The following is an 85,360-nucleotide window of genomic DNA, read 5'->3' on the forward strand; positions in this document are numbered from 1 at the left end:
GGTTTCACCGCTGGGATCGGTTCCCCACTGACGGACACCGAGAGTCAATGTCTCACAGAGAATTTCACCGTCAGGAGTGGTGGTGACCTGCCCGGGCTGGACGATGATCTGTGGCTCGGTCGCCGGATCGTCGGACACCGTATACGGTTGCGGCCCACGGAAGATCACCACGTCACCGGCGCCGACCTGCTGCGGCGAACCGGATTCCGTACTCACCCAGCCTTTTCCGCGAATCATGGCGAGCACCGTCAACGGCGCCTGATCCTGGACCCGCAGCGACCACGGCGGGTCGAGCAGCGAGCACATCAGAAACGCACCGCGTGCACGTGGGCCCTCGAGCAGACCGGCTAACGCATCCACATCTTTCACAGTAGACGACCGCGCATGTCGGCGAGCGTTCCGACGATGGTGACGCACAGCTGTGGACGGTGTACTTATCTCATGACAAAAACCGCTGCTCACCAGCCTCTTTTCCTCGTCACCGGCGCCAACGGCAAGACCGGCAGCCGCGTCGCCGCCCTCCTGGACGCGGCGGGTCACCCGGTGCGACGCGGTTCGCGCACCGCCGAGATCCCCTTCGACTGGACCGACCGCGACACCTGGGGCCCCGCCCTGGCCGGAGTCACCGCGATCTACCTCGCTTTCCAGCCCGACCTCGCCGTCCCCGGCGCACCGGACACCATTCGCGCGTTCGCCGCCGCCGCCCGCGCGGCCGGCGTCGGCTCGGTGGTGTTGCTGTCCGGTCGCGGCGAGCCCGAAGCCCTGGAATGCGAAGCGGCAGTTCGTGAGTCCGGCCTCGCCTGGACCGTGGTGCGCTGCAGCTTCTTCGCCCAGAACTTCAGTGAGAGCGCTTTCGTCGGCGATGTCCTCGCCGGTGTGGTCGCACTGCCCAACGGCGATGTGCCCGAGCCGTTCGTGCACGCCGACGACATCGCCGAGGTCGCCGTCGCTGCCCTCACCGACGCTCGCCACGCGGGCGAGGTCTACGAACTCACCGGACCCCGGGCACTCACCTTCGCCGAAGGTGTCGCCGAGGTGGCCGAGGCGACCGGCCGTGAGATCGCCTTCGTGCCGCTCACCCGGCCCGAATTCGTCACCGCCCTCGGTGAACTCGGCCTCCCCGAGCCCGAGGTCGCGCTGCTCGACTACCTGTTCGGCACCATCCTCGACGGCCGTAACTCCGCCACCGCCGACGGAGTCCAGCGCGCCCTCGGCCGCGCACCCCGCGACTTCACCGAATACGCCAAGGAGGCCGCCGCCACCGGAGTCCGGACCCCGCGGTAAATCCTGGACGATTGATCACCACGCTCTGGTGGCGCGGCCCTCCCGCGAAACGCCGCAACCAGAGCGTGGTGATCTTGAATTCGGGGAGGGTCCGACGGGTGGCCGGTAGCGTCGATGGGGTGACGCCAGCGATTGATCGTCGGCTGCGGTCGGCCAGGGGGGCGGTGTTCGGCGCTTTCACGCTGAACGGGGTGCTGCTCGCGATGTGGGTGGTGCATATTCCGGCGATCACCGACCGGACCGAGGTGTCGGCCTCGACGCTCGGGATGTTCGTGTTGTTGCTCGCCGGGACGGCGCTGATCGGGATGCGGCTGGCCGGCCCCGCCGCCGACCGGCTCGGCAGCCGGACGCTGGTGGCGCTGGCCGCGTCGGCGATCTCGGTGACGATCGTCGGGCCGGGTCTGGCGACCGGACCGGTGACCCTGGCGATCGCGTTGGCCTGCTTCGGTTTCGGCAACGGGGCGCTCGATGTGTCGATGAACGCGCAGGCGGTGCTGGTCGAACGGGCGTACGGTCGCCCGATCATGTCGGCGTTCCACGCCATGTTCTCGGCGGGCGGTTTCGTCGGCTCCCTCATCGGTGCCGCCACTCAGCGCGCGGGCATCGCCCCCGAGGTAACGCTCACCGCCGCGAGCCTTCTCGGCTTGGTCACCACCGCTGCCCTTGTCCCCCATCTCGTCTCCCACCACCGCGAGCCCACTTCCCACCCTGAGCACTACGAGACACTTCCCGCCGAAGACCTCCCACCGACATCGTCCGAGAATCTCACCGGCGCTCCCGGATCGCGCATCAGCCCGGAAGCCCGGGAACAGCGGGCGCGAGACGAGGACTCGAGCCCGAACGACGCAGAGCGGCAATCGCACCGGAACCGGAAAGTGTTGTGGCTCGGGCTGATCGCATTCGTACTGCTGCTGGCCGAAGGTGTGGCCGCCGATTGGAGCGCACTGCAGGTCCGCGAACACCTCGACGTGTCCGAGGGTGACGCGGCGCTGGCGTTCGGCGCGTTCTCCGCGACCATGACGATCGGCCGTTTCCTGGCCGACCGGGTGAGCGGGGCGATCGGGCCGGTGGCGCTGCTGCGCTACGGAAGCCTGTTGTGCGCGGCCGGTTTCGCGATCGTGATCGTCTCGCCCTGGCTGCCGTTGTCGCTGGTCGGCTGGGCGATGTGCGGTCTCGGGCTCGCGGGTGGCGTACCTCAGATCTTCACGGCGGCAGGCAACCTGGGCGGGCCGAAGGCGGCCACCGAGATGTCGCGGGTCTTCACCATCGGCTATCTCGGCTTGCTCGCGGGCCCGGCGGTGATCGGCTGGCTCACCGCGATCATCCCGCTCACCGCGGCGCTGATCGTTCCCCTTGTCCTCACCCTCGCCTGCGCGGCGGCCGCCTCCGTCGTCCATCGCTGAGCGCGAGCCCTACAGGTACATACCGACTTCGGTCGTTCGCTCGACCGTCGAGCGGATCTGAATTCCACCGTCACGATGGGCCACCAGTTCCGCGAGCGTGGCGCCGTCGGGGAAGGCGGCGGTGGCATGGTCCTGGCGGACGAGCCACCGCGTCGCCTCCTCGGGCGAGAGCCTGCCCACCTCGAGCTGCGCGAGACACCGCCCGGGCCGCACGACCGCCGGGTGCAAGCGGGACAGGTCCTCGTTGGTCGTGATCGCGAAGAGCACCTTGCGTCCCGAACCGAGCATGCCGTCGGTGAGGTTCAGCAGCCGCGAAAGTTTCTGCCCCGCAGCTTCTTTGGCTTCGCCGCGAATCAGCTCGTCGCAGTCCTCGAGTACCAGCAACCGCCAGCGGCCGTCCTCGTCGTCACCGTCGGCACCCGCGGCCACCTCCATCAGATAGCCGGGATTGCTGAACAGTTCCTCCGGGTCGACCACGCAGTCCACCTGACACCACGGCGCCCATGCCCGCGCGAGCGCCCGCAGGGCGGTGGTCTTCCCGGTGCCCGGCTCGCCGTGCAGCAGCACGAGCCTGCCGCGGATGTCGTCGCTGCCCAGGCTCATCAGCCGGTCGAACGCCGCCGATACCGGCGCGGTGTAGTTGTCGCGGATCTCCGGCCACGCGGGCGCGACGATCTGGCGGCGCCTGCGCGCGGGCCGCCGCACATCCATGTGCCAGAAGCCCATTTCCACCGTAAACGCGGTGTCGCGAGCCTGGGCCGCACCCTCGGTGGCGCGCGCGAGCACCTCGACGGCGAGCTCGTCGCTGGCGGCGGTCACCTCGACCGTCGCCGAGCCGCCCGCCCAGCGCACCGCCCGCAGCGACCAGCCGGCCCCGGCGGCCAGCATCGCACTGCTGTCGTCGTCGAAGACCGAGCGCAGGATCGTCGATCCCTCGGGCCGCAACGGCGCATCGGGGTGGACCCGGTCGAGGTGGGCCTGCCGCGCGAAGGGTTGCTCGCCGCGCAGGAACGGGGCGAGCGCGAGCGCGTCGATGGCGTCGCGGGTGGAATAGGTCGAATCGATGGCCGCCGACCACGGAAACGGCTCGCCCGTCTCCCGCGACGGTTCCCGGAGCTGGTCGATAGGTGTGGTCACCGCGCCAATGATCGTGGTCGCGGGCCCGGAATGTCCAACGACTTCCCGGCTGTGCGCTGGGTCACCGGGCCCGGAAAATCGCTGGCACATGTTCTCGATCCGTCGCTAACGTCGGCGAGGTGACTTCCACCCAGAGCCTCCGGCCGGTCGACGAACCCACTCCGACCGCGGGGGTCAAGGAGTGGATCGGGTTGGCGGTCCTCGCCCTGCCCACCCTGCTCATCTCGATGGACATGAGCGTGCTCTACCTGGCCATCCCCCACATCAGCGAGGCGTTGCAGCCGAGCAGTTCACAGCTGTTGTGGATCCTGGACATCTACGGGTTCCTCGTCGCGGGCTTCCTCATCACGATGGGCACCCTCGGCGACCGGATCGGCAGGCGCAGACTGTTGATGATCGGTGCGCTGGCCTTCGGCGCCGCCTCGGTGATCGCGGCCTATTCGACCAGCGCGAACATGCTCATCGGCACGCGCGCGCTGCTCGGTATCGCGGGTGCAACGCTGATGCCCTCGACACTGGCCTTGATCCGCAATATGTTCCACGACGACCGCCAGCGGACCGCCGCGATCAGCGTGTGGATGACCAGTTTCATGGTCGGCATGGTGGTCGGACCGCTGGTCGGCGGGGCCATGCTGGAAAACTTCTGGTGGGGTTCGGTGTTCCTGGTCGCTGTACCCGCCATGGTGCTGCTGCTGGGCAGCGGACCGTTCCTGCTGCCCGAGTACAAGGATCCGAACCCCGGCAAGCTCGACATTCTCAGCGCTGTGCTGTCGCTGGTGTCGGTGATGGGTGTCATCTACGGCATCAAGGAACTGGCCAAGGACGGACTGGCCGTGGAACCCGTGGCCGTTCTGGTCGGCGCGCTGGTCCTGGGCACCGTGTTCGTGCTTCGCCAGCAACGACTCACCGACCCGCTGATCGACCTGCGACTGTTCGGCAATGTCCGGTTCAGCGGGTCGCTCGCGGCGCTGATGGTCGCCATGCTCGCGATGGGCGGCCTGTTCCTGCTGCTCGCGCAGTATCTGCAACTGGTGCTCGGGCTTTCGGCGTTCGAGGCGGGGCTGTGGACGGTGCCGCAGGCGGTAGCCATGGTGCTCGCGGCCGGTGCGGTGAGCGCCCTCGCGCCTCGGGTGCGTCCCGCGTATCTGATGACGGGCGGGCTGGTGATCGCGATGTTCGGCTACGCGATCTTCACCCAGCTCGCGGGTGGCGACGATCTCGGCTTGATCGTCACCGGCATGGTGGTGTTCGCGCTCGGACTTAGCCCGATGTTCGTGCTCGGCCTCGACCTGATCGTCGGCGCGGTCGACCCGGCGCGTGCCGGTGCCGCTTCCGCGATCTCGGAGACGGGACAGGAACTGTCGACCGCGCTCGGGGTCGCGGTGATCGGCAGCATCGGCACCGCGGTCTATCGCGGTCGGATGGCCGGTGAACTACCGAATGGCCTGCCCACCGAGCTCGCGCACACCGCCGAGGACACCCTCGCCGGAGCGCTGCACGTCGCCTCGATGCTGCCCGAAGCCCTCGGCGCCGAGCTGACCGCCACGGCACGAGAGGCGTATACCCATGCGCTGCAGGTGAACTCGATCGTCGGCATCGGACTCACCGCGATCGCGGCCGGACTGGTCGTCGTCCTGCTTCGCCACGTTCCGGCACCGAACGAGCGTGCCGACGAGCAGAAATGAGCCGGGGCCCCGCCGGGAGCGTGCAACTCCCCGCGGGGCCCAGGGCATCAGCCGAGGCTGAACGGCTGGCCCCACAGGCGCAGCTCCGAGCGACCGAACTGGGTGGTCACCTCGACGGAAACGAAGGCGCGCGCCTGGGCGTAACCCGCGCAGCCCGAGAGGCCGAGGGTCGAGTCGGCCCAGGTGACCGAACCTTCCTGGCCGAAGAACTTGATGGCGGGCACGTAGCTCTCCTCGCCGTAGGCATCGGGGCCCTCGACCTGGAGCAGCCAGAAGGTCGACGCCTGGCCGGGGCCGAGGGTCAGGTTGCCACCGGAGGTCACGCCACCGCTGCCGTTGCCCGAGTTGTTCACCGCGCCGTTGGCACCACCGGTGGCGTTGCCGCCGGAGATGTCGACCTGGCAACCGACGACGTATCCGGGGGAGATCTTGACACCCTTGTGCTCGGCGTGGACCTGCACCTCGGCCCGGCCGGAGGCCCAGACATTGCGATGCAAGGGAGTCGCACCCATGGAGGGGCTGATGTTCACCGATTCGCCGACCAGGCGGATGGTCACCGCGGTGCCGTCGGGCAGGGTCTGGGTGAGCTCACCGCCCGGCAGCGGGATGAAGGTGTCGGCGTTGGCGGCGCCGGTGGAGAACAGGCCGAGCGCGACAGTCGCGGCCGCGGCGGCGCCGGCCAGACGGGCACCGGCTTTCGTGAAGATGCTCATGGAGTTGTTCCTATTCGTCGAGAAGGGCGACAGGTCAGCCGATGCTGAACGGGGCACCGTAGAGGGAGGTCTTGGAGTAGTTGTCGCCGATGATCTCCACGACGGTGTAGGCGCGGGCCTGCGCGTAACCGGCGCAGCCCTGGATCTGCAGCTCCACGTCCTTGTAACTGATGTGGTAGTTGCCCTTCTCGACGATGTCGAAGCCCTCGATGCCGATGAACTTCACCTCACCGGGGCCGAGCTTGACGCCGATGGAGGCACCCGCGTTCACGCCGCTGGTGTTGATGCCGCCCGAGACACCCGCCGAGATCGCGTCGTCGGCGATGCTCACCTGGCAGCCGACGATGTAGCCGGTGCTCACGCGCGAAGAACCGTGCGTGGAGGAGTTGTTGGTGCCGGGCGCGCCGTTGCCGCCGACGAACGGGCGGGGCTCACCCTTCGGGGTCTCGGCCACCTCGGCCAGCACGGTTCCGCTCACCCACGCCACGCGGCCTGCGCCGTTGGCCGCCATGGACGGCGAGATCAGGGCGCTTTCCGCCACCCGCTTGATCAACACACCGGGGCCGGCCTTCTCGCCGTCGGGCAGCGGAACGAAGGTGTCCGCACTCGCCGTTCCGCCGACAACGGCCAGCGCGGCCGTGGCCAGCGCAGTGGCCGCAAGCATTTTTCGCATCGTGGATGTCCTCATCAACTGTTGTGACCGATTCGCACCGATCTTGAACAGCTCGGACTGTAGACAGGTTAGGCTCACCTATCAAGACCTTGCCCTAGCTAACTTTGAATAAGCCTAGGCTCACCTAAACATGAGCTACCCTCCTCGTGACACGGTTCCATATGAGAGAGATCCCTGATGAGAAGTCCGCGCTGGTTCGGCTGGTTGCTGACGGTGGCGCTGCTGACCGCGGCCTGTCTGCTGAGCCTGCTGGTCGGCACGAAATCGATTCCGGTCGGCGAAGTCTGGCAGGCGCTGACCAGTGCCGCGACCACGCCCGACCACGTCACCGTCACCGAATACCGGCTGCCGCGAACGGTTCTGGGGCTGCTCGCCGGGCTGGCGCTCGGCGTCGCGGGATGTCTGATGCAGGGACTCACCCGTAACCCGCTCGCCGACCCGGGACTGCTCGGGGTGAATGCCGGTGCCGCGTTCGCGATCACGGTCGCGGTCGGGTTGCTCGGTGTGGAAGAGATCACGTCCTACGTCTGGTTCGGCTTCGCCGGAGCCGCGCTGGTGTCGGTGGTCGTGTACCGACTCGGCACCGCGGGCCACACCGGTACCGACCCGATCCGGCTCACCCTGGCCGGAGTGGCCGCCACCGCCGTCCTCGGCGGGCTCACGCGCGGCCTGATCCTGCTCGACCCCAAGGCTTTCGACGAGATGCGGCGCTGGGACGCCGGTTCGCTCACCGGGCGTGGATTCGACATCATCGCGGGCGCCGCGCCGTTCATCGTGGTCGGACTGCTGATCGCCGCCGTCTGCGCGCGGTCGCTCAATGCCGTTGCGCTCGGTGATGATCTGGCGCGGTCGCTCGGCGTGCACGTCAACCGCACACGGCTGCTCACCGCGCTGGCTTTGGTGCTGTTGTGCGGTACCGCGACGGCGGCGGTCGGTCCGATCGCCTTCGTCGGTCTCGCGGTTCCGCACATCGCCCGCTGGCTGGTCGGTCCCGATCAGCGCTGGATCTTCGCGTACTCACTGGTGCTGGCACCGCTGCTCGTTCTCACCGCGGATGTTCTGGGCCGCATCATCATTCGCCCCGACGAAGTCCCTGCCGGGCTGGTCACGGCATTCCTCGGTGCTCCGATGCTGATCTGGCTGGCACGCCGCTCACGAGTGGGAGCTGCGGCATGAGCACGAGGATCGACTTCGGACGAGCAATGCTCGTGGTGCGTCCGGGGCGCACGGGTATCACGGCGCGGATCGGGGTGCGCACGGTTGTGGTGTGCGCGACCCTCCTGGTGATCGCCATCGCGACCGCTGTCTTCGCTTTGGGCAGCGGCGATTTCGAAATCCCTGCACCGCGTGTGCTGCGCGCCCTGTTCATCGGTGACGAACGCTTCGATCGGCTGGTGGTTTTCGATTGGCGGCTGCCGCGCATCCTGCTGGCGCTCGCCCTCGGCGCGGCGCTCGGTGTGAGTGGCGCGATCCTGCAGTCGGTCACCCGCAATCCTCTGGGCAGCCCCGACATCATCGGGTTCAGCACCGGTGCCTACACCGGCGCGCTCCTGGTGATCCTGACCCTCGGCGGCGGGAGTTTCCAGACGGCGGCGGGCGCGATGGTCGGTGGCCTCGGTGCGGCGCTGGTCATCCACCTGCTCGCCTTCCGGCACAATGTGACCGGGTTCCGCCTGATCATCGTCGGTATCGGTGTGAGTGCGATGCTCGCCTCGGTCAACACCTGGTTGATCATGCGGGCCGATCTCGACGCGGCGATGTCGGCGGCGGCCTGGGGTGCGGGTTCGCTCAACGGGTTGTCGTGGCCGCAGGTCGCGCCGACCATGATCGTGCTCGCCGTGCTGGCGGTGGCCCTGATCCCGGCCGCGCCGCGTCTGCAGATCCTCGAACTCGGCGACGACACCGCCCGCGCCCTCGGACTCGACGCGGGCAAGGCCACCGGCTGGCTGATCGCGCTCAGCGTCGGATTCACCTCCCTGGCAACGGCTGTGGCCGGACCGATCGCCTTCGTCGCGTTGGCGGCGCCGCACCTGGCGCGCAAACTCACCCGCACCCCGTCGATCGCCCTGGTCCCGGCGGCGGTGATGGGCGCGACCCTCCTGGTCACCTGCGACTGGATCGCCCAGCACGCCTTCGCCCCGACCACCATCCCGGTCGGCATCGTCACCGGCTCGATCGGCGGCCTGTACCTGGCGTATCTGCTCGTCGCCGAAGCGCGACGGAAATAGGAAGCGACATGAACGACACTCACGCCGCGCGATTGCGCGCCGACCAGGTCCGCCTCGGGTACAAGGGCCGAACGATCAGTGACCAACTGTCCGTGGATATCCCGGACGGCAAGTTCACCGTGATCATCGGCCCGAACGCCTGCGGCAAGTCCACCCTGCTGCGCGCACTTGCCCGTCTGCTCGCTCCCGAATCGGGGAAGGTACTGCTCGACGGCAAGCCGGTGACCGACTATCCGGCCAAGGAACTGGCTCGCCAGATCGGCCTGCTCCCCCAGACCTCGACCGCACCCGACGGCATCCGGGTGGCCGACCTCGTCGCACGCGGCCGCTACCCGCACCAGACGCTGCTGCGGCAGTGGTCGAAGGCCGACGAGGAGGCGGTGGCGGCGGCGATGGCGGCCACCGGTGTCACCGAGCTGTCGGCCCGCCCGGTCGACGAACTGTCGGGCGGGCAACGGCAACGGGTCTGGATCTCGATGGTGCTCGCCCAGCAGACGCCCATCATCCTGCTCGACGAGCCGACCACCTTTCTCGACATCGCCTACCAGATCCAGCTGCTCGACCTGTGCCGCGCCCTCAACCGCGAATCGGAACGCACGGTCGTCGCCGTACTGCACGACCTCAATCACGCCTTCCGCTACGCCGACCACCTGATCGCCATGCGCGACGGGCGGATCGTCGCCACCGGCACCCCCGCCGACATCGTCACCGCGGACCTGGTCCACGAGGTGTTCTCGCTGCGCTGCCGCATCGTCGACGACCCGGAAACCGGGACGCCACTGGTGATTCCGCTGGCCGAGAACGCCGCACCGGTGCACTGAAGAAATGAGGAAAACCCCGTCCATGTTCACCAACCGTTCCTCGGGCCGGCTCCGCGCCGCCCTCGTCGTCCCGGTTCTCGCGCTGGTCGCGGTGCTCGCCGGGTGCGGTGACTCGTCGTCGAACTCCGCCGATTCCGGCCCGCGCGAGGTGCCGTCCGCGAAGGGCCCCGTCAAGGTGCCCGCCGATCCGCAGCGCATCGTCGTGCTCAACGGCAACCTGGCCGGCTACCTCTACGACCTCGAGGCGCCCGTCGTCGCGGCCGACCCGCGTCTGCTCGGCGTGCCGACCAAGCCGGGCGAGTTCCCCACCGGCTGGGCCGAGGACGCGAAAGCCCAGGGAACACAAGCTGTTCCGTCCGGTGACAACATCAACCTCGAGTTCATCGCCGCCCAGCGTCCCGATCTGATCATCGGCGGTGGCCAGGGCTACCCCGGCCAGCAGTCGGTGAACGCCTACGACCAGCTCAGCGCCATCGCCCCGACCGTGCTGATGCCGACCGAGACGACCAACTGGCAGGACCAGCTGCGGTTCATCGCCGAGACCGTGGCCAAGCCTGCCAATGTCGACACCTTGATCGCGAACTACCAGGCCAAGCTGTCCGAGGCCAAGAGCAAGATCAAGCCGCCCGTCGGCGCCACGACGGTGTTCCAGTCGATCAAGAGCCAGAAGCCGACCGTCTTCGTGCCGACCGCCGCGCTGCCCGCGCTGCTGGCCGAGGTCGGTTTCACGCTGGACACGCAGGTGGAGGCCAAGGCCGGTAACCCCGCCAAGGAGCAGAGCGCCGACTTCATCAGCTTCAGCCCGGAGCTGCTCAACACGGTGATCGATGCGCCGGTGCTGTTCACCATTCCGCTCAGCGGTGGCCGTTCACTCGAGGAGCTGCGCGCTGATCCGCTCTACGCTTCGCTGCCGTCGTTCCAGGCGGGCAAGGTCTTCGAACTGCCCGCCACCAGCTCGCGTCCGGACTACCGCACCGTCATGGCGACACTCGATCTGCTCGTGGAACGTTTCCGGTGACGTCGGGACTGCTCATCGATCTCAGCCCGCTGCGGGCGTCGCGCCCCTTCCGGTGCGCGTTCGCGGCGCGGCTGGTGTCGGTGCTCGGCATCGGGTTGCTGATGGTCGCCCTGCCGTTGCAGATCTATCAGCTGACCGGCTCGAGTGTGCAGGTGGCCGGTGTCGCCACCACCACCGCGGTCGCGCTGTTCGCGGGCAGTCTCGCGGGCGGGGTGGTGGCCGACCGGTACGACCGGCGGACGGTGATCCAGTGGTCGCGCAGCGCGGCCGGTGTCGGCTTCCTGATCCTCGGGGTGAATGCCGTTCTGCCCGAGCCGTTCCTGTCCGCCATCTATCTCGCGGCCGTCGTCGACGGTCTGGCGGGCGGCGTGAGCGGTTCGGCGTTGATGGCCATGGTCCCGGTGCTGGTCGGACGTGAAAAGGTCGCAGCCGCAGGCGCTCTCGTCTCGCTGACCACCGACCTCGGCACCATGATCACCCCCGCGTTCGCCGGTCTGCTCGTCGCGAAAACCGGTGTGGCCACGGCCTATTTCCTCTGCGCCCTCGCGACCACCGCGACCGTCGGGCTGATCACCGCGATCGGCCCGTCGCCGCCACCGCAACGCGACTTGGATAACCCGGTGCGTGAGCTGGTGGCCGGTATCGCGTTCGCGGTCCGGCACGAGTCCATCCGGCTCATTCTGCTCACCGGGCTGATCGGGATGCTCGTCAGCGGCCCACTGGTGCTGCTGCCCGCCTTCGCCGATGTCGAACTCGACGCGGGACCGGGCACGCTCGGCCTGCTCTACGCGGCGCCCGGTGCGGGCGCGGTGCTCGGCACGTTGACCAGCGGCTGGATGGGGCGCGCGCACACCGGTCGGGCGCTGCTGATCTCGCTCGGGCTGATGCCGGTCGGCGTGATCGCGGCCGGACTATGGTCGCACGCCGCGCTGGTGTTCCTCGGTCTTGCCGGCTTCGGCCTGGCCAGAGCCGTGAACATGGTGCTGCGCTACACGATGCTGCAGCAGGCCGCGCCCGACCACATGCGCGGACGGATGTCGGGCCTGCTGATGGTGCAGTCCGTCGCAGGCACCGCCGTCGGCTCCATGGTGGCCGGTTTCGTCGGCCAGACCTTCGAACCAGGACGCGCGCTCGTGCTCTACGGCGTCGCCGTCCTGGTACTCACCGGCCTGATGGCGCTCGTCGCCGGGCCACTGCACAGAAAGGACAACGGTGAAGGATCGCAGTGACTACGCGGCGAACATCGCCGAGGTGCTCGCCGGGGACCACTACGCCAAGGTGCCGTACCCGATCGGCCTGCAGGAAGTGGAGGTGGTACGGGTCGTGCCCGTCGGCGCGGCGCTGCTGCGGATCACCTTCGGCGGTCCGGACATCGCGAAGTTCCACAGCTATGTGCCGGACGAGCATGTGCGCCTGATCTTCCCGGGTGAGGACGGTGTGCTCCGGTTGCCCAAGCTCGACGGCACGATGCTCGAGTGGGGCAATCCGCGGCCGATCTCGCGGGAGTACACGGTGCGCCGCCACAGCGTCGAGGACGGTGAACTCGACATCGATTTCGTCATCCACCCCGGCGGTCTCGCCTCGGACTGGGCCGCCTCGGTGACCCCGGGCACCAAGGTCCACATCGCCGGTCCCCCCGGTGGGGTCGTCATCCCGGAGACCTACGACGACTACCTGCTCGCCGGTGACATCACCGCACTGCCCGCCATCGCCCGCTGGCTCGAGCGCATGCCGCGCGACACCACCGGCTGGGCCTTCATCGAGGTCACCGGACCCGCCGAGGAGATTCCCCTCGACCCGCCTGCGGGCGTGACCGTGCGCTGGCTGCACCGGGGTGACGCGGCACCCGGCACGAGCGACATCCTCGAGCAGGCTGTCCACGAAGTGAAAGTGGCTGCCGGACACCGCGTTTTCGCCTGGGTGGCCGGGGAGGCCGGGTGCCTACGTGGTGTCCGCAAGATCATCCGCGACGACCTCGGCATCGGCCCCAAGGACTCGCTCATCGCCGGCTACTGGAAGCGCGGCGTCGCCGACTTCGATCGAGAGGAATGACCATGACCGACGAACAGGTGATCGCCGATGTGGCCACCGTGCTGGGAGTCGAGGCGACCGAACTGAGCGCCGAGACCGATCTGCTCGACGCCGGACTCGATTCGGTGCGCATCATGTCGCTGGTGGAGAAATGGCGGTCGGCTGGTCATGCGGATATCGACTTTCCCACGCTCGCAGGCGAACCCGTCCTCGGGTCGTGGATCGAACTGCTGGCGTGAGCACCGGGGCGGCGCAACCCTTGCGCCGCCCCGGCTCCCTTGGCGCCGCCGCCGCTGGCTGCCCTGCGCCGCCTCCGGGGAATCAACTCACTCTCGGCGCGCCTGGTCGGCGTCCGAGGCGGTTCAGCTGCCGCGTATTACGCCCAGCGGGAGTTCGCGCGCGCTCCACCCGCCGGCGGCGGCCGTCCGGCACCGGGCGAGATCAGTTCCCGTGGACACCCTCGGTGAGCAGTTGCCGCAGCTCCTTGCGGCTGGTCTTGCCGACGCCGGTCTCGGGGAACTCTTCGATCACGACCACCGCGTCGGGCATCTTCCATGCCGCGACGCCGCGCTCCCGCACAAACTTGCGCACGGCGGTCAGCGTCGGCCGCTGCTCCGGATCGGCGGGCTGCACGAAGGCGCAGATACGTTGTCCCAGCACCGGATCGGGCGTGCCAACGATCACGGCGTCGCGGATGCCGGGGTGCTCGAGCAGATGCGCTTCGAGCTCCTCGGCGGAGACCTTCTCGCCGCCGCGGTTCACCCAGTCGCCCGCGCGACCGGCGACCACGAGGTTGCCGTCGGGGCGGATCGACACGATGTCGCCCGTGCGGTACCAGCCGTCGGCGGTGAAGCTGCGGGCATCGGCCTCGGGATTGTCGTAGTAGCCGCGAATCGTGTACGGCCCCTGGGTGATCAGGTTTCCCTGCTCGCCCGGGACCACCTCGACGCCGTTGTCGTCGACGACCGCGATCTGGTCGAACTCCGACATCGGCCTGCCCTGGGTGCTCACCACCACGTCGATCGGGTCGTCGAGCCGGGTGTAGCAGACCAGGCCCTCGGCCATCCCGAACACCTGCTGCAGAGTGACGCCGAGTGCAGGACCGATCCGGCGAGCCAGCTCGTCCTGGCAGCGGGCGCCACCCACCTGAAGTATCCGCAGGCTCGAAAGATCGGGTGTGTCACCGGCTTCGGCGCGCTCGGTCCACAGTCGGGCCAGGGGCGGGACCAGGCCGGTGATGGTGACGCCGAACCGCTCGATCAGCGGGAAGGCCGTCGCCGGTGTGGGATCGGGCGTCATGGCCACCGCGCCGCCCGCCCACAGCGCGCCGAGAATGCCCGGCGAGCTCATCGGGAAGTTGTGGGCAACGGGCAGCGTCGCGAGATAGACAGTGTCGCTGTCGAGTTCGCAGATCTCGGCGCTGCGGCGCACGCTGTAGAGGTAGTCGTCGTGGGTGCGGGCGATGAGCTTGGGGATACCGGTGCTGCCGCCCGAGAGCTGCAGAAACGCAACGTCACCGGCCGACGGACGCGGCAGTTCCACCGGCTCGTCCCGGAATTCGGCGATAGCGCGCGCACCCTCGGGCAGTTCCTGGCCCTCGTCGAGGACGAGCAGCACATGCCGCAGGCTCGGCACCTTCTCCCGCACCGTCGCCGCGAGCGCCGCGTAGTCGAAGCGCTGATGGGTTCCGCAGGTGATGACGGCCGTCGCGGCGGCGGCCTCGGCGATCGGCACCAGCTCGGCGGCACGGTGCGCGGGCAGGCAGAACACCGGCAGGGCGCCCAGCTCGAAGAGCGCGAAGATCACCTCGACGAATTCGGCCCGGTTGGGCAGCTGCACCAGCACCCGATCGCCCGGCGTGATGCCGAGGCGGGCCAGACCGGCGGCGAGCGAACGCGCGCGGTGACGGAGTTCGGCGTAAGACCAGCTGTGGGCGGTGTCGAGGACCGCGATCCGGTCCGGTGCGGCGGCGGCCCGCGCGGCGAGGACTTCGCCGAAAGTCTCTCCGGTCCAGAGATTCTGGGCGCGGTAGCGGTCGGCCAGGTCGGCGGGCCAGGGGGTGAAGCCGGCGAGGGCGGGTTCGGTCAAGTCGAGCACCTCTTTCGAGCAGGCGGTTCGGTGTTTCGGCCAAAAGTTATGAGGGAAGCTAACCAAATAACTGACAGTCAGGTTAGGCTAACCTCATGTTTAATGGTGATTCTCGCGGTCGGATCGTCGTCGTGACCGGCGCGGCCGGGGGCATCGGCGCCGCGATCGCCGCGCGGTTCGCTGCCGAGGACCGGGTTGTCTCGCTGTGGGACCTCGATCCCACGGTGCACGACACTGCCGCGGCCCTCGCCACCGCACGCACCGCGTCCGTGCACGGCGTCACCATCGACATCACCGATGCCGATGCGGTGCGCGCGGCGTTCGATCGCCTGACCTCCGAACACGGCCGCGTCGAGGTGTTGGCGCACGCCGCCGGGCTGATGGTAGGCGGAACAGCCCTCGAACTGGGCGTGGACGACTGGGCACGATGCCTGACAGTCAACGCCACCGGAACCATGCTGGTCACCCAGCGCGCGGCCGCCGACATGGCCGCCGTCGGACGTGGGTCCATCGTCGTGGTCTCCTCCAACGCGGCGGCCACACCGAGAGTCGGCATGGCCGCGTACGGCGCCGCCAAGGCCGCCGCGACCGCGTTCACCAGGTCGCTTGCCCTACAGGTCGCACCGCTCGGCGTGCGGGTCAATCTGGTCTCCCCCGGCTCCACCGACACAGCCATGTTGCGCGACATGTTCGGCGGCACACCGCTGGACGACGCCGCCGAGACCGCGCTGCTCGACGGTGATCCCGCCGCCTACCGGCTGGGGATCCCGTTGCGGCGCATCGCCACTCCCGCCGACATCGCGGGCGCAGTCCACTTTCTGGCGTCCGAAGACGCCCGCCACATCACCATGCACGACCTGCGGGTCGACGGTGGCGCGACGCTCGACATGTGACCGAGAGGATGATCCCCATCAGTACCGCCAGTTCAGACCCCGCTTTTGTGCTGTCCCGTCCGCAGCGGACCGTGTCCGCCAGCGCGGGCGGGACGGTTTTCCGCTCGGCACACGACGCGATCACCGCGCTGCGCAGTGGCCGGATCAGCCACATCGTCGGCGCACTCCCCTTCCGGCCCGGCGCACCGACAGCGTTGTGGGCACCGGAGTCGGTGACGATCACCGACGCACCCCACGAACCCCGGATGCTCGAGCGCGAGTCGATGACCGATTCGCGGTCCCTGCCGCGGTTCGCCTTCGACGCGGCGCTGCCCACACCGGACGAGCACCGCAGGCGCGTCGCCACCGCGGTCGAACTGCTGGCCGACCCCGCCCACCCCCTGCGAAAGGTCGTGCTGGCACGCGCTATTCGGGCTCGCTCGGCGACTCCCGTTCGCGCGCTGGACATCCTCGACCTGATGGTCGCCTCGGACCCGATGTCGAACGGTTTCCTGGTCGACCTGTCCGCGGCGGGTGGCCGATATCCCGGCCGCCATCTCATCGGCTCCAGTCCCGAGATCCTGGTGCGCCGCGACGGGAACCGCGTCGTGAGCTATCCGCTGGCCGGCTCGGCCCGCCGGGTACTCGACGACGCCGATGCAGACCGAGTAGCCGCCGAGACGCTGCTCGGCTCGACCAAGGACCTGGCCGAACACCGCTTCGTCACCGATCAGGTGTCGACCGTGCTGCGTGATCGCTGCGCCGAAGTGCACACTCCCGCACCGGAACTCATGTCCACCCCGGCGATGTGGCACATCGGGACGCCGATCACCGCCGCCGTCCCCTTGGCGGGCCCGTCGGCACTCGAGCTCGCCGTAGCGCTGCACCCCACTCCGGCGATCTGCGGCACACCCACCGCCGCGGCGGCCCGTCTCATCGCCGAACTCGAGGGCGAACGCGGTTTCTACGCGGGCGCGGTCGGGTGGTGCGATGCCGACGGAAACGGCGAATGGATGGTGAGCATCCGCTGCGCCGAGCTGTCCGAGCACGGCACCACGCTGCTCGCGCACGCGGGCGGCGGGATCGTCGCCGCCTCCGATCCGGCCGCCGAATTGGCCGAGACCACCGGCAAATTCCAGCGCATCCTCGCACCGCTCGGTATCGCTGACCTGCCCGTCACCGTTTGCTGAGCCGACTTCCGTTCGAACGAAAGACCGTCATGCCTATCCCCCCGATCGCGCCCTATCCGATGCCGGGCGTCGACGAGTTCACCGCCGACCAGGTCGATTGGACTGCCGAACCAGGGCGTTGCGCCCTGCTGATCCACGATATGCAGCAGTACTTCCTCGACGCCTACGACCTGCACCGCGATCCCGCCCGCACCCTGATCGCCAATATCGCCCTGTTGCGCGACCGCTGCCACGAGCTCGACATCCCGGTGATCTACACGATGCAGCCCGGCAATCAGCACCCGTCGCGACGCGGCATTCTGGCCGACTTCTGGGGCAGCGGGATGGCCGAGGGCGCCGACACACAGGTGATCAATGCCCTCGCGCCCGAACCACAGGACATCCAGGTGACCAAGTGGCGCTATTCCGCGTTCCAACGCACCGACCTGCGTGAACTGCTCGGTTACTACCGGCGCGATCAGCTCCTGGTGACCGGCGTCTACACACACATGGGCTGCATGCTCAGTGCCGCCGAGGCATTCATGGGTGATGTGCGGCCCTTCCTCGTGCACGACGCGACGGCGGATTTCAGCCGCGACGAGCACGTGATGGCACTGAACTACGTCGCGCGGCGGTGTGGGGCGGTGGTCGGGACCTCGGAGCTGTTGCGTCAGCTCGATCCCGCGCAGGTCGAAGCAGACGCCTGACCCGTCGGCGGACGCTCCGCCATTCGAACCAAGACAGACCTGACACGCCCTCGCGCGGCTGCCGGACTCTTCCCGAGTCCGGCAGCCGCGTGGGTGGGTGGAGAACTTTGACGAAGGAGTTGCTGTGGGCTCGGTGGAACGGGACGACGTAAGCGCCGAACATCCCGGATTACCGCTCACCGGAGCGCAATTGGGCATCTGGAACGCACAGCGGCTCGACCCCGAGTCGCTCAGTTACCTGGTCGGCGAGGTACTCGAGATCTCGGGTACAGAGGCGATAGATGTGCCGTTGCTGGACAACGCGATTCGCCGCACCATTGCCGAAACCGACACGATGCGGCTGCGTTTCAGCGAGACGCCCGACGGCCCGCGCCAGCGAATCACCGGCCTGGAACCGGAGCTGCGCCCACTCGTCGATCTGCGCGCCGAAGCCGACCCGGTCGCCGCGGCGCACCGGCTCGTCGCCGCCGAACGCGAACGCGCCGCGACCTATTGCCGCGACATGGTCGACCGGCAGCTCTACACGTACACGCTGCTGCGCCTCACCGACAACGACGTGTGGTGCATCCAGCTCTATCACCACCTGATCATCGACGGCTACAGCGCGGCCATGGTGTCGCGCCGGGTCGCGGCCCACTACACCGCGCTGCGTCGCGGTACCGAGGCGCCGCGCCTGCGCTGGGGGTTGGTGGAGACACTCGTTGCCGAAGACCTGGAATACCGTGGGAGCCAGGCACATCGGCAAGACCGCGAGTACTGGCGCGACCGGCTCACGCCGCTGCCGCCGCTGGACGGGCGCGGGCGGGCACCCGAGGGCGTGGTCGAGCAGACCCACGAGGTGCGCGCGGTCCTCGATGCCGACCTGATGGGTCGCGTCAAGACAGCGGCCACCGAAGCCGGTATCACGTGGGCCGATGTGCTCGTCGCCGGTTACGCGGGGTTCGTGCACCGGTTGCTCGGTGAGACCGATGTGGTCATCGCGCTGCCGGTGATGGCGCGCGTCGGCAAGACCGCCCTCACCACTCCGTCGATGGCGGTCAACGTCCTGCCGCTGCGGGTTTCGGTGTCCGGTCAGGACCGCCTGGGTGAGCTGGGCAAGCGGGTGGCCGACGCACTGCGAGAGATGCGCGCCCACCAGCGTTTTCGCGGTGAGGACCTGGCCCGCGAATTCGGTGGCGCACAGACCGGTGCCCTGCTGCACGGCATCGGTGTCAACCTCAAGGCCTTCGACTTCGCCCTCGATTTCGACGGTGCCACCGGCACCCTGCGCAATGTGGCCGGTGGACCGCCCGAAGACCTCGGCCTGACCGTCACCCCGCTGTCGGAGGACCGCGTGCAGCTCGGCTTCGAGGTCGACGCGCGGTCACTGGACGCGGCCACTGTGCGGCGGCGGATGGACGCGCTGGTCACGCTGATCACTCAGCTGGTCGATGCCGACGAGCCGATCGGCGCGATCACCCTGTACCCGGCCGAGACCGCGGCCCACATCGCCGTCGAGCGCGCCGGTGCGGCCCTGCCCGGTCTTCCCGACGACATCGTCGAGGTCTTCGACCGCATGGTCGCCGCCCAGCCTGACGACATCGTCCTCGTCGACGGCACCCACCGGCTCACCGCGGCGGAACTCGGCGCCCGCGTGCACCAGCTCGCGCGCTACCTGCGCGGCCGAGGCGTCGGCCCCGAGGACATCGTCGGTATCGCCCTCCCCCGCTCGGTCGACCTGGTGATCGCCCTGCTGGCAGTCCAACACGCGGGCGCGGCCTTCCTGATGCTCGACATCACCCACCCCGCCCAGCGCCTGGCAGACATCATCGAAGACGCCGATCCTGTCCTGATTGTGACGGACGACGTTGTCGCGCGAGCAGTCTTCGCGGATCAGCTCGCGACTGACGGGATCACGGACCGGACCTCCGACGCTGAAGCGACATCGGCCTCGCTGCGCACCGCCGACGAGCGGGCGACCGACTCGCCTGCTGCGCCCCTCCGAGACGACGGCGACGCTGACGCGGTGCTTGCAGCGCAGGGGCAAGCACCGTCCTCCCCTCCGGCCGCGACTAACGCCATGACGCAAGGCGGCACACCATCCACAGCGCCCAGCAACACAGACGCCGCACCGAAGCAGCCCGGCGTACCGTCTTCGACTCCCAGCAGGACTAGGGCCGCAGCGCAGGCGGACGCCCTGTCCATGACTGGCGACGTGGTGAACCGCCATGTGGCAACGGGAATACTCCTGTTGTCGGACAACGAGGTTCGAGCAGCCATCACCAGCCTGCCGAGCGGGCCGCTGTCGATGGCTGAACTCGCCGCGCCTCGTTCAGCCGGACATCTCGCCTATGTCGTGTACACCTCCGGCTCCACCGGCAGGCCGAAGGGTGTGCAGATTTCGTGCGGCGCGATGGCTCAGCTGTTGCACCATCACCGGTGCACTGTCTACGCAGACACCGCCGCGCGAGTGGGCGGGCGGCAGCTGCATGTGGCCCACACCTATTCCTTCGCTTTCGACGCGGCGCTGGATCAGCTCTTGTGGCTGTGGTGCGGGCACCGGATCCATCTGTACGACACCGATATTCAGAAGGACGCGTCCGCGCAGGTAGCGGCGTTGCGGACGGACCGCATCGATGTCGTCGACACCACTCCCTCGATGGCGACCGCGCTGATCGACAACGGGTTGCTCGGCAACGCGCACCGCCCCGAGCTGCTGCTGCTCGGTGGTGAGGCGACACCGCCCGCGTTGTGGTCGGCCATCGTTGCGTCGAAGGTGTTCGCCCGCAACATGTACGGGCCGACAGAGGCCACCGTCGACGCGCTGAGTGCGCCGGTGACCGGCACCGTGCCGCACGTCGGCGGACCGCTCGCGGGCACCCGTGCCTATCTGCTCGACGGCGCGTTGCAGCCGGTGCCCGACGGTGAGATCGGCGAGTTGTACTTGGCGGGGCCGCAATTGGCGCGCGGTTACCTCGGGCGCATGGTGGTGACGGCGGAGCGGTTCGTCGCCGATCCGTTCGCGTCCGGGGAACGCATGTACCGCACCGGCGATCGGGCACGCTGGCTCCCCGGCCACGGCTACGACTACCTCGGGCGCGCCGATTCCCAGATCAAGGTGCGCGGCTACCGCGTGGAGCTGGGCGAGGTCGAAGCCTCGCTCGGCGCGCTGCCCGGCGTAGCCGCAGCGGCCGCCACCATCCGCAAGTCCGGCGACAGCACTCGACTGATCGGCTACCTGGTCCCCGAGACCGGCCGCACCCTCGACGCCGACCGGCTCCGTCAGCTGCTGACCACCCTGGTCCCCGACCACCTCGTCCCCTCGGCCCTGGTGATCCTCGACGCCCTACCGACCACCGTCAACGGCAAACTCGACCGTGCCGCCCTCCCCGCACCCCAGCTGACCTCGACCGGCCGACCGCCCCGCACCGAACAGGAGCGGGCACTGTGCGGAATCGTCGCCGAGGTCCTCGGCCTGGCGCGGGTCAACGCGACTGACGATTTCTTCGGCCTCGGCGGCGACAGCATCACCGCGATCGGCGTGAGTAGCCGCCTCCGCGCCCTCGGCTGGGATATCCAGCCGAAAACGCTTCTTGCCCAACGCGACCTGGCCACCATCGCCGCCACCTCCCAGATGGCACAAGCCCGGACCGCCACCGTGACCCCGGATGAGCCGACCGGCCCCGTCCCGATCCCGCCCATGGTGGCGGCCCTACTCGAGGCGAACGCGGACTCCGGCACCATCGCCGGCTACGCCCAGTGGACGGCCCTCACCCTCCACGAAGACCTCACCGTCGACCACCTCACCACCGGCCTGCAAACCCTCCTCGACCGCCACGACGCCCTCCGCCTCGTCCTCGACGGATCCGGCCCCGACGCCCGGCTCGAGGTCGCCGCAGTGGGCACGGTGCGCGCGTCCGATCTGGTCCGCGAGATCGTTCCCGGCGAGAACCAGCTGCTCAGCGATGTTCACGCCACGGCGCATGATCCTGACGCACCTTCCCTCACCCGCGGCGCGGAGCTCATCCCGACAAGCATGGGGACGACGGATACGCACGCGCCTACAGAGGAATCCCGCGTAGAGACCGCGACGACGGTGTCCACGCCACGGGAAGCGCGGGTGTCCACGCCACCAGAGACGCAGGCGTCCACGCCACCGGAGACAGCGCTTGCTCCACAACGCACGACCGCTGTTGCGACAGACATGGCGACTGTGCCGACCACTCACCTCGACGGAACAGTCAGCGCGACAACGCAACCACGACATGCCGGTGCGCCGCAGTACGCCGAGTCGAGGCGCGCGGACGTCGGTGCCGTTACATCCCGTGGGGACTCGTTGCCGAGGCATGGTGGGATGGCTGCGCTGGTCGAGTCGGTGGCATTCGCGCTGGCAGGGAAATTGGCGCCTGCCGAGGGTGTCCAGATTCGTGCCGCGCTGGTACGTGGCGGGCCCGGCGTCGCCGATCGGTTGGTGCTGGTCGCCAATCACCTGGTGGTAGACGGTGTTTCGTGGCGAATCCTGGTGCCCGAGCTGTATGAGGGCTGCTCCGCCGCGCGGGAAGAACGCCCCGCGCGGCTGGCTGGAAAGGGAAGTTCGTGGCGGCGATACGCCACGCTGCTCGCCGAGTCCGGTGTTGCGGGTGAGTACCGCGCCGAGCTGACGCACTGGGAGCGCGCACTCGGCGCCGAGAGCGTCGCACCCCTCGGGGAAAGGACGCTCGATCCCGCTGTCGATCTTGTCGAGAGCGCCGAGCAGACAAGAACTTTCGCTACGCCGGCGATCACCGAAGCCTTCCTCACCACACTGCCGACCGCCTACCGAGCGAAGACCGACGACGTATTGCTCGCCGCACTCATGCTCGCACTCAACGCTTGGCGGCACGAGCGCGGCGAGGCGCTCGAGCGGGGCAGGCCGGTCACCGTCGAGGGTCACGGGCGTGAAGCATTGCGTCCCGACACCGACTTCGCGGGTACCGTCGGCTGGTTCACCAGTGAGTTCCCGGTGTGGACGCCTGCGACGGGCATCGATGACCCCGCCGGACTCACCGAGGCCTTGTCCGGGGGTGCGGCGGCCGGACACCTGCTGCGGGCGGTCAAAGAGGCCAAGCGCGCTGTTCCTGGGAATGGCGTGGGCTACGGCGTGTTGCGCAGGCTCGACCCCGAGACGGCACCGCGTTTCGCCGACCGACGCGCACCCGAGGTGTTGCTCAATTACCTCGGCCGCTTCGGTGGTGGTGGGACTTCGGGCTGGAGCCTGCCGGAGCACGACGCTTTCGCGGTCACGGAACCACCGGAAAAGGCACTCACCGAAGTGCTTTCGCTCAATGTCTTCGTCCATGAAGCCGCGCAGGCCGGTGCGCCGCGCCTGGCCGTGGAGTGGACAGCCGCGAGCCGGATCCTCGGCGCCGACCAGGTCACGCAAATCCAGCGGTACTTCGAACTCGCGCTGGAGGCGTTCGCCGCCCACGCAAGGCTGTACCCCGGTGGACTCACACCGTCGGACTGCCCCGGCGTGATCGTCGACCAGGACACCATCGACGCGCTGGAGGACACGCACGGCCCACTGGCCGAACTGCTCCCCCTCTCCCCCTTGCAGGAAGGGTTGCTGTTCCACGCGATTCGCGACGGCGCCGACGACGTCTACACCCTGAGCGCCCGCGTCGACCTGCACGGTCCACTCGACGGCCCACGGTTGTCGGCGGCTTTCGACACCGTTGTCGGCAGACACTCCACCATGGCCGCCGCCTTCCACTACGAGGACCTCGACCAGCCGGTGCAGGCGGTTCCGCGCTCGGTCGGCATGCCCTGGCGTGAGGTCGACCTCTCAGATCTTCCGCTGCGCGCCGCACAGGCCGCCGCCGACCGCCTCGAAGCCGAAGCAATCCGGCACCGGTTCGCGGTCGACCGGTCACCGATGTTGCGCGCCATGCTGATTCGCCTGCCCGGCGACACCCACCGCTTGGTCCTCAATACCCACCACCTGGTGATCGACGGCTGGTCGACCCCGATCGTGCTGCGCGAGGTACTGGCCACCTATCACGGTGACGAACTTCCCCCGGCCGCCCGGTACAGCGACTACCTGACCTGGCTCGACACCCGCGACCGCGAGGCCGTGCGCGCCGCCTGGGCGCAGCGATTGTCCGGGCTCGAAACAGCAACGTTGGTCGGCGATTCGACCACCGACGCGGCCCACTCATCTCGCGAGCGCGAATTCCGGCAATGGCAGGTCGCGCTACCCACCTCGCTCGCCACCGCGCTGGCCGGACTGGGTCGCCGACGCGGTCTGACGATGAACACCCTGGTGCAGGGCACTTGGGCGCTGGTCCTGGCCGCTCTGACCGGACGTAGCGACGTCGTGTTCGGCGCGACGGTCTCCGGCCGCCCGGCTGAACTCCCCGGCGTCGCAGGCATGGTCGGTCTGTTCGCCAACACCGTGCCCGTCCGCTGCACCTTGGACGCCCGTCCGCTCCTCGACCAGTGGGCCGACCTGCAGGAAAACCAGTTCGCCATGCAGGACTTCGACCATGCGAGCTTGGCGGAGATCGAACGGGTCGCCGGCCTCGGTACCCTCTTCGACACCCTTGTCGCCTTCGAGAACTTCCCCAACTCCGGCCCGGGACAACCGGACTCCCACGACCTACGTCTCGGCGAATTCCACAACCACGGCAACACCCACTACCCACTGACCCTGATCGCCCCGCCGGGCGACCACCTGACGCTGGTCATCTGGTACGACCGCAGCGTCATCCCCGATACCACCCTCGCCCACATCGCCGACCGGATCACCACCACGCTGACGGCGATCACCACCAACCCCGAAACCCCCGCGACCCAGTTCATCAAGCCCCTCACTCACCTGGCCGTGCCTGCGCGACCCATCGCACCGCCACCAGAAGCCTTTGCCGAGCCGATCGTCACAGCGCGGCCCACCGCACCAGCCGTCGACGGCACTCCAGCGGTAGCCGGTGTCGACACTGCCGCCCGATCTACTGCTCCGCTCAACAATGGGGCCTTGCTCAGTCGTCCGATCGTGGCAGCTCCGAGCGGTACCACCCTGGCCGAGTGGGGCATCGCTGTCGATCCGACAGCCCCGGCGGTGACCGCGGACGGCGTCACGATCGACTTCGGTGAATTCGACGCCAGGGTGAATCGACTTGCCCGGTGGCTCATCTCGAGAGGTGTCGGTCCCGAGACCGTGGTCGGCGTGGCCATGCCGCGCACCATCGATTCCGTCGTCACGGCGCATGCGGTCTGCCGTGCCGGTGGTGTCTACCTCCCGATAGACCCGGAACAGCCGGCAGAGCGCATCCAAAAGATTGTCGATACCGCTTCTCCTGCAATGGTTCTGAGCTCGCTCGACGACATTCGCGCGATGGTCGACGAGCGCTCGGACGACTCCACGCAGAAAGAACTCGCCGATACTCCGCTCACCGATGCGGACCGCCTCGCACCGCTGCGCCCGGCGAATACCGCCTGCCTCCTGTTCACCTCCGGCTCCACGGGTGTGCCCAAGGGGGTGAGCCTGTCGCACGCCGCGATCATCTCCACTTTCGAATGGCTGCAGCGTGAGGTCCGGTTCGGGCCGGGCGACACCATGCTCTACCGCACCCCGCCGATCTTCGACGCCTCGCTCATGGAGATGTTCCTGCCGCTGCACGTCGGCGCCCGGATCGTGCTGACCCGCCCCGGCGGCCACCGCGACCCGTACTACCAGGCACAACTCATGAGCGCGGAGCGGGTGACCGCGATGTGGATGACGACCTCCATGCTCACCGTGCTCGCCGAGGAGGCCGACCTCTCGGGATGCGTGGACCTTCGCTGCGTCCTCACCGGCGGTGAAGTGCTGCCACCGGCGACGGGACATCGGATGCGCGAACTCACCGGTACCGCTGTGTACAACTTCTACGGTCCCACCGAAGCCGCGATCGGCTTCACCTTCCACAAGACCGTCGACGCCGACACCGCGTCGGTCCCGATCGGCGCACCCGCCGACACCGTCCGCATCCTCGACGACCGGCTGCACCCCGTGCCCGAGGGCACCGTCGGTGAGCTCTACATGACCGGAGTGCGGCTGGCGCGCGGCTATCTGGCCCGCCCCGACCTGACCGCCGCGGCGTTCGTCGCCGACCCGTTCGGCAGCGGCGAAAGGATATACCGCACAGGTGATCTGGTGAAACTGAACACCGACGGTGAACTCGACTACATCGGCCGGACCGACAGCCAGGTGAAGTTGCGCGGCCAACGCATCGAACTGGGCGATATCGAATCGGCCCTGCTCACGTGCCCCGGCGTGGCTCACGCGGTGGTGCAGCTGCGCGAGGACACACCGGGCGATCAGCGGCTGGTCGCCTACCTCATGGCGAAGTCCGGAATCACGCTCGAGACAGACGTGATTCGCGACCGGCTCCGAAACAAGTTGCCCGCCTACATGATTCCCGCTGCCGTCGTCGTACTGGATCACATCCCTCGCACAGCGACGGAGAAGATCGATCGCCGGGCACTCCCAGCGCCGGAGTCACGTACCCCGGGCGGCAACACCCACGAACTCGACACCGAGGCAACGGCTACCAGGGCACCTCTCGACGCTGTCACCGGCGACAAGCCCCTCCGCCACTCGGCCCAGTTCGTCGACAGAACGCACGACGAGAATGTCGACACCATTCGCGCCGCAATGGCAGCTGTTCTCTCGGTCCCCGACATCGACCCAGACGACGACTTCTTCGACAAGGGCGGCCACTCCCTGCTCGCCGTGCGACTGGTCGGCCGACTCACCCGCGCGGACCTACCCGTGGTCCTCGACGACGTTTTCACCGCTTCGACCCCCCGCAAGCTCGCAGCCCGCATCGGTGCGGCCGACCCAGCCACACCCCCGAAGGACGGCCTCGCCGGCCTGGGCCGCCGCCTCGACCCGGTCCTGGAACTGCGCGCCGAGGGCTCGGTTCCACCGCTGTTCTGCGTTCACCAAATCGGCGGCACCGCATGGAAATACGCTCCCCTGGCGAGGTTGCTGCGGGCCGAACGACCCATCATCGGCCTGCAGATGCCCCACCTCACCGAGCCGACCACGCGGACCCGCACCCTCGACGACCTGGCGCGGTACTACCTGGCCGCCGTCCGCCGCATCCAACCGCACGGCCCGTACCACTTCCTCGGCTATTCGCTGGGCGGCAATCTCGCCCACGCCATGGCCGCCATCCTCGAAGCCGAGGGTGAGCAGGTCGCCTATGTGGGCCTGCTCGACTCGCACCCGCTGTCGAACCTGACCGAGCGGGCCGCCGCGACCCTGGCGGATCCCTCCGGAATGGCCGCACTCGTCCCCGAAATCGACGAGTACCCAGCCGAATTGGCAGCCGTGGTAACCCACGCCGCGACCGAACTGCTGCGCATGGTCACCGAGTCGGAATCCCCCTCCTACAGCGGCCCGATGGCCCTGTACTGCGCGGACAACGGCCTCGAACCCGAGCGCGTGCACGCCCAGCTCACCGGCTGGCAGGCCGCGGGCGCCCAGCTGGTGGTCCGGCGACTGCCCTACACCCACAACGAGATCGCGATGCCGACCGGCTGGATCGAGGTCGCCGCGCTCATCGACGCGGATCCCGCCATCCGCACCTGAACTTCCACCTGGATAGAAAGAAGGAACAACTCCTATGTCAGCGCACCGAATGACGGCCCGCATGCGCGCCGCCGTCGCACTCCTGATCGTCGCGGTCACCGCGACGGCAGTGGGTTGCGGCACCTCCACCTCCGAAGGGTCGACCGACACCGGCACCCGCCAGGTGGAAACCGCCAAGGGCCAGATCACCGTGCCCGCCGACCCGCAGCGCATCGTGGTGCTCAACGGCGCCCTCGCCGGATTCCTCTACGACCTGGACGCGAATGTGAAGGCCGCGGATCCGCGCATCCTCGGTGTCACCCTCGCACCCGGCGAGTTTCCGCCGTCCTGGGCCGCCGACGCGAAAGAGCAAGGCACCGAAGCGGTTCCCTCCGGTGACGACCTCAACCTGGAGTTCATCGCCGCCCAGCGGCCGGACCTCATCATCGGCGGCGGGCCCGGTTTCCCCGGCCTGCAGACCATCAAGAACTACGACAAGCTCAGCGCCGTCGCACCGACCGCCCTCGTCCCCTCGGATCTCGCCAACTGGCAGGACCAGCTGAAGACGGTGGCCGACTTCGTGAACCGCCCCGACAAGGTCGAGCCCATGATCACCGCCTACAAGGACCGGGTCGCGGAGGTGAAGGCCAAGCTGAAGATCCCCCAGGGGGCGACCTCGGTGATGCAGTCCCAGGCCGACGGCAAGCCCATCCTGCTCGCCCCCGGCACCCCGCTGTCCAACCTCCTCGCCGACGTCGGCTTCACCATCGACGACAAGATCGAGGCCAAGGCGGGCAACCCGCCCCGCACCCAGGCAGGCGACTGGGTCACCTTCAGCCCCGAACTCCTGAGCACCGTCGCCGACGCCCCCGTCCTGTTCGTGATCCTCCTCGACGGCGGCCGCAACATCCCCGCCCTGAAACAGGACCCGGCCCTGGCCATGCTCCCCGCATTCCAGAAGAACCAGGTCTACGAACTCCCCGCAGCCAGCAAGCGCCCGGACTACCGCCAGTCCATGGCCACCCTCGACCTCCTGGCCGACACCTTCAAGTGAGCTGATCGCCGATCACCCCGCCCGCAACCCAGCAGGCGGGGTGATTCGCATTTCACCGCGGCTCCCGCCCATCGCCCATCCGTCGCGAGACGATGCCGCCCCCGGGCGACAACACCGACTCGCTGACCAGCTTTCCGTCCTGGGCGTATTCCACCCAGAGCCCGACCGCGCGACCGGCGGAGTACGCCCCAGAACTCCGTATCCCACCAGTGAAATACCAACTGCGGATCGGTCCGTCGCGCCGTCCGTCCACATAGGTCTCCAGCCCGACGATCGGACCACTCGCCCCGATCCGCTCGATCACCGAGCCGCTGAACGGGACACCGTCGTAGTCGGCGCGACCGCACCCACTGTCGATCGACAACAGCGGATCACTTACGTCGACCGCGTCGCGGGGAACCCCCTTGCGCGTCAACTCGTCCCAGATCTCGATGATCTGCCCGTCCTCGTCATAAACCACCGACGACTCCAGCCCGTCATCGAAGTCGTACCGGTCGACACGACGGAGACGGCCAGACGGATACCGCTCCTCCCACACGCCGTGGGGACGGTTCGCGGTGAACATTCCGTCATACCGTTCGACGCCGTTTGCGTACCACCCTGTCCAGGTGCCATCTCTGTCACCGTCGACATAGCTCCAGAATTCACACGGCCCACCCGCCGACCCGACCTCGACATACCCGGTGAACGGCACGCCCCGGTACGACAATCGCCCGGTCTCCCCATCGATCAGCACCCCTGGATCATCGCGGTCGATCAGATCGTCATCGAAATCCGCCACAGTCATACCCTGGCAGAGGTGCGTCGCGAACGCAGCGGCGAACCCGCTCGCCGACAACAGCGAAAGGCCCGCCGGTGCAATACCGGCGGGGCCTTTCGTGCGTGATTCGCTTGTCTTACAGCGCCTTCAGTTCCTCGGTGACAGCACCGACGGACTTCTTGGCGTCGCCGAACAGCATGGAGGTGTGGTCGGCGTAGAACAGCGGGTTGTCGATGCCGGCGAAGCCGGAGTTCATCGAGCGCTTCAGCACGATGACGCTCTTGGCCTGGTCGACATTGAGGACCGGCATGCCGTAGATCGGGCTGGACGGGTCCTCGCGGGCGGCGGGGTTGGTGACGTCGTTGGCGCCGATCACCAGGACCACATCGGTGCGGTTGAACTCACCGTTGATGTCGTCCATTTCCTTCATCGCGTCGTAGGAGACCTCGGCCTCCGCGAGCAGCACGTTCATGTGCCCGGGCATACGACCGGCGACGGGGTGGATCGCGTACTTGACCTCGACACCCTTGCCTTCGAGCAGGCCTGCCATCTCCTTGACCGCGTGCTGGGCCTGGGCCACGGCCATGCCGTAGCCGGGGACCACGATGACCTGGTTGGCGTAGGCCATCTGGATCGCGGCGTCGGCGGCCGAGGTGGCCTTGGCCGACTTGGCCTCACCACCGGCACCCGCGGCGACCGCGCCGCCGCCACCGAAGCCACCGGCCACGATCGCGGGGATGGACCGGTTCATGGCCTTGGCCATCAGGTTGGTGAGGATGGTGCCGGACGCGCCGACGATCATGCCCGCCACGATCATGGCGGTGTTGTTCAGCGCCAGACCGGCGGCCGCCGCCGACAGACCGGTGAGGGCGTTGAGCAGCGAGATGACGACCGGCATATCGGCGCCACCGATGGGCAGCACAACCATCAGGCCGAGCACACCGGCCAGTACAAGCAGCGCGATCATCCAGAGCTGCGACACGCCACCGTCGTTGGCGCCGAGACCGATCACCACGGCACACACGATGGAGCCGAGCAGCAGCAGCAGGTTCAGCGGCTGCTGCAGCTTGCCGATGCCGATCGGCTTGCCGGACAGGATCTCCTGCAGTTTCGCGAAGGCGATGATCGAGCCCCAGAAGGAGATCGAGCCGATCACCGCGGCGAACAGCGAACCGATGATGATGTGGATGGTCGGTTCGTCGTGCAGCGCGGAAAAGCCCGAGCTGTCGATGAATTCGGCCCACGCGATGAGCGCGACGGTGCCACCACCCACACCGTTGAACGCCGCGACCAGCTGCGGCATCTCGGTCATCTTGGTGCGCACGGCGGGCGGAACACCCAGTGCCACACCGACGATCAGGCCACCGGCGATCAGGATCCAGTTCAGCATCGCGGTGTGCCGGATCGAGATCAGCGTGGCGATCACGGCGATCGCCATACCGACGGCCGCTATCTGGTTGCCGCGCACGGCGGTCTTGGGACCGGTGAGCCCCATCAGGCCGTAGATGAACATGGAGAAGGCCACGATGTAGAGGCCGTTGACCAGGTAGGTCATGTTGTCGACTGCGTGCATCACTCGGCCGCCTTCTTCTTACCCTTGAACATGCCGAGCATGCGGTCGGTGACCACGAAGCCACCGATGACGTTCAGCGTTCCGAACACCACGGCGACGAACAGGATCACCTGGACCAGCAGGGAGGGATCCTTCACGTTGCCCAGCGTCACCAGCGCACCGAGCACGACGATGCCGTGAATGGCGTTGGTGCCCGACATCAGCGGGGTGTGCAGGGTGTTGGGGACCTTGGAGATCACCGCGAAGCCGACGAAGCCGGACAGCACGAGAATGGCGATATTGGCGAGAAGTTCGGTGTACATCAGGCTTCCACGCTCGATTCATTCTTGTCGCTGCGCTCACGAGTGACGCAGGAATCGGCCAGCACCTGATCGCTGAAATCGGGCGCGAGCTTGCCGTCGACCAGCATCAGTTCCAGCAGCGCGGCGATGTTCTTGGAGTACAGCTCCGACGCGTGCTCAGGCATGGTGGCGGGCAGGTTCAGCGGCGAGGCGATGGTCACCTCGTGCTTGACGACGATCTCGCCGGGCTCGGTGAGCTCACAGTTGCCACCGGTCTCCCCGGCCAGGTCGACGATCACGCTGCCAGGCTTCATGCCCTCCACCGCTGCGGCCGTCACCAGGCGCGGCGCCGGGCGACCCGGCACGAGCGCGGTCGTGATGACCACGTCGAAACCCTTGATCGCGTCTTCCAGCGCCTGCTGCTGCTTGGCCTTCTCCTCCTCGGTGAGCTCGCGGGCGTACCCACCCTCACCGGCGGCGTCGATACCCAGGTCGAGCCACTGCGCACCGACTGAACGCACCTGGTCGGCGACCTCGGGACGCACGTCGTAACCGGTGGTGCGACCACCGAGACGCTTGGCGGTCGCCAGCGCCTGCAGGCCTGCCACGCCGACACCGAGCACGAGAACCGTCGCGGGCTTCACGGTGCCAGCCGCGGTGGTGAGCATCGGGAAGAACCGGGTCGACTCCGATGCGGCGAGCAGCACAGCCTTGTACCCGGCGACATTGGCCTGCGAGGACAGCGCGTCCATCACCTGCGCACGCGAGATACGCGGAATCGCCTCCACCGCGAAGGCCTGCACTCCGGCCGCCTCGAGCGCACCGATCTGGTTCTCCGCGTTGCGGGGCGCGAGGAAGCCGATCAGCGTCTGCCCGGAGGACAGCTTGGCCACCTCGGCATCGCTGGGCGGAGCCACCTTCACCACGACATCGGCCGACCACGGATCGCCGATCGTCGCACCGGCCTCTACATAGGCCGCGTCGGGAATGAGCGCGCCGAGGCCCGCACCGGCTTCCACGACCACCTCGACACCCTGCTTGGACAGGGTGGGGATGATCTTGGGTACCAGGGCGACTCGCCGCTCACCCACGCCGGACTCGCGAACGACTCCGACACGCGCGCCGCGCGGCGAGTCCTCGCCAACGTTTTGCGTTGTCTCCACTAGTCAGACTTCCTTTTCGTGCTGGCTTCGAGCCTGGGAACAACGGTTCAGCCGACGTTACCGGTCAGTAAGTTCAACTGAAATCCTCGCAACTGTACTCGGCTCGCGGTGAGCCTAGCGGAGATGCCCGTCACAGCGGAGAACTGGACTCTTGACCACAAAACGGACAGAGCGGACCTGTTTCCGCAGCGACAGCCACTTCCTCGGCCCGCCGGGCGCCGGGTGGCGCCTGACTACACATTCGTAGCCGCAGGTAGGCGAGGACAAGAACGCACAAGCAGGTCCGATACTTACCTGGACGTGAGAGTGCGGGTAGGACGGCCGACCACCGAGCGGGACGTGACGTGTGTCATGCAAGGACTGTTGCGTCCCGAGGGCCACGCCGTAGGGTTCACGGTGTGAACGACTGCGTCTTCTGTCGGATCGTGGCCGGTGCCGCGCCGGCGACCAAGGTCTACGAGGACGACGCCGTCTGCGCGTTCCTCGACATCCGGCCCATCACGCGAGGCCATACCCTTGTGGTTCCCAAGACCCACGCCACCGAACTCGACGACCTCGATCCCAATCTCGGCGCGCAGGTCTTCCGTGTGGGTCATCGCCTGGCCCGCGCCCTGCGCCGGAGTGGGCTGGCCAGCGACGGCGCCAATCTCGCGATCAACGACGGCACCGCGGCCTTCCAGACCGTCGGCCATGTGCACCTGCACGTGGTGCCGCGCAAGCACGGTGACAAACTCGGTTTCGCCAAGGGGTTCCTGCTGCGACGTCCGCACGAACCCACCTCGACGGCGGCGGCGATCCGCGCGGGCATCGACGCGCTCGACGCCGAGGCGAATACGTCGGGGCGGCAACCCGATCGGCCTGGCCCGTCGAGCGAAGCAGAAGGAGTACAAGGATGACCGAACCGACACCGCCGCGCGAACTGCTCACCGATCTGCTCGCCCAGCAGTGGGAGACCATCGCCACCTTGGTCGCCGACCTCGACGAAAAGGCCTGGCGCCGACCGTCACCCCTGCCCGGCTGGACGCTGTTCGATGTGGTCGCGCATGTGATCGGTACCGAATCGTGGTTGCTCGGGCGTACCCCGCCCGCCCATGATCCGTTGCGCCCCAAGACCGATGTGCGCACGCTGCCGCATGTGCGCAACGAGGTCGCCGTGCTCAACGAGATCTGGGTCGACCGGTTGCGGCCGCTGTCGGGTAAACGCCTGCTCGCGCTGTTCGACGAGGTCACCGAGCTGCGCCGGGCCGCCCTTGTTGCCATGACCGACGAGGAGTGGGAGGCGCCGACGGTGTCGCCGGTCGGGCAGGTGGCCTACGGCCGGTTCATGCGGGTGCGCCTGTTCGACTGCTGGATGCACGAACTCGACCTGGCCGACGGGATCGGCCGCAGCGTCGACGAGGGCGGTGCGCGAGCGGAGGCGGCGTTCACCGAACTCACGCTCGGGCTCGGGCGCGCGGTGGTGAAAGGCGCCAAGGCACCGGATGGTTCGCGGATCACACTCGACCTCACCGGTCCGGTGACCCGGCAGGTGCACCTCGCGGTGGAGGGCGGGCGCGGTTCGGTGCTCGACGAAGCCGACGGCGAGCCGACAACCGTGATCCGTTTGGACTCGGGGCTTTTCGCGCGTCTGCGTGGTGGCAGGCAGTCGGCGGCGACGCACCCGGGGAAGGTGGTCGTCGAAGGCGATGCCGCCCTCGGCGACCGGCTCGTCCAGAATCTGGCCTTCACCATCTGATGCGGTTGTTCCTGGCCTCCTACCGATTCGGCGGTTTCGCCGAGCGGCTCGCCACGCTGGCGGGTGGCAAGGGCAAGGTCGCGGTGATTCCGAACGCGTGTGATGCCTGGCCCGCCGCCTGGGCGTCGGCGGTCGCCAGCGACATGGAACCCCTACGCAGGCAGGGTTATTCGCCCGAGGTGCTGGACCTTCGCGAGTACGTCGGGCAGCCCGCGCAGCTGGAGCGTCGGCTGCGCGAATATTCGATGGTGTGGGTGCGCGGCGGTAACACCTTCGTGCTGCGTGCCCAATTCGCCCGCAGCGGAGCCGATTCGGTACTTCCCGCACTGCTACGCGAGGACGTCTTGACCTACGCGGGGTACAGCGCGGGCGCCTGCCTGCTCACGCCCGATCTGCACGGGCTGGAGACGATGGACGACCCGGGCGAGGTGTTGCCCACCACCGGGGCGGCTCCGCGATGGGACGGGCTCGGGCTGGTGGATCGGCAGCTGGTCGTGCACCTGGACTCGGCCACCGATCCGGACGGGGAATCGGCGAAATTGCTTGCGCGCTACCAGGAAGAAGGCGTTCCGCACTGGGCGCTCACCGATGACGATGTCGTCGTGGTCGACGGCGAGCACACCGAGGTGCTGCGCGGGTCACACTGAGGGTCTCAGCGTGCGGTGTCGGCCTCGGCCAGGTCGGGTGCCGGTGTCCGTTTGCGGAATACGATCCAGCGCATCGCGCAGTACATGTACACGGCCTCGCATCCACCGGCCAGCAACCGCGCCACGTGGTACTGCACGCCGAGCGCGGTGAGACCCGAGCCGACGCCGAGGATGAACGCCAGATAGTTCACCACAACCACAACCACATACACCGCCGCCTGCTTGCCCATCGGGGCGTGCGAGTGGAAGTTGAAGGTGCGATTCAGCAGGAAACTCAGGCCGAACGCGACGATATAGGCGCACGTGATGGACAACCACACCGGCAGATCGAATCCGTCGTGCAGCAGGGTGAGCAGCAGCAGATCGACGCCGAAGGTGAAGCTGTTGATGAGGGCGAAGCCGAGGAAGGTGGCGGGCACGTACCGGTCGAGTCCCCACGGCAACCGGGCGACAACGCCCTCGCACCAGCGGGTGAACCGGTCGGCGGCCGAATCGGTGACACTCGCCTGCTGCTCCACCCGGCCAGCCTGCCAGCGGCACATGACATCGAGGTGAGCAACGGGCGAACGCCCCGAGCGCTAGCGGCCGACGGCCACGACCGGACCGCGCTCGAGCGCCGCCCACTCGGCGAGGCAACGGCGGCGGGTGAATTCGTCGGCCTCGGCCAGCAGCGCGTCACGCAGTACGCGCGGGTCGGCGGCCCACGAGCTCGCGATCTCGGCGAGCGCGCGCAGATCGAACAGACCCGTCGACTCGAGCGCCGTCATCCAGTCGTCGTGGTCGCCCGCGTACACGCGACGCATCGCGTCGGCCTCGATATCGGCGCCCAGCAGCGCGCCGACCAGCTCGGCCCGGTCCCGAGGTTCCCTCATCATCCGATCCTCCCTGCGAAAAACGGTGCGGCACAACGACATCGCGTACGCGATGCGCAGGCAACGGAACAAGAAAACACGCCGGGCGCCCCGACAAATCACACCCTCCCTGCATTGTGACCACTCGGACGCCGTATACACCAACCAGCCGCGCCGAATCACAATCATGTCCGCGCGGCCCTGTTCGGGCGCACATCACATCTGGACGGTTGATCACCACGGTTCGGCTCTCCAACGATGCCGCCACCAGAGCGTGGTGATCGCATACTCGAGAGGGCCTGGTCGGGTTAGCGTTGGGAATGGACGATCGCCGGGTGGATCTGGATTCGCTGGTTTCGGAGGTTTCCGAGGGGGCTGTTGTTGTCGATGCCGACGTGATGGAGGGGTATCGGCAGGATTGGGCCCGTGATCCCGAGGCGGGAACGCCGGTCGCGGTGGTGCGGGCGCGCAGCACCGCCGATGTGGCGGCCACGCTGCGCTGGGCACAGGCGCGCGGGGTGCCGGTGGTGCCGCGCGGGGCGGGGTCGGGGCTCTCGGGTGGCGCGACGGCGGTCGACGGCGGGATCGTGCTGTCCACCGAATTGATGCGCGAGATCAGCGTCGATCCCGTGACGCGGACAGCGGTGGTGCAGCCGGGTCTGCTCAATGCGGAGGTGAAGCGGGCCGTCGCGGCGGAAGGGTTGTGGTATCCGCCGGACCCGTCGTCGTTCGAGATGTGCTCGATCGGTGGGAACGCGGCAACCAACGCGGGTGGGCTGTGCTGCGTGAAATACGGAGTGACCACCGATTACGTGCTCGGCATGGAGGTGGTGCTCGCCGACGGAACCGTGGTTCGGCTCGGCGGGCCTCGGCTGAAGGACTCGGCGGGGTTGTCGCTGACCAAGCTGTTCGTCGGCAGTGAGGGCACTCTCGGGGTCATCACGGAACTCACCTTGCGCCTGCTGCCCGCCCAACCGCCGCAGGCCACCGTGGTCGCCGGATTCGCCACCCTCACCGCCGCCACCGACGCGATCCTCGCGATCACCTCGGCGCTGCGGCCCGCGATGCTCGAGTTCATGGACACCGTCGCGATCAACGCCGTCGAGGACGAGATGCGGATGGGGTTGGATCGCACCGCCGCCGCGCTGCTCGTCGCCCGGTCGGACGCACCGGGCGAGTACGCGACGCACGAAGCTCAGACGATGCTGGAACTCTGCGAAAAGGCCGGGGCGACAGAGGTTTTCCACACCGCCGATCCCGAGGAAGGCGAAGCCTTCACCGCCGCGCGCCGGTTCGCGATTCCGGCGGTGGAACGGATCGGGTCGCTGCTGCTCGAGGATGTCGGTGTGCCGTTGCCCCGGCTCGGTGAGCTCATCACCGGCGTGGCCGCCATCGGGGAACGCAACGATGTGCTGGTCTCCGTCATCGCCCACGCGGGCGACGGCAACACCCACCCGCTGATCGTGCACGACCCCACCGATCCCGACAACACCGCCCGCGCCCACCGCGCCTTCGGCGAGATCATGGACTTGGCGATCACCCTCGGCGGCACCATCACCGGTGAGCACGGCGTGGGCAGGCTCAAGAAGGCGTGGCTGCCCAACCAGGTCGGCCCCGAGGTGATGGCCCTGACCCGCCGCATCAAGGACGCGCTCGACCCGGCGGGCATCCTCAACCCCGGCGCGGTCCTGTAGGAACATCCGCCGACCGCGACGGGTTAGCATCCGGTATGACCACCAGGCTCGAGCACAACGTCGCCGATACCCGCTACGAGATCTACCTCGACGATGTCCTCGCGGGATACGCCGACTACGCCGAACGCGAGGACACCAAGGTCCGCGACTTCCACCACACCATGACCTTCCCCGAGTTCCGGGGCCGCGGGGTCGCCGCCGACGTGGTCAAATACGGCCTCGACGACTCCCGGAGCAACGGCTACCAGGTCGTGCCCACCTGCTGGTACGTCGAGAAGTACATCGCCGAGCACCCGGAGTACGCCGGCTTGGTCCCCTGATCAGGCGGTTTCGCGGGCCAGTTGGTCCACGGCGATCTCGTAGACCCGCCGCAGCACCTCGAGCTCGGCGGTCTGGCTCTGCTCCGGCATCGAGGACAGCATCACCAGCGCCGACACCACGTACTTCCCGACCCTGGCGACCACGCGCTGCTGGGCGACCGGGGTCTGCACCGGCGGCGCACCCTGGACGCGCGTCTCCTGATTCCCGTTCGTCCGGATGACAACGGCTTCCGTGGCCACCGTTTTCGGCGCCTCCACCGTCGAGACGGCCATCTTCAAGGTGCGGTCCCCGGTGCGCGCCTCGACATTCGCGCACCGCTGCACCAGGCCGGTCAGACCCGCCACATCCGAGTCCGATTCGACGATCTGGACAAGGAACACCGCCGGGCTCGTCTTCGAAGCCACCGACTCCCGCGCCCCCGCACCGATCGGATTCTCGATCAGCGGACGGCACGCCTCATCGGTGAAGGTGAGCGGCAACGCCGTGCCCGCCTCGGCGGCGGTGATACTCGCCGGCTTGCCCACCAGCGAATACCCGGCCGGATACTCGGCCAGCCGAGGCAACGATTTCAGCGCCACGATCCCCGGCGCCTCCTCGGCCGCACACCCGGCCAACGCCACCCCCACCCCCAGGACCGCGACCCACCGAACCATCCGGTCACGTCGCACCACATCACCTCGAGACTCACCCGGCCGCATTCCCGGCCACTCGGGCGATCACGCTAGTGAACCGAACTCGCGACGGAGGGCTACCCGCCACGAGCTGTGCCGATTACCAAACGGCGCGTACGCCATTCGGGTCTCCTGAACGAGTCATTGCAGGCAACCGAACCGAGAGCTATGCTCCTCGGTTGCTCTCCGCTCGGAACGTTCGATGGCCGGCGAGGAACCGGATGGTGCCGAACCGTCACCCCGATTTTTCTGGACGGAGATCGATGATCGATTGGATGGCTCAGCTCCGCATCGAGACGGAGGTCACGCACGTCGTCGCGAGCCGGGTGGACGAACACGCGACCACGGCAATAGTAGACATCGGGCTCGACGGCAACCGAGTCGATGTCCGGTGCCAGGCGGACACACAGTTCACCTCAGAGGACTGGTCTTTGCTGAGCCCGCTGCTCACGGAGCTGATCTCCATGCACCACTACGCTGGGACCGGCCTTCGCGGGGTGCAGTACAACCTGTCGCGAAACCCCGATGCGACGTGGGCGTGTAGTTCCGCCTACGACTACGACCCACTGGCGCGCAGTCACGCCACGGCGCCGAAACGGTCTCTCCGGCAACGCATGTTCGGCGGACGGTGAACGCTGTGGACAAAACGGAGTGTTTCCGGCTGATCCCGCCCGTGGCGGTGGGTTCGGTGGCGGCAACCTGGGCCACCGAGTTCCCGCAGTTCGACTGTGTGGTCGGGTATTCCGACCTCGGGCACGTGTTCATGGCAAGTGCGGCGGGTGAGTACGCGGTGCTGCATCCGTTCAAGGCCGCGGCCAAGAGCTACGGAACCTTCTCGGGGCCAGGGGAATTCGCCGACACCGTCCTCCGGGACCCCGGCTTCGCGGAGTACGTCATGCTGCCCGGCCACGTCGCCGAAATCCGTGCCCTGCTCGGACCGCTCGGCGACGGCCAGGTCTACATCCCGACGCCGTATCCGTTCCTCGGCGGGTCGATGGAGCCCGCGACCTACACGGTCGGCGACGTGTGGACCTTCCTCGACCTCGTCGCCGAAGCGCACGGCCACAACGCGGCCGACCGGACGCCCACGTTGATCCGCCCCGCGGACGAAAAGGTGGCGGTGGCGCTCGAGGAATGGGAATGGATCGGGGTCGACGGGAAGCGGCCGGTGTTCACCACGCTGTTCGGCGACGTCTTCCTCGGCGACGAGGACGGCGTGTGGCTGCTGGACATCATCTCGGGAACGCTCACCCGCAGGTGGGCGTCGTTCCAGGAGTGCGAGACGGCCCTCGAGGATCCGTCGCAAGGCACGCAGGTGCTGCGCGCCGATCTCGTCGCCGAATTCGTCGACCGCGGCATCACCCCGGCGGCCGATCAGGTCTACGACTTCAGTCATCCACCCGTCCTCGGCGGCGCGATGACGGCCGACAACGTAGAAGTGCTCGACTTCGTCGTCGCGGTCGGGATCGCGGGCGAGGTTCACGAGCAGGCCAGGCTCGTGCCAGAAGGAGCGCGGGTGAGCGTCGAGGTCGCGCCGCGCCGATCCGGCTGGCGAAAGTTGTTCGGCGGCAGATGAATACGAAACGCCCCCGGCAGGGATCCTGCCGGGGGCGTTCGTGCTGAGGGATCAGCGCAGGAGCTGGCGGCTCATGACGAGACGCTGGATCTGGTTGGTGCCCTCGTAGATCTGAGTGATCTTGGCGTCGCGCATCATGCGCTCGACCGGGAAGTCGGTGGTGTAGCCGGCGCCGCCGAAGAGCTGGACGGCGTTGGTGGTGACTTCCATGGCCACGTCCGAGGCGAAGCACTTGGCGGCGGCGGAGATGAAGCCGAGGTTCTTCTCGCCACGCTCGGCGCGGGCCGCGGAGGTGTAGACCATGAGGCGGGCGGCCTCGATCTTCATCGCCATGTCGGCGATCATGAACTGGGTGTTCTGGAAGTCGGCGATGGACTTGCCGAACTGCTTGCGGTCCTTGGTGTAGGCGATCGTGGCGTCGAGCGCGCCCTGGGCCAGGCCCACGGCCTGCGCGCCGATGGTCGGGCGGGTGTGGTCGAGGGTCTGCAGCGCGGTCTTGAAGCCGGTGCCGGGCTCGCCGATGATGCGGTCGCCGGGGATGCGGCAGTTCTCGAAGTACAGCTCGGCGGTCGGCGATCCCTTGATGCCGAGCTTGTGCTCGAGCGGGCCGACGACGAAGCCCTCGTCGTCCTTGTGCACCATGAACGCGGAGATGCCGTTGGCGCCCTTGTCGGCGTCGGTCACGGCCATCACGGTGTACCACTCGGACTTGCCGCCGTTGGTGATCCAGCACTTGGAGCCGTTGATGATCCAGTCGTCACCGTCGGCCTTGGCGCGGGTGCGCATGGAGGCGGCGTCGGAGCCGGCTTCACGCTCGGACAGACAGTACGAGGCCATCTTGCCCTCGACCAGGTCACCGAGGACCTTCTGCTTCAGTTCCTCGGAGCCGTTGAGGATCAGGCCCATGGTGCCGAGCTTGTTGACGGCCGGGATCAGCGAGGAGGACCCGCAGACGCGGGCGACTTCCTCGATCACGATGCAGGTGGCGACCGAGTCGGCGCCCTGGCCGCCGTAGGCCTCCGGCACGTGCACGGCATTGAAGCCTGCGGCGTTGAGGGCGGTGAGCGCCTCCTCGGGGAACCGGGCGTTGCCGTCGACGTCCTTGGCGTAGGGCGCGATCTCCTTCTCGGCCAGGCCGCGGATGGCGTGGCGCAGCTCGTCGTGGAAGTCCTCGAGCTTGAACAGGTCGAAATCGGGGTTTCCAGCCATCGAAGGCACACTCCTGGTTCTGGTGGTGTTCGCTGCGCCTCGCACAGCGGGCTTACGTTCGGCACGCAGTGCCAATCCACAGAGGATTATACCCGGGGCACTCTATCGCTACATGGGGATATGGGCGTGGCACCGAGTGTCACTGATGTGTGGTGTCGCGAGCCTGGTGGCTCACAGGTTACCGAGGCGCGCGGCGAGCCGATCGGCCAGCTCGCGCGGCGGCATGTCGCGCGGAAACACCGCGACCACCAGCTCTTCCCCTTCCGTCGCGTCGCGCCTGCCACGGGGAATCAGCGCGAGTTCGGTCCGCAGATCGCTCACCGCCGCCCCCGGCTCGCCACGCACCATCCGCCGCAACAGGTAGTTGTGGGTGGCGGTCACCGCGGCCGTGAACTGGATGCGCGCCAGATCCGGCGTCTCCGGGAGCCGTTCGCGCAGGAACTCGGTGAACAACCGCTCGTACCGGAACACGGTGACGATCTCGCGCTCCCGCAACGCGGGCACCCGCCGCACCACCTGATACCGCCGCGCCGCGATATCGCGCCACTGCGTGAACCGCTCGAACACCCCGATCACGGCCTCACACACCGCATCCCACGGATCCCCCCGCACCTCGGCCAGGAACTCCTGCGCCGAAGCCAGCTGGAACTCGTGATCGGCGAAGATCACGTCCTCTTTCGACCGGAACTGCCGAAAGAACGTCCGCCGGGAAATCCCCGCCGCCACCGCGATCTCGTCGACCGTCGTCGCCTCGTACCCCCGCTCGGCAAACAACCGCAACGCCTGATCAACCACCGTCAGCCGAAACTGCGCCGCATCATCCTGTGCCACGGACGTCAACCGTAGTCACCATCGCCCGAGCGCCTCACCCGACGCCCACTCGCTCGCGGGCGTCTCACTCACCGAACAGTTGGTCCACCGAAGATACGTCCAGCGATCGCCGCAGCCACGTGGTCAGCTGCGCTTCGTCATCGCAGGCCCGAATCCGATCCGCTGCCGCATCAGAGACCGCGACCCCCCTGTGTTGCAGAATCATCAGCAGATCCTGCATGCGCCCCTCAGCGCGGCCCTGCTCCCTCAGCTTCTGCGCGGACTCGGAACGGAAGAACGAGAGATCGGCTGTCATGTACTTCCTCCAGGTCTCAGCGGCTTCGGTATGGGAGATACCCTGCTCGATCAATTCGACGTAGAACTCGGTCGCCTCGTTGCCGTCCATCCTGCGCAGAGCTGTGACGATCGCTTCCAGTATCGCACCGATGTCGTTCTCTCGGGCATGAGTCACCGCCGACAACGCGGCCAGAGGCAGATCCTGGGCCACCACGGCGGGATCGGTGATGGCGGGGACGTTGTGCGGGCCGAGCACAAGCGGGTGCAGGGTGATCGTGGTCCACGACGTGTGCCCGATCGCCATTGGAGCGTCGGCCCATCGTGCCGTCGAATGATCGTGGCAGACGACTACGAGGATGACCGGCAGCCGGTATTTGTTGCGCAGGAACGTGACGTAATACGACCAAGCGTCCGGCCGGGAATCATCGGGCGCCGACTGCGCCTCGACCACCATCAGAAACCGGTCGTCGACCGTTGTGATGTCGAGGACGGTGTCGGCACGCCGTTCGACCGGAGCGGTTTCGGTCAGATCCACGCAGACCTGCTCCACCGCAGTCGGTTTCGCGAACGGCAGATTCAAGACGACGAACGCGTGGGCTATTGCCGCGGCGTCGTGCTGGAAGATCCGATGCATCGCTTCGTGCGATGAGGTCACCATGCGGTGAAGGTATGCGACGGTGAATCGTTGTGCGAAAATCGCGGCGGTTCACCGGAATTCGGCAATTCGGGCGGCCGGTCGCCGAGGGAGGCGACCGGCGTGGTCTCTCAGCCCAAAAGTTTGGTGCGCAGCGCTTCGTCTTTGGCCAGGACCATTTTTTCGAGGCCGGCTTGGAATTGCTCCATGCGGGTGCGCAGGGATTCGTCGGAGGACGCGAGGATGCGGACGGCGAGGAGGCCTGCGTTGCGGGCGCCGCCGATGGAGACGGTGGCTACGGGGACGCCTGCGGGCATTTGGACGATGGAGAGGAGGGAATCCATGCCGTCGAGGTATTTCAGGGGGACGGGGACGCCGATGACGGGGAGGGGGGTGGCGGAGGCGACCATGCCGGGGAGGTGGGCGGCGCCGCCCGCGCCCGCGATGATGACTTTCAGGCCGCGGCCTGCTGCTTCGCGGGCGTAGTCGAGCATGCGCTGGGGGGTGCGGTGGGCGGAGACGACGCCGACCTCGAAGCGGATACCGAACTCAGCGAGGGCCTCGGCGGCGGCTTCCATGGTCGGCCAGTCGGAGTCGCTGCCCATGATCAGGCCGACCTGGGGTCCGGTGGTGCTCATCTGATTCCTTTCGGCGGAGGTGCGGTGCGCGGGGTTGTCAGCGATTCACTCGCCGTGCGGGTCCCAACCGTCGGTCCAGACCGCGTGCGACATCCAATGCGCGGCGCGCTCGGCCCGCTCGCGGACCTCGGCCACGTCGTCGCCGAGGATGTTGATGTGCCCGATCTTGCGGTCGGGTCGTTCACCCTTGCCGTACAGGTGCACCTTCGCCTCCGGCATCCGGGCGAACAGGTGGTGCAGCCGTTCGTCCATCGACATCTCGGGCGCCTCGGGTGCGCCGAGGATGTTCGCCATCACCGTCACCGGCGCGAGCGGAGTCGTGTCGCCGAGCGGGTAGTCGAGCACCGCCCGCAGGTGCTGCTCGAACTGCCCGGTGCGGGCACCGTCCATCCCCCAGTGCCCGGAGTTGTGCGGGCGCATGGCGAGCTCGTTGACCAGCAGTTCGCCGTCGTGCGTTTCGAACAGTTCGACCGCCATCACACCGACCACGCCGAGCCCGGCCGCCAGCTCGAGCGCCATCGTCTCCGCACGGGCGCCGGTGTCCTCTGGCAGGTCGGGGGCGGGCGCGATGACGACAGCGCACTGACCGTTGCGCTGCACGGTCTCGACGACCGGCCAGGTGGCCGCCTGCCCGAACGGCGAACGCGCGACCATCGCCGACAGCTCACGCTTCAGATCGACCTTCGCCTCGGCGAGCAGCTGCACACCGTGCGCGAGCTGGTCGGTGACAAGCGCCGTCGCCTCCTCGGCGTCGGCGGGCATCCACACCCCGCGCCCGTCGTACCCGCCACGCACGGCCTTGAGCACGAACGGCCAACCGTGCTCGTCACCGAAGGCGACCGCGTCGGCGGGCGAGGTGACCTCGACGAACGCGGGCACCGGCAGACCCAGCGAGGACAGCTTGGTGCGCATGGCCAGCTTGTCCTGGGCGAAGATCAGCGCCTGCGGCGGCGGCGCCACGTTCACGCCCTCGGCGACGAGCACGTCGAGGTGCTCGGTCGGCACGTGCTCGTGGTCGAAGGTGAGCGCGTGTGAGCCCTTGGCGGCCGTGCGCAGCGCGGACAGGTCGTCGTGGCTACCGAGCACGACATCGGGACTCACCTGGGCGGCGGGGTCGCCGGGGTTCTCGGCGAGCACCCGCAGACGCTGGCCGAGGGCGATCGCGGCCTGGTGCGTCATGCGCGCGAGCTGGCCCCCACCGACCATCGTGACGGTGGGCATGGCAGACGGATCGAACGAACGTGCAGTCACGTCGTGCAATGTTGTCATGTCGAATGCGAATCTTTGCTACCGGTACACTCGGAACTCGTGTCAATCGTCGACGACGTGGTCAGCGTCCTTCCCCCGCGCCTGCGCGAGCTCGCGCTCCGGCATAAAGAGCTGATCAAGTTCGCCATCGTCGGCGCGACGACGTTCGTGATCGACAGCGGCCTGTTCTACCTGCTCAAATGGACCGTTCTGTCGGAAAAACCGGTCACCGCCAAGATCATTTCCGGCGTGGTCGCGGTGATCGCGTCCTATGTGCTCAACCGCGAATGGTCGTTCAAGAATCGCGGCGGCCGCGAGAAACATCACGAAGCATTGCTGTTCTTCGGTGTCAGCGGCATCGGCGTGGTGCTGAGCAATATCCCGCTGTGGATCTCGAGCTATGTGTTCGATCTGCGCCAGCCGAATGTGAGTTTCCTGACCGAGAACATCGCCGACTTCGTGAGCGCGTTCGTCATCGGCAATCTGCTGCAGATGGCGTTCCGGTTCTGGGCGATGCGGCGGTGGGTGTTCCCCGACGAGATGGACGAGATCGTCGCCGAACTGGAAGACCTCGTCGAGGAAGAACCGCTCGGCAAGAGCTGAGCAGGCGCGGTTGGGTAACTCAGCGCGGTTCGGTCAGCGTCGCGTTCTGCGACCGGTTGACCTTGGAACCGAGGAACACCGCGAACAGTGCCGGACGGCGACGCTGCAGCTCGAGCCTGCCACCGTCGGCCTCGACCAGTGCCCGCGCCAGCGCCAGCCCCACACCGGTCGATCCACCGGCCGAGAAACCCCGGTCGAAGATGTGCGGGGCCATTTCGTCGCGAATGCCTTCGCCCTCGTCGGCCACCTCGACACAGACCAGTGGGTCGCGCGAACTCATCGTCGGGACCGTGCGCACCGACACCGTGCAGGTGCCGCCGCCGTGCATGAGGGCGTTGTCGACCAGCACCGTGACAGCCTCACGCAACCGCGAACCGGTGATCGGCGCGCGCAGGGATTCGTCGCCGATCAGGCTCAGTTCACGGCCCGCCTCGTGGAACGGGTGCGTCCATTCGGCGACCACACCGCGCAGCTCGGCCATCACCGGCACCGGGTCGCGGTCGGCGGCGTCCTCGGAGCGGGAGGCGCGGACCAGGTCGTCGATGGCGTCGGTGAGCCGGTCGACCTGCGCCATCGCCTCCTCGGCCTCGTGCACGACCTCCGGATCGTTGTGGGTCGACAGCTCGTCCAAGCGCAGCCGCACGGCTGTCAGACGACTGCGCAGCTGGTGGGAGACGTCGGCGACCAGCGCATGCTCACGTTGCAGACGGCCGGCGATCTCGACGGTCGCCGAGTCCAGCACATCGGAGACCCGGTCGAGTTCGGCGATGCCGTGCCTGCGCGGGTCGGGCCGGAAATCGCCCATCGCCAGCCGGGCCGCGCGCGCGGCCACGTCGCGTAGCGGATCGGCGACGCGGCGCGCGGTCACCACAGCCACCGAGAACGCCGCACCGAGCGAGGCGAGCACGGCCAGCGCCACCGCGGCGACGGCCTGCTCCTGGCGGGCGTGCATGGGCCCGGCGGGCACCTCGAGCCGCAACGACGCCGAGGTCCCCATCGACAGCGACTCCACCAGGGGATCGTCGATCCTCTCGGCACCGATGTCGGTGCGCGCGGCATTGTCGGTCGGCGTCGGGTAGACGACGGTGAGCTTGCCACCCTCTGGCACCAGCGCCCGGATGGCGCGCACGTCCAGCCCGTCGTGGACGTAGCCGTCGACCTGTTCCTGGGCGATCACCTCGGCCGCGATGCGTTCCAGCCTGCTCTGCAGATCGTTGCGGGTGATGTCCTCCACCCAGAGCCAGGCGGTGTAGATCAGGGGTACGCCGAGCACCACCGTGGTGATGGTGAGGACGGTGAGGATCGAACGCAGGATGCGACGACGCACGACCCGTCAGCTCCGGTGCGTGTCGGTGTTGAGGCGAAAGCCGACCCCACGCACGGTGACGATGCGCCGCTCGGCCATCGGGCCCTCGTCGCCGATCTTGCGGCGCAGCCAGGACATGTGCATGTCGAGGGTCTTGGAACCGCGCAGGTCGGCATCGCCCCACACCTCGCGCAGGATCGTCTCGCGGCCGACCACCTGACCCGCCCGGTCGATGAGCACCTTGAGCAGCTCGTACTCCTTGTTGGCCAGGTTCACCTCGGCCCCGTTCACCAGCACACGGCGCGCCGCCGGTTCCAGCCGGATGCCGCCGACCTCCACCGCGTCGTCACCGATTCCGCTGCGCCGCAACAGAGCTCGCACGCGGGCGAGCAGTTCGGCGAGGCGGAACGGTTTGCCGACGTAGTCGTCGGCGCCCGCGTCGAGCCCGACGACGAAGTCGACCTCGTCGGTGCGCGCGGTGAGCATCAGCACGGCGATGTCGGCGCCGCCCGCGCGTACCTGCCTGCACACCTCCAGCCCGTCCATTCCGGGCAGGCCGAGGTCGAGGATCAGCAGGTCGTGGTTGCCTTCGAGCGCGCGCCGCAGCACCGCCGGGCCGAAGCGTTCGACGGTGACGGTGTACCCCTCACGCCCCAGTGCGCGCGACAGGGGTGCGGCGATCGCCTCGTCGTCCTCGGCCAGAAGTACTGCGGTCATGTGCCCAGGTTAAGTGGTCTGGACCCGCGGCTCACCGGTAGCCGCCACCCCAGTGCTGATCGGTCGGCGAGCGGCCCGCCTCGAAAACCTGGTGGTAGAGCAGCGAGTGCACCTGCTGCACCTGGGGGATGTCGTCGTATTCGAGCGGCTCCTCCGACGACGACCCGATGATCAGGGTGCCGGTGCCGAGCAGCCGGTCGAAGACGCCGTGACTGAACTGCACGCTGGAGATACGGCTGAGCGGGATGTCGATACCGGTGTGGGTGAGCACGCCCTCACGCACGAGCACCCGCCGCTGGGTGACGATGAAATGCGTTGATTTCCAGGCGATCACCCGCGCGATCACCCGCCAGGCGATGATCCCGAACCAGATCAGGCCGATGAGCACCAGCAGCACGGTTCGCACGTGCCCGGTGGTGTTGCGCCAGGCCAGCCCGCCGAGGAAACCGGCGAGGGCGGTGGCGACGATGAGCGTGATGATCGGCCAGACCAGCATCTTCCAGTGCGGGTGGCGGTGCAGGATCAGCTGCTCGTCGGGCGCGAGGACATCCTCCGGGTAACCCATATGCGCACAGTACCGCGCGACGACGGTGCATTTCTCGATGCCACGGCGGAGGCGATACTGTGGATTCCGCGCTAGAAGCCAGGTTTTGCCCCATTTCTCCTTGCTCGACAACGACAGTGGAGGCTCGCGTGACCAAAGCTCTGACTCAGCTCGAAATCCTCACCGCTCTCGAACCCGTCGCCGAACAGAATCTGAACCGGCACCTGTCCATCGCCAAGGACTGGCACCCGCACGACTACGTGCCGTGGGACGAGGGTCGCAATTTCGCCGCGATGGGCGGAATCGATTGGGAGCCGGAACAATCCAAGCTCACCGACGTCGCCAAGGCGGCGATGATCACCAATCTGCTCACCGAGGACAACCTGCCCTCCTATCACCGGGAGATCGCCGAGAACTTCTCCCAGGACGGCGCCTGGGGTACCTGGGTCGGTCGCTGGACCGCCGAGGAGAACCGGCACGGCATCGTCATCCGCGACTATCTGGTCGTGACCCGAGGGGTCGACCCGGTCGCGCTCGAGAACGCCAGGATGATCCACATGACCCAGGGTGCCCACGCGCCGGCGAACTGGGGCGGGTTCCTGGTCAACGTCGCGTACGTGACGTTCCAGGAGCTGGCCACCCGGGTGAGCCACCGCAACACCGGCCGCGTCTGCGACGACGCCGTCGCCGACCGCATGCTCGCGCGCGTGGCCACCGACGAGAACCTGCACATGATCTTCTACCGCAACCTGTGCGCGGCCGCCCTCGACCTGGTCCCCGATCAGGCGATGCCCGCGATCACCAAGGTGCTCACCAACTTCCAGATGCCCGGCGCGGGCATGCCGAACTGGCGGCGCAACGGCGTGCTGATGGCCAAGCACGGCATCTACGACCTGCGCCAGCACCTCGACGAGGTGGTGCTGCCGGTGCTCAAGCAGTGGAACATCTTCGGCCGCGACGACTTCGGACCACGCGGCGAGGCCGCGCGCGACGAGCTGGCGCAGTTCCTGGCGAAGCTGGAGAAGGACGTGCTGAAGTTCGAGGAACAGCGCGACAGGTTGCTCGCGCGTGAGCGTGAGGTGGCCGACCGCAAGGGGGCGGGCGTAGCGGCGCGCTGATCGGCAGCGACCGTCCGGTCAGGCGTCGTGACGACCACAGCGCCTGACCGGCGGCCGCGAACGCGTCGTGGTCAGTACTGCCCGCGCAGGTGGGTCACATCTCCCGCCGACACCGCTTCGTCGCCGATCAGCAGCCGCCCGGTGGCGTCGACCCCGGTGGCCACACCGGTGAGCACCTTCCCACCCGGCAGCTCTGCCCGCACGTTCACCCCGATGGTCGCGCAACGCTCGCGGTAGGCCGTCGCGAGTTCGTCGGTGGCCCACCCCGCCCGCTCCCAATCGGTGAACCGGCGGGCGAATTCACTGAGGATCGCGGCGGCGAGCGCGGTGCGATCGGTGGTCTGAGCACCGGCCAACGCGAGCGAAGTCGCATGCGGCACAGGCAGTTCCGACTCGTCGAGGTCGACATTGAGGCCGACACCGACCACCACCGCTGGCGCGATGCCGGTGGCGGCGACCTCGGCGAGGATGCCCGCGAGCTTGCGGTTGTCGAGCAGAACGTCGTTGGGCCACTTCAATTCCGGCGAAAGACCTGCGGTGCCACGCAGCGCGTCGACCACCGCGATACCGGTGAGCAACGGCAGCCAGCCCAGCGCCACCGGGTCGATCCCCGGCAACCGGACCAGGATCGACAGCGAGATCTGCGCCCGCGGCGGGCTCACCCACTCGCGCGCGTGCCGACCACGCCCCGCGACCTGCTCCTCGGCGAGCAGTGCCTGCCGGTCGACAGCGGGATCGGCCGCGCGGGCCACCAGATCGGCATTGGTCGAACCGGTCGATTCGACGACATCGATCCGGTCGAAGAACACCGGTGCCGGGGAGACGAGAGAGCTGCGCAGACGGTGCGCGTCGATCGGTGCCCTGTTCATTCCTGGCACGCTACCTGCCGCCGCGTGCTATGGGGCATCACCACACCTAGCTGCGGTTTCTGTACTGGCCGGTAGGCGCACTGCCGTAGTGCGGGGCGGTATCACTCGTTACACTCGCAACCCATGACGAGTGTCCAGCAGCAGCCCGCGTCGGAATCGGCGGGCGCCCCCGACATCCACACCACCGCCGGGAAGCTGGCTGATCTGCGGAATCGGCTGGAAGAAGCGCAACACCCGATGGGTGAGGCCGCCGTCGACAAGGTGCACGCCAAGGGCAAGATGACCGCCCGCGAGCGCATCCTCGCACTGGTCGACGAGGGCTCCTTCGTGGAGCTCGACGCCCTGGCCAAGCACCGCAGCGTGAACTTCGGGCTGGAGAACAACCGTCCCACCGGCGACGGCGTGGTCACCGGTTACGGCACCATCGACGGGCGCGATGTGTGCCTGTTCTCCCAGGACGTCACCGTCTTCGGTGGCTCCCTCGGCGAGGTCTACGGCGAGAAGATCGTCAAGGTGATGGACCTGGCCATCAAGACCGGTCGTCCGCTGGTCGGCATCAACGAGGGCGCGGGCGCGCGCATCCAGGAGGGCGTCGTCTCCCTCGGCCTCTACGGCGAGATCTTCCACCGCAACGTGCAGGCCTCCGGCGTGATCCCGCAGATCTCGCTGATCATGGGTGCCGCCGCCGGTGGGCACGTGTACTCCCCCGCGCTCACCGACTTCGTGGTGATGGTCGATCAGACCTCGCAGATGTTCGTCACCGGCCCCGACGTGATCAAGACCGTCACCGGTGAAGAGGTCAGCATGGAAGACCTCGGCGGCGCGCACACCCACATGGTGAAGTCCGGCGTCGCCCACTACGTGGCCTCCGGCGAGCAGGACGCGCTGGACTACGTCAAGGACCTGCTGAGCTACCTGCCGAGCAACAACCGGGCCGAGGCGCCGCGCACCGAGCCGACCGACCCGATCTTCGGCGCCATCGAGGACTCGCTCACCGAGGAAGACCTCGAGCTCGACTCGATCATCCCGGATTCGCCGAACCAGCCCTACGACATGCACGAGGTGATCCGTCGTCTGCTCGACGACGACGAGTTCCTCGAGGTGCAGGCCGAGCGCGCGATGAACATCATCGTCGGTTTCGGCCGGGTCGACGGGCGAAGCGTCGGCATCGTCGCCAACCAGCCCACCCAGTTCGCCGGATGCCTCGACATCGACGCATCGGAGAAGGCCGCGCGCTTCGTTCGCACCTGCGACGCCTTCAACATCCCGATCATCACCCTGGTCGACGTGCCCGGCTTCCTGCCCGGCACCGGCCAGGAATACAACGGCATCATCCGCCGCGGCGCCAAGCTGCTCTATGCCTACGGCGAGGCCACTGTGGGCAAGATCACGATCATCACTCGCAAGGCTTACGGCGGTGCCTACGACGTGATGGGTTCCAAGCACATGGGTGCTGATGTGAACCTCGCGTGGCCGACCGCGCAGATCGCCGTGATGGGCGCCTCGGGCGCCGTCGGGTTCGTCTACCGCAAACAGCTGGCAGAGGCCGCCCAGAACGGCGCCGATGTCGACGCTTTGCGCCTCGAGCTGCAGAACGAGTACGAGGACACCCTCGTGAACCCGTACGTGGCCGCCGAGCGTGGCTACGTCGACGCGGTCATCCCGCCGTCGCACACGCGAGGCCAGATCGTGTCGGCGCTGCGACTGCTCGAACGCAAAATGGTGACCCTTCCCCCGAAGAAACACGGCAACATTCCGCTCTGAAAACGCGATATTCCTCGTGTGCCGCGCACACTTGTTGGGGAAATCAACTATTGCCCGGCGCTGTTGCACCGGGAATGATCGCGGACACCGCGCCGTGAACCGAAGTACGCGCAGGAAGGATCTGGCACTGTGACCACTGTGGCAGAAGAAGACGTGCTGACCGCCGCCGAGCTCGAGCTCGCTGTCGAACCACTCGTCGACGAGGTCGAACTGTCTACCGACACGCTGACCGAGGCCCCGGCAGAACCCGCCGGTGAGCCGCTGTTGCGCATTCTCAAGGGCTCGCCCAGCGACGAGGACGTCGCCGCGCTGGTCGCGGTGTTCAGCGCCGCCGCCGCGAGCGCACCGGCGCCGACCGCTCCGCAGCCGGTCGACGGCTGGGGTCAGGCGACGCTGATGCACCGGGGTTCGTCCCCGTTCTCGCCGTACGTGTACCCGCTGCTGTCGCACCTGCGCTGAGGGTGACCCGGCTGGTCTTGGCCTCCGCGTCCCCCGCCCGGCTCGGGGTGCTCCGGACGGCGGGTATCGATCCCGTCGTCCGTGTCTCCGGCGTCGACGAGGACGCGGTCTCGGCCGCGCTTCCCGCTGATACCTCCGCCGAGGATGTCGTTGTCGCCCTGGCCCGTGCCAAGGCGCTCGACGTGGCGGGCTCCATTCCCGAACTCGCCACCGACTGTGTCGTCGTCGGCTGCGATTCCATGCTGCTCGTCGACGGGCGGCTGCAAGGCAAACCGCACACGCCCGAGGTCGCGCGCGAGCGCTGGGCGAGCATGGCGGGGCGCAGCGCCGATCTGCTCACCGGTCACTGCGTGCTCCGCCTGCGCGACGGCGAGGTCGTCGCCGAATCGGCCGAATGCAGTTCCACCACCGTGCATTTCGCCAAACCCGGCCCGGACGAACTCGAGGCCTACATCGCCACCGGCGAGCCGCTTCAGGTGGCGGGCGCGTTCACGCTCGACGGTCTCGGCGGCTGGTTCGTCGACCGGATCGAGGGCGATCCGTCGAGTGTCATCGGGATCGGGCTACCACTGCTGCGCAGGCTGCTCGAAGACGTCGGCGTCGGTGTCACGCAACTGTGGCGGGACGCGCGGTCCTGACGGCGTGATCATGCGCTGAGCGGCCTGGTCCGCACCGATTGCCGGCCTGGCGGGCCGCTCGGCGTGCTCCTCGGCCGCGTGCTCGACGGCTTCCGCACCGAGGGTGAGTTCGAGCCGGGCGTGGCACAGCTCCGGTTCGGTGAACGGATGCAGCCGCACCTCGACCCGGCCGCGCGCACCGTTGCGTTCCAGCACTTCGCGCATCAGACCCACGTGCACTCCGCACACCACTTCGGCGTGTGAGCGGGCCAGTTCGCGCAGCGGGCAGGCGGTGAGATTGATCCCGACGTGCTCGTCGGTTTCGCCGACCGGGTCCTTCTCCGGCGCGAAGCCGAGTTCCGACATCAGCGACATGGTGATGTCACGGGCGTCGGCGAGAGTTTCCACCTGGTGGGAGCCGATATCCATGCGGCGGCCCCACGCGCGGCCCGCCTCGATGGCGGCGGCGGAGCGACTCAGCGGGTCGGGTCCGAGGTGGTCGGCGAGCACCTGGGCCAGTTCCTGATAGCCGACCGACCGCTGCACCGCGCGGTAACCGATGCGAGGTCGGCCACGTCCGCGCGGGGGTTGCTGGAACTGGCGCACGAGCGATTCGCGGGTGAGAACGTCGAGGTGGAAACGGACGGTGGTGACGTGCTGTCCGGTGATGCGGGCCAGTTCCTGGGCATCGAGGGGCTCGGTGGCGCCACGTAGGATCGCGAGCAGTCGCCGTCGCGGCCATGAATCGGACATAGCTCACCCCTCCTCTCCAGAGACTTTATCGGACAGCTCTGCGCTTTATTCGCCCATTGCGTCGATTCGTGATGTGCCACCACAGACATACCATCGGCTACGGCCTCGACACTGCCGCACCCGCCCAACTCTCGCGTGAAGGACCACACTGTGCCCGTCGCCCCGGATCCGCACCCCGCCTACGGTTCCTACGCAGTCCCGCATCGATTGGTAACCACCGAATGGCTGTCCGCAAACATCGGGGTGCCCGGTGTGAAGGTCATCGAATCCAACGACGACATTCTTCTCTACGACATCGGACATGTGCCCGGCGCGGTCAAGATCGATTGGCGTGGTGATCTGAGCGACCCGGTGACCCGCGATTACATCGATGGTCACCGATTCACCGAACTGATGCGCGCCAAGGGTATCCGGCGCGAGGACACCGTGGTGATTTATGGCGATCGCGGCAATGCCCAAGCCGCGCACACCGCCTGGATCTTCACCCTGTTCGGCCACGAGGACGTGCGCCTGCTCGACGGCGGCCGCGACGCCTGGATCTCCGAGGAACGCGACACCACCTTCGAGACGCCTGTCCCCGAGCGCAGCGACTACCCGGCGGTCGAGCGTGACGACACGACCGCCCGCGCGTTCCGCGAGGAGGTTCTCGCGCGGCTGGGCCGCCCGCTCGTGGACGTGCGCTCGCCGCAGGAGTACGCGGGCGAGTCCGGCGGCGACAAGGAACCGGAAACGCAACGGGCGGGTCATGTGCCAACCGCCGTTAACATCCCGTGGACACTTGCCTGCTCACCCGATGGAAGATTCCGTTCGCGCGCCGAACTCGACGAGGTCTACGGCGCCCTGCCCGCCGAGGATCTCGTGGTCTACAGCCGGGTCGGCGAACGCTCCAGCCACACCTGGTTCGTCCTGACCTTCCTACTCGGCCGCAGGTCGGTGCGCAATTACGACGGTTCGTGGATCGAATGGGGCAACTCGGTTCGCCTGCCGATCGCCGCGGGCGACGAACCGGGCGCCGTCGATCAGCGGAATTGAAACGGGTTCACAGGTCGGCGCGCCGCGTAGTGTGACCTACGACCTACTGAACAGTAGGGCTAGCCGAGTTCGGGGCGAATTGGCACACTGCCTACACTCGCCCGAGACGAAAGTTGTCGATACCGGGCGCGGGGCCCACACGGTGACCCGTCCGAAGCGACCAAAGATTGCACACAGGAGGCTCAGTGCCCAGCCATGCCAGCGCACGGATCACGAAGGTACTCGTAGCTAACCGCGGCGAGATCGCGGTCCGCGTGATCCGGGCTGCCAAGGACGCGGGGATCACCAGCGTCGCGGTGTACGCCGAGCCCGATGCCGACGCTCCCTTCGTGAAGCTCGCCGACGAGGCGTTCGCCCTCGGTGGCCAGACCTCGGCCGAGTCGTACCTCGTGTTCGACAAGATCCTCGACGCCGCCGCCAAGTCCGGCGCCGACGCGATCCACCCCGGCTACGGCTTCCTCTCCGAGAACGCCGACTTCGCCCAGGCCGTCATCGACGCCGGGCTGATCTGGATCGGCCCCTCGCCGCAGTCGATTCGCGACCTGGGTGACAAGGTCACCGCCCGCCACATCGCCGAGCGCGCGCAGGCCCCGATGGCCGCGGGCACCAAGGACCCGGTCAAGAACGCCGACGAGGTCGTCGCGTTCGCCAAGGAATACGGCGTCCCGGTCGCGATCAAGGCGGCCTTCGGTGGTGGTGGCCGCGGCATGAAGGTCGCCCACACCATCGAGGAGATCCCCGAGCTGTTCGAGTCGGCCACCCGTGAGGCCGTCGCCGCCTTCGGCCGTGGTGAGTGCTTCGTCGAGCAGTACCTGGACAAGGCCCGCCACGTCGAGGCCCAGGTCATCGCCGACCAGCACGGCAACGTCGTCGTCGCCGGTACCCGTGACTGCTCGCTGCAGCGCCGCTTCCAGAAGCTCGTCGAGGAGGCGCCCGCGCCGTTCCTGTCCGACGAGGTCCGCGCCAAGATCCACGACTCCGCCAAGCGCATCTGCCGCGAGGCCGGCTACTACGGCGCGGGCACCGTGGAGTACCTGGTGCAGGGTGAGACCGTGTCGTTCCTCGAGGTGAACACCCGCCTGCAGGTGGAGCACCCGGTCACCGAGGAGACCGCGGGTATCGACCTGGTGCGTCAGCAGTTCCGCATCGCCGAGGGCCACGAGCTGAGCATCACCGAGGACCCCGCCCCGCGTGGTCACTCGTTCGAGTTCCGCATCAACGGTGAGGACGCCGGTCGCGGCTTCCTGCCCGCCCCCGGCCCGGTCAACGTGTACCGCGAGCCCTCGGGCCCCGGCGTGCGCGTGGATTCCGGTGTGGTGGCAGGCAGCGTCATCGGCGGTCAGTTCGACTCGATGCTGGCCAAGCTGATCGTCACCGGCGAGAACCGCGAGCAGGCGCTGCAGCGCGCCCGTCGCGCGCTGGCCGAGTACGAGGTCGAGGGCCTGGCGACGGTCATCCCGTTCCACCGCGCCATCGTCGAGGACCCGGCGTTCATCGGTGACGGCGAGAAGTTCGACGTCTACACCAAGTGGATCGAAAACGAGTGGAACAACACCGTCGAGCCGTACACCGGTGGCGGTGCCCCGGCCGACGACGACGAGGAACTGCCCCGGCAGAAGGTGGTCGTCGAGGTCGGTGGCCGTCGCGTCGAGGTGTCGCTGCCCGGTCAGTTCTCCCTCGGTGGCGGCGCGGCCGGTGCGGCCGGTAACGGTGTGGTCCGCAAGAAGCCCAAGCCGCGCAAGCGTGGTGGCGGCGGTGCCGGTGCCGCGTCCGGTGACGCGGTCACCGCGCCCATGCAGGGCACCGTGGTGAAGGTCGCCGTCGAAGAGGGTCAGACCGTCGAGGCGGGCGACCTGATCGTGGTGCTCGAGGCCATGAAGATGGAGAACCCGGTCAACGCGCACAAGGCCGGTGTGGTCACCGGGCTGGCCGTCGAGGCGGGTGCCGCCATCACCCAGGGCACCGTCCTGGCCGAGATCAAGTAGCTGTTCCGCCTCTCCGCGAATTCAGGCCAGACCCAGGTGCGGCGAGAGCTTCGTCGGCGGCCAGACAGGGTTGATGGTCTCGGTAGCTCGTACCCGGCGAGTTACCCATGTGCCAACCAGATCACGAGTTGCGTGAACGAATAGCGACGATCCGCTGCCTGGGCAGCGGATCGTCGTTGTGTCTGGATATCGTGAACCGGTGACCAGTTCTGCACACGCCGTCTCGGATTCCGCTGGCATACCGGATCCGGTGCCGGTCGCCGAGGTGATTCGCGGCAGGCAGGCCGCCGGGCATCGCGACGACGGCCACCGTCTCGCCCTGGTGATCGAGGGCGGCGGCAGCCGGGGCGTGTATTCCAGCGGCATGGTGCAGGCGCTCGAGGAGCTCGGGCTGTCGGCGGTGTTCGATGCCGTGTACGGCACGTCGGCCGGGGCGATCAACGGGGCGTGGCTGCTGTGCGGGCGGGCCGCGTCGGGGATGCGGTCGTGGACGGATCGCACCATCATGCGGCGAGTGGTCGACCCGGTGCGGATCGTGCGCGGGCGACCGGTTTTCGATCTGCACTACCTGGTGCACCGGGTGTACGACGGGATCGAGCCGATGGACTTCCCGGCGATTCTCGCCAATCCGACCAGCTTCCATCCGATCGCCACCGATACCCGCACCGGGCAGCCGGTCGATCTCGCACCGTTCATCGTCGACAAGCCGACGCTGCTCACGGCTCTGCGCGCGTCGGCGGGATTGCCGTTGCTCGCGGGCCCGCCGGTGGAGCTGGCCGGTCGAAGTTACTTCGACGGTGGTCTCTCGGAGACCGTGCCGATCCGAAGCGCCGTGAGCGCGGGCGCGACCCACGCCCTCGTCCTGCGCACGCGCCGAACCGGCGAACTGCGGCCACCCGCTCCCCTGGTGCACCGGGTGGTCGGCGGTGGATATCTGCGCGCGGTCGCGCCCGGAGCGTTCCGCGCGTGGTCGGCGCGACCCGGCCAGCAGGCGGTGGAAGACAGCTATCTGGCCGGACTCGGCGACCGGGTATTGCAGGTGCATCCCCCTGCCGAAGCCCCACCGGTCGACAGCGCCGCCCGCGACACCACCCTGCTCACCCAGGCCCTCGACCTCGGACGCGCCGCCGTCCACGCCCTGCTCGGCGACCGGCCGAGCCCGGCCTGAGGCGACCCCCGGAACTCCGGGGCACCGGTTTTGCCGGATTTCCCAGTTCTGCCCGCTCCCTTAGCGTCTCACCGGCGAGGGCATGAGCAGAGGAGACCGGGATGGGTACGCAGGTGCCGGCTCGACCGCCGGTGGAGTCGGCCGGTCATGAGGAGTCGGATGAGCGGGGGTGGCATCCGGCCGTCCGGGTGCTGTTCCGGTTCACGTTCGTCACCGTCGGAATCGGGATGGCCGGTGCGTGGTTGCTGCACGCGCTGCTGCGCACTCTCGGGCTACCGCAGCAGGTGGTGGCCGAGATCGGCAAATGGACTGCGCTGCATCCGCTCACGGACTGGGTCGGCACCCAGCTCTTCGATGTCCGGGTCGACTACACGGTCACCGGTAGTGGTGACACAGCCGCCAAGTGGATCAGCGTCCTCACCCTGATCCTGGTAGCGGTTCCGGTGACCGCGGTGTGGTCGGTACTCGACCGGCGGCGCCCCGACTATGCCCGCCTGTACGGCTGGTTCCGGTTGCTGGTGCGGTTCACGCTGGTGAGCGCGCTGATGCTGTACGGGATGATCAAGCTGATGCCGACCCAGATGTCGTTCAATCTGGAGCGGCTGGTCGAACCGTTCGGGCACATGAGCCCGATGGCCGTGTTGTGGGCGCAGTCGTCGCTGTCGGAACCGTACGAGATGGCGCTCGGGGCGGCCGAGGTGACGGCGGCGGTGCTGCTGATCCTGCCGCTCACCGCCGGGCTCGGCTCGGTGCTCGCGGTGATCGTCGCGCTGCAGGTGGTCTTGATGAACCTCACCTTCGATGTGCCGGTGAAGCTGTTCGCCCTCCAATTGCTGCTGTACGCAGTGCTTCTCGCGACACCTGATCTCGCACGTCTGGTCCGGGCCTTGCTCGGCCGTGCTGTCGAAGCGAGCCCGCCGACCACCCTGCTCACCTCACCGCGTGGCAACCGCTTGATGCTCGGTGCTCAGGCACTGCTCGGGCTGTGGTTCCTCGTGGCCACGGCGGTCGAGGCCTACGACGGCTGGCACACCTACGGCAATGCCCGGCCGAAGTCGCCGCTCTACGGCATCTGGAATGTCACCGAATACTCGGTCGACGGCGAGCAGGTGCCCGCGCTGGTCGACTTCGACGCACCGGCAACCGGCTTGCCGAACGCGACCGAACGGTTCCGCCGCATCATCTTCGACATCCCGCAGGGCATGACCGCCCAGCGCCTCGACGATTCGCTGGTGTCCTTCCCCGCCCGCGTCGACACCGGAAAGCAGACCGTCACCTTGTCCAAGGACACCACCCACCAGTGGACCATCGCGTCCTTCACTTACCTTCGCCCACAGGAGGACCAGCTGATTTTCGAGGGCAAGCTAGGCGGCCGCCAGGTGCGGATGCGGCTCGACCAGGTCGACCTCGACCAGTTCCCCGTCGTCTCGCGCGGTTTCCACTGGGTTCAGGCCACCCCGTACTACCGGTGACTCCCCGGCTAGGCTCGGCCCGTGGAACCGATCGAGATCAACGCAGGCTCCTGGTATATGCGTGCCCTGCGCGCCGACGACCGCATCGATGACCGGCCCGCGCTCGCCGAAGCAGGCATCGTCGACCCCGATTACATCGCCCGCCGCGACAGCGGCTGGGCGGACGAATCGCATCTGTCGTGGGCGGTGTGCGTGCCGACCACGGCGGAGATGATCGCCGAGATCGGCGTCACCCCCGACGCGGACGGCACCGCCCTGATCACCGGTTGGGCGCGCGACGGATTCGCCGACGCCCTGGCCACCGGCGTCGAATCGGTGACCCGTTTCGTCGCAGGCGCCCTCGCCCTCACCCCGCGGCTCAGCCCCGAATTGGGCTGAGCCTCTCCGGTGTCGGGTCTCGTCAGTAGATGCAGGGCTTGGGCCGGCCTGCCCAGCCGCCGTTGAGGAATTCGCAGACCGCCGAGAAGATGTCGCCCGTCGAGGACCCGACCTGGGTCGCGGCGGGGGCGATATCGGGTGCGGTGGCCGCATTCGCGGTCGCGACAGGGAGGGTGAGGCCGGCGATCACAGCGCTGACAGCAACGAGCTTCTTCATCGAGAGTCCTGTTCGGTAGTTGTCGATCGAGTTGTTCGCTCGGATGACGAGTCTGGCAATATCTGACCGTTCGGTCAAATACTCGGCGGCACCGAATCCGGTTTCTCTCTACAGGTTTGCCGTCATTCCACGATGGTCGCGAGTACCCGGTCGAGGGCGTCCACAACCTTGCCCAGTTCCGCTTCGGTGACAGTGAGCGCCGGACGGAACCGGATTCCGCGCTCGCCGGTCCCCAGCAGCAGCACGTGTTCACGCTCGCGCAGGGCCGTCACCACCCGGTCCCGCAGTTGCGGCGTGGCAAGGGTGATCGCGCACATCAGCCCGCGCCCACGCACCTCGCTCACCTTCTCCGGGTACGCGGCTGCGAGCTGACCCAGCTGATCGAGCAGGTACCGGCCGAGGGGGCCGACCTTGTCGATCACCCGATCCTGTTCCAGCACTTCGAGAATGCGACGCGCGCGCACCATGTCGGTGAGGTTGCCACCCCACGTGGAGTTGAGCCGCGAACTCACCCGGAAGACATTGTCGGGCACCTCGTCGACCCGGCCGCCCGCCATGATGCCGCAGACCTGCGTCTTCTTCCCGAACGCCACCACATCCGGAGTCACATCCAATTGCTGGTAGGCCCAGGTGGTTCCGGTGAGTCCGACACCGGTCTGCACCTCGTCGAGGACGAACAGGGCGTCGTTGTCGTGGCACAACCGCTGCATCGCGGCAAGGAACCGCGGCCGCAGATGCCGGTCGCCGCCCTCGCCCTGAATGGGCTCGGCGATGAAACAGGCGATGTCGTGCGGACGGTCGGCGAACGCGCGGGCGGCCTGAGCGAGGGTTTCGGCTTCGAGCGCGTCGAGGTCCTCGCCCGCGAAGGTGTGCGGGGTGTCCAGGCGTGGCCAGTCGAACTTGGGGAAGCGCGCGGTCTTGACCGGATCGGTGTTCGTCAGCGACATGGTGTAGCCGCTGCGCCCATGGAAGGCGCCGGTCAGGTGCAGCACCTGGGTGCCGAGTTCCGGTGAGCGGCCGTGTGATTCGTTGTGCCTGCTCTTCCAGTCGAAGGCCACCTTGAGCGCGTTCTCCACCGCGAGCGCACCACCGTCGACGAAGAACAGGTGCGGTAGCCGCGGATCACCGAGCACGCGGGCGAAAGTGTCGACGAAGCGGGCCATCTCGACGGTGTAGACGTCGGAATTGCTCGGCTTGTTCACCGCGGCGGTGGCCAGTTCGGCGCGGAAGCGCTCGTCACGAGCCAGCGCCGGATGGTTCATACCGAGGGCGTTGGAGGCGAAGAAGCCGAACATGTCGAGATAGGCGGTGCCGTCGCGTTCGTCGATGAGCGTGCGGCCGTGGGACTTGTGCAGGTCCAGCACAAGGTCGAAGCCGTCCGCGAGGATGTGCGAGGACAGGATTTCGTGGACCCGGTTGGCGGGGGTGACCGCCGCGCCGGGGCGCTCCAGTTCGATGGTCACGACCCGAGGGTACGCAACTATTTACGGAACATCCACGGAATGACGGATTAATTACGAAGAATCGTTACCTGTCGTAGAATGTCTGCAGGATGATGGTGCTGCGCGTCCGTACATTGGCGGTGGCCCGGATCTCCTGCAGCAGCTGTTCGAGATGCCGGGGTGAGGCCACCCGCACCAGCAAGACGTAGCTCTCCTCGCCCGCCACCGAGTGGCACGCCTCGATGCCGGGAACGTGCTGCAGCAACGCGGGCGCGTCGTCGGGCTGGGACGGGTCGAGAGGAGTGATCGCGACGAATGCCGACAGCAGGTGCCCGAGCGCTTCGGGGTCGACGTTGGCCGTGTATCCGCGGATCACGCCGCGCGCCTCGAGCCTGCGCACCCGTGACTGCACCGCCGACACCGAGAGGCTGGCCTTCTCCGCCAGATTCGACAGGGTGGCGCGCCCGTCGTTCATCAGCTCCCTGATCAGGAGCCGGTCGATATCGTCGAGCTGGGGTCTAGCCGGTGTATCCGCCATCAGCGAAGGCTAACGCAGGCCGGGGGTTGCGCGGGGAAGACTTCTTTCTGTTCTCCTCCGAAATCCGAGCGAACTTTTCCGTGAGTCGTACCAACAGCAGAAGGTGAACAGTGATGACGCACACCGTGACCGAGCATTTCTCCGAACAGCTCTCGCTGCGCGCGCGGGCCCTGCTGCACGGCCTCGGCGCCGACGTGCCCGAGCCGGGCGTGCTGCTCGCGCGCACTCCGATCTCCGGCGGTGTCCTGCTCCCACTCACTCCCGACACCACGGCCGATGTGGATGCCGCGATCGGTCGCGCGGCCGGCGCGTTCGAATCGTGGCGCACGGTACCCGCCCCGGTGCGCGCGGCGCTGGTGCGCAGATTGTCGGCGTTGCTGGTCGCCCATCAGGACGAGCTGGCCCAGCTGGTCACGCTCGAGGCGGGCAAGATCGGCGCCGAAGCACTCGGCGAGGTGCAGGAGATGATCGACGTCTGCGAGTTCGCGATCGGCCTGTCGCGTCAGCTCTACGGCGCGACCATGCCGTCGGAGCGGCCAGGGCATCGGCTCATGGAGACCTGGCATCCGCTGGGTGTGGTCGGGGTGATCTCGGCGTTCAACTTCCCGGTCGCGGTGTGGGCGTGGAACACCGCCATCGCGCTGGTCTGTGGTGACACGGTGGTGTGGAAGCCGTCGGAGACCACCCCGCTCACCGCGCTGGCCTGTCACACGCTGCTGCGCTGGGCCGCGCTCGAGGTGGGCGCGGATCCGCAAGTGCACCAGCTGGTCCAGGGTGACGCCACCGTCGGCGAGGCGCTCGTCGACGACCCACGGGTGGCGCTGCTGAGCGCGACCGGGTCGGTGCGGATGGGTGGCATCGTCGCGCCACGGGTGGCGGCCAGGTTCGGGCGGTGCCTGCTCGAGCTCGGTGGCAACAACGCCGCGATCGTGGCGCCGAGTGCCGATCTGGAGCTCGCGGTGCGCGGGATCGTGTTCGCGGCGGCGGGCACGGCGGGTCAGCGATGCACCACGCTGCGCAGGTTGATCGTGCACAGCTCGATCGCCGATCAGCTCGTCGAGCGGCTGTCCTCGGCGTACAGCCAACTGCCCGTGGGCAATCCACTCGACGACGGTGTGCTCGTCGGTCCGCTCATCAACGAACGTGCCTACACCGCCATGCAGGCGGCGCTGCTGCGCGCGAAGGACGAGGGTGGCGAAATCGTCTGCGGCGGTGAGCGGGTGGAGCTGATCGGGTCGGAGGCGTACTACGTGCGGCCCGCGCTCGTGCGGATGCCCGCGCAGACCGAACTGGTGCGCGAGGAGACCTTCGCACCGATCCTGTACGTGCTCACCTACGACGACCTCGACGAGGCCATCGCACTGAACAACGGTGTGACCCAGGGCCTTTCCTCGGCCATCTTCACCCTCGACCAGCGCGAAGCCGAACAGTTCATCGCCGGATCCGATTGCGGCATCGCCAATGTCAATATCGGCACCTCCGGCGCGGAGATCGGCGGCGCGTTCGGCGGGGAGAAGAACACCGGCGGCGGACGCGAATCCGGGTCCGATTCCTGGAAGGCCTACATGCGCCGGGCGACCAACACGATCAACTACTCCACCGAACTCCCACTCGCCCAGGGCATCCATTTCGGCTGATCACAGCGGCGATTTCGCCTTCGGCCACCCCGCGTGTACAGTAGTGGATGCAACGCGGGATGGAGCAGCTCGGTAGCTCGCTGGGCTCATAACCCAGAGGTCGCAGGTTCAAATCCTGTTCCCGCTACCACCCGAAAGCCCCGGAGCTTCGACTCCGGGGCTTTCGTCGTTCATCCCAGTCGCAACGTCCAATTGCCGCGGAAATGCAGCCGGGTGACGCTCGCCGGCTGAACATCGATGCGCCAGAAGGACTTCGGCGGCGCTTCGAGGACGACCAGCAGCGCCGCGCGGATCACCGAGGGATGTGTCACCGCGACGGTATCCACGCCCGCCGTCGCTATCTCGGCCAGCCAGAACCGCACCCGCTCCACCAGGTCGGTCACCGACTCACCACCGTGCCCGCGGAATTCCGGATCGGTGAGCCAGGCGAACAGCTGATCCTGCGGGAGCCTGCTCATCTCGGTGCCCCGCCACGCCCCCGCGTCCAGGTCACGTAGTCGCTCGTCCCGCTCGCCCAGCAGCCCGAGCGCCTCCGCGGTCTCGCGCACCCGACGTTCCGGGCCCGTCCGCACCTGCGCTCCGGTCAGCGGCGAGCACGTCTCCAGCGCGGCGAGGCCCGCCTTGTCCAGGGATTCGTCGACCGGGAAACGCGCCTTACGTACCGCCTCGGTGAGGCCGTGGCCGACGAGGTCGACTCTGAGCACCGTCTGCACGATGGACCAGGGTACGGCGGGCGTGTTCCGGGCCACACCCTCACCCCGCCTCGACCGGGGGATCTTCGCCTACCGTGGCATCGCCGCTGGTCGCGAGCGGCGCGCGGATCGCGGAACCTGTCGGTGGGTGGGTGCACACTGAATCTCATGGACCGGTTCTCCCCCGCTACCGCGCAATGGTTCGACGGTGCCTTCCCCGAGGCGACGTCGGCCCAGCTCGGCGCGTGGCAGGCCATCGCCGACGGGCAGCACACCCTTGTCGTCGCGCCGACCGGCTCGGGCAAGACGCTGTCGGCGTTCCTGTGGGCGATCGACCAGCTCGCCCAGCGTGGACCCGCCGAGCCCGGCACCCGCCGAGGGACATCCGTGCTCTATGTCTCACCACTGAAAGCGCTGGCAGTGGACGTGGAGCGGAACCTGCGAGCCCCGCTGGTCGGGGTCACCCAGACGGCGAAGCGGCTGGGGCTCGATCCGCCGGAGATCTCGGTGGGCGTGCGATCCGGCGACACCACCCCCGCGCAGCGCCGGGCGATGCAGCGCACCCCACCCGACATTCTCATCACCACACCCGAATCACTGTTCCTGCTGCTCACCTCCGCGGCCCGCGAAACTCTCGCCGAGGTCGAGACGGTGATCGTCGACGAAGTACACGCCATCGCCGGCTCCAAACGCGGCGCGCACCTGGCGCTGTCGCTGGCCCGGCTCGATCAGCTCACCGAACGGCCCGCGCAGCGCATCGGGCTGTCGGCCACCGTCCGCCCGCCCGAGGAGGTCGGGCGCTTCCTCGTCGGCGACGCGCCGATCACCATCGTCCGGCCACCCGCGCCGAAGACCTTCGACCTGTCGGTTCGCGTGCCGGTGGCGGATATGACCGATCCGGGCGGCGACTCCGATCAGCCGGGTTCGATCTGGCCGCATGTCGACGAGGCCATCGTCGACCTGGTGCTCGAGCATCGGTCCTCGATCGTGTTCGCGAACTCGCGGCGCCTGGCCGAACGATTGACCGCGCGGCTCAACGAGGCCTACGCCGCCAAGCTGGGCGAACCGGTCGAGACCGAGCACGCCCCGCCCGCCCAGCTCGGGCCGTCCACCGAGGTGATCCACGGTGCCGACCACCTGCTGGCGCGTGCGCATCACGGGTCGGTGAGCAAGGAGCAGCGGGCGATCATCGAGGACGACCTCAAGACCGGCCGGCTGCGGTGCGTGGTTGCCACGAGCAGCCTCGAGCTGGGCATCGACATGGGTGCAGTCGACCTGGTCGTGCAGGTGGAGGCGCCGCCGTCGGTGGCGAGCGGGTTGCAGCGGGTCGGGCGGGCCGGGCACCAGGTGGGCGAGATCTCGCGGGGCGTGCTGTTCCCCAAGCACCGCACCGATGTCATCCATTGCACCGTCGCCGCCCAACGCATGCTGTCCGGGCAGATCGAACTGCTCCAGATTCCCGCGCATCCGCTCGACATCCTCGCCCAGCAGACCGTTGCCGCCTGCGCGCTGGAACCGCTCGATGTCGACGCCTGGTTCGATGTCGTCCGGTCGACCGGAAGTTACGCGCAGCTGCCCCGCTCGGCGTATGAGTCCGTGCTCGATCTGCTCGCCGGTCGGTATCCGTCCGACGAGTTCGCGGAGCTGCGGCCCCGCGTGGTGTGGGATCGCGATGCGGGCACGCTGACCGGGCGCCCCGGTGCGCAACGCCTGGCGGTCACCTCGGGTGGTGCGATTCCCGATCGCGGAATGTTCGCGGTGTTCATGGTCGGTGAGAAAGCTTCTCGTGTAGGCGAACTCGACGAGGAGATGGTCTACGAGTCCCGTGTCGGTGATGTGTTCGCGCTCGGTGCGACCAGCTGGCGGATCGAGGAGATCACCTTCGACCGGGTGCTGGTGTCGCCTGCGTTCGGGCTGCCCGGCCGGTTGCCGTTCTGGCATGGTGACGGGCTGGGCCGGCCGGCCGAATTGGGTGCGGCGCTGGGCGAATTCGTGCGCACGGCTGGGCAGGTTCCTACCGACGAGCTCACCCAGATCGTGACAAACATGAGCACAATAGGCTCAGCTTCTGGCGACTCGCTCGATTCGAAGGAAGTCGCTGCCGGGCAGGATGTTCCGCTGGAAGGCGGGCGGCAGCTCGCGCGATCCCGGCAAGAGACTGCGGAGGTGGCCACCCGAGGGACGTTGTCCGACGGGGTCGAAGCCAGCGGGGCCGAGGCGGCGCGGACGCAGGCAATCGGGGCGAAGTCGGGCCGAGCCCAGGCCGGCGAGGTCGAGTCGAGCCGGGCGCGCTCACGCGGTGCGAATCGGGCCGGGGCGGAGCTGAGTAAGTCTGCTGCGCGGCTCGAGGAATTGGTGCGCACAGCTGGGCTGGATCAGAACGCGACGGCCAATCTGGTCGGGTTGCTCGACGAACAGCGCACGGCTACAGGGCAATTGCCTACCGATCGCACCCTGGTGGTCGAACGGTTCCGCGACGAACTCGGCGACTGGCGGCTCGTGCTGCATTCGCCCTACGGCACGCCTGTGCACGCACCGTGGGCGCTGGCTGTGGGGGCGCGTTTGCAGGAGCAGTTCGGTATCGACGCGGCGCCTACCGCATCCGACGACGGCATTGTCGTGCGGTTGCCCGACACCACGGATCAGCCGCCGGGTGCCGAGCTGTTCGCGTTCGAACCCGACGAGATCGACGACATCGTCACCGAACAGGTCGGTGGTTCGGCGCTGTTCGCGTCCCGGTTCCGGGAGTGCGCCGCCCGCGCGCTACTGCTGCCGCGGCGCGACCCGGGTAAGCGGGCCCCGCTGTGGCAGCAGCGGCAACGATCGGCCCAATTGCTCGACGTGGCAAGGAAATTCCCGCAGTTCCCGATCCTGCTGGAAACCGTGCGCGAATGCCTGCGCGATGTCTACGACCTACCCGCCCTGCGCGACCTGCTCACCCGGGTGGCACGCCGGGAGATCCGCCTGGTCGAGGTGGAGACCGCCACCCCGTCCCCGTTCGCCAACGCCCTGCTGTTCTCCTACATCGGCCAGTTCCTCTACGACGGCGACAGCCCACTGGCCGAACGCCGCGCCGCCGCCCTCGCCCTCGACTCGAGCCTGCTCGCCGAACTCCTGGGCCGCGTCGAACTCCGCGAACTCCTCGACCCAGCCGTCCTCGACCCCACCGAACGCGAACTCCAACGCCTCACCCCCGAACGCCACGCCCGCGACGCGGAAGGCCTGGCCGATCTCCTGCGCCTCCTCGGCCCTCTGACCCCTACCGAAGCCGCCGCACGCTGCGTACCCCGCCCCGGCACCCTCACAGCCGCCAGCAGTGCTGCCGACGGAGGTGAGTCGCTGGACGGCGACGAGTCGCGGCTGCTCGCGGACTCCGATGCCCCGGCGTGGTTCGCGGAACTGCGGGATTCGCGGCGGGCGCTGGAGGTTTCGTTCGCCGGGCGGACCTGGTGGGTCGCGGTGGAGGACGCGGCTCGGTTGCGGGATGCGCTGGGGGTACCGTTACCGATCGGGGTGCCCGCGGCGTTCATCGAGCCGGTGCCGGATCCGCTGGGTGATCTTGTCGGGCGGTATGCGCGCACGCACGCGCCGTTCACTACCGCCGCCGTTGCCGAGCGGTTCGGTTTGGGGACGGCGGTCGCGGTCACCGCGTTGCATCGGCTGCTCGCCGAAAAGCGCGTTGTGGAGGGGGAATTCACGCCGGGTGCGGCCGGTGGTGAGTGGTGTGACGCGCAGGTGTTGCGGCGGTTGCGGCGGCGGTCGCTCGCGGCGGCGCGGCACGAGGTCGAGCCGGTGTCCACCGCCGCGTTCGCTCGTTTCCTCCCTGCCTGGCAACACGTCGGTTCGGGCGAGTTGCGCGGCATCGACGGTGTGGCCACGGTGGTGGAACAGCTTGCGGGCGTGCCTGTCCCAGCTTCGGCATGGGAGTCGCTGATCCTGCCGATGCGGGTGCGCGACTACTCCCCCGCCATGCTCGACGAACTCATGGCCACCGGTGAGGTGATCTGGTCCGGCCACGGCGCCATCACCGCCCGCGACGGCTGGATCGCCCTGCACCTGGCCGAACAGGCGCCGGTCACCCTGCCATTGCCCGACGACATCGATCCGACCGACGTCCAACTCGACCTCCTCATCGCTCTCGGCGCCGACATCGAGCCCCGCCCACAAACCCGGCGCAGTTCCGGGTCCACAAAACCCGCCGATGGCGCCCCCCACGGCAGTTCGGCGCCGCAAAGGCCCGATGCTGTCGATATCGATGCCGACCGCTCGAACGTCGGGGAGACTACGCGAACAAGCACATCCGACTTCCCTGACGCACCCAATACGAGTGGACCGGATCGGGCACGTCCCCCGAAGGGAACCGGTCAGCTCGGCGGCGCCGGGTACGCGGAGGCGATAGATCTCGACGGACCCGCCGGCGGGGAAGACCGTCGAATCCCGGCGAACCTCAGCGGCGGCGGCGCGTATTTCTTCCGCCAGCTGTCCGATGCGACCGGGCTGCTCGACGACAAAGCGGTCGGCGAGGCTCTGTGGCAGCTGGTCTGGGCCGGTTACGTTTCCGGCGATACCTTCGCCCCGGTACGCGCACTCCTGTCGGGCACCGCGCGCAGCACCACCGCGCACCGCACCCCACGCCGCGCTCCCCGGGCCCGCGCGTACCTCCCCCGCCCGTCCATGCCGACCCGGTCCGGCCCACCGAACCTGGCGGGCAGGTGGTCGATACTCCCGGAACGGGTGCGCGACAACACTGTTCGTGCCCACGCCACGGCCGATCAGCTCATCGAGCGATACGGCGTGCTGACGCGCGGCTCGGTACAGAACGAAGGCGTGCCGGGCGGGTTCGCACTGATGTACCGGGTGCTCACCGAGTTCGAGGACCGTGGCAGGTGCAGGCGCGGCTATTTCGTCGACACCCTCGGTGGCGCGCAGTTCTCCACCACCGACACCGTCGACCGATTACGTTCCTTCGACACCGACCGCGACAACAACCGGGCAGGCGTCGCCGTGGCCCTGGCCGCCTGCGACCCGGCCAACCCCTACGGAGCCGCCCTGCCGTGGCCCAAGGGCGATGCCGACAGCGGTCACCGGCCGGGCCGCAAAGCGGGGGCGCTGGTGGTGCTCGTCGGCGGCGAACTGGTGCTCTACGTGGAGCGCGGCGGCAAGACCCTGCTCAGCTTCACCGAGGACATCGGCCTGCGCCGCACAGCGGCCGTCGCCTTGGCACAGCTAGTCACCGACCGCCGGGTCGACGGCCTGGTGATCGACAAGATCAACGGCGAAACCGTGCACGGCCACACCTTCGTCGACGTGCTCGTCGAGGCGGGCTTCTCGATGACACCGCGCGGGCTCCGGCTACGCAGGCAGGTGTAGCCGATGCCCGAGGGCGACACCGTGTACCGCACCGCCGAACGACTACGCACCGCGCTGGCCGGAAAGACTCTGACCCGCAGCGACTTCCGCGTGCCCCGCTACGCCACCGTCGACCTGGTGGGCGAGGTCGTCGACGACGTGGTGAGCTACGGCAAGCACCTGTTCGTGCGCACCGACACCGCCAGCATCCACACCCACCTGAAGATGGAGGGCTCCTGGCGCGTGTTCCACTGCGGCCAGCGCTGGACCAAACCGCGGGTCACCGCGAGACTCGTGCTGGCCACCGACGAAATCGAGGCGGTGGGCTTCTCGCTCGGCAAGGTGCAGGTGCTGCCGCGCGCCGACGAACACACCGTCATCGATCACCTGGGCCCCGACCTGCTCGGCCCCGGCTGGGACCCCACCGAAGCGCTGCGCAGATTGTCCGAGTATCCGCGCCGACCCATCGGAGTCGCCCTGCTGGATCAGCGCAACCTGGCAGGCATCGGCAATATCTACCGCAGCGAGATCTGCTTCCTGCGCCGCGTCCACCCGGCGACTGCGGTCGGCGACATCACCGATCTGCCCGCCCTCGTCGACGAGTCGCACAGGGTTCTCGGCAAGGCCGCGCACGAACCACCGTGGCGACCGATGGTCTACCTGCGCACCCGCCGGCCCTGCCCACGCTGCGGTACCGCCATCGCGTCCCGGCTGCTCGGTGAGGACGATCTCGCCGACCGCATCACCCAGCGCGAACGCGGCATCTTCTTCTGTCCGCGCTGCCAGCCGGAACCCTGATTCGCGTGCCGGCCGCGTCGTGGTCGGATACGCTCACCAAAGTCGTTCCCATCGCTAACTTCCCGGCAGTTCACCAGGTAGAGAGCAGGTTTCGTAATGGCATGTCGGATCGGTGAGCTCGTGCTCGAGTGCCGCGAGCCCGAGACACTCGCCCAGTTCTGGTGCGCGGTACTCGATTACGTCGTGCTCGATCGCGACGACGACGGCAGCATCGAGATCGGGCCACGCGAAGGCTTCGGCGGCCCGCAGCCGACGATCATCCTCAGCCCCACCGACAGCCCCGCGCCCGGCAAGACCCGTCTGCACATCGACGTCAACCCCACCGACCGCGACCAGGATGCCGAACTCGCGCGCCTGCTCGAACTCGGCGCACGTCCCGCGGATATCGGCCAGACCGGCGACGAGCAGTGGCATGTGCTGGCCGATCCCGAGGACAACTACTTCTGCTTGCTGAAGGCGCGCATCGACCCGGTCTGAGGGTCAGCGGTCCTGCGGTACCGGTTCCAGCAGTTGCGGACGTGGCTCCGGGGCGGCGACCCGCAGGGCGTCGGCCGACTTGTCGTCCGGCTGGGTCTGCGATTCGATCTCCGCGCGCACCCGCGCCTGGTAGGTCGACACCTCGCGCTCGATGTCGTCGTCGTCCCAGCCGAGAATCGGCGCCACCAGGTGCGCGACCTGTTCGGCACAGTTGGCGCCCCGATCGGGGTATTCGATGGAGATGCGGGTGCGCCGGGCAAGGATGTCGTCGAGGTGCAGAGCACCCTCCGCGGCGACCGCGTACACCGCTTCCACCTGCAGATAGGCGGGAGCATCCGTAATCGGTTGCAGCAGTTCGGGTTTGCCCTCGGCCATGGCGAGCACCTCGTCGACGACCGAGCCGTAGCGGTCGAGCAGGTGGGTCATCCGGTACGGGTGGACGCCGTAGTGCTCGGCCAGTTGCACGGTCTGGTTCACCAGCGCGAAGTACCCGTCGGCGCCGAGCAGGGCCACCTTCTCGGTGATCGACGGCGACACGCGGGCCGGAATGTCCTGCGCCGCTTCGTCCATCGCATCGGCCGCCATCACCCGGTAGGTGGTGTACTTGCCGCCCGCGATACTCACCAGGCCGGGTGCCACCCGGGCCACGGCATGCTCACGCGACAGCTTCGACGTCTCGTCGCTCTCCCCCGCCAGCAGCGGCCGCAAGCCCGCGTACACGCCGTCGATATCGGCGTGGGTGAGCGGAGTGACCAGCACCTCGTTCACCCGGTCGAGCAGGTAGTCGATATCGGCCTTGGTCGCGGCGGGATGCGCGAGGTCCAGATTCCAGTCGGTGTCGGTGGTGCCGACGATCCAGTGCGCGCCCCACGGAATGACGAACAGCACCGAGGTGGCGGTCCGCAGGATGATCGCCGCGTCGCTGACGATGCGGTCGCGCGGGACGACGATATGCACACCCTTGGACGCTCGCACATGGAATCGGCCGCGCTGATGCGACAGACCCTGCACCTCGTCGGTCCACACGCCCGTCGCATTGATGACCACGCTCGCGTGCACCTCGGCGGTCCGACCGTCCTCGGTGTCGCGCAGCTTCGCCCCGACCACCCGGTCGGCCTCCCGCAGCAGTCCGACCACCTGGGTGGACGTACGGATGACGGCACCGTAGTGGGCGGCGGTGCGGGCGACGGTCATGGTGTGGCGGGCGTCGTCGACGACGGTGTCGTAGTAGGTGACACCGCCGATCAGCGCGTCACGGCGCAGCCCCGGCGCCAGCCGCAGCGCACCGTGGCGGGTCAGATGATGCTGTCCCGGAACGGATTTCGCGCCGCCCATGGTGTCGTAGAGGGTCAGGCCTGCGGCCACGTACGGCCGTTCCCACAGCCGGTGGGTGAGCGGGTACAGGAAGCGCAGCGGCTTCACCAGGTGCGGCGCCAGCGTCGACAACGCCAGCTCGCGCTCTTTGAGCGCCTCGCGCACCAACCCGAACTCGAGCTGCTCGAGGTAGCGCAGACCGCCGTGGAACATCTTCGACGACCGGCTCGAGGTGCCCGAGGCGAGGTCACGCGCCTCCACGAGGGCGACCGACAGGCCACGGGTCGCCGCGTCGAGCGCGATCCCGGAGCCGACCACGCCGCCGCCGATGACCAGCACGTCGAATCGGTCCTTGCCGAGGCGCTCCCAGGCGGTGCGCCGATGTTCGGGCCCGAGCTCACCGGGGCCGAGCCGGTCCCGTTTTCCGCCTGCGACCAGCTCACCAGGGTTGAGGAACGGAAACTCCGGTGTCTGCGACATGCTCGACTCCTCGCCGCCGACCGCGAACGGCCGGTCCCAGCCGACAGTTGGGTGCAGACGCCGGGCACGTCCCGGCGCCGCCTACAGGCTAAACGTAGTGCCCACCCGGCGTGTGGGACGAACCCGGCGAGGCGCGTGGCCGAAATTCGGTACCCGGGCCCAACCGGGCGATTTCCGCTCGTCGTCGGCGACAAAGCTTGCTACGACGACCGCGCGGTTGGGTAGCCTGCCTGAATGCGTCGCTATGTGGCCGCCATCGATCAGGGCACGACTTCGAGTAGGTGCATCGTCTTCGACCGGCAGGGCCGGATCGTCGGGACCGCGCAACGCGAGCATCGGCAGATCTTCCCCAAGCCCGGCTGGGTGGAGCACGATCCGGTCGAGGTGTGGCGCAATACGGAATGGGTGCTCGGCGCCGCGCTCGGCAACAGTGGCTGCTCGGCGGGCGACCTGGCCGCCATCGGTATCACCAACCAGCGCGAGACCACCGTCGTATGGGACCGGACCACGGGCGAACCGGTGTACAACGCCATCGTCTGGCAGGACACCCGCACCGATCAGCTGTGCACCGAGCTCGGTGGCGAGCAGGGTCCGTCGCGGTACGCCGACCGCACCGGGTTGCCGCTGTCGACCTATTTCGCCGGTCCGAAGCTGCGCTGGATCCTCGACAATGTCGAGGGCGCACGGGCAAAGGCGCAGGCGGGTGACCTGTGTTTCGGCACGATGGATACCTGGGTGCTGTGGAAACTCACCGGTGAACACCGCACCGATGTCACCAATGCCTCGCGCACGATGCTGATGGATTTGCGTACGCTGCGCTGGGATTCGCAGATCTGCGCGGAGTTCGACGTGCCGATGTCGATGCTGCCCGAGATCCGCAGCTCCTCGGAGGTGTACGCGGAGATCACCGCCGGGCCCTTCGCCGGCGCACCCGTGGCGGGCATTCTCGGCGATCAGCAGGCCGCCACCTTCGGGCAGGCGTGCCTGTCGCCCGGCGAAGCCAAGAACACCTACGGCACAGGCAATTTCATGCTGCTCAATACCGGGACGACACCGGTGTTCAGCAAGCACGGGTTGCTCACCACCGCGTGCTACCAGATCGGTGACTCCCCCGCCGTCTACGCGCTGGAAGGGTCGATCGCGGTCACCGGTTCGCTGGTGCAGTGGTTGCGTGACAACCTAGGCATCATCTCCTCCGCGCCCGAAGTGGAAGCCCTGGCCCGCACGGTCCCCGACAACGGCGGCGCCTACTTCGTCCCCGCCTTCTCCGGCCTGTTCGCCCCGCGCTGGCGGCCCGACGCCCGAGGCGTCATCGCGGGCCTCACTCGCTTCGTCACCAAGGCCCATCTGGCCAGGGCCGCACTGGAATCCACCGCTTTCCAGACCCGCGAGGTGGTCGACGCCATGCGTGCCGACGCCGCCGCCCAGCACCTCGACCTGGAACTGACCACCCTCAAGGTCGACGGCGGCATGACCGGCAACGACCTGCTCATGCAATTCCAGGCCGACATCCTCGATGTCCCCGTGGTCCGCCCGGTGGTCCGCGAAACCACCGCCCTCGGCGCCGCCTATGCCGCAGGCCTGGCCGTCGGCTACTGGTCCAGCCTCGACGACCTGCGCGACAACTGGACCGCCGACCACACCTGGACCCCTGACATGCCCGAATCCGAACGCACCCAACGCTATTCGGAATGGAACAAGGCCGTGGAACGCACCTACAACTGGTCCTGAGGATGGACGACCGCCCCCGTAAGCTGCCTCGGCAACGCCGGGCGCGCGAGACCGTGGAAACGCTGCTCGAGGCGGCCGCCCAGGTGTTCTCCCGCGAGGGTGCGGCGGCCACGACCAACCGGATCGCCGAGCGCGCAGGCGTCTCGATCGGCACGCTGTACCAGTACTTTCCGAACAAGACGGCGATGCTGCGCGCCTTGGCCGAGCGTCACTTCCTCGCTGCCGCGACGGGCCTCGGCGAGGTGTTCGCGCGGTTGCGGTCCGAGGAGCCACCGTTCGACGAGACGCTGCGTGCGATCGTGACGGCCGTCGCCGATCCGCATCGCGACCGGCCTGCCCTGCACGCCCTCATGCATCGCGTCGCGTTGCGGCTGCCCGCGGAATGGGAGGCGATGCGGGCCTTCGAGGACTACCTCGTTACCGAGGTGGAGTTCCATCTGCGGCGCTGCGGACGCGGCGGAGCTGATCCGCAGCTCACCGCACGGACCCTCGTCCACGCCGTCGACACCCAGGTGCACCGCGTCATGACGCGGCACACCGTCGACGCGGATGCACTGCTCGTACTGGCGCGGCAGTTGCTGCCGGAGGGCTGAACGGGCCGTGGTTGCCCCGGCGATCAGAGCGGGCGGACCGAGCCGATGACCTCCCGCAACGTGTCGGCCAGCTGCGTCAGCCCCGGCTCTTCGACGGGGAAGTGACCACATCCCTCGAGCAACACCGCTCTCGTGTCGGCGGCGATCCGGTCGAGGAACCGCACGCTCAGTTCCGGCGGCGTCCACCGGTCCGCCGCCGGGTGGACCAGCGTGACCGGTGAACCCTGATAGTCCTGTGGAGCTGTGTGCTCGAACAAGAGGAAGTCCGTGAGAAAACCGACGGGGATCCACACGCCGCCGCCTCTCGGGTCGCTGCCACAGTGTCGCGACAATGCCGGGTCCAGGCTCATGTTCGCCATATCCACCATCCATCGAATCGGCAGACGCACACCGCCCGCAACTCGTCCGGCCCCCGAGAGAACGCCACGCGGCAACGCGCCCAACGCCTTCCAGCGGGCAGCCGCCCGACGTGCGGCCGGGTCAGCAGGGTCGAGCAGGCAAGTCGCCACCACATGCGCGACCCGCCCGGTCCGCGCCGCCACCTCGTACGCGAGCATCCCACCGACACTCGCGCCGAAAAGCACGAGCGGCCGACTGTCGGATTCGGTTTCAGCACAGACGAACTCGCTCACCAGCTCCACCCAGTCGCGATACCGCACCGACGTGGGCTGCGGCTCGACGGTGTCGCCGTAGAGCGGAAGATCCAGCGCCGCGACCGAAACACCCTCTCCCGCAGCGATTCCGAGCAGCGGCCAAACCAACCCCGCATGCCCACCCGCCCCGTGCAACGCCAACACCCGAACAGCCGCGTCGCCACGCTCCGCCCTGGCCACATGCACCCTGCGCCCCCGCCACTCCCACCACGTCGACTCCGGCTCGACCACCGCCTCCCGATACCGAACCGGCAGGAACTTCACATAACTCGAATACTCCATACGCACAGAATCCGGTCCCGAACACCCGCTGCCAACTCGCATTCACCACCCCGAACTGGCCGCAAAAACACCCACTGAGCAGCGCCATCGCAAAACACTGACTCACGTGCTCGCATTTCGAAACATCGCTACATCGGCTTCCGAGGCGATAACAGTTCCAGCCGGGGTCTCGGAGTCCGGTCAACCGTTGTGGACAGTGATCCCGTGTGCCCGGATTCGACCCATCGGCGTCGCCGAATCGCGTATGAATGCATCCTGATTACCCAGGCGCACAAGGCCTCACGAAGAGTTGAGGGCCCTTCCGAGCGAACGGTGAGCCGCTATCAAACGCTGGGCGTGGCTGCTTTTGCCAGGCGGTTGACCGCTTCGGTGAGGGTGGGTTCGTCGGAGGTGGTGAAGCAGAGGCGCATGGAGGTCTGGTAGGCGTCGGTGACGGCGAAGGCTGCGCCGGGGACGTAGGCGACGCCTGCTTCCAGGGCGGTGGGGAGCAGGGTCGAGGCGTTGGTGCCGTCGGTGAAATCGGCCCAGATGAACATGCCGCCGGTGGGGTCGGTGCAGTGGACACGGTCGGCGAAGGTGGTGCGCAGGGCGGTGACGAGGGCGCGGGCGCGGGTGCCGTAGGCGGCGCGGATGGTGTCGACGTGGGTGGTGAGCCAGTCGGTGTCGGTGAGCAGGTCGGTGGTGATCTGGTGGGTGAGGGCCGAGCCGCACAGGTCGGCGCCTTGTTTGAGAAGCTCGACTGCGCGACAGACCTTTTCGGGGGCGATCAACCAGCCGACGCGCAGGGCGGGGGCCAGGATCTTGGACACGCTGGACAGCCGGATGACCTGGGGCGAGTAGGAGGCGACCGGGGCCGGGGCCGGCTGGTCGAACCAGAGTTCGCCGTAGGGATCGTCTTCGATCACCCAGAAGCCGTGTGCCTCAGCGAGTTCGGCGAGGCGACGGCGGCGCTCGGGTGCCAGGGTGACCCCGCCGGGGTTGTGGAAGTTCGCGACGGTGTGGACGACGGCCGGGCGCTCACCGGCGGCCAGCAGCTCCTCCAGCACGTCGACACGTAGCCCGTCGGCGTCGAGCGGCACGGCGACGATGCGCGCACCGGCCGCCCGGAACACTTGCAGCGCACCGACATACGCCGGGTCCTCCACCACGACCAGGGCGCCGGGATCGAGCAGCACCTCGGCCAGCAGCGACAACGCCTGCTGCGAACCATGGGTGATGAACACCTCGCCGACCGGCACCGACCGGCCGATCTTGGCGGACTCGCGCTCGGCGATCACCGCACGCAGCGCGGGCCAGCCGGGCGACTCCGTGTACTGCAACACCGCCGGATCACGCAGGGCCGCCTCCGCCGCGGCGGCGATCCGCTCACCCGGCATCAGCGCCGCGTCGGGCAGACCACCGGCAAGGCTGATGATCTCCGGCCGCGCGGTGAGTTTGAGCAGATCCCTGATCGCCGAACTCTGCAAACCGGCGAGCTTGCCCGCCAATGCTGGACTGGTCAGCGACATGGAAACCTCCGGGAACGCCAGGGGACGCGATGACCAACGATCGCACAGCATTCACCAGAATATGAAATTGTTGTCCCAGATAATGAGACTACGGGAGGGCGGTAATGGACTTGACCTGCCACTTCCCATCGGTCAGCGTGGTGACGATCTCCTGCTTGTAGACCACCGACGTACGGTCGGGATGCCACTCGCGCAGCTCCACGTCATAGACGCCGACGCCGGTCTCGCGCACCTTCACGCAGTGCGTGGTACCCCTCGGGATCTGATCGTCGATCGCCTTCTGGATGACATCGGCGGGCGAGATGTTCACCGCGTCGGGCGCGACGAACTCACGCACGCGCGCACCGGAGCGTTCGATATAGAAGGCGTACTGGAAGCCGAGGATCGCCCTCGCGCCCGAGGAGGTGTCGCCCGGGCCGTTGCCGACGGTCAGACCCTCGTCGGCGATCGTCCGGCAGTCGGCACCCGCGGCGGAGGTGACCGGCGCCGCGGTGGGCCCGGGATCCTCGCCACCACCACGCTTGACCAGCCCGATCGTCAGCACCAGCGCGACGACGAGCAGGACCGCGGCCACGACACCGCCGATGATCCAGCGCATCCGGTTGTCGGGCTCGGACTCCTCGGCGACCGGCGCGGTCGGCGTCTTCGGGGCGAGCCTGCGGGCGATGGGGTCGTCGGCCCAGGACAGGCCGGGTTCGGGCGGCTTGGGGACCCCGCCGTCGTCGTCGGGGCTGTTCCACCAGGCCCGGTCCTCGGCGTCGTTGTCCTTGGCCGGTGCGCGCGGCGGTTCGGGGGCACGTTCCGGCTCGGTGACCCGCTGCTGGCGTGGCGCGGAGTTGCGCCGGATGACCTCGGTCTCTTCCTTCCCGGAAGTCACCGGCACCGAGTCGCCGAACACCGAGCTACCGGCGGCGGAAGCGTCGGCACCGAAACGCACCGTCGGATCGGCGGGCGGGGTGGGTCGTGCGGGCGGCGGTGTCGCGACAGCATCACCGAACGGCGAAGGACGCTGCGGCGCAACGGGATTCGCCGGCGGCGGCGTGGCCCCACCGAAAACGGAGGTCGGTGCCGAAGGGCGAGGCGGCGCAGGCGGACTCGTGGGCGGCGGCGTGGACACGGCATCGCCGAAGACGGATGTCGGAGCCGAACGACGCGGTGGCACAACAGGATCGGGCCCGCGCGGCGGGACAGGCCCATTCGGCGGAACGCTCCCGGCGGGAGGCACCGGACCAGGAGCGACGGGCGGAACGGTTCCGGCCGGGGGCATCGGCGCACCCACCGGCGCACCGAACGGACCGGGCGCCGGCGCGGAGCCCGGCTGCGCGGGTCGCCAACCGACCTCCGGCAGCGGTCCCGGCGGAGCGGGCGGCGGCACGGCGAGCGGACCACCGAAACCGGCGTCGTCGACCGGCGGCCCGAAATCGCCTACGGGAGGACCGAATTCACTCGCGGGCCGGTTACGGCCGCGCTCGTTCTCGTCATCCTCGGTGGCCACAGTCCCATTCCTTTCCCCAGGACACACGTGTGGGGCGGTCGCCATCCGACCGCCCCACACGACGTACTGCGTGTCAGTACTGGAGCGAGCCACCCCACTGAGTGGTGACACCCGCGACGTTGATCGTCTGCAGCAGCTCCCCCGGCACCGGAAGTGTAGCCTTCGCGGCCTGTTCCATCGCGGCGGCACCGCCCGGCTGAGCCTTGATCCAGTTCTCGACCGCCGCCTTGGCCAGGTTGGCCTGGGTGGTGTCGAGGACGGTGACCATGGTGTTGTCGGGGCGGCCGTCGCCACCGTTGAAGGTGGTGACCTTCACCGAGTTCTCGCCGACGTACTCGACCGCCACACCGGCGTCACCGAAGCCGCCACCCGGCGTGCGGTAGCCGATGGTGCCGACGTAACCGGAAGCGTTGTTGTAGTGGTGGGTGTTGGCCAGCACACCCGGCAGCAGCGAACCGCCGTCGACGGTGACACCGACTTCCTGGTGCGGGCCTTCCATCTCGACGACCGGCGCGGCGGGCGCGTTGGCCAGGCGCGGCGCCTGCCAGGCGGGCTCCTGCGCTTCCTGCGGCTCCTGCACCAGGGTCTCGGGGCCGTCTTCGGCGGCACCGCCCTGCGCCTGCGGGGCGGCGGGCTGGTTCTGCGAAGGCTGCGCGGGTGTCTGCTGGGCGGGGGTGCCGCCCTGCTGGCCCGGCGCGGCCTCCTGCGGCTTCTCCGGGTTGTTCACGGCGGGCTGGGCGGGGTTGCCCTGACCGGCCTGACCCGGCACCGGCAGCGGCGCGGTACGCGGGGTGGTGGTGACGCCCGGCTGGCTCGGCGTCGGCTTGGCCTGCTCCGGCTCCTCCGGCGCGGGGGTGGTGACACCCGGCTGCGCCGGGGTGGGCTTGGACTCGCCCGGCTTCACGTTCTCCGGGGTCTCCGGCTGCTTCTCTTCAGGAGTGACCGTCTCCGGCGTCTCTCCCGGCTGCTGGCTCGGGGTCTCGGTGCCCGGCTGCGCAGGAGCCGGAGTCGCGGGTGTGGTCGGCTGGTCGCTGGGGACCGCGCCGGCCGGAGCCGCGAGGAGGGTCGCCACGGCCGCGGCGGCGGCCAGGGGCAACGACGTGCTTGCCATCGCTCGCTGCGCCCGACTCGGCTTACGATGCTTCACTTTTCGCTAATCCCTTTCCCGGAGGGAATCCCCCACAATCCACCACGCGCTCGCATTCGAACGCGCCTCGGCCGTGAGTCAACCATATGAGCGCGAGACAGGCAACGCGGCAGTAGCTTTCGGATATCGGCCGTGGGGGCTCAGTCCAGGTCGTCGTGGCGCATCAGCAAACGACCGGCTTCGGTGACCGATCCGGTGAGCGACGGATACACCGAGAAGGTCTGCGCGAGGTCGGTGACGGTGAGGTTGTTCTGCACCGCGAGCGCGATCGGCAGGATCAGCTCCGAGGCGATGGGGGCGACGACCACACCGCCGATCACCACACCGGTGGCCGGGCGGCAGAAGATCTTGACGAAGCCCCGGCGCAGCCCCGACATCTTCGCGCGCGGATTGGTGTTGAGCGGCAGCATGACCGTGCGCGCGGGCACCTCGCCGTTGTCGATGGCGGTCTGGCTCACGCCGACGGTCGCGATCTCCGGACGGGTGAACACCGCCGAGGCGACGGTCTTGAGCCGGATGGGGCTCACCCCCTCACCGAGCGCGTGGTACATCGCGATCCGGCCCTGCATCGCGGCCACCGAGGCGAGTGGGAGCAGGCCGGTGCAGTCGCCCGCCGCGTAGATACCCGGCACCGAGGTGCGCGACACGCGGTCGACACGCAGGTAGCCGTTGTCGAGTTCGATACCGACCCGGTCGAGACCGAGATCGGCGGTGTTCGGGGTGGAGCCGACGGTCATCAGGGCATGGGTGCCGGTGACGGTGCGCCCGTCGGAGAGCTTCACCACGATGCCGTCGGCCGTGCGCTCCACGGCGTCGGCGCGGGCGTGCTTGACCAGTTCCACACCGCGTTCGGCGAGGGCTTCCTCGAGCACGAGGGCGGCGTCGGCATCCTCGCCGGGCAGCACGCGGTCGCGGCTGGACACCAGCTTCACCCGCACACCCATCTCGGTGTAGGCGGAGACGAATTCGGCACCGGTGACACCGGATCCGACCACCACCAGGGTCTCGGGCAGTTCCGGCAGGTCGTAGAGCTGGCGCCAGGTGAGGATGCGCTCACCGTCGGGTTCGGCACCGCGCAGCACCCGCGGGCTGGCACCGGTGGCGATGAGAACCACCTCGGCCTCGAATTCCTCGGTGCTGCCGTCGGCCATGGTGGCACGCACACGATGCGCCAAACCGGCTGCGGGACCGACCAATTCACCGCGCCCAGCCAGCAGCTGGACGCCGGCGGCCTGCAACTTGGCGCGGATGTCGGAGGACTGGGCGAGGGCGAGCGCCTTCACGCGGCCGTTCACCTCGGGCAGGTTCACCTTCGCCTGGCTCGCGTCGAGGGTGATGCCGAGGTCGCGAGCGCGGCGCAGATCGGTACGCAGACCGGTGGAGGCGATGAAGGTCTTCGACGGAACGCAATCCCACAGCACACAGGCGCCACCGATGCCGTCGGCATCGACCAGGGTCACCGAGGCCCCGTGCTGGGCGGCCACCAGAGCCGCCTCGTATCCCGCCGGTCCACCGCCGATGATCGCAATCCGTGCCACCAGTCACGCTCCTGTGCTCGCCTGATCGGGCATCGCCCCTTGTGAGGGCCGCCCGCGCTGTCGCCCCATCATTTCAGGTGCGCCGTGACGCGACCGGGTCGGCTCGGTGAACAACGTTCGGCGTGTTCGCCGTCACCGCCGAGTGTGACAGTGAGCCGATCTGGGTGGGAGACAGGAATTCCGCGCGGTTTATTGGCTACAGTTCCTCAGGTGCCGATCTATGCCGCTTACGGGTCCAACATGGACTCCACGCAGATGCTGGAACGCTGCCCGCATTCGCCCATGTCGGGGACCGGGTGGCTGGAAGGTTGGCGCCTGACCTTCGCCGGTGACGACATCGGCTGGGAAGGGCCGTTGGCCACCGTCGTCGAAGATCCGGGCTCCCGGGTGTTCGTCGTCCTCTACGACGTGTCCCCGGAGGACGAGGAACGCCTCGACCGCTGGGAGGGCTCCGACTTCGGCATCCACAAGAAGATCCGGCTGCGGGTCACCGGCACCCAGGGCGAGTCCCGGCTGGCCTGGCTGTACGTGCTCGACGCGTACGAGGGTGGGCTGCCGTCGGCGCGTTATCTGGGTGTCATCGCCGATGCCGCCGAGAAGGCGGGCGCACCCGAGGACTACGTGCACGCCTTGCGCACCCGCAACAGCAAGAACGTGGGTCCGGGGTCGGTCTGAGCCGACCCCCGAACACGGGGAGTGCGCCACCTACCGCACTCCCCGCCGCCCTCAGGCCTGCAGCACGATATTCGTCAGTGTCCGCACGCCGACGGCCAGCGCCCGCTCGTCGATATCGAACGTCGGCTGATGCAGGTCGAGTTGCTCGCCGGTGCCCGACCACACGCCGAGACGCGCCATCGCGCCCGGCGCGTGTTCCAGGTACCAGGAGAAGTCCTCGCCGCCGCCCGACTGGGGCGTGTCGGCCAATGCGTCGGGACCGATCGCCAGGACGGCGTTCTCGAACATCAGGGTCGAGGCCGCGTCGTTGACCACCGGGGGTACGCCGCGCTTGTAGTTGAGCTGGTACCGCACACCGGTCGGCGCGAGCAGGCTGTCGACGATCTCGCGGACCAGCGGCTCGAGCAGCAACCACGTGGGGTGGTCGCCGGTGCGGACGGTTCCGGTGAGCATGCCGGTCTGCGGGATGGCGTTGGGTGCCTTGCCCGCGCTAACCGCGCCCCACACCATCACGGTGCTCGTGCGCGGATCGACCCGCCTGCTCAGCAAACCGGGCAGCCCGGTGATGACGGTGCCGATGGCGTACACCAGGTCGCTGGTGAGGTGCGGCCGGGACGTATGCCCGCCGGGCGAGTCGAGCACGAGTTCGACGGTGTCGGCCGCCGAGGTGATCGCCCCGGTCCGCAGCCCGACCTTGCCCACTTCCAGCCGCGGGTCGCAGTGCAGCGCGAAGATCCGGTCCACGCCGTTCATCCCGCCCGCCGCGACCACGTCGAGCGCGCCGCCTGGCATCACTTCCTCGGCGGGCTGGAAGATCAACCGCACGCCGACCGGCAGGGTGTGTTCGGCCTCGGCCAGCGCGAGCGCGGTCCCGAGCAGCACCGTGGTGTGCGCGTCGTGGCCGCAGGCGTGTGACACGCCGGGCACGGTCGAGGCGAAGCTCAGGCCGGTGAATTCCTGCATCGGCAGGGCGTCCATATCGGCGCGCAACGCGATGCGCGGCCCGTCGGACGGTCCGAGATCACAGATCAGGCCGGTGCCTCCGGGCAGCACCTCCCAGGTGAGGCCCGCCTTGGTGAGCCAGCCGGAGACGAACTCGGTGGTGGCGAACTCCGCCCGCGACAACTCGGGGTTGGCGTGGATGTGCCTGCGCCATTGCACCAGGTCACCGGTGTGTTCGGCCAGCCATGCGTCGACGATCTCGGTTCCCGACATCATGGTTGGTTCGGTGGCCGGCCGGGTCGGGAACACCGTGGGCTCACGCATCACCGACGGGGTGGCGACACCCATCGATAGAGCGTCAGCGCCTGCGCGTGCGGTGCCCGAATGGCCGGAAATACTCACCGAATGTCCTCCTGTCGTTCGATCAGACGTTGCAACAACCTGTCCCTGTGTACTTCATCGCGCGCGATCGCGACAGCGGTACGCGCCAGCGCGAGCGCACCGTCGATCACGGCCTGATCCGCCGAGGCGTTCACCGCGGCCGCCGCGAAGTCCGGTTGGTGGGTCACCGCGCCACCGGCGTCGATGCCGATCACCGGGTGGATGCCGGGGATCACGTTGGTGACGTTGCCCATGTCGGTGCTCCCGAGCGGTCGCAGCACCTCGAGCTCGGGCGCGATCGGCACCCGTCCCAAACCGGTGATCTGCGCGCGGTAGGCAGCGATGAGAACCGGGTCGGGGGTGAGCTCGGTATAGGTGGGCGCGAGCGTCCGTATGTCGTGGGTGCAGCCGGTCGCCAGGGCGCCCGCCGCGAAGCATGCCTTCGCCCGGCGCGTCAGGTCGTCCAGGGACGCGGCGTCGGCAGCGCGAAGGTAGTACAGCAACTCCGCACGTCCGGGCACGATGTTGGGGGCTACACCACCGTCGGACACTATACCGTGCAGCTGCTGGCCGGGCCGCAGATGCTGGCGCAGCAAGCCGAGAGCAACCTGGGTGACGGTGATCGCGTCGCCCGCGTTGAGGCCGAGTTCGGGGGCGGCGCTCGCGTGCGCCTCGCGGCCGTGGAAGGTGACGGCGAGGTCGGCCAGCGCCAGCGATCGGGCGCCGACGATGTCGGCCGGGCCGGGGTGGACCATCATCGCCATCGCGATGTCGTCGAAGGCGCCCGCCTCGAGCATGAGTACTTTGCCGCCGCCGCTCTCCTCGGCGGGTGTGCCGAGCACGACGACGGTGAGGCCGAGCTGATCGGCCACCTCGGCCAGGCCGAGCGCGGCACCGGTCGAGGACGCGGCGATGATGTTGTGCCCGCAGGCGTGCCCGATCTCGGGCAGCGCGTCGTATTCGGCGCAGATGCCGACGGTGAGCGGGCCGCTGCCGTAAACGGCGCGAAAGGCGGTGGGCAGCCCGGCGATTCCGGTGGTGATCGCGAAGCCGCGGGCGCGTAGCGGGGCGAGAACCTTGGCGACGCTCCGGGTCTCGTCGAAGGCCAGTTCGGGTTCGGCGTGAATGGCGTGCGACAGCCCGATCAGCTCGTCCGAGGCCGCGAGGATCGCGGTATCGGCTGCGGTCGCCGAGAATTCGCCGGTACGCGAGGGTGCCATGCACTCAGTCTCGCATCAGTGCTGCGCCCGGGCGCACCGGCGAAGGACCTCAGCCGCCGAAGGGCAGGGTCTCCGGGGTCACCGGCGTGGCGAGCGCGGCGAGGGTCTCCGCGTGCAGCGAGGTCTTGATGATGGGGGTGATCGGCTTGCGCAGGCTGGTGAGCGCGGCGGCACGGGCGACAGCGGTGGGCAGCACCTGGTCGGCGTCGGCCTTCGCGTCGACGATGCCCGCGGCGATCGCCTCGTCGGCGCCGAAGCGGTGCCCGGTGGTCATGGCCTGCACGCACACCTGGTTGCTGAGGCGGCCCTTCAGCAGCGCGTTCATGCCGATGGTGAAGGGCATGCCGAGGTGCACCTCGGGCAGCGACCAGAAGCCGCGGTCGCCGCGCATCACCCGGAAGTCGTGGGCGGAGGCGAGCATGGCGCCCGCACCGAAGGCGTGGCCGTTGATGGCGGCGACGGTCGGCATCGGGAAGGTCAGCAGCCGGGTGTAGAGGGTGTGCACGCGGTCGAGGTAACCGTGGATCTTGTCCAGGTTGCCGAACACCCAGTCGGTGTCGAGACCGTTGCTGTAGAACTTGCCGGTCGCGACGGTGACCAGCGCCGCGGCACCCTCGGACGCCTCGACCTTGTCGAGTTCGGCGTGGAATGCGTCGATCCAGTCCGGCGAAAAACGGTTCTCGTTGTCGGTCTGCCCCTCGTCACCGAGGTACAGGACGAAAACTTCACCAGAGCGCTCCAAATACGGCATGCAGGGAGAATAGTCCGCGCCAGAACACTCCCCTACTCGCGGGTAGACGCCTCACATCCCGACCTCGAGGAGGGATCGCCGCGAAGCGGCGGTCGGCGGCCGTCCCGACGATCAGGTGCCGTTGCGTAGGCGACGAAGGAGCAAGCAACGGTG

At 68.3% G+C, this 85,360-nt stretch carries 73 protein-coding genes, 1 tRNA gene and 2 pseudogenes (1 of these 76 running past the window's edge); 41 read left to right on the forward strand and 35 right to left on the reverse strand.

What is annotated here, in order from left to right:
• On the reverse strand, positions 1 to 360 hold the beginning of the coding sequence (locus ACWEVR_RS25225) for an AraC family transcriptional regulator (RefSeq protein ID WP_452468977.1). Its footprint begins 591 nt before the window's first position; 360 of the gene's 951 nt are visible here — the first part of the coding sequence; the start codon lies at positions 358 to 360; the stop codon falls past the left edge of the window.
• Positions 361 to 441: 81 nt separating this feature from the next.
• Here ACWEVR_RS25225 and ACWEVR_RS25230 point away from each other — a divergent pair, with 81 nt between their 5' ends.
• The gene (locus ACWEVR_RS25230; protein WP_452468978.1) at positions 442 to 1,284 is read left to right on the forward strand and encodes an NAD(P)H-binding protein; all 843 of its coding nucleotides are present in this window, start codon (positions 442 to 444) and stop codon (positions 1,282 to 1,284) included.
• A 119-nt stretch (positions 1,285 to 1,403) separates the two neighbouring features.
• A complete protein-coding gene (locus ACWEVR_RS25235) occupies positions 1,404 to 2,687 on the forward strand; it encodes an MFS transporter (protein ID WP_452468979.1) in 1,284 nt (427 codons plus the stop codon).
• Positions 2,688 to 2,696: 9 nt separating this feature from the next.
• Here the strand turns inward: ACWEVR_RS25235 and ACWEVR_RS25240 are convergent, their stop codons facing one another.
• A complete protein-coding gene (locus ACWEVR_RS25240) occupies positions 2,697 to 3,824 on the reverse strand; it encodes a DUF5925 domain-containing protein (RefSeq protein WP_452468980.1) in 1,128 nt (375 codons plus the stop codon).
• A gap of 119 nt (positions 3,825 to 3,943) precedes the next feature.
• On the opposite strand from ACWEVR_RS25240, the gene ACWEVR_RS25245 reads away from it, so the two are divergent.
• Positions 3,944 to 5,509: an MFS transporter gene (locus tag ACWEVR_RS25245; RefSeq protein ID WP_452468981.1), complete on the forward strand. Its 1,566-nt coding sequence runs from the start codon at positions 3,944 to 3,946 to the stop codon at positions 5,507 to 5,509.
• A 47-nt stretch (positions 5,510 to 5,556) separates the two neighbouring features.
• Here ACWEVR_RS25245 and ACWEVR_RS25250 read toward each other — a convergent pair whose 3' ends face one another.
• Positions 5,557 to 6,222, reverse strand: coding sequence for an MspA family porin (locus tag ACWEVR_RS25250; RefSeq protein ID WP_452468982.1), 666 nt, complete (start codon positions 6,220 to 6,222; stop codon positions 5,557 to 5,559).
• A gap of 34 nt (positions 6,223 to 6,256) precedes the next feature.
• The gene (locus tag ACWEVR_RS25255) at positions 6,257 to 6,886 is read right to left on the reverse strand and encodes an MspA family porin (protein ID WP_225282088.1); all 630 of its coding nucleotides are present in this window, start codon (positions 6,884 to 6,886) and stop codon (positions 6,257 to 6,259) included.
• A 186-nt stretch (positions 6,887 to 7,072) separates the two neighbouring features.
• On the opposite strand from ACWEVR_RS25255, the gene ACWEVR_RS25260 reads away from it, so the two are divergent.
• From ACWEVR_RS25260 to ACWEVR_RS25290, 7 genes are read left to right on the forward strand one after another with little or no spacing between them, the layout of a single operon-like run.
• A complete protein-coding gene (locus tag ACWEVR_RS25260; RefSeq protein ID WP_067490580.1) occupies positions 7,073 to 8,071 on the forward strand; it encodes an iron chelate uptake ABC transporter family permease subunit in 999 nt (332 codons plus the stop codon).
• A complete protein-coding gene (locus ACWEVR_RS25265; RefSeq protein WP_452468983.1) occupies positions 8,068 to 9,123 on the forward strand; it encodes a FecCD family ABC transporter permease in 1,056 nt (351 codons plus the stop codon). Before ACWEVR_RS25260 ends, ACWEVR_RS25265 begins: the two co-directional genes overlap by 4 nt.
• An 8-nt stretch (positions 9,124 to 9,131) precedes the next feature.
• On the forward strand, positions 9,132 to 9,944 hold the full coding sequence (locus tag ACWEVR_RS25270) for an ABC transporter ATP-binding protein (RefSeq protein WP_357146871.1): 813 nt from the start codon (positions 9,132 to 9,134) through the stop codon (positions 9,942 to 9,944).
• Between the two features lie 22 nt (positions 9,945 to 9,966).
• Positions 9,967 to 10,962, forward strand: a complete 996-nt coding sequence (locus tag ACWEVR_RS25275) for an ABC transporter substrate-binding protein (protein ID WP_452468984.1) — start codon at positions 9,967 to 9,969, stop codon at positions 10,960 to 10,962.
• On the forward strand, positions 10,959 to 12,191 hold the full coding sequence (gene entS, locus ACWEVR_RS25280; RefSeq protein WP_452468985.1) for an enterobactin transporter EntS: 1,233 nt from the start codon (positions 10,959 to 10,961) through the stop codon (positions 12,189 to 12,191). The genes ACWEVR_RS25275 and entS overlap by 4 nt, the downstream gene beginning before the upstream one ends.
• Entirely contained in the window at positions 12,175 to 13,014 is an 840-nt protein-coding gene (locus ACWEVR_RS25285; RefSeq protein WP_452468986.1) for a siderophore-interacting protein, read from the forward strand. The genes entS and ACWEVR_RS25285 overlap by 17 nt, the downstream gene beginning before the upstream one ends.
• Before the next feature lie 2 nt (positions 13,015 to 13,016).
• Positions 13,017 to 13,232 carry a phosphopantetheine-binding protein gene (locus ACWEVR_RS25290; RefSeq protein ID WP_067641464.1) on the forward strand — a complete coding sequence of 72 codons (216 nt, stop codon included), beginning with the start codon at positions 13,017 to 13,019 and terminating at the stop codon, positions 13,230 to 13,232.
• A gap of 202 nt (positions 13,233 to 13,434) precedes the next feature.
• Here ACWEVR_RS25290 and ACWEVR_RS25295 read toward each other — a convergent pair whose 3' ends face one another.
• A complete protein-coding gene (locus ACWEVR_RS25295; protein ID WP_452468987.1) occupies positions 13,435 to 15,090 on the reverse strand; it encodes a (2,3-dihydroxybenzoyl)adenylate synthase in 1,656 nt (551 codons plus the stop codon).
• A gap of 86 nt (positions 15,091 to 15,176) precedes the next feature.
• Between ACWEVR_RS25295 and ACWEVR_RS25300 the strand changes: the two genes are divergently transcribed.
• The 5 genes from ACWEVR_RS25300 (at position 15,177) to ACWEVR_RS25320 (ending at position 28,454) form a co-directional block, all read left to right on the forward strand.
• Complete coding sequence (locus ACWEVR_RS25300; RefSeq protein WP_452468988.1) at positions 15,177 to 15,974, forward strand: SDR family oxidoreductase; 798 nt, start codon at positions 15,177 to 15,179, stop codon at positions 15,972 to 15,974.
• Positions 15,971 to 17,143 (forward strand): isochorismate synthase, encoded by a 1,173-nt coding sequence (locus tag ACWEVR_RS25305; protein ID WP_452468989.1) that lies wholly within the window; start codon positions 15,971 to 15,973, stop codon positions 17,141 to 17,143. Before ACWEVR_RS25300 ends, ACWEVR_RS25305 begins: the two co-directional genes overlap by 4 nt.
• A gap of 29 nt (positions 17,144 to 17,172) precedes the next feature.
• Positions 17,173 to 17,829, forward strand: coding sequence for an isochorismatase family protein (locus tag ACWEVR_RS25310; protein ID WP_067490608.1), 657 nt, complete (start codon positions 17,173 to 17,175; stop codon positions 17,827 to 17,829).
• 124 nt (positions 17,830 to 17,953) lie between these two features.
• The gene (locus ACWEVR_RS25315; RefSeq protein ID WP_452468990.1) at positions 17,954 to 27,421 is read left to right on the forward strand and encodes an amino acid adenylation domain-containing protein; all 9,468 of its coding nucleotides are present in this window, start codon (positions 17,954 to 17,956) and stop codon (positions 27,419 to 27,421) included.
• Positions 27,422 to 27,455: 34 nt separating this feature from the next.
• On the forward strand, positions 27,456 to 28,454 hold the full coding sequence (locus tag ACWEVR_RS25320; protein WP_452468991.1) for an ABC transporter substrate-binding protein: 999 nt from the start codon (positions 27,456 to 27,458) through the stop codon (positions 28,452 to 28,454).
• A gap of 52 nt (positions 28,455 to 28,506) precedes the next feature.
• Here ACWEVR_RS25320 and ACWEVR_RS25325 read toward each other — a convergent pair whose 3' ends face one another.
• From ACWEVR_RS25325 to ACWEVR_RS25340, 4 genes are all read right to left on the reverse strand, one after another.
• Positions 28,507 to 29,235: a toxin-antitoxin system YwqK family antitoxin gene (locus ACWEVR_RS25325; protein ID WP_452468992.1), complete on the reverse strand. Its 729-nt coding sequence runs from the start codon at positions 29,233 to 29,235 to the stop codon at positions 28,507 to 28,509.
• A 115-nt stretch (positions 29,236 to 29,350) separates the two neighbouring features.
• Positions 29,351 to 30,769, reverse strand: a complete 1,419-nt coding sequence (locus ACWEVR_RS25330) for an NAD(P)(+) transhydrogenase (Re/Si-specific) subunit beta (RefSeq protein ID WP_452469031.1) — start codon at positions 30,767 to 30,769, stop codon at positions 29,351 to 29,353.
• A 17-nt stretch (positions 30,770 to 30,786) separates the two neighbouring features.
• Positions 30,787 to 31,089 (reverse strand): NAD(P) transhydrogenase subunit alpha, encoded by a 303-nt coding sequence (locus tag ACWEVR_RS25335; protein ID WP_056818017.1) that lies wholly within the window; start codon positions 31,087 to 31,089, stop codon positions 30,787 to 30,789.
• Positions 31,089 to 32,231, reverse strand: coding sequence for a Re/Si-specific NAD(P)(+) transhydrogenase subunit alpha (locus ACWEVR_RS25340; protein ID WP_452468993.1), 1,143 nt, complete (start codon positions 32,229 to 32,231; stop codon positions 31,089 to 31,091). Before ACWEVR_RS25340 ends, ACWEVR_RS25335 begins: the two co-directional genes overlap by 1 nt.
• A gap of 398 nt (positions 32,232 to 32,629) precedes the next feature.
• Between ACWEVR_RS25340 and ACWEVR_RS25345 the strand changes: the two genes are divergently transcribed.
• The 3 genes from ACWEVR_RS25345 to ACWEVR_RS25355 are packed head-to-tail and all read left to right on the forward strand — an operon-like array spanning position 32,630 to position 34,613.
• Positions 32,630 to 33,127, forward strand: a complete 498-nt coding sequence (locus tag ACWEVR_RS25345) for an HIT family protein (RefSeq protein WP_452468994.1) — start codon at positions 32,630 to 32,632, stop codon at positions 33,125 to 33,127.
• Positions 33,124 to 33,966: a maleylpyruvate isomerase family mycothiol-dependent enzyme gene (locus tag ACWEVR_RS25350; RefSeq protein WP_452468995.1), complete on the forward strand. Its 843-nt coding sequence runs from the start codon at positions 33,124 to 33,126 to the stop codon at positions 33,964 to 33,966. The genes ACWEVR_RS25345 and ACWEVR_RS25350 overlap by 4 nt, the downstream gene beginning before the upstream one ends.
• Complete coding sequence (locus ACWEVR_RS25355; protein WP_452468996.1) at positions 33,966 to 34,613, forward strand: Type 1 glutamine amidotransferase-like domain-containing protein; 648 nt, start codon at positions 33,966 to 33,968, stop codon at positions 34,611 to 34,613. Before ACWEVR_RS25350 ends, ACWEVR_RS25355 begins: the two co-directional genes overlap by 1 nt.
• Positions 34,614 to 34,618: 5 nt before the next feature.
• On the opposite strand, the gene ACWEVR_RS25360 is transcribed toward ACWEVR_RS25355, so the two are convergent.
• Together ACWEVR_RS25360 and ACWEVR_RS25365 are read right to left on the reverse strand one after the other, a co-directional pair.
• Entirely contained in the window at positions 34,619 to 35,155 is a 537-nt protein-coding gene (locus ACWEVR_RS25360) for a GtrA family protein (RefSeq protein ID WP_357147716.1), read from the reverse strand.
• A gap of 36 nt (positions 35,156 to 35,191) precedes the next feature.
• Positions 35,192 to 35,485, reverse strand: coding sequence for a hypothetical protein (locus ACWEVR_RS25365; protein ID WP_067490675.1), 294 nt, complete (start codon positions 35,483 to 35,485; stop codon positions 35,192 to 35,194).
• Positions 35,486 to 35,784: 299 nt separating this feature from the next.
• Here ACWEVR_RS25365 and ACWEVR_RS25370 point away from each other — a divergent pair, with 299 nt between their 5' ends.
• Positions 35,785 to 37,158: an FAD-binding oxidoreductase gene (locus ACWEVR_RS25370; RefSeq protein WP_067490631.1), complete on the forward strand. Its 1,374-nt coding sequence runs from the start codon at positions 35,785 to 35,787 to the stop codon at positions 37,156 to 37,158.
• A 35-nt stretch (positions 37,159 to 37,193) separates the two neighbouring features.
• On the forward strand, positions 37,194 to 37,478 hold the full coding sequence (locus ACWEVR_RS25375) for a GNAT family N-acetyltransferase (RefSeq protein WP_452468997.1): 285 nt from the start codon (positions 37,194 to 37,196) through the stop codon (positions 37,476 to 37,478).
• Here the strand turns inward: ACWEVR_RS25375 and ACWEVR_RS25380 are convergent, their stop codons facing one another.
• Positions 37,479 to 38,147, reverse strand: coding sequence for a hypothetical protein (locus ACWEVR_RS25380; RefSeq protein WP_452468998.1), 669 nt, complete (start codon positions 38,145 to 38,147; stop codon positions 37,479 to 37,481). It lies immediately after the preceding gene.
• Between the two features lie 266 nt (positions 38,148 to 38,413).
• Here ACWEVR_RS25380 and ACWEVR_RS25385 point away from each other — a divergent pair, with 266 nt between their 5' ends.
• On the forward strand, positions 38,414 to 38,782 hold the full coding sequence (locus ACWEVR_RS25385) for a hypothetical protein (RefSeq protein ID WP_452468999.1): 369 nt from the start codon (positions 38,414 to 38,416) through the stop codon (positions 38,780 to 38,782).
• A 5-nt stretch (positions 38,783 to 38,787) separates the two neighbouring features.
• Positions 38,788 to 39,726, forward strand: coding sequence for a T6SS immunity protein Tdi1 domain-containing protein (locus ACWEVR_RS25390; protein WP_452469000.1), 939 nt, complete (start codon positions 38,788 to 38,790; stop codon positions 39,724 to 39,726).
• 51 nt (positions 39,727 to 39,777) lie between these two features.
• Here ACWEVR_RS25390 and ACWEVR_RS25395 read toward each other — a convergent pair whose 3' ends face one another.
• The 5 genes from ACWEVR_RS25395 to ACWEVR_RS25415 all read right to left on the reverse strand — a co-directional run bounded on the left by ACWEVR_RS25395 (position 39,778) and on the right by ACWEVR_RS25415 (position 44,583).
• Positions 39,778 to 40,935: an acyl-CoA dehydrogenase gene (locus ACWEVR_RS25395; RefSeq protein WP_181697534.1), complete on the reverse strand. Its 1,158-nt coding sequence runs from the start codon at positions 40,933 to 40,935 to the stop codon at positions 39,778 to 39,780.
• 171 nt (positions 40,936 to 41,106) lie between these two features.
• Positions 41,107 to 41,766 (reverse strand): TetR family transcriptional regulator, encoded by a 660-nt coding sequence (locus ACWEVR_RS25400; protein WP_452469001.1) that lies wholly within the window; start codon positions 41,764 to 41,766, stop codon positions 41,107 to 41,109.
• A 64-nt stretch (positions 41,767 to 41,830) separates the two neighbouring features.
• Positions 41,831 to 42,577 (reverse strand): hypothetical protein, encoded by a 747-nt coding sequence (locus ACWEVR_RS25405; RefSeq protein WP_452469002.1) that lies wholly within the window; start codon positions 42,575 to 42,577, stop codon positions 41,831 to 41,833.
• 230 nt (positions 42,578 to 42,807) lie between these two features.
• Positions 42,808 to 43,314 carry a 5-(carboxyamino)imidazole ribonucleotide mutase gene (purE, locus tag ACWEVR_RS25410; protein WP_067641439.1) on the reverse strand — a complete coding sequence of 169 codons (507 nt, stop codon included), beginning with the start codon at positions 43,312 to 43,314 and terminating at the stop codon, positions 42,808 to 42,810.
• A gap of 45 nt (positions 43,315 to 43,359) precedes the next feature.
• Positions 43,360 to 44,583 (reverse strand): 5-(carboxyamino)imidazole ribonucleotide synthase, encoded by a 1,224-nt coding sequence (locus ACWEVR_RS25415; RefSeq protein ID WP_452469003.1) that lies wholly within the window; start codon positions 44,581 to 44,583, stop codon positions 43,360 to 43,362.
• A 39-nt stretch (positions 44,584 to 44,622) separates the two neighbouring features.
• On the opposite strand from ACWEVR_RS25415, the gene ACWEVR_RS25420 reads away from it, so the two are divergent.
• A complete protein-coding gene (locus ACWEVR_RS25420; protein WP_357146913.1) occupies positions 44,623 to 45,165 on the forward strand; it encodes a GtrA family protein in 543 nt (180 codons plus the stop codon).
• Positions 45,166 to 45,184: 19 nt separating this feature from the next.
• Here the strand turns inward: ACWEVR_RS25420 and ACWEVR_RS25425 are convergent, their stop codons facing one another.
• Genes ACWEVR_RS25425 through ACWEVR_RS25435 form a run of 3 tightly spaced genes read right to left on the reverse strand, consistent with a single transcriptional unit; the run spans position 45,185 to position 47,753 of the window.
• A complete protein-coding gene (locus tag ACWEVR_RS25425) occupies positions 45,185 to 46,492 on the reverse strand; it encodes a sensor histidine kinase (RefSeq protein WP_452469004.1) in 1,308 nt (435 codons plus the stop codon).
• 6 nt (positions 46,493 to 46,498) lie between these two features.
• Complete coding sequence (locus ACWEVR_RS25430; protein ID WP_067490653.1) at positions 46,499 to 47,188, reverse strand: response regulator transcription factor; 690 nt, start codon at positions 47,186 to 47,188, stop codon at positions 46,499 to 46,501.
• Positions 47,189 to 47,219: 31 nt separating this feature from the next.
• Complete coding sequence (locus ACWEVR_RS25435; protein ID WP_067490654.1) at positions 47,220 to 47,753, reverse strand: PH domain-containing protein; 534 nt, start codon at positions 47,751 to 47,753, stop codon at positions 47,220 to 47,222.
• 128 nt (positions 47,754 to 47,881) lie between these two features.
• Between ACWEVR_RS25435 and ACWEVR_RS25440 the strand changes: the two genes are divergently transcribed.
• Complete coding sequence (locus ACWEVR_RS25440; protein ID WP_452469005.1) at positions 47,882 to 48,850, forward strand: acyl-ACP desaturase; 969 nt, start codon at positions 47,882 to 47,884, stop codon at positions 48,848 to 48,850.
• A gap of 71 nt (positions 48,851 to 48,921) precedes the next feature.
• Here the strand turns inward: ACWEVR_RS25440 and ACWEVR_RS25445 are convergent, their stop codons facing one another.
• Positions 48,922 to 49,719 (reverse strand): biotin--[acetyl-CoA-carboxylase] ligase, encoded by a 798-nt coding sequence (locus ACWEVR_RS25445; protein ID WP_452469006.1) that lies wholly within the window; start codon positions 49,717 to 49,719, stop codon positions 48,922 to 48,924.
• 123 nt (positions 49,720 to 49,842) lie between these two features.
• Between ACWEVR_RS25445 and ACWEVR_RS25450 the strand changes: the two genes are divergently transcribed.
• The 3 genes from ACWEVR_RS25450 to ACWEVR_RS25460 all read left to right on the forward strand — a co-directional run bounded on the left by ACWEVR_RS25450 (position 49,843) and on the right by ACWEVR_RS25460 (position 52,580).
• Positions 49,843 to 51,483: an acyl-CoA carboxylase subunit beta gene (locus tag ACWEVR_RS25450; RefSeq protein ID WP_357146923.1), complete on the forward strand. Its 1,641-nt coding sequence runs from the start codon at positions 49,843 to 49,845 to the stop codon at positions 51,481 to 51,483.
• 129 nt (positions 51,484 to 51,612) lie between these two features.
• Entirely contained in the window at positions 51,613 to 51,942 is a 330-nt protein-coding gene (locus ACWEVR_RS25455) for an acyl-CoA carboxylase epsilon subunit (RefSeq protein ID WP_452469007.1), read from the forward strand.
• Between the two features lie 2 nt (positions 51,943 to 51,944).
• Positions 51,945 to 52,580, forward strand: coding sequence for a Maf family protein (locus tag ACWEVR_RS25460; protein ID WP_452469008.1), 636 nt, complete (start codon positions 51,945 to 51,947; stop codon positions 52,578 to 52,580).
• On the opposite strand, the gene ACWEVR_RS25465 is transcribed toward ACWEVR_RS25460, so the two are convergent.
• The gene (locus tag ACWEVR_RS25465) at positions 52,506 to 53,312 is read right to left on the reverse strand and encodes a helix-turn-helix transcriptional regulator (RefSeq protein ID WP_452469009.1); all 807 of its coding nucleotides are present in this window, start codon (positions 53,310 to 53,312) and stop codon (positions 52,506 to 52,508) included. The genes ACWEVR_RS25460 and ACWEVR_RS25465 overlap by 75 nt on opposite strands.
• 150 nt (positions 53,313 to 53,462) lie before the next feature.
• Here ACWEVR_RS25465 and ACWEVR_RS25470 point away from each other — a divergent pair, with 150 nt between their 5' ends.
• The 5 genes from ACWEVR_RS25470 to ACWEVR_RS25490 all read left to right on the forward strand — a co-directional run bounded on the left by ACWEVR_RS25470 (position 53,463) and on the right by ACWEVR_RS25490 (position 59,347).
• Positions 53,463 to 54,344 carry a sulfurtransferase gene (locus tag ACWEVR_RS25470; protein ID WP_452469010.1) on the forward strand — a complete coding sequence of 294 codons (882 nt, stop codon included), beginning with the start codon at positions 53,463 to 53,465 and terminating at the stop codon, positions 54,342 to 54,344.
• Positions 54,345 to 54,529: 185 nt separating this feature from the next.
• The gene (locus tag ACWEVR_RS25475) at positions 54,530 to 56,329 is read left to right on the forward strand and encodes an acetyl/propionyl/methylcrotonyl-CoA carboxylase subunit alpha (protein WP_067490697.1); all 1,800 of its coding nucleotides are present in this window, start codon (positions 54,530 to 54,532) and stop codon (positions 56,327 to 56,329) included.
• 199 nt (positions 56,330 to 56,528) lie between these two features.
• Complete coding sequence (locus ACWEVR_RS25480) at positions 56,529 to 57,497, forward strand: patatin-like phospholipase family protein (protein ID WP_452469011.1); 969 nt, start codon at positions 56,529 to 56,531, stop codon at positions 57,495 to 57,497.
• Positions 57,498 to 57,598: 101 nt separating this feature from the next.
• Entirely contained in the window at positions 57,599 to 58,969 is a 1,371-nt protein-coding gene (locus ACWEVR_RS25485) for a DoxX family protein (RefSeq protein WP_452469012.1), read from the forward strand.
• Between the two features lie 21 nt (positions 58,970 to 58,990).
• Positions 58,991 to 59,347, forward strand: a complete 357-nt coding sequence (locus tag ACWEVR_RS25490) for a hypothetical protein (RefSeq protein WP_452469013.1) — start codon at positions 58,991 to 58,993, stop codon at positions 59,345 to 59,347.
• Between the two features lie 22 nt (positions 59,348 to 59,369).
• Here ACWEVR_RS25490 and ACWEVR_RS25495 read toward each other — a convergent pair whose 3' ends face one another.
• The 3 genes from ACWEVR_RS25495 to ACWEVR_RS25505 form a co-directional block, all read right to left on the reverse strand.
• Positions 59,370 to 59,564, reverse strand: coding sequence for a hypothetical protein (locus ACWEVR_RS25495; RefSeq protein ID WP_452469014.1), 195 nt, complete (start codon positions 59,562 to 59,564; stop codon positions 59,370 to 59,372).
• 122 nt (positions 59,565 to 59,686) lie between these two features.
• Positions 59,687 to 61,027 carry an L-lysine 6-transaminase gene (lat, locus tag ACWEVR_RS25500; RefSeq protein WP_452469015.1) on the reverse strand — a complete coding sequence of 447 codons (1,341 nt, stop codon included), beginning with the start codon at positions 61,025 to 61,027 and terminating at the stop codon, positions 59,687 to 59,689.
• A 64-nt stretch (positions 61,028 to 61,091) separates the two neighbouring features.
• Positions 61,092 to 61,544, reverse strand: coding sequence for an Lrp/AsnC family transcriptional regulator (locus tag ACWEVR_RS25505; RefSeq protein ID WP_067490712.1), 453 nt, complete (start codon positions 61,542 to 61,544; stop codon positions 61,092 to 61,094).
• Positions 61,545 to 61,657: 113 nt separating this feature from the next.
• Here ACWEVR_RS25505 and amaB point away from each other — a divergent pair, with 113 nt between their 5' ends.
• Together amaB and ACWEVR_RS25515 are read left to right on the forward strand one after the other, a co-directional pair.
• Positions 61,658 to 63,181, forward strand: coding sequence for an L-piperidine-6-carboxylate dehydrogenase (amaB, locus tag ACWEVR_RS25510; protein ID WP_452469016.1), 1,524 nt, complete (start codon positions 61,658 to 61,660; stop codon positions 63,179 to 63,181).
• Positions 63,182 to 63,234: 53 nt separating this feature from the next.
• Positions 63,235 to 63,311, forward strand: a tRNA-Met gene (locus ACWEVR_RS25515).
• Between the two features lie 40 nt (positions 63,312 to 63,351).
• Here ACWEVR_RS25515 and ACWEVR_RS25520 read toward each other — a convergent pair.
• The gene (locus tag ACWEVR_RS25520) at positions 63,352 to 63,894 is read right to left on the reverse strand and encodes a histidine phosphatase family protein (protein ID WP_452469017.1); all 543 of its coding nucleotides are present in this window, start codon (positions 63,892 to 63,894) and stop codon (positions 63,352 to 63,354) included.
• 147 nt (positions 63,895 to 64,041) lie between these two features.
• On the opposite strand from ACWEVR_RS25520, the pseudogene ACWEVR_RS25525 reads away from it, so the two are divergent.
• From ACWEVR_RS25525 to ACWEVR_RS25540, 4 genes and pseudogenes are all read left to right on the forward strand, one after another.
• Positions 64,042 to 65,883 (forward strand): annotated as a pseudogene (locus ACWEVR_RS25525) (DEAD/DEAH box helicase); the annotation flags it as partial.
• A 327-nt stretch (positions 65,884 to 66,210) separates the two neighbouring features.
• Positions 66,211 to 69,243 (forward strand): annotated as a pseudogene (locus ACWEVR_RS25530) (Lhr family ATP-dependent helicase); the annotation flags it as partial.
• A 3-nt stretch (positions 69,244 to 69,246) separates the two neighbouring features.
• Entirely contained in the window at positions 69,247 to 70,020 is a 774-nt protein-coding gene (locus tag ACWEVR_RS25535) for an Fpg/Nei family DNA glycosylase (protein WP_452469018.1), read from the forward strand.
• Between the two features lie 96 nt (positions 70,021 to 70,116).
• Positions 70,117 to 70,497, forward strand: a complete 381-nt coding sequence (locus tag ACWEVR_RS25540; RefSeq protein WP_452469019.1) for a VOC family protein — start codon at positions 70,117 to 70,119, stop codon at positions 70,495 to 70,497.
• 3 nt (positions 70,498 to 70,500) lie between these two features.
• Here ACWEVR_RS25540 and glpD read toward each other — a convergent pair whose 3' ends face one another.
• Positions 70,501 to 72,291, reverse strand: a complete 1,791-nt coding sequence (glpD, locus tag ACWEVR_RS25545; RefSeq protein WP_452469020.1) for a glycerol-3-phosphate dehydrogenase — start codon at positions 72,289 to 72,291, stop codon at positions 70,501 to 70,503.
• A 234-nt stretch (positions 72,292 to 72,525) separates the two neighbouring features.
• Here glpD and glpK point away from each other — a divergent pair, with 234 nt between their 5' ends.
• Positions 72,526 to 74,022 carry a glycerol kinase GlpK gene (gene glpK, locus ACWEVR_RS25550; RefSeq protein ID WP_452469021.1) on the forward strand — a complete coding sequence of 499 codons (1,497 nt, stop codon included), beginning with the start codon at positions 72,526 to 72,528 and terminating at the stop codon, positions 74,020 to 74,022.
• 2 nt (positions 74,023 to 74,024) lie between these two features.
• Positions 74,025 to 74,615: a TetR/AcrR family transcriptional regulator gene (locus ACWEVR_RS25555; protein ID WP_452469022.1), complete on the forward strand. Its 591-nt coding sequence runs from the start codon at positions 74,025 to 74,027 to the stop codon at positions 74,613 to 74,615.
• A 23-nt stretch (positions 74,616 to 74,638) separates the two neighbouring features.
• Here the strand turns inward: ACWEVR_RS25555 and ACWEVR_RS25560 are convergent, their stop codons facing one another.
• The 5 genes from ACWEVR_RS25560 to ACWEVR_RS25580 all read right to left on the reverse strand — a co-directional run bounded on the left by ACWEVR_RS25560 (position 74,639) and on the right by ACWEVR_RS25580 (position 81,238).
• Entirely contained in the window at positions 74,639 to 75,550 is a 912-nt protein-coding gene (locus tag ACWEVR_RS25560; protein WP_452469023.1) for an alpha/beta hydrolase, read from the reverse strand.
• 323 nt (positions 75,551 to 75,873) lie between these two features.
• Entirely contained in the window at positions 75,874 to 77,058 is a 1,185-nt protein-coding gene (locus ACWEVR_RS25565) for an aminotransferase-like domain-containing protein (RefSeq protein ID WP_452469024.1), read from the reverse strand.
• Positions 77,059 to 77,146: 88 nt separating this feature from the next.
• A complete protein-coding gene (locus ACWEVR_RS25570; RefSeq protein ID WP_452469025.1) occupies positions 77,147 to 77,995 on the reverse strand; it encodes a hypothetical protein in 849 nt (282 codons plus the stop codon).
• 631 nt (positions 77,996 to 78,626) lie between these two features.
• Positions 78,627 to 79,664 carry a hypothetical protein gene (locus ACWEVR_RS25575; protein WP_357395350.1) on the reverse strand — a complete coding sequence of 346 codons (1,038 nt, stop codon included), beginning with the start codon at positions 79,662 to 79,664 and terminating at the stop codon, positions 78,627 to 78,629.
• 176 nt (positions 79,665 to 79,840) lie between these two features.
• On the reverse strand, positions 79,841 to 81,238 hold the full coding sequence (locus ACWEVR_RS25580) for an NAD(P)H-quinone dehydrogenase (RefSeq protein WP_225282052.1): 1,398 nt from the start codon (positions 81,236 to 81,238) through the stop codon (positions 79,841 to 79,843).
• Between the two features lie 210 nt (positions 81,239 to 81,448).
• On the opposite strand from ACWEVR_RS25580, the gene ACWEVR_RS25585 reads away from it, so the two are divergent.
• Entirely contained in the window at positions 81,449 to 81,913 is a 465-nt protein-coding gene (locus ACWEVR_RS25585) for a gamma-glutamylcyclotransferase (protein ID WP_452469026.1), read from the forward strand.
• A gap of 51 nt (positions 81,914 to 81,964) precedes the next feature.
• Here the strand turns inward: ACWEVR_RS25585 and ACWEVR_RS25590 are convergent, their stop codons facing one another.
• The 3 genes from ACWEVR_RS25590 to ACWEVR_RS25600 all read right to left on the reverse strand — a co-directional run bounded on the left by ACWEVR_RS25590 (position 81,965) and on the right by ACWEVR_RS25600 (position 85,207).
• Positions 81,965 to 83,128: a M20 family metallopeptidase gene (locus tag ACWEVR_RS25590; RefSeq protein WP_067490766.1), complete on the reverse strand. Its 1,164-nt coding sequence runs from the start codon at positions 83,126 to 83,128 to the stop codon at positions 81,965 to 81,967.
• Between the two features lie 125 nt (positions 83,129 to 83,253).
• A complete protein-coding gene (locus ACWEVR_RS25595) occupies positions 83,254 to 84,456 on the reverse strand; it encodes a M20 family metallopeptidase (protein WP_452469027.1) in 1,203 nt (400 codons plus the stop codon).
• Positions 84,457 to 84,505: 49 nt separating this feature from the next.
• Positions 84,506 to 85,207, reverse strand: coding sequence for an enoyl-CoA hydratase-related protein (locus tag ACWEVR_RS25600; RefSeq protein WP_452469028.1), 702 nt, complete (start codon positions 85,205 to 85,207; stop codon positions 84,506 to 84,508).
• Positions 85,208 to 85,360: the final 153 nt, after the last annotated feature.

Source organism: Nocardia sp. NPDC003979, from assembly GCF_053605015.1.

What these genes read in the sequence shown, in the direction of transcription:
- ACWEVR_RS25485 (WP_452469012.1), top strand. Translation starts at nt 57,599, where the DNA reads ATGGGTACGCAGGTGCCGGCTCGACCGCCGGTGGAGTCGGCCGGTCAT.
- glpK (WP_452469021.1), top strand. Translation starts at nt 72,526, where the DNA reads ATGCGTCGCTATGTGGCCGCCATCGATCAGGGCACGACTTCGAGTAGG.
- ACWEVR_RS25335 (WP_056818017.1), bottom strand. Translation starts at nt 31,089, where the DNA reads ATGTACACCGAACTTCTCGCCAATATCGCCATTCTCGTGCTGTCCGGC.
- ACWEVR_RS25370 (WP_067490631.1), top strand. Translation starts at nt 35,785, where the DNA reads ATGGACGATCGCCGGGTGGATCTGGATTCGCTGGTTTCGGAGGTTTCC.
- ACWEVR_RS25555 (WP_452469022.1), top strand. Translation starts at nt 74,025, where the DNA reads ATGGACGACCGCCCCCGTAAGCTGCCTCGGCAACGCCGGGCGCGCGAG.
- ACWEVR_RS25330 (WP_452469031.1), bottom strand. Translation starts at nt 30,769, where the DNA reads ATGACCTACCTGGTCAACGGCCTCTACATCGTGGCCTTCTCCATGTTC.
- ACWEVR_RS25465 (WP_452469009.1), bottom strand. Translation starts at nt 53,312, where the DNA reads ATGTCCGATTCATGGCCGCGACGGCGACTGCTCGCGATCCTACGTGGC.
- ACWEVR_RS25535 (WP_452469018.1), top strand. Translation starts at nt 69,247, where the DNA reads ATGCCCGAGGGCGACACCGTGTACCGCACCGCCGAACGACTACGCACC.
- ACWEVR_RS25290 (WP_067641464.1), top strand. Translation starts at nt 13,017, where the DNA reads ATGACCGACGAACAGGTGATCGCCGATGTGGCCACCGTGCTGGGAGTC.
- ACWEVR_RS25590 (WP_067490766.1), bottom strand. Translation starts at nt 83,128, where the DNA reads ATGTCGGGAACCGAGATCGTCGACGCATGGCTGGCCGAACACACCGGT.
- ACWEVR_RS25260 (WP_067490580.1), top strand. Translation starts at nt 7,073, where the DNA reads ATGAGAAGTCCGCGCTGGTTCGGCTGGTTGCTGACGGTGGCGCTGCTG.
- ACWEVR_RS25355 (WP_452468996.1), top strand. Translation starts at nt 33,966, where the DNA reads ATGCGGTTGTTCCTGGCCTCCTACCGATTCGGCGGTTTCGCCGAGCGG.
- ACWEVR_RS25270 (WP_357146871.1), top strand. Translation starts at nt 9,132, where the DNA reads ATGAACGACACTCACGCCGCGCGATTGCGCGCCGACCAGGTCCGCCTC.
- ACWEVR_RS25350 (WP_452468995.1), top strand. Translation starts at nt 33,124, where the DNA reads ATGACCGAACCGACACCGCCGCGCGAACTGCTCACCGATCTGCTCGCC.
- ACWEVR_RS25320 (WP_452468991.1), top strand. Translation starts at nt 27,456, where the DNA reads ATGTCAGCGCACCGAATGACGGCCCGCATGCGCGCCGCCGTCGCACTC.
- ACWEVR_RS25255 (WP_225282088.1), bottom strand. Translation starts at nt 6,886, where the DNA reads ATGCTTGCGGCCACTGCGCTGGCCACGGCCGCGCTGGCCGTTGTCGGC.
- ACWEVR_RS25365 (WP_067490675.1), bottom strand. Translation starts at nt 35,485, where the DNA reads ATGAGGGAACCTCGGGACCGGGCCGAGCTGGTCGGCGCGCTGCTGGGC.
- ACWEVR_RS25445 (WP_452469006.1), bottom strand. Translation starts at nt 49,719, where the DNA reads ATGAACAGGGCACCGATCGACGCGCACCGTCTGCGCAGCTCTCTCGTC.
- amaB (WP_452469016.1), top strand. Translation starts at nt 61,658, where the DNA reads ATGACGCACACCGTGACCGAGCATTTCTCCGAACAGCTCTCGCTGCGC.
- ACWEVR_RS25600 (WP_452469028.1), bottom strand. Translation starts at nt 85,207, where the DNA reads ATGCCGTATTTGGAGCGCTCTGGTGAAGTTTTCGTCCTGTACCTCGGT.
- ACWEVR_RS25595 (WP_452469027.1), bottom strand. Translation starts at nt 84,456, where the DNA reads ATGGCACCCTCGCGTACCGGCGAATTCTCGGCGACCGCAGCCGATACC.
- ACWEVR_RS25395 (WP_181697534.1), bottom strand. Translation starts at nt 40,935, where the DNA reads ATGGCTGGAAACCCCGATTTCGACCTGTTCAAGCTCGAGGACTTCCAC.
- ACWEVR_RS25360 (WP_357147716.1), bottom strand. Translation starts at nt 35,155, where the DNA reads ATGTGCCGCTGGCAGGCTGGCCGGGTGGAGCAGCAGGCGAGTGTCACC.
- glpD (WP_452469020.1), bottom strand. Translation starts at nt 72,291, where the DNA reads ATGTCGCAGACACCGGAGTTTCCGTTCCTCAACCCTGGTGAGCTGGTC.
- ACWEVR_RS25230 (WP_452468978.1), top strand. Translation starts at nt 442, where the DNA reads ATGACAAAAACCGCTGCTCACCAGCCTCTTTTCCTCGTCACCGGCGCC.
- ACWEVR_RS25310 (WP_067490608.1), top strand. Translation starts at nt 17,173, where the DNA reads ATGCCTATCCCCCCGATCGCGCCCTATCCGATGCCGGGCGTCGACGAG.
- ACWEVR_RS25385 (WP_452468999.1), top strand. Translation starts at nt 38,414, where the DNA reads ATGATCGATTGGATGGCTCAGCTCCGCATCGAGACGGAGGTCACGCAC.
- ACWEVR_RS25275 (WP_452468984.1), top strand. Translation starts at nt 9,967, where the DNA reads ATGTTCACCAACCGTTCCTCGGGCCGGCTCCGCGCCGCCCTCGTCGTC.
- ACWEVR_RS25565 (WP_452469024.1), bottom strand. Translation starts at nt 77,058, where the DNA reads ATGTCGCTGACCAGTCCAGCATTGGCGGGCAAGCTCGCCGGTTTGCAG.
- purE (WP_067641439.1), bottom strand. Translation starts at nt 43,314, where the DNA reads ATGAGCACCACCGGACCCCAGGTCGGCCTGATCATGGGCAGCGACTCC.
- ACWEVR_RS25575 (WP_357395350.1), bottom strand. Translation starts at nt 79,664, where the DNA reads ATGGCAAGCACGTCGTTGCCCCTGGCCGCCGCCGCGGCCGTGGCGACC.
- ACWEVR_RS25265 (WP_452468983.1), top strand. Translation starts at nt 8,068, where the DNA reads ATGAGCACGAGGATCGACTTCGGACGAGCAATGCTCGTGGTGCGTCCG.
- ACWEVR_RS25435 (WP_067490654.1), bottom strand. Translation starts at nt 47,753, where the DNA reads ATGGGTTACCCGGAGGATGTCCTCGCGCCCGACGAGCAGCTGATCCTG.
- ACWEVR_RS25505 (WP_067490712.1), bottom strand. Translation starts at nt 61,544, where the DNA reads ATGGCGGATACACCGGCTAGACCCCAGCTCGACGATATCGACCGGCTC.
- ACWEVR_RS25540 (WP_452469019.1), top strand. Translation starts at nt 70,117, where the DNA reads ATGGCATGTCGGATCGGTGAGCTCGTGCTCGAGTGCCGCGAGCCCGAG.
- ACWEVR_RS25375 (WP_452468997.1), top strand. Translation starts at nt 37,194, where the DNA reads ATGACCACCAGGCTCGAGCACAACGTCGCCGATACCCGCTACGAGATC.
- ACWEVR_RS25450 (WP_357146923.1), top strand. Translation starts at nt 49,843, where the DNA reads ATGACGAGTGTCCAGCAGCAGCCCGCGTCGGAATCGGCGGGCGCCCCC.
- ACWEVR_RS25495 (WP_452469014.1), bottom strand. Translation starts at nt 59,564, where the DNA reads ATGAAGAAGCTCGTTGCTGTCAGCGCTGTGATCGCCGGCCTCACCCTC.
- ACWEVR_RS25415 (WP_452469003.1), bottom strand. Translation starts at nt 44,583, where the DNA reads ATGACAACATTGCACGACGTGACTGCACGTTCGTTCGATCCGTCTGCC.
- ACWEVR_RS25300 (WP_452468988.1), top strand. Translation starts at nt 15,177, where the DNA reads ATGTTTAATGGTGATTCTCGCGGTCGGATCGTCGTCGTGACCGGCGCG.
- ACWEVR_RS25430 (WP_067490653.1), bottom strand. Translation starts at nt 47,188, where the DNA reads ATGACCGCAGTACTTCTGGCCGAGGACGACGAGGCGATCGCCGCACCC.
- ACWEVR_RS25250 (WP_452468982.1), bottom strand. Translation starts at nt 6,222, where the DNA reads ATGAGCATCTTCACGAAAGCCGGTGCCCGTCTGGCCGGCGCCGCCGCG.
- ACWEVR_RS25560 (WP_452469023.1), bottom strand. Translation starts at nt 75,550, where the DNA reads ATGGAGTATTCGAGTTATGTGAAGTTCCTGCCGGTTCGGTATCGGGAG.